Here is a 113231-nt window from a genome sequence, read left to right as displayed (position 1 = left end):
GTCTCGGCGAAGGACAGCTCGGGATGGCGGTGCAGGTCGCGGTACAGCTCGGCCAGATCGGTGCCCACGGACCCGACGATAACCGCGCCGGGGCTCGTCACACCGGGACGCGATGACCGCCGCGGCGGTGTGATGATGGCCGGACCAACAGCGACAGCGGGGAGCGGTATGGAGCGGGTAGGGGTCGTCGGCTGCGGTCAGATGGGGTCCGGCATCGCGGAGGTCACGGCGCGCGCCGGGTACGACGTCCGGGTCGTCGAGACGTCCCCGGAGGCGGTGAAGATCGGTACCGAGCGGCTGACGACGTCGCTGGAGCGGGCCGAGCAGCGCGGGCGCATCGAGTCCGCCGCCGCCGTGCTGGAGCGGCTGGAGGTCGTCGAGGGGCTCGACGCGCTGGCCGACCGCGAGCTGGTCGTCGAGGCGATCGCGGAGGACGAGGAGATCAAGACCGGGGTGTTCCGGGATCTCGACCGGATCGTCACCGACCCGGCGGCGATCCTGGCGTCCAACACCTCGTCGATCCCGATCATGAAGCTGGCGGTCGCGACGTCCCGGCCGGACCAGGTCGTCGGGATCCACTTCTTCAACCCGGTTCCGGTGCTCTCGCTGGTGGAGCTGGTCCCGAGCCTGATGACGGGGGAGGCGACGCTGGCCGGCGCCCGCTCGTTCGTCGAGGAGGGGCTGGGCAAGAAGGCCATCGACTGCCAGGACCGGGCCGGGTTCGTGGTGAACGCGCTGCTCGTGCCGTTCCTGCTCTCGGCGATCCGGATGATGGAGTCCGGGTTCGCCACCGCCGAGGACATCGACGAGGGCCTCGTCCGGGGCTGCGCGCACCCGCAGGGCCCGCTGGCGCTGTCGGACCTGATCGGGCTGGACACGGTGAAGGCCGTCGCGGAGTCGATGTACGCCGAGTTCAAGGAGCCGCTGTACGCGCCGCCGCCGCTGCTGGCACGGATGGTGGAGGCGGGCCTGCTCGGGAAGAAGGCCGGGCGCGGGTTCCACACCTACGCCTGATCCGGAGCCTGCCCGGCGTACCCGTCCATGATCACGGTGCGTGGAGTCGGACCGCCCTGCACCGGCGGTTCGTTCCGCGGATCGTGATCATGGACCAGGTAGGGCCGGTGCCGGGTCAGCCCCGCACGGCGTCGGCGATCGCGGCGCCCAGCGACGCGGTGGTGCCGGAGCCGCCGAGATCGGGCGTCGTCGTCGGGCCGCCCCGGCCGACCACCTCGGACAGCGCGGCCACCACGGCGTCGGCGGCCTCCTGCTCGCCGAGGTGTTCCAGCATCATCGCCCCGCACCAGATCTGGCCGACCGGGTTGGCGATGCCCTTCCCGGCGATGTCCGGGGCCGAGCCGTGCACCGGCTCGAACAGGCTCGGGTGGGTGCGGTCCGGGTTGATGTTCGCGCTCGGCGCGATGCCGATCGTCCCGGTGCAGGCCGGTCCGAGGTCGGACAGGATGTCGCCGAACAGGTTGCTGGCGACGACGACGTCGAACCGGTCCGGGTGCAGCACGAACTGCGCCGTGAGGATGTCGATGTGGTACTGGTCGACGGTCACCTCCGGGTACTGCTCGGCCATCGCGGCGACCCGCTCGTCCCAGTACGGCATGGTGATCGAGATGCCGTTGCTCTTCGTCGCCGAGGTGAGGTGGCGCTCCGGGCGGCTCTGCGCCAGCTCGAACGCGTAGCGCAGCACCCGGTCCACCCCGGTGCGCGTCATGACGGTCTCCTGGATGACCGTCTCCCGGTCGGTGCCGGCGAACATCCGCCCACCGACGCTGGAGTACTCGCCCTCGGTGTTCTCCCGGACGATCCACATGTCGATGTCGCCGGGCCCGCGGCCGGCCAGCGGCGCGGTCACCCCGGGCAGCAGCCGGGCCGGACGCAGGTTGACGTACTGGTCGAAGCGGCGCCGGAACTGCAGCAGGCTGCCCCACAGCGACTCGTGGTCCGGGAGCACCGCGGGCCAGCCGACGGCGCCGAAGAACAGCGCGTCGAAGCCGGACAGCTGCTCGTACCAGTGCTCGGGGAGCATCGTGCCGTGTTCGAGCCAGTAGTCGGCGGACACGAAGTCGAACTCGGTCAGGTCGAGCCCGAACCCGAACCGCTCGGCGGCCGTCTCGAGCACCCGGACGCCCTCGGGGACGACCTCCTTGCCGATCCCGTCCCCGGGAATGACGGCGATGCGGTGCGTGGCCATGCGCGCTCTCCTCACGTTGCGGTGCTTCTATCCTCCGACGAGATCCTGGCCCAGGACAGGGCAGACTGCACCGGACAGTCTTTCGTCACGCGAAAGGAGCGGCGGTGGACCTGCCGGAACTCGACGATCTCCGCTTCGTCGCCGGGATCGCCGCCGCCCCGACGCTGACCGAGGCGGCCCGGCAGTGGGGGGTGTCGGTCTCGGCGGTCAGCAAGCGCCTGGCCCGGGTGGAGCGCCGGCTCGGCGCCCGGCTGGTCAACCGCAGCACCCGCCGACTCACGCTGACCGACGAGGGCCGTCGCTACGCCGAGGGTGCCGCGGACGTGCTGGCCCGGATCGAGGACCTGGAGGACGACGTCGGGCGTCAGTCCGGACGGCTGCACGGCCGGGTCGCGGTGCACTGCTCGATGGGCCTCGGCCGGGCGCACGTGGCCCCGGTGCTCGGCGCGTTCGCCGCCCGGCACCCGGACCTGCGGGTCGAGCTGGAGCTCTCGCACATCCCGGTGCACGTCGGCGGCACCGGGTACGACTTCGCGGTCCGCACGGCGCCGCTGCCGGACTCCCGGATGCACGTCCGGTTGCTGCTGCGCAACCGCCGGGTGGTCTGCGCGGCCCCGGACTACCTGAGCCGCCGGGGCGTGCCGCACGACCTGGGGGACCTGGGGGCGCACGACTGCATCGTCATCCGGGAGACCGACACCCCGTCCGCGCACTGGCGGTTCGGTACGGCGGAGGACGCCACGATCGTCCGGGTCTCGGGCGCGATGGCCTGCAACGACGGCGAGGTCGCCACCGCGTGGTGCCGGGCCGGGCTCGGGCTGGTGATGCGCTCGCTGTGGCAGGTCGCACCGCTGCTGGCCTCCGGTGAGCTGGTGCAGGTGCTCGACGACGTCCCGACCCCGCCGGCCGACTTCCTCGCCGTGCACGACGCGTCCCCGCCCCGGCGGGTGGCCGAGGCGCTGGCGGACCTCGCGGCCGGGCTGGCGGAGCGGGTCCCGGCCGGAGCGCCCTGTTCCGCGGATTGTGTCTTCATTATTGTTAACAATTTGGTTAGCATCGGCCCCGCACCGCCGCCGTGCGCGGCTCCGTCGTCCGGAGGTCCCCGTGATCATCGACTGCCATGGCCACTACACGACCGTGCCGCAGGCGCACACGAGCTGGCGGGGCGAGGCGCTGCAGGCGTTCCTCGACGGGGCCCCGGCCCCGCGGCCCCCGGCGATCTCCGACGACGAGATCCGGGACAGCGTGGCGCGCAACCAGCTCCGGCTGATGGACGAGCGCGGCGCGGACCTCACGGTCTTCTCCCCGCGGGCGTCGGCGATGGCGCACCACGAGGGCGACCTCGCCGTCGGGACGGCGTGGGCGCGCGCCTGCAACGACCTGATCGCCCGGGTGGCGGACCTGTTCCCCGGCCGGTTCGCCGGGGTCTGCCAGCTCCCGCAGACCGCCGGGATGCCACTGGACGCCGCGGTCGCCGAGCTGCGCCGGTGCGTGACCGAGCTGGGTTTCGTGGGCCTCAACCTCAATCCCGACCCGAGCGGCGGCCGGTGGGACTCCCCGCCGCTGACCGACCCGTACTGGTTCGGCCTGTACGAGGCGATGTGCGATCTCGACGTCCCGGCGATGGTGCACGTCTCGGCCAGCTGCACGCCGGTCTTCCACGCCACCGGCGCGCACTACCTCAACGCCGACACCACCGCGTTCATGCAGCTCCTGCAAGGTGACCTGTTCGCCCGGTTCCCCGCGCTGCGGCTGGTGATCCCGCACGGCGGCGGCGCGGTGCCCTACCACTGGGGGCGCTACCGCGGCCTGGCCGACATGCTCGGGCGCCCGCCGCTGGAGGAGCACCTCATGGGCAACGTCTTCTTCGACACCTGCGTCTACCACCAGCCGGGGATCGACCTGCTGCTCGGCGTCGTCGACACCGCGAACGTGCTGTTCGGCTCGGAGATGGTGGGCGTGGTCCGGGGGATCGACCCGCGGACCGGGCACCATTTCGACGACACCCGCCGCTACGTCGACGCCGCCGCCCTGACCGGGCCCCAGCGCGACGCCGTGTACCGCGGCAACGCCCTGCGCGTCTACCCGCGCCTGGCCGCCCTGACGCCGGCCGCGGCCTGAACGAGGCCGCCCGCCTCAGCGCAGCCGGGCGCTCCCCGGCTCCACGGTCGGCAGCGCCTCGACGACGCTGGACAGGTGCGCGCGCATCTCCCGCTCCGCCGCGTCCGGATCGCCGGCGCACAGCGCCTCGATGATCGCGAGGTGCTGGGGCAGCGACACCGACGGCCGTCCGGGCTGCATGGCCAGCCGGAACTGGTGGCGCACGTTCTGCCCGCGCAGCCGCTCCAGGATCGTGCCCGCGGTGCGCTGGCCCGCGGACTCCCGGATCGCCGTGTGCAGGTCGCTGTTCAGCGCGGAGTAGCCGAGCAGGTCCCCGGCGGCGACGGCGTCCTGCATCGCGGAGCCGATCGCGCGCAGCCGGGCGCGGTCGTCGTCGTCCAGCCGGACGGCGGCCTTGGCCGCGAGCAGCCCCTCCAGGACCATCCGGACCTCGGTGATCTCGACGGCCTCGGCGAGCGACACCGCGCGGACCCTCGCGCCCCGGTTCTGCACCCGCTCGACCAGCCCCTCGCTGGTGAGCTCCAGCAGCGCGGAGCGGACGGCGGCGCGGCTGGCGCCGAACTGCTCGGACAGGTCGGCCTCGACCAGCCGCTGGTTCGGGACGAAGTCCCCGCTCGCGATCGCGTCGCGCAGCGCGTCGACGACGGTCGCGACCGGGCCTGCGGCGCCGGGGCGTCCGGCAGCACTCATTGTCGACGACCTCCACGCCAGGATCGGCTGCACCGGAGGGTCACGATAGCCGCGGCCGGTCGGTGCACCGGTCAGGCCCGCGGGAACACGACGCCGTCGAACAGCATCCGGGCGGTGCGCACGACCGTCGAGCGCAGTACCCGGGGCGGGTCCCCCGGTGCGATCTCGACGTCGACCTCCAGCGACCCGGACGGGTGCTCGACGGCGAGCGGCCCGCCGGTGCCGCGGTCGAGCAGGTCGTGCGCGACGCTGCCGTCGAGCAGCCCGGCGGTGACCACGCTGACCGCGCCCAGCACCCCGATCGCGGGGTGCGGGCGGACCGGGATGAACGTGCGGGTGCCGATCGCCCCGCCGGTGCGCGGCGGCGCCACCAGCGTCGTCTTCGGGACCGGCGCGTCGCGCACGTCGCCGAGGCCCATCAGCGCCCCGGCCCGGATCCGCAGCGCGTCCACCCGGGCGGTGAGACCGGCGTCGGCGGCCAGTTCGGCGGGGGGCTCGTGGCCGGTCAGGCCGAGATCCGCCGCCCGCACGACGACGACCGGCATCCCGTTGTCCACACAGGTCACGTCCAGGCCGTCGACGCGGTCGGCGACCCGCCCGGTCGGGAGCAGCGCGCCGGTCGTGGACCCCTCGGTGCCGAGCATGTCCAGCAGCACCGGGGCGGCCGTGCCGGGGACGCCGGCGATCGCCGTCGTCCCGGTGAAGTCGACCCGGCCGCCGGGGGTGGCGAACCGGGACACGGCCGTCGCCCCGCTGTTCACCATCCGGATGCGTACGGCGGTCCGCTCGGGCCCGGCCGCGACCAGGCCGCGCCCGACGGCGAACTGCCCGACGGCGGCGAGCAGGTTCCCGCAGTTCTGCCGGTCGGACACGGTCGCGGCGTCCACGCCGACCTGCAGGAACAGGTAGTCGACGTCGTGCTCCGGGTCGTCCGACGGTGCGACGACCGCCACCTTGCTGGTGACCGGGACCGCGCCGCCCACGCCGTCGATCTGGGCGGGGTCCGGGCTGCCCATCAGACGCAGCAGCAGGTCGTCGCGCTCGGCCGGATCCGCCGGCAGGTCCGCGGCGAGCAGGAACAGGCCCTTGGACGTGCCGCCCCGCAGGAGGGCGGCGGGGACCCCGCCGGACGTCACGGGGTTCCCGCGTCGGCGGCCGGGACGTAGCGGACGCCGAGCCCCGACAGCACGTCGCGCAGGCCGTAGCGGTCCAGGCTCAGCTCGCCGCCGGCGAACGCCCGGCGGGCCTGCTCCTCGCGCTCGGTGCGGGCCCGGGCGGCCGACACGGCCTCGGGGACCCGGCGCCGGTCGACGACGGCGACGCCGTCGTCGTCGGCCAGCACCGCGTCGCCCGGGCGGACGATCTCGCCGCCGATCACGACCGGCACGTTCACCGCGCCCGCGCTGGCCTTGACCGAGCCCTGCGCGCTGACCGCGCCGGACCACACGCCGAAGCCCATCGCCCGCAGCTCGGCGAGGTCGCGCACGCCGCTCGTGGTCACCAGCCCGCGCACGCCGCGCCGGGCGAGTGCGGTGGCGAACAGCTCACCGAACAGCCCGTCGCCGCACGGCGAGCTGGTGGTGACGACGAGCAGGTCGCCGGGCGCGCACTGCTCCACCGCCGCGTGGATCATGAGGTTGTCGCCGGGGCGGCACAGGACGGTCACCGCGGTGCCACCGGTCCGGAGCCCGTCCTGGCGGGCCCGCAGGTCCGCGCCCAGGTAGCCGACCCGGCCCAGGGCCTCGTGCACGGTCGCGACGCCGAACCCGGCCAGGGTGGCGACGTCGCCGGCGTCGGCCCGCGGCGGGCCGGTGACGATCACCCCGGTGCGGGGCAGCGGGTCCGGGGTCGTCATGGGGTTCCCTCCTGCCGGGCGGGGCCCGGGGTCGCGGTGGATCCGGTCGTGGCGGCCCGTCCGCGGGCGGCGGCGGGCCGGGTGCGCCGGCCGAACACGGCGAGGACGAGCGCGCCCACCGTCCAGGTCCCGGCGATGAAGAAGAAGACGCTCTGGTAGCCGGAGCCGGTGTACAGCGCGGCGATGACCAGCGGGCCGACCGCGTTGGACAGCCGGCCGATCCCGTAGGCGAGGCCGGTGCCCAGCGAACGCCCGCGGATGTCGAACAGCTCGGGGGAGTAGGCGTAGGCCAGTGCGGTGTAGCCGCGTTCGAGCATGTTGACCAGGAAGCCGAAGGCCACGATGAACAGCGGGTCGAACGTCAGGCCGTAGAGCAGGCCGCAGGCGGCGATCGCCAGGCCGAACACGACGAGCAGCCACTTGCGCTCGAACCGGTCGGTGACCAGTGCGGCGAGCAGCGAGCCCAGCGGGGCGCCGACCGTCGTCAGCGCGACGTAGAAGATCGACTTCTCGACGCTGAACCCTTCGGCGGCGAGCAGCGTCGGCGCCCAGCTGGAGTAGCCGAAGAAGCCGATCGTCTGGGTCACCCAGAGCACCGTCAGCACCGCGGTCGGTACCAGGTAGCGGCGCTGCAGCAGCAGCCGCAGCGGGGCCCTGGTCGCCGGGGCCGTGGTGTCCGGACGCGCCTGCGCCGGCTCGGCGAGCGGGCCGTGCTCGGCGGCCACCTCGTGCTCGATCCGGCTCAGCACGGCCTCGGCCTCGTCGTAGCGGCCGCGGCTCTCGTACCAGCGCGGGGACTCGACGATCCGGCGGGCGAAGAACAGGAACGCGATGCCGAGCGCGCCCCAGACGTAGACCAGTCGCCAGGTCCAGTCCGCGAGCGGGACCACGGCGCTGGCGATCAGGTTGGTGACCGGCGTCCCGCAGATGCCGATGACGATCGCGTACGCCTGGTACCGGCCCCGGACCGCCGCCGGGTAGATCTCGTTGACGTAGATGACCGCGACGACGGTCATCGCCGCCAGCCCGGCCGAGGTCAGCACCCGGAACACGCCCATCGAGACGATGTCCCAGGCGAACGCGGAGGTCATCGAGAACACCGAGAACCAGACGGTGGTCCCGATCAGGGTGCTCCGGCGGCCCCACCGGTCGGCGAGCCGTCCGGCGACCACCGAACCGACGAACATGCCGACGAACGACAGCGACGTCACGTAGGCGATCTGGTCGACCGTCACGCCCCACAGCCGCACCAGCTGGGGCGCGGTCGTCGCGAAGCTGTTGATGTCGGCGAACTCGAAGAAGTAGGCGAACGCCACCGCGACCAGCGTGACCTTGTGGAAGCGGCCGATCGGCAACCGGTCCAGCCGGTTCGTGGCGTTGGGGTGCGGGGTGGTCATGCGCTCTCCTGGGGCCAGTACAGGGCCGTGGGGTTGTCCACGAGCAGCCGCTGCAGCGCCGCGGACCCGCCGCCGGTCAGGTGCGCGACGTGGTCGACCAGCAGCCCGTCGTCGGGCATGTGGTCGGTGAGGTTGGGATGCGGCCAGTCGGTGCCCCACAGGGCGCGGTCACCGAGCTCGGCGACGACCCGGCGGGCGAACGGGACGACGTCGGTGTAGGCGGCCCGCTCGCCGTCGCGCGCCGGGGGGCCGGTGCGGGTCAGCCGCTCCGGGCAGCTCACCTTGACCCAGCACCGGTTCCGGTCGGCGAAGCGCAGGAACCGGGCGAACCCGGGACCGTCCGGATCGGCGGTCACGTCCGGGCGGCCCATGTGGTCGACGACCAGCGGGACCGGGAGCGTGCCGAGGAAACCCTCGAGATCGGGCAGGTCGGCGGCCTCGAAGTAGACGACGGCGTGCCACCCGAGCGGCGCGATCCGGGCCGCGATCCGGGTGAGGTCGTCGAGCGGGGGGAGGGCGGCCAGCCGCCGGACGAAGGTGAACCGCACCCCGCGGACGCCCGCGTCGTGCAGGTCGGCCAGCTCGGCGTCGGACACGTCCGGACGGAGGGTGGCGATCCCGCGGGCCCGGTCGCCCGCCGCGCGGACGGCGTCCACCATCGCGCTGTTGTCGGCGCCGTGGCAGGTCGCCTGGACGATCACCCGGCGGTCGATCCCGAGCCGGGCGTGCAGGGCGTCGAGATCCTCCCGGCCGGCGTCGCACGGCGTGTACGTGCGCTGCGGGGCGAAGGGGAACCGCGCGGCCGGGCCGAACACGTGACAGTGCGCGTCGACCGTGCCGGGGGGCAGGGCGAGCGTCGGTACCGACGGGTCGGGATGGGGTGCGAGCCAGCCGGGCGTGACGACGGGTGCCGCCGCAGCCGGCGGTGTGCTGTCGCTGGGCAACTCCGCCTCCTCTCGCGAACTCCGGCGCCCCGGGGGCGTCCGGCGCGCAGGACGCTACGTCCGGCCAGTTTCGAGCACAAGATGTCCGACGTAATTGTTAACAATTTTGGTGACGAGTACGGTGCTCGCGCGCGGTGGGCGCCGGCCCACGCGCGTGCCGGGTCACGTCGCCGCCGCCCGTACGTGCGGGGGACACGTGCCGCCCGCCCCCGCGCGCCGAGGTGCACGTCAGAGGGCCCTGCGGCGGGGATCGGCCCGCTCGTGCGCATCTCGGCACGCGTCCCGCCCCGGCGGGCCGGGCTCTGGTGCGGTTACCCGGAGCAACGTATGGTGCGCGTCACAGTCGACGGCGACTCCGCAGCGCGGGAGGGTTCGATGGCGCGTCCCGATCTCACGACACCGGGCACGACCCCCGATCCGAAGGAGACCCGCCGGGTCGCCGCGGCCACCCTGATCGGCACGTCGATCGAGTGGTTCGACTTCTTCGTCTACGGCGCCGCGGCCGCGCTGGTGTTCGGCAAGCTGTTCTTCCCGACGGCCGACCCGCTGACCGGGACCCTGCTGGCCCTGTCGACGTTCGGCGTCGGTTTCGTGGCCCGCCCGTTCGGCGGCGTGATCTTCGCGCACTACGGCGACCGGATCGGGCGCAAGTCGATGCTGGTGCTGTCGGTGCTGCTGATGGGCGGCGGGACGTTTGTCGTCGGGCTGCTGCCGACCTACGAGACGATCGGGGTCGCCGCACCGGTCCTGCTGGTGCTGCTGCGGATCGTGCAGGGCATCGGCCTCGGCGGCGAGTGGGGCGCGGCCGCGGTGATGGCGGTCGAGTTCGCCCCGCCGCACCGGCGCGGGTTCTTCGGCAGCTTCCCGCAGATGGGCGTCCCGGCCGGGATGCTGACGGCCAACCTGTCGCTGCTGGTCATGTCGTCGGTGATGTCCGAGGACGCGTTCCTGGCCTGGGGCTGGCGGGTGCCGTTCCTGGCGTCGATCGTCCTGGTCGTACTCGGCATCGTGATCCGGCTGAAGGTCCACGAGTCGCCGGTGTTCACCGCGGCGAAGGCCGCCGGGCGGATCGAGCGGACGCCGGTGCTCGCGGTGTTCCGCCGCCAGCCGGTGAACGTCCTGCGGGCCGCCGGGCTGCGGTTCGCCGAGAACAGCACCTTCTACATCCACACCACGTTCGTGCTGACCTACGGCACCGTCGCGCTCGGGATGGCCCGCGGTGACCTGCTGCTCGCCGTGATCGTGTCCTCGGCGGTCGGGCTCGTCAGCATCCCGTTCTACGGCTGGGCCTGCGACCGCTGGGGACGACGGCGGGTCGTCCTGTGGGGATCGTTCGTGCTGCTCGCGATGAGCTGGCCGTACTTCTGGGCGCTCGACACCCGGTCGCTGCCGCTGATCGTGCTGGCCACGGTCGTCGCGGTGAACGTCGGCAACTCCGCGGTCTACGCGCCGCAGCCGGCCTACTTCTCCGAGCTGTTCGAGCCCGAGGTCCGCTACAGCGGCGCGTCGATCGGGGCGCAGGGCGCCAGCGTGCTCGCCGGCGGTCTGGCCCCGGTGATCGCGACGGCGCTGCTGGACGCCACCGGGGGGTACGACGCGATCGCGCTCTACATGTCCGCGATGGTGCTGATCACGATCGTCGCGGCAGCGCTGTCGCCGGACCGGTACCGGGAGTCGCTCGCTCGACGTCAGGCGGAGTCGGCGCGGGAACCGGTCTGAGCGCGACTCTGCGCGTTCGGCCGTGGTGCCGGCCCGTACCGAGCGATGATGACGTGTGCTCCTCGCGTACCTCGACGAGTCCTACACCGACACGCACTACTTCATCGGTGCTCTCGTCGTCGGCGAGGCAGCTGCTCGCCCGCTCACCGCGGATCTCGATGCCGTGCTCGCCAGAGCCGCGGCGAACTATCCGGGAATCGACGTCTCGCTCGAGTTGCACGCCCACGAGCTGGTCGGCGCCAAGGGCGGATGGAAACCGATGGCGCGGATGCTGCGCGCTCGGATCGGGATCTACGAGCAGGTGCTGACAGCGATAGCCCGGCACGATGCCCGGTTCATCGTGCAGGGTATTGATCGTGCCAAGCACTCCCGGCTCTACTCCGCGCCGCAGAACCCGCATTCCCTGGCCCTGACCTGGACCATGGAACGGGTCAACGAGTACGCCCGTCAGATCGAACGGGGCACGGCGACACCGACGTTCGCCCTGCTCCTCGCGGACGAGGTCGACCAGCGCGACGAGCACCGCCGCAACCTGTGGACCGCGCAACGGACCGGCACCTGGGGTTATCGGGCCCAGGTCCTCGATCGCATCGTCGACACCATCTATTTCACCCCGTCGCACAGTTCGCGACTGCTGCAGGCGGCCGATCTCGCCACCTTCGTCCACCGGCGGCGCACGACCCACGAGGAGACCGACCCGCGCGCGGAGGCGTCGTGGGCACGGCTCTACGCACTGCTGCAGCCACAGATCGTCCGGCAACGGATCTGGCCGCGCTGATGGTGGGAGAAGCACCGGCCGATCACGCCGTTCGACCGGCACGGATGCACGAAGGCCCCGTCACGACGGACGGGGCCCAAGGCGGACAGGATTCCCGGTATCCCGGTCTTCCCGTACCGATCAGCGTACGGCGTCATCGCCTGGGTGTCACGGTTCGCTCGCGCGTCACCTGAGGCAGGACGTCAGGCTGCTCCGGTCGCGGAATCGGTCCGGTCCTCGGTCGCGCGCCGCCGCCACGGGATCAGGTGCAGCACCGCGACGACGGCGGCCCCGACCACGATCCCGAGGATCGCCGAGCCGATCGTGTTGGTCAGCCAGCCGAGGAACCCGCCCAGCGCGCCGGTCGCGTCGTGCACCAGCACCTCGACGTGGTGCACGATCTCGTACAGCACGACGAAGCCCAGCTCGTCCGTCCCGACCAGCAGGATGTGCCCGCCGACCCACAGCATCGCCGCGATGCCGACGACCGAGAGCACCGACAGCACGACCGGCATGGCCCGCACCATCCCGCGGCCGAACGCCGCCACCGCGCCCGTCCCGCGGCGGGCCAGTGCGAGCCCCGCGTCGTCCATCTTCACGATCAGCGCGACCACGCCGTAGACCAGGATCGTGATCGCGACGGCGACCACCGCGAGGATGATCGCGCGGGCCACGAACGCCTCCGCCGCGACCTCGTTCAGGGCGATGACCATGATCTCGGCGGAGAGGATGAAGTCGGTGCGGACGGCGCCGGACACGACCTTCTTCTCGTGGGCGGCGGGATCGGCGGCGGCCTGCTCGTCCTTCTCCTCCGGGGCGTGACCGTGCCCGCTCAGCGCCTCCCAGATCTTCTCCGCGCCCTCGTAGCAGAGGTAGAGGCCGCCGAGCATGAGGATCGGGGTGAGCAGCCACGGCGCGAACTGGCTCAGCAGCAGCGCGACCGGGAGGATGATCAGCAGCTTGTTGCGCAGCGATCCGACGGCGATCCGCCGGATGATCGACAGCTCCCGCTCCGGCTTGAGGCCCTGCACGTAGCGCGGGGTGACCGCGGCGTCGTCCACGACGACGCCGGCCGCCTTCGCCCCGGCCCGCCCGGCCGCGCCCGCGACGTCGTCGAGCGAGGCGGCGGTGATCCGCACCAGCGCCGCGACGTCGTCGAGCAGGGCGAACAGTCCGCTCATCGGGTCACCGGGCCGGATCGTGTCCGAGCAGGGCATCCATCCGGTGTGTGCACGCGGCAGAGCCTACGGGCTCCCCGTTGCACAGAGACACGACTTCGCACAATTGCCCGGTTCCGCCCCACACCGGCGCGGACCGCGCAGGCCGTGCCGCGACCTCGCAGCGCCCGCCGGCCCTGCGAGGTCGCCGGTGGCTCTGCGAGGTCGCCGGTGGCGTCGGTCAGTGGGGGGTGAGGAGCACGACGTGCAGGGTGCGCGGGCCGTGTACGCCCTCCACCCGGTCGAGCTCGATGTCGCTGGTCGCGCTGGGGCCGCTGATCCAGGTGTGCGGGCGGGCCGGGTCGAGCAGGGCGACCGCGTCCGGGACGCCGGGCACGACCTGGTCGGAGCGCACCACGCACACGTGCAGGTCCGGCACCAGGGTGGCGGCCCTGCGGCCCTGCCCGGGACCGTGGTCCAGCACGATGGTGCCGGTCTCGGCGATGCCGACGGCCGCCGTCGACAGCACGCCGTCGCAGCGGTCCAGCTCGGCGACGGTCACCTCGGGCCCGTCGGTGACGACGTCGACGTCGCCGGGGACCAGCCCGTCCGGGAAGCCCGGCGGGACGAGGATCCGCAGCCGTCCGTCGCCGGCGAGCGGGGTGCGCGCGGCCAGGGCACCGGCGACCAGCGCCGCGGCCCCGCCGGTGTCCGCCCGCTCGACGACGGCCCGGTAGTCGGCCACGCGCTCGGCGAACAGGTCCACGACCGCGGCGCCCTCGGGTGCCGGACCCGGCGCCGGCCGGACCACGGGGACGTCGGTGACCGGGTCACCCGCCGGGACGTCGGCCAGCGCCCGCCGGGCCCGCTGCAGGATGGCCTCGCGCGCGCTCATCGTCCGCCCTCCGCACCCGGCGCGGGGTCCGCCGGGCCGTCGCTCCGGCCGCCGTCGGTGTTGTCGCTCCGACTCCGGCCGCCGTCGGTGCGTTCCCACCAGCTCCGGAACGACTCGGCCGCCGGTACCGGGACGTCCCGCGAGTCCGCCCACGGGCTCGCCGGGCCGGGCAGTGCACCGAGCACCGCGCGGCCACCCGGTGCGGTCCGGCCGAGCCGCCCGGCCAGCCGACCGCCGAGCCCCGCCACCTTCTCCGCGGCGCCGGTGCGGGCGGCGGAGGACAGCGTCCAGGATGCCGCCTTCATCGCCATGTCCTGCACCGACGGCACCCGGCTCGCCCGCTGGTGCGCGCGCACGACCTCGCCGCGCAGGTGCACCAGAACCTCCGGGATGTCGATGCGCACCGGGCACACCTCGAAGCACGCCCCGCACAGGCTGGAGGCGTAGGGCAGCGAGTCGGTCTGGGCGTCGGTGCCGACGCCGCGCAGCTGCGGGGTGAGGATCGCGCCGATCGGGCCGGGGTAGACCGAGCCGTAGGCGTGCCCGCCGGTGCGCTCGTAGACCGGGCACACGTTGAGGCACGCCGAGCAGCGGATGCAGCGCAGCGCCTGGCGGCCGGTCGGGTCGGCCAGCACGTCGGTCCGGCCGTTGTCCAGCAGCACCACGTGCACCTCCTGCGGGCCGTCGCCGGGCGTCACCCCGGTCCAGGTCGAGGTGTAGGGGTTCATCCGCTCGCCGGTGGAGCTGCGCGGCAGCAGCTGCAGCATCACGTCGAGGTCCTGGAAGGTCGGCAGCACCTTCTCGATCCCGACCACCGACACCAGCACCTCGGGCAGGGTCAGGCACATCCGGCCGTTGCCCTCGGACTCGACGACGGTCAGCGTCCCGGTCTCGGCGACCGCGAAGTTCGCACCGGACACCGCGACCTTCGCCCGCAGGAACTTCTCCCGCAGGTGCGTCCGGGCCGCGGCGGCCAGTCGCGCGGGCTCGTCGGTCAGGTCGTCGGGCGCCGCGCGGCCGGCCCGGCCCATCTCGCGCAGGAAGATCTCCCGGATCTCCGCACGGTTGCGGTGGATCGCCGGGACCAGGATGTGGCTGGGCAGGTCGTCGCCGAGCTGGACGATCAGCTCGGCGAGGTCGGTCTCCCAGGCGTGGATGCCCGCGGCCGCCAGCGCCTCGTTGAGCTCGATCTCCTGGGTGGCCATCGACTTGACCTTGACGACCTCGTCGGTGCCGTGCCGCTGCGCGACGTCGACGACGATCCGGTTGGCCTCCGCCGCGTCCCGGGCCCAGTGCACGGTCGCGCCGGCCGCCACCAGCGAGCGTTCCAGCTGCTCCAGGTAGTCCGGGAGGTGGCGCAGCACCCGGTCCTTGATGGCCTCGCCGGCCAGGCGCAGCTGCTCCCAGTCGTCGACCTCGGAGACGACGCCGGCCCGCTTGGCCCGGATGGTGCCGGTGGCGTGCGCGAGGTTGCGGCGCAGCTGGGAGTCCTCCAGCGCGGTCCGGGCCGCGGTCGGGAACGCCGGGGTGCCGAGGAACGTGCCGCTCATCGGGCCGCCCCCAGGGTCCGGGCGGTGCCGCTGCCGGGGCCGGCCCCGTCGGCCGAGCGCTCGGCGCGGCTCTCGATCACCGGTTCGGTCGAGGCGAGGACCTCGGCCAGGTGCATCACCCGCATCCCGGAGCGCTGCCGCGACAGCAGCCCGCCGACGTGCATCAGGCACGAGTTGTCCCCGGCGACCAGGACCTCGGCACCGGTCGAGCGGACGTGCCGGGCCTTGTCGTTGCCCATCGCGATCGACGTCTCGGAGTTCTTCACCGCGAACGTCCCGCCGAACCCGCAGCACTCGGCCGCGCCCGGCAGGTCGAGCAGGGTGAGCCCGCGGACCGCGCGCAGCAGCCGGGTCGGCCGGTCGCCCACGCCGAGCATCCGCAACGAGTGGCAGGTCGGGTGGTAGGTGACCCGGTGCGGGAAGTAGGCACCGACGTCGGTGACACCGAGGACGTCGACCAGGTACTCGGTCAGCTCGTACACCGGCGGGGCGCCGGCGACCGCGCGGCCGAGCCCGGGGTCGCCGGAGCGCTCCGCGACCAGGCCGTGCTGGTGGCGCACCGAGCCCGCGCACGACCCGGACGGGACGACGATCGCGTCGCACCCGGCGAACGCGTCGAGATGGTTGCGGACCAGGGGTACCGCGTCGTCGAGGTAGCCGGTGTTGACCATCGGCTGGCCGCAGCAGGTCTGCGCGGCCGGGAACTCGACGTCGACCCCCAGCCGGCGCAGCAGGGTGACGACGGCCCGGCCGGTGTCCGGGAACAGGACGTCGTTGAGACAGGTGACCATGAGGCCGACCCGGGACATGGGGCCTCCGTGAGGGCGGTGGTGGACGCTGTGGTCAGACCAAGCTAGCTTCATGGTCGGACCACAGGCAAGACCCGGCTCCGGGCCGGGGGGAGGAGACCGGGCGTGTCAGTCGAGCACCTGCGCACCCGCGGGCGGCCGGGCACCTACGAGATGGTGCTGACCCACATCGAGGGGCGGCTGACCTCGGGCGAGCTGCGCCCCGGCGACCGGCTGCCCCCGGAACGGGAGCTGGCGGCGCAGCTCGGGGCCAGCCGGCAGGCGGTCCGTGAGGCGCTGCGCGTGCTGCAGGCCCAGGGCGTCATCCGTTCGCAGGTCGGCACCGGGGACGGGGCCGGGACGATCGTCGTCCCCGCTCCGGCGCGTGCGCTCGGCCGGGTGCTGCAGCTGCACCTGGCCGTCGACTCGTTCCCGGTCGACGACGTCACCGAGGCCCGGGTGATGCTGGAACGGTTCTCCGCCGGGCTCGCCGCCGGCCGGCGCAGCGCCACCGACCTGCTGGGGATGGCGGCCGAGCTGGACGCGATGGACGCCGACCTGGCCCCGCAGGCGTTCAGCGACGCCGACATCGCCTTCCACGTCCGCATCGCGGGGGCGGCCGGGAACCGGCTGGTCAACGAGCTGACCGTGGCGATCCGGGAGTCGGTGCGCGGACTGCTCCTCGGCGCGATGCACGACGACGAGTGGCCGGAGCTGCGCGAGCAGCTCCGCGGCGAGCACCGGGCGATCCACGCGGCACTGCGCGACGGTGACGGGCCGGGCGCCGCGGACCTGATGGAGGCGCACATCCGCCGGTTCCACGGTGGGCTCGCTCCCGGGTCCGCAAGCTGATGTGCCGAGAATCACCCCCGTCCTGCCCTTGAGCGTGACGCGACGTCACACCGTCTCCTGGACCCCGGAAGCAGCACCGGACCGAGCAGGGGAGACGCGAGATGGCACGCCCGGATCTGATCGACGGCGGCAGACCGCCGCGGCGTCCGACGACGGGCGGGGCCCTGCGCCACAGCCCGTCGATCTGGCTGGCGTCCTACGGGTTGTCGCTGCTCGGCAAGGGCGTCGCCAGCGTCGTCATGCCACTGCTCGTCCTCGACCGGACCGGCGACGTGCTCGCCGCCGGTCTGCTCGCGACCGTCGGCGCCGCGGTCTCCGCGGCCACCGGACTGGTGTCCGGCCTGCTCGTCGACCGGGTCGACCGCCGGGCGGTGTCGATCACCTCGGACGTGCTCGCGGCGATCTCGGTGGCGGCGCTGCCCGTCATCGACGCGGTGTGGGGCCTGAACATGACCTGGTTCCTCGTGCTCGGCGTGCTCGGGGCGATGATCCGGGTGCCCGGCATGACCGCGCAGGAGACGCTGCTCCCGGTGCTCGTGCGGCTCGGCCCGGACCGGCCGGGGCGGCTCGACCGGCTGATCGCGATCCGGGAGACCGTGGGCAACGTGCTGCTGCTCGCCGGTCCCGGGTTCGGCGGCCTGCTCATCGGGCTGCTCGGGCTGACCCCGGCCCTGCTGTTCGCGACGGCGGCGACGACCCTGCTCGGCGCGCTGCTCACGCTGGTGCTGGACCCGCGGGCCGGGGCCGTCGAGCGGACCCCGGTCCCGGCGGGACAGGACACCGTCGGCGGGGCGGTCCGCCGGGCGGTGACCGACCTGGTCGACTCGTGGCGCTTCCTCACCCGGCACGCGCTCGTCCTCGGGGCCACGCTGGTCTCGGCGATGCTCGTCGCCGTGCTCGCGTCGCTGCAGAGCACGCTGATGCCCGCCTACTTCACCGCGGAGAACCTGCCCGCCCTCACCGGCCTGACGCTGAGCGCGATCGCCGCGGGCAGCATCGGCGGATCGGCGCTCTACGCCGCGACCGCGGGCCGGGTCCGGCGCCGGGTCTGGTTCGTGATCGGGATGCTCGGCACGCTCACCGGGTTCGCCGCGGTCGGCAGCATGGCGTCGCCGTGGCTGGTGCTCGGCGGTGCCGCCCTGGTCGGGCTGACGAACGCGCCGGTCTCGGCCGTGCTCGGCGTCCTGACCGTCGAGGCCACGCCGGACGCCATGCGCGGCCGGGTGCTGGGCGCGCAGAACACGGTGATGCAGGCCGCGCCGGCCATCACCACCGCACCGCTCGCCGCCATCGCGTCCGGGGCGGGGCTGCCCGCCGCCGGGCTCGTGCTCGCCGTGCTCGCCGGGATCACCGCACTCGTCGCGCTGGCCGTGCCCGCCTTCCGGGTGCTCGACGACCCGGCGGCCGTCCGCGCGATGGCGGCCGGGACGCAGGTCACCGTCGGTGCCGACGGCCCCGACCCGAACTTCGTGGACGCCGCCCCGGCGAGTGGGCCGAACAGGTGAACCCGGCGCGGGCGCTGGAGTGTGCCGCGACGGCACGCGATGTCCTGGACCCACACCGACGAGCAGGAGGGACCGTGGACCGCACCGACCGACCCGCAGCCGGTGGGGACGGCGCACGACTGCGGCCGGTCCGTCGCCGGGACGCGCTGCACCGGTCGCTGTACTCGCTCACCCGCGCCGACCCCGACGGCACCCGGCGGACCTACACGGTCCAGGTCGACCTCGGCCGCGAGGACGGGCACGCCGAGCTGTACGTCGACGGCCGGCGGGCGGCGACCGCCGAGATGCCGGCGTCGTTCCCCGTCCCCGGCGGCCGGATCGAGGTCGCGATCTCGCTCTACGGCGTCACCCGGATGCACCTGGTCGGCCCGGACGGGACGCAGACCCGGCTCACCGCCGAGCGCGGCACGCTGGAGGACCTGCGCCACGAGCTGCACCGGCGCCGCCCCGGGCTCAGCCGGGTGATCGCCGGGCTGGCCGCCGTGATCCTGGCCGTCAACCTGGTGCTGGCGGTGCCGCAGGCGCTGGAGATCCTCACGACCCGGGTGGACCGGATCGGCGAGCTCGTCGGCACGTTCACCTCGCCGGTGCTGCTGCCCGCGTGGCTGAACACCACGATGCTCCTGGCCGGCGTGCTGGCCGCGGTGGAGCGGGCGCTCATGCTGCGCCGGAACCGGGTCCTGGACGCCGAGACGCTCTGGACGAGCCTGTAGACCGCGGGTCCGGTCACAGCCGGGTGCTGGGCACCAGCGACAGCGCCTTCACCGCGGCCCCGATGACCGGCCCGACGAGCAGCGCGAACAGCACGGTCCCGATCCCGACGGTGCCGCCGAGCAGGAAGCCGACGATCAGCACGGTGATCTCCAGGAACCAGCGCACCTGGGTGATCGACCGCCCGGTCGTGCGGTGCAGGCCGGTCATCAGGCCGTCGCGCGGGCCGGGGCCGAGCGCGGCGCCGAGGTAGAGCCCGCCGCCGAGCCCGACGAGCCCGATCCCCAGCACCACGATCAGCACGTTGACCACGACGGAGTCCGACGGCGGCACGATCGCGAGCGTCAGGTCCATGAGCACGCCGAGCAGCAGCGCGTTGCACACCGTGCCGAGCCCCGGGCGCTGACGGAGCGGGAACCACAGCAGCAGGACGAGCAGCCCGATGATGTTCGTGACGATGCCGACGGTCAGTCCCGTCGCACCGGCCAGTCCCTCGGCGAGCACCGTCCAGGGCGAGTTCCCCAGACCGGAGACGACGAGCAGTCCCTCGCCCGCCCCGAAGACGCCGAGCCCGACGAGCAGCATCACCGCCTGGCGCAGGCTCGGCTTCCAGCGGCTGAGCTCGACGGCGTCGCCGCCGCCGGGCACCGGGTGCGCCCCCATCACCGACCACCGCCGTGGACGAGTGCCCGGTACTCCTCCTGCAGGCGCCGGGTCACCGGCCCGGGGGCGAGCTCGACGTCGTCGACGGCCCGGACCGGCTGCACCTCGTAGGCGGTGCCGGTCAGGAAGACCTCGTCGGCGCCCGCGATCTCCGACGGCAGGATCCGGCGCTCGACGACCTCGATCCCGCACCGCCCGGCGATCCCGATGACGGTGGCCCGGGTGATACCGGACAGGAACGAGTCGGCGATCGGGGTGTGCAGCGCCCCGTCGGCGACCAGGAAGATGTTCGCGCCGGTGGCCTCGGCGACCCGGCCCTGCCGGTCGAGCAGCAGCGCGTCGTCGAAGCCCTGCCCGGCGACCTCGTGCCGGGCGAGCGTGCCGATCGCGTAGTTCGACGCCGACTTCGCCTCCGTCGGGGCCGTGTCCGGGTCCGGGCGCCGCCACCGGGAGGTGCCGATCCGGATGCCGGCGGTCCGCGCGTCCTCGCCGAACACCGACGGCCACGCCCACAGGGCGACCGCGGTGTGCGACCCGGCGTCGAACCCGGGCACCTCGATCGAGCCCGATCCACGCCAGGAGATCGGGCGGACGTAGCCGTCGGCCACCCCGGACGCGGCGATCAGCTCCCGGGTGGCGGCGCACAGCTCCGCGACACCGAACGGGACGTCGATCCGCAGGACAGCGGCCGAGCGGTGCAGCCGCCGGTAGTGCTCCTCCAGGGCGAACGGCGCCCCGCCGTACACCCGGATCCCCTCGAAGACCGAACTGGCGTAGTGCAGGCCGTGGCTGAGCACGTGGACGGTGGCGTCCCGCCACCCGACCATCGCGCCGTCGAACCAGATGTGGCCGTCGCGCTCGGCGAAATTCATCCTTCTACTTCCTGTGCAGGCGCAGCGGGGGTCTCGTCACAGTTCCCCGTCGGCGAAGACCAGCTGGTCGTCCTCCGCGGCGGAACGGTGGAGCAGCAGATTCTCCTGGTCCGGGGAGAACGCGAACCGGTCGCGATCCTCGCCCTCCCGCAGATAGCGGCGGACGTAGGAGATCGCCTCGGAACGGTACAGATCGGGGGTCGAGACCCGTTCTTCCAGGTCCTCGATCTCCCGGACGTACTCGCGCAGCGCCGAGATGGCGGCGGCCCGGTCGAATCGCAGCCCTCCGGGCGTCACGCCGATACCGCCGCGTTCCCGGAACCACGAGTAGAGGAACACGCCCGTCCCGGCGTCGAAGTTCCGGGTGGCGACGCGCGAGCGCGGATAGCGGACCAGGCGTTCGAGCAGGATCATGTCGATCTGCTCGTCGCGGAACGGGACCCGGTCGTCGTCGACGGCGGCGAGGACCGTCTTCGCGTCGACCTTCGTCTCCTCGAGCAGGCCCACGAACCAGTTCGTCTTGAGCGCCACGTTCTCGTCGAGCGGCCAGCGGCCCTGATGGTGGTGGTAGTCGTGCAGGTATCCCCACACGGAACGGGCGTCGTAACAGACGTCCGGGCGCAGGCCGGTCGACGCGGCCGGTGCGGTCCGGTCGACCATGATCCGGCCGGCCGGCGGGATCGCCAGTTCCTCGTGGATCCGGCGGAACTTGTTGAAGAAGAACAGGGCGTAGGACTGGGACTCGACCGGACGCGACGACGGCACGTTCTCCGGGAAGAAGACGAGGCAGTTCCCCGACCGGAAACCGGCACTGCCGGTGAGCAGGACGACCGACTGGCAGTTGTTCTTCGGGTGCGGGTAGAACTCCGCCAGTACGTCGATCTCGCGCGGTTCGCGCCGGCGCACCAGGAAGCACTCCATGCGCCGGCCGACCGGCGGCGCACTGTTCGTGGTCAGCGCGCAGCCGACGAAGAACGCGAGCTCGTCGCGGCCCGGGGGAGCGAACGAGTCGCGGGTGGCGCCGAAGTCCGGTGCGGTGTGCAGCCCGGCGGCGATCCAGGCGTCGGTGTCGGAGCGCAGTGCGGCGAGCTGGCGCTCGGCGCCCAGTGCCAGCAGCGCGTCCGCGGAGCGGCGGACGATCGCGCGGAGCAGGGCGATGTCGTCCGGACCGGCGCCGGGGACCGACCCGTCCCGGTCCTGCCCGGCCCGGAACCCGTCGGCGAGCGCGGAGACCTCGCGGGCGGCACCGTGCAGTTCCGCCGTCGCCGCCCGCATCAGGCGGCCTCGACGCGGTGCACGGTGAAGACCATGGGGACCGCACCGAAGTCACGGTGGATCCGCAGACCGTGGCGCTCGGCCGCGACGATCGTGGTGATGCACGCGTCGGTGATCCCCTCGGCGCAGTCGAGCGCCGCCCGGGTGTTGCTCAGGACGATCCTGCGCTCGATCCCGGCGGGTACGAGACCGGCGGGCGCGGGATGGGTGGAGGCGCTGCGCGGATCCGCCGTCCGCCCGGCGAAGACCATGTTGTGGGTGGGCAGCAGGAAACTGTCCACCATGGTCAGCCGCTGCAGGTTCGAGAACGTCAGTGAGCCTTTCCCAGTAGTGGGGAGCGGCTGGCGGCGACACGCCGGGGGCGTGGAGGTGCTCAACGAGGGTGCGGGACCCCGGTAGAAGAGGTCGGTCCGCTCAAAGATCGACTCACCACCGAGGTCCCGCGTGCCCGATCCTGTCACCTACACCGCCGTGCTCCCGATCGGGGAGCCCACCGCGTCCATGTTGTCGCGGCTGTTGGCCGAGGAACGCCTCCGGCGCGGGACTCGCAGCGGGCGTCGGGCGCTGGACTGTGACCGCCACGCGGTGCTGGTGCTGCGCTGGTTCCTCGACGCCACCCGGGTCGCCCAGCTCGCCGCCGACAACCAGCTGAGCCTGTCGAGTACCTACCGCTACCTGCACGAAGGCATCGACGTTCTGGCCGCCGCCGCGCCTGGGCTGCCCGGCGCGCTGCTCGCGGCCCGCACCGCCGGGCACACCCACGTTCACCTCGACGGCACCGTGATCCACACTGACCGCTCCCGCACTCCCGGACCGACCCCGGGAGTGGATCTGTGGTGGTCGGGCAAGCACCACGTCCACGGCGGGAACGTTCAGGTCCTCACCGCGCCTGACGGGTGGCCGTTGTGGACATCCCCGGTGCGCCCGGGCCGCGAGCACGACACCACCTGCGCCCGCGGCCACCCCGGCCTGCTCGACGCGATCGAGGACTGGACCGACGACACCCACGTCGTGCTCGCCGACCTCGGCTACGACGGTGAGAACACCCGCCTGACCTGCCCGTTCAAGACCCCCACCGGCGGTGGGCTGTCGGAGGACAAACGCACCGTCAACACGCTGCACTCCGCCGTCAGGGCTGTGGCCGAACGCGGGAACTCCCTGCTCAAGACCACCTTCAAGGCGCTGCGTCGGGTCAGCTTCTGCCCCTGGCGGATCGGCGCGATCACCGCCGCCGCGCTCGTTCTCCTCCACGTCGAGCACGACCGAACCACATGATCAACCAGCACCTACTGGGAAAGGCTCAGTGTGTGCAGGTCGGGATAGACGGCGCAGGCGACGAGTGCGTGCCCGCCCGTTCTGGGGACGCGTTCGAGGGCGATCTCCAATGATTCGTGCAAGGTGATCTCCCCGGACGTGTCGCGCCGCCGGAACCACTCGTGCGCGGCGGTCTCCAGATTCGTTCCGGACGGACCCAGGGTGTGGAGATGACGGATGTCGTCGAGGTCGGTGTTCCTCGTCCCTGCAGTCGTGGTGGGCGACCCGGGTGCAGACATGTCGATACCTCTCGCTGATGACACACGGATACGGAAGCGCCCAGGTCGCGCCGGGAACAATCGGATCACCGGTCCCGGATGGACGCTCGGTCCTCATTGGGGTCGAGGTCTCGGAATCATCACGTCTGCCGATGCGGGAAGTCAAGGAGACCGTCCGGCATCGTGGAACGGCCCGGCTGAACCGGATGTATCGGACGCCGTCAGCGATGTGACGCGCGGAACGAAACAACAAGAATGCGCATTCGTGTGCTTTGCGATTTACTCCCGCTTTCGGCGTGTCGGGAGGTGCGGCTCACGCCGGTTGACCCGTATCGACCACGACCGGGCGGTAGCACCACGCAGGGTCACACCCGGCTGGGCCGACCGGATGGTTCGGCCCGGTGACGGCTCAGCGCGCCGCCGTGGCGACCCGCGCGACGGCGCCGTAGATGCCGGTGCGGTCGGTGCCGGGCTCGGCCCGCGGCCAGTCCACGACGTCGACCAGCCCGGGGCCGACGAGCCGGTCGGCCCCGCCCAGCGCGGCCACGATCTCGGCGCGGGTGCGCAGCGTCGCCGAGGTGCTGGTGTTCGCGTACGTCGCCGCGGCCTCCCGTACCTGGCGGGCGAGCGCCGGGTCGTCGACGTCGTCGCTGCTGTGGCTGAGCACCACGACGCTGCCCGGGGCCAGCACCGCCCGGTAGGCGTCGAGCAGCTCGGCCAGGTCGCCCGGCACGAAGTGCAGCACCGCGACCGCGATCACGGCCACCGGCCGGTCGAGGTCGAGCAGCCCGGTCACCGTCGGGGCGCCGAGCACCGCGGCCGGAGTGCGCAGGTCGGCCCGGGTGATGCTGACCGTGTCGAGATCGGCCACCACGGTCCGGCTGGCCTGCACCGCGACCGGCTCGTTGTCGACGTAGGCGACGCGGGCGGCCGGGTCCGACCGGTGGGCGATCTCGTGCACGTTGCCCGCCGTCGGGATGCCGGAGCCCAGGTCGAGGAACTGGTGCACGCCGTCGTCCAGGCACCACCGCACCGCCCGGCCGAGGAAACGCCGGTTCGACTGCGCCACGTCGCGCAGGTGCGGGTAGTGCGCGAGCGCGTTCTCCGCCGCGTCCCGGTCGACGGCGAAGTTCAGCGACCCGCCCAGCAGGTAGTCGTACATGCGCGCGGCGTTGGCGCGGTCGAGATCCGGTTCGAGGCCCGGTTCGGGACGGTCGCTCATCTGGGGCTCCTCCGTGCCGTGCTCGGGTCGAGCCGGTCGGCCCCGCCGGAGCCGTCGCTCGTGGTGGTCGGGTTCACGCTAGTGGGTGGCGGATCGGCGGCACGGACCGCCGCGCGCAGGGTCGCGGGGCGGTGCCCCCGCTCGCGCACGAACGCGGCCGACAGGGCGAACGGGCTGCCGTAACCGACCCGCCGGGCGATCGTCGCGAGCGGGAGATCGGTGCCCCGCAGCAGGTCGGCGGCCAGGGACAGGCGCAGGTCGGTCAGCCAGGCCAGCGGGGTGCGGCCGACCTGCTCGGCGAACCGCCGGGCGAACGCCGCCCGGGACAGCCCGGCCGTCCGGGCCAGGGAGGCGACGGTCCAGCCGCGGGCGGGGTCGTCGTCCATCGCCCGCAGGGCGGCACCGAGTGCCGGGTCGTGCCGGGCCCGGGCGGCCCGCGGGGCGAGCGGGCCGGCGAACCATCCCCGCAGCACGGTGGCGAGCAGCAGGTCCAGTGCCCGGTCGAGGACGACCGCCTGGCCGGTCGCGTCCCGTTCGATCTCGGCGTCGAGCAGTGCGACCAGCGGGGCGAGCACGGCGCCGCCGTCGAGGTCGCCGGGGCGCAGGACGGTCACCTCGGGCAGCGAGCGCACCAGCCGGGCGCCGATCTCGTCGCCGACCGGGTAGGTCCCGACGAGCATCCGGGACTCCGCGTCGTCGTGGTGTCCCCAGGTCCGCAGGCCGAGCGCGGTCGGCGGCCGCCGGGTGCCGTGCGGGACCCGGCACCGCTGGTCGGCGCCGATCACCGCCTGCACGGCGACGTCGGCCGCGGAGCAGAAGGTGTAGGGCAGCGGACCGCGCAGCACGACGACGTCGCCCGCCTCGGCCCGCAGCGCGCCGCCGGCGGCCCCGTGCCGGACGAGTGTCGCGCCCCCGGTGATCACGACGAGCGTGAGCGGGGCCTCGTCCTCGATCCGCACCGCGTACGGCGGGTCGAGGACGCACCGCAACAGGAACGCGCCGCGGGCCCGCGGCCCGTCGAGCAGTCCGGCGATCTCGTCCACAGCGACAGGTGTAGACGACGGCGCATGGACCGGGCAACTCCGAACATGGGACGTCCAACCCGGATGCGGTGGACTCGTCGCCATGGACACCACACACTCCTCCGCAACGATCCTCGTCACCGGCGCCTCCGGGAAGACCGGGCGCCGCGTCGTCGACCGGCTGACCGCCGCCGGGACGCGGGTCCGGGCCGTCGGCCGCCGGACCCGGCCGCCGTTCTCCTGGGACGACCCGGCCACCTGGGACGACGTCCTCGCCCCCGGCGACGACGGCCGTCCGCTCGCCGCCGCCTACCTCTGCTTCGCCCCGGACGCCGGCTTCCCCGGCGCGGACGCCGTGCTCGGCGCGTTCGCCGCCGCCGCGGCCCGGGCCGGGGTCGGCCGGCTGGTCCTGCTCACCGGGCGCGGCGAGGAGGGCGCCCTGCGTTCGGAACGGGCGGTGCAGGCCGCCGGACTGCCGACGGTGGTGGTGCGGTCCGCGTTCTTCGCCCAGGGGTTCACCGAGGACCTGCTCGCGGCGTCGGTCGGCGCCGGTGAGCTGCGGCTGCTGGCCGGTGCGGTGGCCGAGCCGTTCGTCGACCTGGACGACCTCGCCGACGTCGCCGTCGCGGGGCTGCGCGGGGAGATCCCCGACGGCGTCCACGAGCTGACCGGGCCGGCGGCACTGACGATGGCCGAGGTCGCCGCGGTGCTCTCGCGGGCCGCCGGGCACCCGGTGACCTACCGCGCGGTGAGCGGCCCGGAGTTCCGGGCGGACCTGCTGGCGGCCGGCCTGCCCGAGCCCGCGGCCGACGGCCTCACCGGGCTGTTCGCCGAGCTGTTCGACGGCCGCAACGTCGCGACGACCGACGGGGTGCGGGCCGCGCTCGGCCGGGACCCGGTGTCGTTCGCCGCGGCGATGGAGCGGGCCCACGGGACGGCCCGGTCCGATCAGCGCTCGGCGCGGGTGTCGTAGAGCCGCCGGGCCCACAGGTAGCTCGCGCCGGTGATGAGCACGCACCAGCCGACGGTGAGTGCGGCGTCGGTCCCCAGGTCGGTACCGGCCCCGGGGCCGACGCCGAGCAGCCCGCGCAGGGCGTCGATCATCGGGGTGAACGGCTGGTACTCGGCGAACCACCGGATGCCGGCCGGCATGGACCCGGTGGGGACGAAGCCGCTGCCGAGGAACGGCAGCAGCACTAGGAACATCGGGGTGTTGCTGGCCGTCTCGACCGAGCTCGCGGCCAGGCCGAGCGCCACGGTGAACCAGGTCAGCGCGATCGTCATCAGCAGCAACAGCGCGGCGACGCCGAGCCAGGCCGTCGGCCCGGCGTCGCTGCGGAACCCGAGGCCGACCGCCACAGCGAGCACCAGCACGACCGCGAACGCGGTCTGCACGAGCGCCCCGGTGACGTGTCCGGCGAGCATGCTGACCCGGGCGACGGCCATGGTCCGGAACCGGGCGACGATTCCCTCGGTCATGTCGGTGGCGACCCCGATCGCGGTGGCCAGCGCGACGCTGGCGATCGTCATCAGCAGGACGGCCGGGGTGATGTAGGTGAGGTACTCGGCGCGCCCGCCGCCGGCCCCGGCCAGCCCGGCGCCCATGGTCCCGCCGAAGACGGTGACGAACAGCAGGAGCAGCACGATCGGCTGGCCGACGAGCAGCAGCGTCAGCGACGGGTGGCGGCGCATCTGCCGCAGCCGTCGCCGCAGCATCGTGAGCGAGTCCGCCAGCGGGCGGGGGCGGCCGAGGACCGGGGCGGCGGATGCCGGGTGGGCGCTCACGGGGCGGTCACCTTCCTGGTGGGTCCCTCGGCCGCCGCCGGGCGGCCGGTGAGGGCGAGGAACACGTCGTCGAGGTCGGGGGTGTGGGTGGTCAGCTCCGCCGGGTGGACCCCGGCGGCGTCGAGCCGGTCGAGCAGGCCCCGCAGCGCGGGGACGCCGTGCCCGGGGACCTGCAGGCTCAGGGCCTCCGGATCGGCCGTCGCGTCCGGCACCGCCGCCGTGGCGACGGCGAGGGCGCCGGGGTCGTCGAACCGCACCCGCAGGTGACCGCCCGGGACCAGCGTCTTGAGGTGGGCGGGGCTGCCCCGGGCCACCAGCCGGCCGCCGTCGAGGACGGCGACGTCGTCGGCGAGCTGGTCGGCCTCCTCCAGGTACTGGGTGGTCAGGAAGACCGTGACCCCCTCGTCGACGAGGTCGCGCACGATCTGCCAGAGGTCGCGGCGGCTGCGGGGGTCGAGGCCGGTCGTCGGCTCGTCGAGGAAGAGCACCCGCGGCGCGCCGACCAGCGTCATCGCGAGGTCCAGCCGCCGGCGCATGCCGCCGGAGTAGGTGCCCGCGGACCGTCCGGCGGCCTCGGTGAGGTCGAACCGTTCGAGCAGCCCGCGGGTCCGCGCCCGGCCCTCGGCCCGGGGCAGGTGGTGCAGGTCGGCCATGAGCCGCAGGTTCTCCGCGCCGGTGAGCAGCCCGTCCACGGCGGAGAACTGCCCGGTCACGCCGATCACGGCGCGGACGGCGTCAGGATCGGTGACCGGGTCGTGACCGTCGATCCGGATGCGGCCGGAGTCGGCGCGGACGAGGGTCGAGAGGATCCGGACCATGGTGGTCTTGCCGGCCCCGTTCGGGCCGAGCAGGGCGAACACCGTGCCGGGCGCGACGTCGGCGTCGACGTCGCGCAGGACCGGCTGGTCGCCGTAGGACTTCTGCAGGCCGGTGATGCTGATCGCGGGGGTTCGGGACATGCGGGTACTCCGATCGTCCGACGGGGTCGTGCGGGCAGGACGGGGCGACCGCGCGCGACCGTGCGGGCGCGGTGGTGGTCGTGCGGGTCCCCGGGCGGGGCGGCGGCTCAGGCCCGCCGGATCACGATGTCGCCCTCCCGGGACCGGGCGTGGACGGTCACCGTCTCGGTGAATCCGGTCGCGTCGTCCCGGGCGGTCAGCGCGTTGACGACCCGCCCGCCGGTGTCGAGGTCGAGCCAGGCGGCACTGGCTCCGGCGACGCCGACGTCGAGCCGGCCGTGCGTGCTGGACAGCGTCACCTCGCCCCGGGCGACCCGGCCGAGCCGGACGCTGCCGTAGGCGGTGCGCACCCGGACGTCGCCGTCGACCGCGTCGACGTCGATGTCGCCGTGGGTCCCGGTCAGCTCGGCCGTCCCGGCGAGGTGGTCGGCGCGGATGGCGCCGTGCTTGCTGCGGAGCACGGCCGCGCCGCCGACGTGCGCGACCCGCACACCGCCGTGGTCGGCGGCCAGGGTGGCGTCCCCGGTGACGCTCCCGGTCACCCGAGCCCGGCCGTAGCCGACCGCGAGATCGGCCGTCGCCGCGTCGGCGACCAGGACGTCGCCGTAGTCCGTGCGGACCTCGCAGGACGCGAGCCCGCCCTCGGCGGTCACCCCGCCGTAGGTCGTCCGCGCGGACAGCGACGAGCCGGACGGGAGGGCGATCTCGATCTCCAGGGACCGGCCGGGGGTCCGCGGGGTGAGCTTCTGCAGCAGGCCGGGCCGGGGGCCGGTGACCCGCAGGTCGCGGCCGACCAGCTCGATACGCACCGCGTCGGCCTGCGCCTGGTCGGCGGGGGTGGCGCGGACGACGACCTCGGTGTCGGTGCGGTCGCCCGCGGTGACCCGGAGCTCGCCGATCGGCAGCTCGACGGTCGCGGTGACGGGTTCGGGGGTGTCGAAGACGGGCATGGGTGATCGCCTCCCCGGCACCGCTGCGGATGCCGTGAGTGAGTGGTGCGCGGGTGGGTGGGGTGGGCTAGGGTGTGTCTCCCAATGCGCGGAGCCAGGTGACGATTGCCTTCAGGACGGCGCCGCCGCGGAAGGTCAGGGCGAGCTTGTCGTAACGGGTGGCCAGCCCGCGCCACTGCTTGACGTGGCAGAACCCGCGCTCGACGACGTTGCGGTTTCGGTAGTCGACCGGATCGAATGCGGGCGGTCGGCCGCCGCGTGAGCCCCGTCGTTTGCGGTGTCCCTGCTGGTCAGAGGGCTCCGGAATGACAGCGATGATCCGGCGCTCGCGCAGGTGCCGGCGGATCGCGCGTGAGGAGTAGGCCTTGTCCGCGCGCACGCGTTCAGGCCGGGTCCGGGGTCGTCCCGGGCCCGGTCGGGCGATGCTCAGGTGCGCCATCAGGTGCGGAAACATTGGCGAGTCGCCGCCCTGGCCGGGGCCGAGGAGGACCACCAGCGGGCGGCCGTGCCCGTCAACGAGCTGGTGGATCTTCGTCGACAGCCCTCCGCGGGACCGTCCCAGCGCGTGATCTGCTGGTTCGGCGAGCAGATTCGTGTAGTTCGATCCGGCCCCCTGTGTCGCGCTTGAGGGTCGCGGCGTGCTGGTGGGCACGGATGATCGTGGAGTCCACGCTGACCGCCCACCCGAGCACCTCGGCGGCGTCGGCCTCGATCAGAAGAGCAGCCAGGATGTGGTCCCAGGTGCCGTCGCCGCTGTAGCGGCGGTGCCGCTTCCACAACGTCTGCCACGGCCCGAACTCGGCTGGGACGTCGCGCCAGGGAAGCCCGCACCGATACCGGTAGATGATCCCCTCGATCACCCGGCGGTCATCGCGGAACGGGCGCCCGCGACGACCCTCGGAGGAGGGCAACAGCGGCGCCAGACGGGCCCACTGGGCATCAGTCAGGACAGCGGTACGCGGCACCGATCAAGCATCGCGCACCCCGGTCCGCCTATCTGGGAGACACGCCCTAGGCGAACCAGCCGGTCCGGCGGCGGCCGTCCGGCGGGTGGACGGGCGCGGGCGGCTGGTCCAGCGCGGCCGTCGCCACGCGGGTCAGCCAGGTGTTGACGCTGAGGCCGTCGCGACCGGCGGCGTCCTCGATCCGGGTCTTCAGGCTCTCCGGCGGCCGGAAGTTGATCCAGGCCGCGGGACCGTCGTCGGTCCCGGTGACCGGCGGTGGCGCGGCCGGGGCCGTCGCAGGTGCGGACGGCGCACCGGCCGGCGGTCCGGCCGGGGGCGGCGTGACGACGAACGCGGGATCGGCCCCGTTGAGCCGCACGTGCACCGATCCGGGTGCGAGATCGAGGGTGATCTCGTCGGCCGCGGTGGCCAGAGCCTCCAGCAGCACCAGGCGCACGGTGGCCTCCAGTGGTGCCACCAGCCGCTCGGCCACGTCCAGGACCTCGTCGTCGGCCACATCACTGACGGCGGCGAACTGCGATCGCAGCCGGTCCACGTATCCGTCCAACTCCATGACGCCATTATGGCGCACAATGGCGCCATGGACAAGCCGTTGTGCGCCATGTGGCGCCATCGGGCGCCACGGGGTGTCGTTCGTCGGGGTGCGCGGGTGTCGTTCGTCGGATCCGCCGGTCGTCGCGCGGCGGGAGTCTCGGTCCATGCCAGGCGCGCTCCTCGCCGAGGCGGCGGGCCGTCGCGAGGCCGTCGAGCCGGCGTCGGCGCACTGGCCGGACGCGGCCGTCCTCGACGTCCGGATGCCGGGCACGGGTGTACGCGCGGTCGCGGCGGGCGGTGCCTACCTGTCCCCGCGGATGACCCGGCGGCTGCTGGAGCTGCACCCGCCGCGCCCGCCGTCGTCGGTGCCGCGGCCCGCCGTCGACGCCCTCACCGGGCGCGAGCGGACGGTGCTCGGCCTGCTCGGCCGCGGCCTGTCCAACGCCGAGATCGGCCGGGAGCTGCACCTGGTGGAGGGGACGGTCGAGGCGCACGTCAGCGCGATCCTCGATCGGCTCGGCGTGCGCAACCGGGTGCAGGCCGCGATCGCGGCGCACGAGCACGGCCTGGTCCGCTGACGCAGGACGACGACGGCCGGCGGACCCCGGCGCATCGCGCCACACCGGGGTCCGCCGGCCGATAGTCGCAGGCGGGTGTCCCCGCGCGGCCGGGAGCCGCGCGGGGACGACGACTCAGGGCAGGTCCGGGTTGTCCGGGGTCTCGCTGGAGTCGAGCACGCCGTTGCCGTTGACGTCGTCGGGGTTGTCGGGGGTCTCGCTGGAGTCGAGGACCCCGTTGCCGTTGACGTCGTCGGGGTTGTCGGGGGTCTCGCTGGAGTCGAGGACCCCGTTGCCGTTGACGTCGTCGGGGTTGTCGGGGGTCTCGCTGGAGTCGAGGACCCCGTTGCCGTTGACGTCGTCCGGGTTGTCCGGGCGCTCGCTGGAGTCGAGCAGACCGTTGTTGTTGGTGTCGCCGGGGCTGCCGACCGGGACCGGGCTGCCGAGCCGGATCGGGGCGTCGGGGTTGTCCGGGGTCTCGCTGGAGTCGAGGATCCCGTTGCCGTTCACGTCGCCGGCGCTCCCGGGCGGCACCGGGGTGTCGGCGAAGGCGGCGGTGGCGGGACCGGCGGCCAGGGCTCCGGCCATCGCGACGGCGGTGACCGCGGGAACGAGGGCTCGGGTCAGGGACCGGGACTTCGACATGGGATTCCTTTCTCCGTGCTGGGTGCCGTACGCCGATCCCGCCCGGTTGCGGGGGGACCGCGTCGACTCGGCCGAGCGACCGCACCCGGCAGGCGGGTTCCCCGGGGTGTCCGGGCGGCCCGCCGGCCGGTGCTTCGCATCGCTCATGACACCTACCGTGCCGCAGGAACCGTTGCGCCGCATCAGTAGAAGGGACGAGATCGGTACCGCGGGGCCTCAGACCGTGGGGGGATCGCGTAGTCCGACGACGGGTCGTCAGCCCGGTGGCGTGGCGCCGCCGGTCATGGCCCGCGCCGGGTCGGCCAGCACCTCGTCGAGCACCGAGAGGGCGGCGCCGACCAGCGCGGCGTCCGCGGCGAGCCCGGACAGCAGCACGTCGGGGACGGGGCGCCCCAGGCCCGCCAGCTCGCGGCGCAGCCCGGCCGCCACCCGGGTCGCCAGGGGCTCGCCGAGCGCCGCCAGCGGCCCGCCGAGAATCACCGTTCCGGGGTCCACGATCTTCACCACCGCCCCCAGCGCGGTCGCCAGCGCGTCACCGGCCCCGGCCACCGCCGACAGCGCGGCCGGCTCCCGGCGGCGCAGGTCGTCGAGCAGGTCGTCGAACCCGCCGGGGCCGTCGCGCCCGGCCGCGCGCAGCACCGCCTCGCGCCCGGCGACGGTCTCCAGGCAGCCGCGGGCCCCGCAGGCGCACCGGCGGCCGTCGCCGCGCACGGGCAGGTGCCCGATCTCCCCGGCGAACCCGGCGGCCCCGGGGTGCAGCGCCGAGTCCAGTACCAGTCCCGCCCCGATCCCGACCTCCCCGGTGACCAGCACGAACGACGACCGGTCCCGTCCCGATCCGGTGCGCAGCTCGCCGAGCGCGGCGACGTTGGCCTCGTTGTCCACCCGGATCGCGAACGGCGCACCGGGCAGCAGCTCGGCGAGCAGCGGGTCCAGATCGACGTCGCGCCAGCCGAGGTTGGGGGCGAACAGCACCCGGCGCGCGTCGCGGTCGAGCAGCGCGGGCAGCCCGAGTGCGGCCCCGACGACGGTCAGTCCCTGCCCGGCCGCCAGCGTCACCGCCTCCGCGGCGAGCGTGCCGACGTCGTGCAGGACCTCCGCGGCCGGGCGCCGGTTGCCGACCAGCCGGCCGAGCCGGACCCGGACCCGGCGCCGCAGGTCGAGCACGACGGCGTCGGTGCGCCCGACCGCCACCTCGATCCCCAGCGCCGCGACGTGGTCGCCGTGCAGGCCGATCCCGGACCCGGGGCGCCCGCGCTCCCCGTCCGGTGCCGCCGGGGCCTGGACCAGCAACCGGTGCTCGACCAGCCCGGCGACCAGCGAGGACACCGTGGACTTCGTGAGCCCGGTCGTCTCGGCGAGCCGGGCGCGGGTCGTCGGTCCGCCCGCCGCGACCGTGGCCAGCACCAGCGCGAGGTTGTGCTCGCGCATCCCGCGGTGGCGCATCGGTGCCGATCCGGGAGACGGCGGTCCGGCGGACGGCGATCCGGGAGGTGCCGCCGACATGGCCGCGATCCTCCCACCCGCCTCCGGAGGGCACCACGATCATTTCGTCGGGGATCCGAACTAAAGACTGGTGATCACTCGTTCGGGTGGTGCAGGATTCGCACTGTGACCCAAACCACCCATCGGGGACCCGGTCCCGCGCTGCGGATGACCGGGATCGAGAAGTCCTTCCCCGGCGTGCGCGCGCTCGACGGGGTGGACCTCGAGGTCGCCGCGGGTGAGGTGCACTGCCTGCTCGGGCAGAACGGGGCCGGCAAGTCGACGCTGATCAAGGTGCTGGCCGGGGTGCACCGGCCGGACGCCGGGACGGTCACGCTGGCCGGGGAACCTGTCGTCCTCACCGGGCCGGCGGCCGCGCTACGGGCCGGGATCGCCACGATGTACCAGGAACTCGATCTCGCGCCGTGGCTCTCGGTCGCGGAGAACGTGTTCCTGGGCTCCGAGCCGTCCCGCGGGGGGTTCGTCCGGTACCGGCACGCGCACCGGCGGGCCGCGGAGATCCTCGCCGGGCTCGGTCACCCGGAGCTGGACCCGCACGCACCCGTCGCGGTGCTCCCGCCGGCCGCGCGCCAGCTGGTGTCCATGGCCAGGGCGCTCGCGCACGACGCGTCGATCATCGTGATGGACGAGCCGAGTGCCGCCCTGGCCGACGACGAGGTCGACAACCTGTTCCGGGTGATCGGCGAGCTGACCGCGGCCGGGGTCGCCGTCGTCTACATCTCGCACCGGATGGCCGAGATCCGGCGGATCGGGCACCGGGTCACCGTCCTGAAGGACGGGCGGACCGTCGCCGCCGGGCTGCCCGCGGCCACCCCGGCACCGGAGCTGGTCGGGCTGATGACCGGCCGCCGCTGGGAGAGCGCGTTCCCCGACCGTGCCCCGGTCGCCGTCGGCCCGGACCCGGTGCTGGAGGTCGCCGGGCTGAGCCGGCACGGTGAGTTCGCCGACGTGTCGCTGAGCGTCCGGCCGGGCGAGGTCGTCGGCCTGACCGGGCTGGTCGGCGCCGGCCGGACCGAGGTGCTGGAGACGATCGCCGGTGCCCGCCGCCCGGACGCCGGGCGGATCCTCGTCGACGGGCGGGAGCCGCGCCCCGGCTCGGTGCGGGCGGCGGTCCGGGCCGGGATCGGGCTGGTCCCCGAGGAGCGCAAGAGCCAGGGACTGGTCCCGGGGATGTCGGTCGCGCGGAACCTGACCCTGGCCTCGCTCGGCGGGTTCTCCACCGCCGGGTTCCTGCGCCGTGGCGCCGAGACCGGGACCGCGGCCGGGCTGGCCGAGCGGCTCGGGCTGCGCCCCGCCGACCCGCACCGGACGGTCGGGACGCTGTCCGGCGGGAACCAGCAGAAGGTCGTCGTCGGGCGGTGGCTGGTCCGCGACACCCGGGTGCTGCTGCTCGACGAGCCGACCCGCGGGGTCGACGTCGGCGCCCGGTCCCAGATGTACGAGCTGATCGGCGAGCTGGCGGCGGCCGGGATGGCGGTGCTGCTCGTGTCCAGCGAGGTGCCCGAGGTGCTGGGGCTGGCCGACCGGGTGCTCGTGCTGCGCGAGGGCCGGGTGGTCGCCCGCGCCGCGGCCGGGGAGATCGACGAGTCCGACGTCCTGCGGGCGGCGATGGAGGGGAGCGTGCACGTGACCGAGGAGAACCTGCCGTGAGCGAGGTGGCGAGCGGGCCCCGCCCCGGCACCACCGCGCCGGAGCCGCCGTCCGGGGCGGGCCGGCGCCCGCGGTTCCGCCCGGACACCCGGCTCGTCGTCCTGGTCGGGGTGCTGCTCGTGATCTGCGTCGTCGGGCAGCTGACCCGGCCGGACGCGTTCCTCACCGAGGGCAACGTCTCGACGATGCTGCGCCTGGCGGCGGCGATCGGTGTGGTCAGCGTCGGGATGACGTTCGTGATCATCGGCGGTGGCATCGACCTGTCGGTCGGGTCGATCGTCGCGCTGTCCAGCGTCTGGATGACGACGCTGGCGACCCAGTCCTTCGGGCCCGTCACGATGATGATCTGCGCGCTGCTCGTCGGCGCGGGCTGCGGGCTGGTGAACGGGGTCCTCGTCGCCTACGGCCGGGTCGTGCCGTTCATCGCGACGCTGGCGATGCTCGTGTCGGCCCGCGGGCTGGCCGAGCGGATCAGCGGCGGCCAGACCCAGGTGGTCCGGGAGGACGGGTTCTCCGACGCGCTGCGCGGGGACCTGCTCGGGGTCCCGGTGCTGATCTGGGTCTTCGCCGCGGTGGTGGCGGCCGGCTGGGTCGTGCTGGAGCGCACGACGTTCGGGCGCCGCACCCTGGCCGTGGGCGGTAACCCGGAGGCGGCCCGGCTCGCCGGGATCGACGTCCGGCGGCACACGATGTGGCTCTACGTGCTGCTCGGCGCCTGCTGCGGGATCGCCGCGATGCTGGTGGTGGCCCGCACGACGTCCGGGGCCTCGACCAACGGCCTGCTCTACGAGCTGGACGCGATCGCCGCCGTCGTGATCGGCGGGGCGCTGCTGTCCGGCGGGCGCGGATCCATGATCGGCACCGTCGTCGGCGTCCTGATCTTCACGGTGATCGGCAACGTGTTCACGCTGAACAACCTGCCGACCGACGTCCAGAACATCGCCAAGGGCGGGATCATCGTGCTCGCGGTGCTCTTCCAGTCCCTGAACCTGCGCGGGACGCGCATCCGCCGGGGCCCGCCACCGGCGCCGTCCACAGCGTCGTCCACAGAGTCGTCCCCAGCGCCGTCCCCAGCGCCGTCCCCAGCGCGGTCCACAGCGGAGTCCAGGCCCGACCACTGAACTGAACGGAGCCCGTCATGTCCCTCACCCTCGGCCGCCGGGGCCTGCTGCTCGGCGGCGCGCTGCTCGGCGGGACGGCCCTCGCCGGCTGTACCTCCAACACCCCGGCCGCCGGCCCCGAGTCCGGTGCGAACGTCGGCGCCGGCGGCGACAACGCCGCACCCGGCCGGGAGGTCACCATCGGGTTCAGCGCCCCGGCCGCCGACCACGGCTGGATGGCGGCGATCAGCCGCAACGCCACCGCCCAGGCCGAGCAGTTCCCGGACGTGACCCTGCAGGCCACCGAGGGGACCAACGACGTCAACCAGCAGATCGCCCAGGTCGAGACGCTGATCAACGGCCGGCCGGACGTGCTCGTGGTGCTCCCGTTCGACGGGGCGGCGCTCACCACCGTCGGCCGGGCCGCGATGGACGCCGGCATCCCCGTCGTCAACATCGACCGGGTCTTCGACACCGCGCTCGCCTACCGGACCTGGATCGGCGGCGACAACTACGGCATGGGGGTCAGCGCGGGCACCTGGATCGCCGACCACCTCACCCGCAACCAGGTCACCGACCCGGTGATCGGCGAGATCGCCGGGATCGACTCGCTCCCGCTGACCCGCCAGCGCAGCCAGGGCTTCGCCGACGCGCTCGCCGCCCGCGGGTTCTCGGTCGGCCCGCGGGTCTCGGCCGAGTTCACCGTCGAGTCCGGCGAGCGCCAGACGGCGAACCTGCTGCAGTCCGCGAGCCGGCTCGACGCCGTCTGGAACCACGACGACGACCAGGGTGTCGGGGTGCTCGCCGCGATCGAGGCCGCCGGGCGCAGCGAGTTCGTCCTGGTCGGCGGCGCCGGCTCGACGAACGCGATGGACCGGATCAAGGCCGACGACGGCGTGCTCAAGGCGACCGTCCTCTACAGCCCGACCATGGCGTCCTCGGCGATCGGGCTGGCCCGGCTGATCGGGCAGGGGCGCGGGCTGGGCGATCTCGTCGAGCACGAGGTGCCGACCAGCATCACCGCGCACTCGGCCACCGTGACCCGGGAGAACGTCGACGAGTACCTGCCGGTGGGGTTCGCCTCGTGACGATGCGGATCGGCATCGGGATGGTCGGGCACAGCTTCATGGGCCGTGCGCACTCCCAGGCCTGGCGCGACGTCCACCGGGTCTTCACACCCCCGCTGGTGCCCGACCTGCTCGCGCTCGGCGGGCGCGACCACGACCGGGCCCGGGCCGCGGCGGACCGGCTCGGCTGGGCCGAGGTCGAGACCGACTGGCGGGCGCTGGTCGAGCGTCCGGACGTCGGGCTGGTCGACATATGCACGCCGGGCGACAGCCACCGCGACATCGCGCTCGCCGCGCTGGCTGCCGGCAAGCACGTGCTGTGCGAGAAGCCGCTCGCCAACTCGGTCGCCGAGGCCGAGGAGATGGCGGCGGCCGCCGAGCGGGCCGCGGCCGACGGCGTCGTCGCGACCGTCGGGTTCACCTACCGCCGGGTGCCGGCGATCGGGCTCGCCCGGCGGCTGGTCGCCGAGGGCCGGATCGGCACCGTCCGCCACGTCCGGGCGGCCTACCTGCAGGACTGGATCGTCGACCCGTCGTTCCCGCTGCTCTGGCGGCTGCAGGCCGACCGGGCCGGGTCCGGGGCGCTGGGCGACATCGGCGCGCACATCGTCGACGCGGCGCAGTACGTGACCGGCGAGCTGCTGACGATGGTGTCCGCCCAGACGATCACGTTCGTCCCGCAGCGCCCGCTGCCGGACGACCCGTCGGCGACCGGGGAGGTCACCGTCGACGACGCGGCCGTGTTCACCGCCCGGCTCACCGGCGGCGGGCTCGCCACGTTCGAGGCGACCCGGTTCGCCGCGGGCCGCAAGAACGCCATCCGGCTGGAGATCGAGGGCAGCGCGGGGAGCCTCGCGTTCGACTTCGAGGCGATGAACGAGCTGTGGTTCCACGACCACACCGAGCCCGCGGCGACCGCCGGGTTCCGCCGGATCCTGGTCACCGAGCCCGACCACCCCTATCTGGACGGCTGGTGGCCGCCCGGGCACGGCCTCGGCTACCAGCACGCCTTCACCCACCAGGCGCTCGACCTGCTCACCGGGATCGCCGCCGGGGAACCGGTGCGGCCCACCTTCGCCGACGGCCTGCAGGTCCAGCGCGTGCTCGACGCGGTGGTCCGCAGCGCGGCCGACGAGTCGCGGCTCACCGCCGTCCCCGCTCCCTGATCCCCGACCCCGCACGGAGGACCGATGCCCCGCCCGATCACCCTGTTCACCGGCCAGTGGGCCGACCTGCCGTTCACCGAGGTCTGCGAGCTGGCCGCCGGCTGGGGCTACGACGGACTGGAGATCGCCTGCTGGGGCGACCACTTCGACGTCCGGGCGGCGGTGTCCGACCCGGACTACGTGCGCGGCCGCCGGGAGATCCTGGACCGGCACGGCCTCGGGGTCTGGGCGATCTCCAACCATCTCGTCGGACAGGCCGTCTGCGACGACCCGATCGACGAGCGGCACCACGACATCCTGCCCGCCCGGATCTGGGGCGACGGCGAGCCGGAGGGCGTCCGCCGCCGGGCGGCGGCCGAGCTGGCCGACACCGCGCGGGCGGCCGCGGCGCTCGGGGTGGACACCGTCGTCGGGTTCACCGGGAGCAGCATCTGGAAGTGCGTGGCGATGTTCCCGCCGACCCCGCAGTCCATGATCGACGCCGGCTACGCCGACTTCGCCGCCCGCTGGCACCCGATCCTCGACGTGTTCGACGAGGTCGGCGTCCGGTTCGCGCACGAGGTCCACCCGTCGGAGATCGCCTACGACTACTGGAGCACGCGGCGGGCGCTGGAGGCGGTCGGTCACCGGCCGGCGTTCGGCCTGAACTGGGACCCGTCGCACTTCGTGTGGCAGGACCTGGACCCGGTCGGGTTCCTGCTCGACTTCGCCGACCGGATCTACCACGTGGACTGCAAGGACGCGAAGCTGCAGACCGGCAACGGCCGCAACGGCCGGCTCGGCAGCCACCTGGCGTGGGCGGACCCGCGGCGCGGCTGGGACTTCGTCTCGACCGGGCGCGGCGACGTGCCGTGGGAGGCGTCGTTCCGCGCGCTCAACGCGATCGGCTACGCCGGGCCGATCTCGGTGGAGTGGGAGGACGCCGGGATGAGCCGGCTGCAGGGTGCGCCCGAGGCCCGGGAGTTCGTCGCCGGGCTCGCCTTCGAACCGCCGGAGGCGGCGTTCGACGCGGCCTTCAGCGCAGCGCAGACGCACGCTCCGCGCTCCGGATCCTGACAGGAGAGCATCGATGCCGACCCCCACAGCCGCCGACCGCTTCTCCTTCGGGCTCTGGACCGTGGGCTGGCGGGCCGCCGACCCGTTCGGCGACGCGACCAGGCCCGCACTCGACGTCGTCGAGGCCGTGCACCGGCTCGCCGAGCTGGGTGCGTGGGGCCTGACCTTCCACGACGACGACCTGTTCGGCTTCGAGCCCGACGCCCGGCACCGGGACCGCCAGATCGCCCGGCTGCGCGAGGCGTGCGCCGCGACCGGGCTGACCGTGCCGATGGTGACGACGAACCTGTTCACCCACCCCGTGTTCAAGGACGGCGGGCTGACCTCCAACGACCGTGCGGTGCGCCGGTTCGCCCTGCGCAAGGTGCTGCGCAACGTCGAGCTGGCCGCCGAGCTGGGTGCCCGCACGTTCGTCCTCTGGGGCGGCCGTGACGGCAGCGAGTACGACTCGGCCAAGGACGTCCGGGCCGCGCTGGACCGCTACCGGGAGGCCGTCGACCTGCTGTGCGGCTTCGTCACCGAGCGCGGCCACGACCTGCGCTTCGCGATCGAGCCGAAGCCGAACGAGCCGCGCGGGGACATCCTGCTGCCGACGGTCGGGCACGCGCTGGCGTTCATCGAGCGCCTGGAGCAACCCGGCCTGGTCGGGGTGAACCCCGAGGTCGGGCACGAGCAGATGGCCGGGTTGAACGCCGCGCACGGTGTCGCGCAGGCGCTGTGGGCCGGGAAGCTGTTCCACATCGACCTGAACGGGCAGCGCGGGATCAAGTACGACCAGGACCTGGTGTTCGGCCACGGTGACCTCCTGAACGCGTTCGCGCTGGTCGACCTGCTGGAGACCGCGGGCTACGACGGGCCCCGGCACTTCGACTACAAGCCGTCCCGCACCGAGGACGGGGTCGGGGTCTGGGCGTCGGCGTCGGCGAACATGCGGACCTACCTGCTACTGCGCGAGCGGGCGGCGGCGTTCCGCGCCGATCCCGAGGTCGCCGAGGCGCTGGCCGTCGCGGGCGTGCACGATCTCGCGACCCCCACCCTCGACCCCGGGGAGACCGCGGCCGCCCTGCTCGACGGCGGTGCGGTCGAGGACCCCGGGGCGCTCGGCGGCCGTGGGTACGGGTTCGTCCGGCTGCACCAGCTGGCCGTCGAGCACCTCATGGGGGCGCGCTGACCCGGGCGGGATCGGAGCTGTAGGCGACCATCCAGGTGGGGTCGATGCGGTACCAGATGCTCTCGTCCCAGAACGGGTCGTCGCCGTGGGCCTCGTAGTGGTCGACGAGGTGGGCGCGGACCGCCGGCCACGCCGGGTCGCTGCCCGCTCCCTCGGGGTTCAGCGCAACGGCGTGCCCGTGGGTGAAGACGCCGAGCTCCTCGCCGCGCAGGAAGGTCGCGCTGATGCCGGGCCGCGCCGCGAGATGCCGGGCCTTGGCGGCCCGGCGGTGGGTGCCGACGATCCACCGGCCGTGCAGGAGGTGCCCGTCGACGCCGCTGATGCGGGGCTCACCGCGCTGCGTCACCGTGGCGACGGCCAGCGTGCACATGCCCCGGCAGACCCGGACGACCTGCTCGGCACCCAGGGTGCTCTCACCCGGCCGGACGATCGACCGGAGATGGCTGCCGGAGCCGGCCAGGGACGTGTCGAGCAGGACCTGGAGGCTGCGCATCTCGTCCGGCGTCTCGAACATGCGCCCAGACAAGCAGCTCCCACCGACAGTCTCGGCCGGCCCGACGTGTGCGGGGTCCGCCGGCCGGTCAGCCCGGCGTGGATCCGCCCGCCCGGGCCGACGTGTCCCCGGCCGGCAGGTAGAACGCGGTGGTGGCCTCGACCGCGGCCGCGACCCGGTCCGGATCGCCGCCGGCGGCCAGGTGGGCCTCGCCCCAGGCGGCGGCACTGCGCCGGGTGAACCCGGGTCCGGCGGGCGAGGACCGGAACGCCTCGTGGTCGAGGACCTCGCCGTCGGCCAGGAACCCGGCGAGGGTGAGGAGGTGCAGGTCCCAGCCGACCCCGCCGGCACCGGGGCCGTAGGTGGGGAACAGGGGCTCGCCGACGGCCGCGGCGTGGACCAGCTCGAACTCCGTGTCCCCGGCCGGGCCGGGGGACAGGCGCACCTCGACCTCGCTGGTGCCCGGCCACTCGTCGGCGCCGGGGCCGAACATCCAGGACACCCGCAGCAGGTGCGGCGGCTCGCAACGGAGGATCTCGCCGTGCTCGCCGCCGTCCAGCTCGAACGTCCCGCCCGGGCGCAGGTCGCCGGTGACCGGCCTCATCCAGCGGCTCAGCCGCTCCGGGCTGGTGATGGCGTCCCACACGTCCTCGGGGTGCGCGTCGTAGCGGCGCCGCAGCTCCATCGTGTAGGCCTCGCCGGCGGACAGGGTCGCGGTGCCCATCCGCCGGCGGGCGGCGGCCAGTTCGTCGAGTACGTCCTTCATGGTCCTGTCCCTCTCGCTGATGAACCGGTCTCGTCCGCGCCGGTGCCGGACCCGGCGGGTGGGGTGTGCCCGCGACCATCGCGGTGTCGAGCGGCGCGCCGTCCCCGGGCCAGCTCGGTCCCCAGGGCGTCGAGGCGCTGGTCCCACAACCGGCGGAACCGGTCGAGCCACGCGTCGACCTCGCTCAGCGGCGCGGGCTCGACGGCGTAGAACCGGCGGGCACCCGCGGCGCGCACCGACGCGAACCCGCTGTCTCGCAGCACGCGCAGGTGCTGCGAGACCGCCGGTTGGGAGAGCCCGAACTCGGCCCGGACGACCTCGGTGATCGCGCCGGAGGTCCGCTCGCCGTCGGCGAGCAGCTCCAGGATGCGCCGGCGCACCGGGTCGCCGAGGACGTCGAAGGCGTGCACGGATCCGATTCTTACCGGCTTTGGCTTATATAAGTCAAGGACGGTATGCGCGGGCCGTCACCGCACCCGCCCGTCGGTCACCGTGGGACCGGACGGCGGAGCCGCACCGCGCCGACCGGAATACGGCACAATCGGGTGAAGAGGACGTTCCGAGCCACGGCGTCCACGGCAGATGTGGAGATGAGATGGCGGGGATCGTCGCGCGAATCCAGTCCTTCCTGAAGAGCCCGCAGGGGCGCAAGTACACCGACCAGGCCAAGCGCATGGCCAGCGACCCGCGCAACCGGGCCAAGGCCCAGCAGATGCTGTCGCGGTTCCGCGGCAAGCGCTGAGCACCTGAGCGGATCGGCGGGCTCCGGTCGACCGGAGCCCGCCGGCCGGTGGGTCACCGGTGCGGCGTCGGCCGGTAGACCAGCTCCACGGTGTGCCCGTCCAGCGTCCGCTGTTCGAGCAGCTCCAGGTCGTAGTCGGCCGCGCCCCCGAGCACCGGATCGGTCCCGGTCCGACCGGTGATCACCGGGAAGACCGTCACCTGGAGCCGGTCGACGAGGCCCGCGGCCATGAGTGCCCGGTTGAGCGTCAGGCTGCCGTGCGAGCGCAGCGGCACCGGGGACTCCTCCTTCAGCCGGGCGACGGCCTCCACGGCGTCCCCGCCGACGACCGTCGCGTCCGGCCGGTCCAGCGGCTCCGTCAGCGTGGACGACACCACCGTGGTCGGCATGTCCAGCATCCGGGTGACCCACGGATCGCGGACCTCGGGCTCCGCATCGGCGTCGGCGAGCATGGCCACGAACTGGCGGAACGTGGTGGCCCCGAGGACCATCCGCTGTTCCGGCCCGAACGAGGCTAGGGCGTGTCTCCCAGATAGGCGGAGCGGGGTGCGCGATGCTTGATCGGTGCCGCGTACCGCTGTCCTGACTGATGCCCAGTGGGCCCGTCTGGCGCCGCTGTTGCCCTCCTCCGAGGGTCGTCGCGGGCGCCCGTTCCGCGATGACCGCCGGGTGATCGAGGGGATCATCTACCGGTATCGGTGCGGGCTTCCCTGGCGCGACGTCCCAGCCGAGTTCGGGCCGTGGCAGACGTTGTGGAAGCGGCACCGCCGCTACAGCGGCGACGGCACCTGGGACCACATCCTGGCTGCTCTTCTGGTCGAGGCCGACGCCGCCGAGGTGCTCGGGTGGGCGGTCAGCGTGGACTCCACGATCATCCGTGCCCACCAGCACGCCGCGACCCTCAAGCGCGACACAGGGGGCCGGATCGAACTACACGAATCTGCTCGCCGAACCAGCAGATCACGCGCTGGGACGGTCCCGCGGAGGGCTGTCGACGAAGATCCACCAGCTCGTTGACGGGCACGGCCGCCCGCTGGTGGTCCTCCTCGGCCCCGGCCAGGGCGGCGACTCGCCAATGTTTCCGCACCTGATGGCGCGCCTGAGCATCGCCCGACCGGGCCCGGGACGACCCCGGACCCGGCCTGAACGCGTGCGCGCGGACAAGGCCTACTCCTCACGCGCGATCCGCCGGCACCTGCGCGAGCGCCGGATCATCGCTGTCATTCCGGAGCCCTCTGACCAGCAGGGACACCGCAAACGACGGGGCTCACGCGGTGGCCGACCGCCCGCATTCGATCCGGTCGACTACCGAAACCGCAACGTCGTCGAGCGCGGGTTCTGCCACGTCAAGCAGTGGCGCGGGCTGGCCACCCGTTACGACAAGCTCGCCCTGACCTTCCGCGGCGGCGCCGTCCTGAAGGCAATCGTCACCTGGCTCCGCGCATTGGGAGACACACCCTAGCCGGTGGCCGAGCAGCTCGGGGCCCTGCTTGCCCCAGTAGCCGCCCCAGTCGCCGGCGCCGTTGTAGGAGCCGTAGCCGTCGAGGCTGGTGAACAGGTCGACGGTGTAGGTGGCGGTCATGGTCGCTCCCGTTCCGGGCCCGGCGGGCGCCGGGCTCCTGGTCATGTCGGGGCAGACCGTGCCGGTGCGGCGGACTCATCGGCCCGGCGCCGTGTTCATCCGGTCGCGAGGGACTCCAGGGCGACCATGGCCTCCGGCGTGAGGATGCGCGCGTTCTCCAGCGCGACGACCACCCAGCGGTCGTCGCGCCGGGCCGTGACGAACAGCTGCATGCAGAACCGGCTCGCGGGGGGCTCCTGCTCGCCCGGCAGGAGGATGCCCATGCGGGCGTGCACCACACCGACGCCGTCGCCCACGGTTCGCGCGTCCAGCACCTCGCCGCGGACCAGCCGGGTCCCCCGCAGGAACGTCGCGAAGGCCTCCCGCTGCGCCGCGACCATCCCGGTGCGGTCCCGGCGGACGGTCCCGTCGAGGTCGACGAACAGTGCGTCGTCGGCGAAGTCGGCGAAGAAGCCGTCGGCGTCCGCGCGGTTCCACGCCTCGTACATGCGGAGCGGGATGGCACCCATCGCCTCGACCGGCCGTTCCATGTGATCACCCTTCCGTGCTGCGTAGGCCCCCATCCTCGGCGGACCGGCCGGAGGGCGCCTTGACGATCCGTGCACGGTTGCGGGCCGTCAGCGCGGCGGCGCTGTAGCCGTAGGTCGCCGAGAACAGCCGGCTGAAGTGCGCCGGGTCGGCGAAACCCCACCGGGCGGCGACGGCCGCGACCGTCCGGTCGCCGCGCGCGAGATCGGCGTGGCAGCGTTCCAGCCGGCGTCGCCGGACCAGCGCCGCGACGGTCAGGGGCTGGTCCTCGAACAGGGAGTGCAGCCGCCGCACGGAGATGTGGTGGGCCGCGGCGATCGTGGCCGGGGTGAGCCTGCGGTCGGCCAGCCGCACCTCGATGTGGCCGACGATCCGGTCGCGCAGGGCGTCGTCGGAGGTGGTGCGCGCGTCGCCCAGCTGCGCCGCGAGCGCCACCGAGACCAGCTCCACGACGGCGGCGCCCGAGCGGTCGGCCCCGGCGGGGTCGAGTCCGGCCAGGGACCGGACGACGTCGCGGGCCAGCGCGGACACCAGTGCCCCCGGCCCGCTGTCGCCGGCGATCCGGACACCGGCGAGGCGGGCGGCGTCGCCGGGGCGCAGCCGCAGCTGGGTGCGCGGCACCAGCATGGTCACGTGGCTCGATGCGGTGCCGGCGTAGCGGACCGGCCGTTCGGGGTCGATGAGGACCAGGTCGGCCGGGCCGAGCTCGGCGACGGCGCCGCCCTGCTCGACCCGTGCCCGTCCCCGTGTCATCAGGTCGATCTGCCACAGCTTCTCGTCCTCGGCGCGCAGGCACCGGGCGTCGCGGAAGCACTCGCCCTCCGGCGTGACGAGCTCGACCAGCCGGAGTGGGCCGAGCTCCAGGGCCGTGACACCGGCCCGGAACGCTCCGCTGTCGTGCCGCCCGCCGATCACCGGCGGGAGCCCGCTGACCGCGAGCTCCTCCTGGAAGGCCCCGATGTCGGTGATCACGCGTTCGACGGTACCGAGCCGGGCCGCTCAGCCCGGGGACGGCGGCGGTGTGACCGCCGCGTACAGCTCCTCGGCGGTCCGGGCGACGAGCTCGGCGAGCGTCGTGCCCGGTTCGCTCACCCAGCGGGACGTGGCACGCCGGGAGACGGCGATCGCCACGTCGACGACGAAGCGTGCCGCGCCGGGCTCGACACCGCGGCGTTCCAGGGCCGGCGCCAGCGCACGGGCGATGTCGGCGAGCTTGATCAGGTCGCGCTCGGCCAGCGCCGGGTTGGCGGCGATCACCGCGGCCCGGCGCAGCAGGAACTCCCGCGACGGCAGGATCTCGTCGGCGCTGCCCAGTGCGGCCAGCACCGCCTCGACCGGGCGCAGGCCCGGACCGGCCGCCTCGGTGCGCGCGACCAGGTGGGTCTCGAGCTCGTTGCCGGCGAACAGGACCTCCCGCTTGTCGGGGAAGTAGCGGTAGAAGGAGCGCTCGGTCAGGCCGGCGGTGCGGGCGATCTGCGCGACCGTGGTGCGCTCGAACCCCTGGTCCTCGAACAGCTCCAGCGCCGCGCGTTCGAGCCTGCCCTGCGCGTCGGACTCCCATCTCGGCATGCCCGCCAGGCTATGACAGCAGGGTCTGTCGTCGCGCTGCTACGTTGGTGACAGCAGATGCTGTCATCACAGGGAGATCGTCATGAAGGCGCTTCAGTTCGACCGGTTCGGTTCCCCGGACGAGATCCGGCAGCGCGAGGTCGCTCCGCCGGAACCGGGGCCGGGCCGGATCCGGGTCGCGGTCCGTGCGTGCGGCCTCAACCCGGCCGACTGGGCGATGGTCGACGGCCTGCTCGCCGACCGGCTGCCCCCGTTGCCGCGCGGCCTCGGGCTCGAGGTGGCGGGCACCGTCGACGCGCTGGGTCCGGGCGTCACCGGCGTCGGGACGGGCGAGCGGGTGTTCGGTCCGGCGGCCGTCGACGGCCCGACGGCGGGTGCCGCCGAGTACGCGGTGCTGACGGGCTGGGCGCGCATCCCGGACAGCATCACCGACGAGCAGGCCGCCGCGCTGCCGATGGCGACCGAGACTGCGTGGCAGGCACTCGATGATCTCGGCGTGCGGCCGGACGAGCTGCTGCTCGTCCACGGCGCCGGCTCCACCGTCGGTGAGGCGGCCGTTCGACTCGCCCGGCACCGCGGTATACGGGTGATCGCGACCGCCGGGCCGGCGCGGGCGGCCGCACTGGAGGGGGTCGGTGCCCGGGTGACCTCCTACGGCGACGGCATGGCCGATCGCGTCGCCGAGCTGGCCGGGGGCCGCGTCGACCGGGCCCTGGACACGGCGCCGACCGGTGGGCGGATCGATCGGCCGGACCAGCCCGGTCCGGCCGGTGGCGCGCTGCCGGCCCTGATCGGGCTGACCGGCGATCCCGACCGCGTCGGCACCGTCTCGGACTTCGCCGCCGCGGCCGAGCTGGGCACCCGGGTCACCCGGATCGAGATGCGCTTCGACCGGCTGGACGAGTTCGCCCGGCTGGCCGGTGCCGGAGTGCTGGCGCTCCCGGTGGCCCGGACCTACCCGCTGGACCGGATCCACGAGGCGGCCGAGCTGAGCCGTTCCCGTCGTCCCGGCGGCAAGCTCGTACTCGTCCCCTGACCGGTCCGTACCGCCGCGGGGCGGAGCCGGCGGCGCCTGCGCGAGATGTCGCACCGGCCGGGCCGGGACCGCGACATCCGGCGGTAGAGCGCCCCGCCACCCCGGCGGGATCCTCGACCCGGATCCCGTCAGTGCCGTCGCGGATCAGTCGAGGAGCCGTCGAGGAGAGCCCGTGACCATCGAGTACCCGCCCACCCGCACCGGTCCGGACGTCGACGAGCTCGCCGGGGTGCGCAGCCCCGACCCGTACCGCTGGCTGGAGGACGGCACCGCCGACGAGGTGCGGCGCTGGCAGCAGGCGCAGGCGGCGCTGGCGTCGGGGACGGTGCGGTCGTGGCCGGGCTTCGACGCCCTGCGCGATCTCGTCGCCGGGCACACGGCGCCGCGTTTCGGGGCGGCGCCGCGGTTCGCGGGTGGCCGGTGGTTCCGTTCGGTGACGGCCGCGGAGGACAGCCAGGCCGGGGTCGTCGTCGCCGACGAGCCCTACGGCGTGGGCGAGACGGTGTACGCCCCAGAACCGGACGGCGACCGGCCGGCGCCGTTCCTGTCCTGGTTCGCGCCGTCGCCCGACGGCCGGATACTCGCGGTGGGACTGTGCGCCGACGGCAGCGAGCAGAACGGGATCGGCCTGCTCGACCTGCGCAACCGGGTCTGGCTCGACGGTGCGCCGGCCCACCGGCTGATGGACGCCTGGAGCGGCGGCGTGCTGTGGCTCCCGGACTCCGGCGGGTTCTTCTTCACCGCGCTGGAGGGCGATCCGGGCGACGTGTCCTACCAGGTCTTCCTGCACCGCCTCGCGGACGCCACGACGACCCGGCAGGAGATCCCGTGGCGCGCCGACGCGAGCGAGTACCGGATGGTCCTGCCCGACCCCTCGGGCACCCGGGCGGTGGCGGTCGAGCGGCTGCTGACCCCGTGCCCGGTCGCGATCGCCGACCTGGACGCCGCCGGGAACGCGACCTGGCGGCCGTTCGTGACCGGAACGGACGCGACGGTCGCCGGGCAGCTCGTCGGCGACCGCTACGTCGCCGTCACCGACGAGGGCGCCGACCGCGGACGGCTCGTGGCGATCGACGTGGACCGGCCGGACCCGGCCGACTGGGTCACCCTGGTCCCGGAGTCCGACGCGGTGCTGCGCACCCTGACCGTGGTGGGCGAGCTGCTCTACGTCTCCCAGCTCGTCGACACCTACGCCAGGGTGCGGGTCGTCGACGGCTCCGGCCGGCACCTCGGCGACGTGCCGCTCCCCGGCCGCGGCGCGATCGGTGAGCACCCGTACCCGTACCCGAACCTGACGCCGCGCGGGCATCCCGACGAGTTCTGGTTCAGCTTCTCCACCCTCGCGTCGTCGTGGGGCACCTACCGGCACCGCCCCGGGGCCACCGAGGTCGAGGAGCTGCTGGCGCCCGCCGTGACCGTGGCCGACGCCGTCGTCGAGGACCACTGGGCGACCAGCCGCGACGGCACACGCGTCCCCTATCACCTGCTCCGGCGCCGTGACACCGATCCGGCGGTGCCTCAGCCGGCGCTGGTCTACGCCTACGGCGGCTTCAACGCACCCTGGGTCCCGCAGTACCCGGGCGGGCAGGCGGCCCTGGTCGCCGCCGGGGGCGTGTTCGTGCACGCCCACCTGCGCGGGGGCTCGGAGTTCGGACGCGCGTGGTGGCTGGGCGGGCGGAAGCAGACCAAGCAGAACTGTTACGACGACCTCTACGCGGTCGCCGAGGACCTCCTCGCCGCGGGCCGCACCACCCGCGGGCAGCTCGGCGTCACCGGCGGCTCCAACGGCGGCCTCATGGCCGGGGTCGCGGTCACCCAGCGCCCCGACCTGTGGGCGGCGGTCGTACCGAGGGCACCCCTGCTCGACGTCGTCGGGGCGTGCCGCGAGCCCTACGGCCGCTACGCCGTGGCGGTCGAGCTGGCCGACGTCGACGATCCCGCCGACGTGCGGCGGATGCTGACCGTCTCGCCCTACCAGCTCGTCGGCGAGCAGAGCTACCCGGCGGTGTTCGTCGACGCCGGCGACACCGATCCGCGCTGCTCGCCGTGGCACGCCCGCAAGTTCGCGGCCGCGCTGCAGGCGGCCCAGCGGGGCGACGCGCCGATCCTGCTGCACGTCTGGGAGAACGTCGGGCACGGCTGGGCCACCGCCGCCGACGTCGCCCTGGAGCAGTCGACCGAGTGGCTGGCCTTCGTGTGTCAGCGGCTCGGGATCGAACCGCGCCCGTCGGACCGGTGACGACCGCCCCTACGGTGAGGAGCCGGGCTCCCTGGTCGTCCGGGCCGTGCCGTGCGGCCCGGCGGGGGCGGCGGCTGAGGAGGCGACGGTGGACGGTCGGCGGCAGGAGATCGTGGACGCGGCCCGGGTGATCCTGGCCGAGGATCCCGACTCGACGTTGGCGGTCCGCACGGTCGCCGCCCGGGTCGGGATCGGCCCGAGCACCCTGCGGCACTACTTCCCGACCCAGCGCGCGCTGCACGAGGCGCTGGTGATCGCCGATCTCGACATCGCACTGTCCGACCTGCGCATCCACGACCGGTCCGTGCCCGCCGAGACCCGGCTGCGCGAGTGCCTCGCCCAGATCCTCCCGCCGCGCCGGCCGCTCGACGAGGTCCGGTCGCAGCGGTGGCTGCAGCGGGTCAACACGGTGTTCGGGCCCGGCGGGTCGGCCGAGGTCCGCCGGGCCTGGACGGCCTTCGACACCACGATCCTCGACGCCGTGGCCGGGTGGCTCGGTGTCCTCGCGGCGGAGGGCGTGGTCCCGCCCGGGAGCGAGCAGCGGGGCGCCCGGTTCCTGAAGACCGTGATCGACGGCCTCGCCGTGGCCCGGATCCTGCCCGTGCCGCAGCCGGACGACGAGATCGAGACGGCCGCCCTCGGCGACGCGCTGGCGACGGTCCTGCGCACCGGTTGACCGGATCGGGTCACCGCGCACCGGTTGCTCCCCGCACGGCGTCTAGTACATTGCGCTAGTACGTTGTGCTAGACGGAGTGAGGGAGACCGGTGCGCTCGCTCCTCCGAACCCCGGACCACCACCCGTGAAGGAAACCCGCATGTCCACGGTGAGCCGCGTCGGCGACACCACGACCGAACGCCCCCGCGGCGGCGGCCGCCCCCTGAAGGTCTGGCAGTTCCTCGTCCTCACCGCGCTCTACCTGGTGATCGTCCAGGGCGCGATCGTGCTGCTGCGCGACGGGACCGTGGACGGCTACGGCGAACCGACCTCGATCGACTACCTGGTCCGGGCGCTGGTGATCCCGACCGGGCTGGTCACCGTGTTCGCCCTCGGCGTCGCCACGTACCTGGGTGCGTGGAGCGAGATGTTCGTGAACCGCCGGCCGCTGCGGCGCTGGGTGATCGCGGTACCGCTCGCGGTGCTCGTGCTGGTCGCGGTGGTGACGAACTACTCCGGCCTGGCCGCGAAGGGCCTCACGTTCGCGCTCCTGCTGCTGGTCGCGACGCTCATGGTCGGGTTCGCCGAGGAGCTGATGTTCCGCGGCGTCGGCGTGGTCGTGTTCCGCAGCAACGGCTACAGCGAGGTCCGGGTCGGACTGTGGACGACGCTCGTCTTCGGCCTGGCCCACGGCACGAACGTCATCACCTCCGGATCGGCCGCGTTCCTGCAGGTCGTGCTGACCAGCGCCACCGGCTTCGTGTTCTACCTGGTCCTGCGCAGCACCGGTGCGCTCGCCGGCGCGATGCTGGCGCACGGGCTGTGGGACTTCGGGGTGCTCAGCACCCAGGTGGACCCGGCCGACCCCTCGCCCATGGCGAACGTCGCCGGGGCCGGGCTGGCGGTGATCCTGCTCGTGGTGCTCGTCCTCGGCCGGCAGCTCCGCGTCCGGCGGACGGAGGCGGAGCGGGCCCCGGGCTGATCCCGGCATCGCCGCTGTCGTGCCGCGCGTCGATGAGTTCCGCGCCCGGACCCGGTCGGTACCGGTATGACCTCGTCCGGCCCCAGCACCACGTGTCACATGTCGGTCTCCCTCGATGGCTTCGTCGCCGGGCCCGGGCAGAGCCGGGAGGACCCGCTCGGGAAGCGCGGCGTCGAGCTGCACGGCTGGCACATCGGGGATCCGCGGGCGACCGGTGCCGACGAGGTCGCGGCCGGGTGGCTCATGCGTCCCCGCGGGGCGTACGTCATGGGCCGCAACATGTTCGGCCCGGTCCGCGGCCGGTGGGACGAGGACTGGCGTGGCTGGTGGGGGCCCGAGCCGCCGTACCACGCGCCGGTGTTCGTGCTCACCCACCACTCCCGCGCACCGATCGAGATGGACGGCGGGACGACCTTCCACTTCGTCACCGGGGGCTTCGACGCCGCCTACGCGCAGGCCGTCGAGGTGGCCGGGGGCGCGGGGGTGGACATCGCCGGGGGTGCCTCCAACGTCCGGCAGGCGTTGCTCGCGGGGGTGATCGACGAGCTGACGCTGGACGTCGCACCCGTCCTGCTCGGCGCCGGCGAGCGGCTGTTCGACGGGGTCGGCTCCTTCGGGTTCGAGCCCGCCGAGGTGCTCCACTCGCCGCTCGCCACGCACATCCGCTACCGCCGGACCGGCGCCGGCTGACCGGTGCCGGGCGCGGCCGGGGTCACCCGCATCGGCCGGGTGACCACCGGCAGCGAGCCCGGCGACCGCGGGAGCGCAGGCGCTCCGCTGTCGGCGAGCCGTCGCTCAGATCGGGAGGATGTCGAGGTCGTTCAGCAGGTCGGCCTGGTTCGTGGTGGTCGGGGCCTCCTGGACGGGGGCGTTCCCGACGAGACCGACACCGGCCGCCGCGGCGACGACGACGATGGCGGCGGCGATGCGCTTCAGGGTCATGTGATGTCCTCCGGTGATCGTGGACCGGCAGGTGTTGCCGGACCCGGCGGGATTGCGTCATGCACACCCGGGGACTGTCCACCGGGCCCACCCGACGGCACGGTTCCCCCACCTGCACGTGGGGGTCGCGAACCGGTCCCACCACGAGCGGTGACCGGGCGCGGCCGGTCAGCGATCACCGAATCGGTCTAGGGATCTAGTGATATGATCACTTTGTGTGGACGAACGATGATCCTTCCGGGGGAGCGACGCACCCCGCTCCGGCACGAGGTGCGACGCCCGCCCGGCGCGGCCGGCGCCGGCTCGGCGCGCTCACCGTCGCGGCCCTGGCCTTGGCGTCGGCCCTCGCGGGTACCGGCACGGCGCTCGCCGCGCCCGGCCCCGCGGCCCCGGGTGGGGGATCGGTCGCCGCGGCGCCCTCGGCGGGCTGCGGCGCGGGCGCCCCGGCCCCGTCGGTGGCACGGCACGACGTCCCCGAGCCCGAGCCGAACGACACTGGCACGTCGCGGCACTACGAGCTGACGGTCCCGGCGGGCTACGACGCGAGCCGCCCGTGGCCGGTGATCCTCGCCTTCCACGGTCGCGGCGGCACCGGTCCCGAGCTGCAGAGGTTCAGCGGCCTCTCGGAGCTGCCGGCGATCGTCGCCTACCTCGACGGCGCCCGGTCGGCGACGACGGCCTCCCAGAGCTGGCAGGGCGCGCCCTACTCCGCCCCCGGTGTCGACGACGTCGCCTACGCCGCGTCGGTGCTCGACCAGGTGGAGGCCACCACGTGTGCCGACACCAACCGGGTCTACGCCGCGGGCAAGTCCAACGGCGGCGGCTTCACCGACATCCTGGCCTGCCGGATGTCGGACCGGATCGCGGCGATCGCGCCGGTCGCGGCGGCGTTCTACCGCACCGGTGAGCCGGAGTGCGCGCCCGGCCGCCCGGTCCCGGTGATCGAGTTCCACGGCACCGCCGACGCGACGGTGCCCTACACCGGCGGTGGCCCGGCGAAGCCCACGCCGGCGATCCAGGACTGGGTGAACGGCTGGGTGGCACGCGACCGGTGCGCACCCGAGCCCGCCACGCGGCGGATCGGGCCGGACGTCACCGTGACGGACTGGACGCACTGTGCGAACGGTGCGGACGTGGAACACGTCGTCGTCGACGGCGGGGGGCACACCTGGCCCGGCAGCCTCGGCTACTCGGGCGAGGGCCGGATCACCCAGACGGTGAAGGCCACCGACATGATGTGGGACTTCCTGTCCCGGCAGACGTTGCACGGCCCGGCCTGAGCCGGTCTCTCAGCGCCACCACAGCGCCTCGGCGCGACAGTGGGGCCCGGTCGTTGCACATCGCAAGGAGTCGGAGGTCCGTCGTGCAGTACGCCGACGCGCAGCAGACTGCGGGGCTGTTCCTCGTACTCGGATGGGCGGTCGTGGCCGCCGTCCTCGTCGCCCGGCAGCCCGGGCTGGTCGTGAGCGGAGCCGGGCTCGCCGGCGGCGCGCGGCCGAGGGGTCCGTTGCTGTGGGGCTCGGGAGCAGCGCTGGCGCTGTGGACCGTGCAGACGGTCGTCGTCGACGCGGTCGAGGACGCGCCGGCCCGGATCGCGGCGGCCGACCGCCTGGTGCTCGACTGGCTCGTCGCCCACCGCACTCCGGGGCTGACCGTGGTGATGGAGGCGGTCAGCCGCTGGGGCGGCACGAACGGGACGCTGCTGCTGGCCGGGCTCGCGATCGTGGTGCTGCTGGTGGCGCGGCGCCCGCTGGAGGCCGCCGCCACGGCGGTCGCGACCGCCGGGGTCGCCGTGCTCGTGCCCGTGTTCAAGGACCTCTACGGGCGCGGCCGCCCGCCGGTGGCGACCCGGCTGGCGGTCGAACCGGACCTGTCGCTGCCGTCCGGGCACGCGTTGGGCGGGATCGTCGTGCTCGGCGTCCTCACCGTCATCGTGGTCCGGGTGCTGCGCTCGACCTGGCTGCGGGTCGCGGCCGTCGCGGCCGCGGCCGCCGGTGTCGTCACGATCGGGGTGAGCCGGCTGTACCTGGGTGTGCACTGGCTGACCGACGTCGTCGCCGGGTGGGCGCTCGGTGGGGCCTGGCTCGCCGTCGTCGTGACGGGGCTGTGGTGGGCCGGGGCCCGGCGCGACGCCCGGCCGGCCGGTGCGGGCGGTACCGCCCGGTAGTACCGGGCGAGGGGCGGCCCGGCGGTGAACCGATCCGCCAGGGGGCGTCGACCGCCCCGTCGCGAGATCTTGACTGTCAGTTAGTTGTGTGAACAATTATATCGAGTGTGGGAGGTCGGACGTCTCGTGCAGTGAGACCGGATCGAGAGGCGGGGTTGATGTCGCAACGGCGGTATGTCCTGAGGTCGGCCGCGGTGGGCGCGGCCCTGCTCGTGTCGACGGCGGTGGCGGCCGGTCTGGCCCCGGTGCCGGCGTACGCGCAGGATCCGGTCCCGGCGCCCGCGTCCCTCACGGTTCCGGCACCGGGGTCGTGGAACCCCGGCGGGGCCGACTTCCGGTGGAGCGAGACGTCACGGGTCGTGTACGACGCGTCGGATGACCTGGCGGCCGACGCCGAGCTGCTGGCCGGTGAACTCGGGGCGCTCAAGGGTCGGACGGTCGAGGCCGCCGACGGGATCGACGGCGCCCGGCCGGGCGACATCGTGCTCGACGTGGCCGAGAACGCGGACCTGGGTGCCGAGGGCTACACGCTCACCGCGAACGGGACCGCCGCGGTGTCCGGGAACACCCGCGACGGCGCGTTCTGGGGCGGCCGGACGGTCCTGCAGGCGCTGCAGACCGGTGACGCGATCGGCGGCGGGAGCACCACCGACGTGCCCGCCTATCCCGAGCGCGGCGTGATGCTGTGCGCCTGCACCGGCGGTGGGCAGGAGTCGGTCGACTGGATCGTCCGGCTGATCAAGGACATGGCGTCGCTGAAGCTCAACCAGCTGACCATCGAGGCGAAGGTCAAGCTCGACTCGGTGCCGGAGTCCGGGGCCTGGCCGTACTACACGAAGAGCCAGATGGAGGCGATCTCCGCGGCGGCGGCGGAGTACCACGTCTCGGTGTCCCCGCTGATCAACTCACCCGGGCACATGGACGTCTGGCTGAAGGAGCGTCCGGAGCTGCAGCTGCAGCTCGACGGTGAGCCGCTGGATCCGATCCGCCTCGACATCACCAGGCCCGAGGCGCTGGACTTCGTGAAGAACCTCATCGACGAGTACCTCGAGGTCTTCCCGAACGCGAAGATCTGGCACGCCGGTGCGGACGAATACATGATCAACTACTCCTACGAGCAGTTCCCGCACATCGAGGAGTAGGCGCGGGCGACCTACGGTGCGGAGGCCACGGCCGGGGACGCGTTCGTGGGCTTCATCAACCAGGTGAACGACTACGTGCGGAGCAAGGGGCTCACCACCCGGGTCTGGAACGACAACCTGCCCGTCACCTCCACCGTGCCGCTCGCCACGGACATCGCGGTCGAGTACTGGCTGGGCACGGAGCTGACGCCGGACGCCCTGCGTGAGCGCGGCCATGACGTCGTGAACCTCGCCTACGGCCTGTACAACATCCGCGGCAAGGACGACATGGACCCGAAGGCGCTCTACGAGCAGGGGTGGTCGCCGCAACGGTTCGACGGTGAGAACAACGAGATCGAGGGCAAGGACGGGGTCCTCGGCGCCAAGATGGGCGTGTGGCCGGACTTCTGGGCCGCGGAGACGCCGAACGAGGTCGAGGCGCAGCTGTTCATGCCGTTGCGGGTGCTGGCCCAGCGCACCTGGGGCGCGGTCACGACCACGCCGTCCTACGAGGACTTCGTCGCACGGTCGGAGACGATCGGACGCGCCGCCGGATGGGCGGCGGACGACCGCACACCGCTGGAGCCCGGCACGTACACCGTTGCCGCCGGTCAGGAGCAGCTGGGCGGTGACGGTGTCACCGAGGGCGCCGAGGTCCGTACCGGCGCGACCCCGCAGCCGTGGTCGCTCGAGGTCACCGACGACGAGTACTACCGGTTGAGGACCGGCTCGGGCCTGTGTGTACAGGCTCCGAACAGCGCCTTCGACCGCCAGGAGCGGGACCCCGACCTGGTCACGCCGGGCACCGCACTCCTGACGGCCACCTGCGCCGACAACGCGAAGACCCAGCGCTGGGAGATGCGCGCGACGGGCGACGGAACGTTCCAGCTGATCAACGGCATCAGCCAGATGGGAGCCGTGGCCCGGGACGGTGTGGTGCGGCAGCAGCCGCCGGACACGGTGCCGTCCACCGCCTGGACGCTGACGCCGGCTACGGGCTGAACGGGGCCGGTTCCGGCGGGCCGGCGAGGGCCCGTCGGTGTCTGTCGGCCGCACCGATACAGGTACGTGCGTGGCCCGCCGCCGCGCACGGCGACGTGCTCATCGCGGGCGGAGATCGGTGCAGCACCGTGTACACGTACGCAGCAGGGATAGTTGGCAGTTCCGCCGTATTCCCGCGGCGGTCCGTTTGTGTGGACTACGGTTCTCTCCGTGATTCAGGGGGGTGAGGACATGCGCGCTCGGGAGCGACGGAGCGCCGTATGGCTCGGTGGGGTGACCGCCGTCGGCGTATTCGGGACGTTAGGCGCAACCGGCATCATATTTTCCGGATGGCAGCGTCTCGCATGTGTCGTGGCGATGATTGTGCCTCTGGTGGGCGTCGCGCTGACGGCGCTGCGTCGAGAGCAGGCTATGACCTCGAGATGGGTGCTGATCACGGAGATCGTTGCCGTGGGCTGTGCAGGGTGGCTCTTCATCGAGGCAGTTATAGGTAGCGTTTCCGGATTGTCGATCATAGTCGGGTGGGCCCTGCTCAGTTTGCTCATGCATGCTGTCGCGATCGTTCGCTAATGCGTAGCGGGAGGTTTGGGTTCAACCACTAGCACCTGCGCGGTACATGGCTCCAGTCGCTAGAACAGGAACCGATCGACAGCAAGTCGTCGAGATGGCCGTCGGGTGGACGCGCTATCGAGTGGGTTCGGAGTCGGATCGGACTGGATTTCCCGGGCCCCGCTGTCGATCTCGGCGAGGTTGTCGTGTCTGCATGCCGGGCTTTGTGGTCTGCTCGATGTCGAGTAGCTCGAGGTAGCGGTCCATGAGCTGGTTCACAGAGGTGCGGGTGCACGGGCTCTGTTACTCGTTCAGCTTGTTCACCAGGCGGAAGCTGCTGGCGCGGGCCATGGGGTGAGGCCAGGACGTTCGCACCACATATCGACCCATGCGGAGAGGTCCACCTGGGTGGACCAATCCTCTGACCCGAATCCGCGAGTTGCGCTGGTGGCCGGACTGGGGAGATGGCGATAGGTGCCCGCTGACCTGCGATGATCGTGTTTGCGACGACACGACATTGCGGGTTGAGAGGACACCTATCAGGTGCGAACAGTACGCAAGCGACGCCCGCGGTGTGCGCGGGTGCGTCTCGGCGCGCCGGACGCGGCGCTGACCAGGTTCTCCGGGCTGGCCGCGGTGACCGAGCTGATCGACCGGCTCGGGATCATCGACAAGCTCGACGCCGCGGTCGGGCCCATCAAGGACCGCGACCGCGGGTGCAGCGCCGGGCAGATGCTGGTCGGCATGTCGGCGGCGCAGCTGTGCGGGGAGGACTTCCTGGTCGGGCTGGACCGGCACCGCGCCGACACCGCCGGGCAGGCACTCACGCCGGTGCCGGGGTTGGCGTCCACGACCGCCGCCGGGCTCGCGCGCAAGTTCATCGAGGGGCAGTGGGCGGCGGTGGAGACCGGGCTCGGTGACGTGCACACCACCGCGCTGGACCTGCTCGCCCAGGTCGACCCGGACCGGGCCGAGCAGCTGACGGCGGACGTGACGATCGATCTGGACACCACCGATGTCGAGGTTTACGGCCGGCTCAAGCAGGGCGTGGCGTTCAACCACCAAGGCCAGCGGGTCGCCCGCCCGCACGTCGCGACCTGGGCCGACACCGCGGTGGTGCTGGCCGCTGACCTCGGTTCGGGCCGGGATGACCCCCGCGCCACCAGCGCCGAGCTGTTCCACCGGGCGCTGGCCGCGCTCCCCGCGCAGGCGCGGGCGGGGCGAGTCCGCGTGCGTGCGGACGCGGGCTACTTCGCCGGGCAGCTCGCCCGCGCAGCCCTGTTCGTCGGCGTGGAGTTCGCCATCGGCGCCCGACGCATCGCGCCGCTGTGGCGCATCCTCGACGGCGTCGCGGCCGACGGGTGGACCGACGCGATCGACATGACCGGCGCGCAGGTCGCGGTGGCCGACTATTGCCCGAACTGGTGGCCCGCAGCGACCCAGCTGCTGATCCGTCGGGTCCGGCTCGACCTGGACCACGGCCAGGTCTCCGGTGACCCGCGAGCGCGGCGCCGACGCACCCTGCACCCCGCCCAGCGGGCGCTCCCGCTCGACGACCTCGCTACGGTGGCCAAGGTCGACGGGGTGTTCGCCTACTCGTTCATCGTGACCAACCTCGACGTCTCCACACCTGCCGCAGCCGCGCAGGCCGAGTACTGGTACCGCCACCGCACGAAGGTGGAGAACCTGTTCCGCGACACCAAGCACGGCGCCGCGCTGCGCCACCTCCCCTCCGGACACCTCGCGGTGAACCGAGCCTGGATGTGGGGCGCACTCCTGGCCGCCACCACCAGCGGGTGGCTGCACCACCTCACCGCCCGCACCCGCGACGGGCGCCTGGTCGGGCACGGCGTCCGCGGCGGCCAGGCCATGATCGCCACCCTGCGCCGGCGGCTGATCACCATCCCCGCCCGCCTCGTGCGCCACGCCCGCGGCCTCACCCTGCGCCTACCACCCGGCGAGCACCTACTCGCCGAGGTCCTCGCCCGCGTCCGCGCCCTGCCCGCTCCGTCCTGACCCGGCCGCACCGGCCCCGACCAGCACAGGAACCCGCCACCCGAGGCGACACTCGGGCCGCCCGCTTGCCCACCACCCCACTCCCGACCCAAGCAACATCAACTTTGGCCGACCAAGATCAGCTCATAGCCTACTCGCGGATTCGGGTCTGACCTGCGTGCCCCCGGCAGGATTCGAACCTGCGGCACCCGCTTTAGGAGAGCGGTGCTCTATCCCCTGAGCTACGAGGGCGCCCGGCGAGCGTACCCGGCGCCCCGACCACGGGGCACGGCGGCGCCCACCACCCGAGGCCGGGCGCCGCCGTGCCGTCGGGCCGTCAGCAGGGCTGGACGACCCAGGTGGTGCGGTCGGTGGTGTCCGGGCGGGCGTCCACCGCGGTGGACGTGTACTGCGGGACGACGGAGCCGTGCGCGTCGGGCCCGGAGAACGTCGCGACCTGGTCACCGGTCTGGTTGTTCACGAACGACCCGACACGCGTCAGGCCGGAGCTGCGCACGTCGTAGTAGCCGCAGACGTAGTAGTCGTGCCGGGCCCCGGTGTAGCCGGGCCCGTCCCACACGCACAGCCGCCCGACCTCGCAGGGCGGCCCGACGAGCGGTGTCGCGCCGGCGGGTGCGGCGAGCGCCGCGGACCCCGTCGCGACGACGGCCGTGACGGCCGCCGCGAGCGCGATCCCGAGTCGTGCGATCTTCGATTCCATGGTTCCCCCGATCCTGGAATTCGACCGGCACGTCGTCGAGCCGGTCATGGGGGAAGACGCGCGGAACCGCCATGAGTTGTCTGTTGTGATCTGTATCACTACATGGACACGCCAATCGGCGACGAATGACAACGATGACATTCAGATCATCGCGGTGCTTCCGACCTGCGGGTTCGCCCGGAAATAGGCGACCATCGCATCGACGTGGTCGTCGAAGGCCGGGCAGTGCACGCCGAGCTCCGACAGCATTCTCGTCGTCGCGGCGGTGTCGTAGCGCGACGGGTGCGTCAGGTACTCCAGGGTGCTCGACGGGACCTTCAGGAAACGGCCGACGCCGGGCACGCGGTCGATCGCGAACGCGGCGGGCCCGGTCGCCATCGGGATCGTGCGGAGCCGGGCGCCGAGCCGGTCGGCGAACACCTCGCACATCCGGGTCACCGTCGGCGGGTCCGGCTGGGCCAGTGCGAACGTCCGGTTCACCGCTGCGTCGTGCCCGGCCAGTGCGGCGATCGCGTCGACGACGTAGTCCGACGGGACCAGGTTGAACCGGGTCCGGGAGGCGCGGCGGGGGAGCGGGACGAACGCCGTCCGCCCCTGACGGGCCAGCAGCTGCAGCAGGTAGTACGGGCCGTCGTACTTCTGGGTCGCACCGGTCACCGAGTCCCCGACGACGATCGAGGGCCGGTAGACGCTCACCGGCAGGCCGGCGTCGCGGGCCTTCGCGACCACCCGCTCCGCCTCGTGCTTGGTGTGGTCGTAGTGGTTGGCGAACGGCTGCCCGAGCTCCAGGTCGGTCTCGGAGAAGATGCCGTCGTAGCGCCCGGACACGTAGCAGGTGGAGACGTACTGCAGCCGGGTCAGCCCGGACCCGTCCATCGCGGCGCGGGCCAGGTCCACCACGTTCCGGGTTCCGTCGACGTTCACCCGCCAGCCGAGCTCGGCCGGCACCGAGAGGTCGTAGACCGCGGCCAGGTGGAAGATCTCCAGCGGGCCGGCGAGCAGCCGGGAGCGGTCCGCATCGGATAGTCCGAGCCCGGGGACGGTGATGTCGCCGGTGACGAGGTCGGTCCGGCCGGCGATCCCCGGGTCCGCCCGTTCGATCGCGGCCAGGGTGCGCCGCGCCTGCTCGGCGAACTTCTCCTGCACGAGGGCCACGGCCCGCGCCGCCGGTGCGCGGCGCAGCGTGCGCGGCAGCAGGGCGGAGCCGAGGAACCCCGGGAACCCGGTGAAGAGCACGACGCTCACGTCCGCCACCTCTCCGCGCGGCGGCCCGGCCGCGCCCGTCGTCGAGCGGTCCTGTCCCCGCGACGATATCCGGTACCGCGGGTACCGCCTGCGGGAGGCGCTCAGTCCTCCAGGGACAGGCTGCTCAGCGAGCTGGCCATGGCGTGCCGGAGGTGGTCGCCCATCCGTTCGCGGGCGCCGATCCGGTCCCGCCCGGCGATGGCGCGCACGATCGCCTCGTGCTCGGCCACCGCGTCGCGGGCCCGCTCCGGCCGGTTCCCGGAGGTGACCCGGGCCAGCGCGAGGTGCGCGTGCACCTCGGACAGGTGGGTGACCAGCACGGCGTTCCGCGACAGCACCGCGATCCGCGAGTGCAGGTCGACCGCGTGCGGGTACGGGCCCGGCTCCGACGGCGACATCTGCCCGGAGATGCCGGCCATCGTGGACAGCAGGTCGGCCGCCTCCTGGTCGGTGATCCGCTCGGCGGCGAGCCCGGCGGCCATCTCCTCCAGTGCGATCCGCAGCTCGAACAGGTCGGCGATCTCCCGCCGCGAGAACGTGCGTACGTAGGCCCCGCGGTGGCTGACCAGCGTGACCAGCCCCGACGCGGCCAGCCGCTGCAGCGCCTCGCGCAGCGGCCCGCGACTGATGCCCAGCTCGCGGGCCAGGTCGACCTCGTTGAGTCGTTCACCGGGCGCGAACCGGCCCTCGACGATCCAGCGCCGCAGGATCTCCTCGGTCTGCGCCCGGTAACCACTGTCGTCGCGCCGGATCAACGACTGCACGTCGCCACCAGTCCCGCCGTCCGTTCTCCTCGTGCGCGGCACCGGTGACGGGGCGTCCGCCCGGGGGTCACCGCCCACCCGGGCCCGTGCCCTCCGCCCGGTCCGCGAACTCCTCCGCGACCACCCGCGCGTACTCCGTGAGTGTGTGCACACCGACCATCGCGACGACTTCGAGCACCTCGACGATCTCGTGCCACTCTACGCCGCCGTCCAGTGCGGCCCGGATGTGGTGTTGCACCGCGGGAAGGTGCAGATGGGTCGCCGACGACGCCGCCGCGACGGCCACGAGCAGCCGGAACGGCTCGCGCAGCACGCCCCGCTCCCGGGTCACCTCGGAGTACCGGCGCGCCGCCGCGAGGTACCGCGGGGCCAGTGCCTCGGCCGCCGCCGGCCACGGGCCGGGTGCCGTGGCCGGTGCACCGGCGCCGGGACGGGCCGCCAGCTCATCGGCCAGCAACGGCAGCACCGACATCACCGTGTGCCCGCCGACCTCGGACACGACGGCCAGCACCGCCATCGCCTCCGCCGGCGTCGCCCCGTACCCGATGGCGTTGCGCAGGTGGACCCGGACGCCGATCTCGTAGAGGTGCGTCGTCGAGGCGTTCATCGCCACGTAGACGAGCTCGCGCTCCTTCGGGCTCAGCGTCCCGTCCTGCCACGGCACCGACGACAGGTCGATGTAGGCATCGAGCAGGTTCGGGTCGGCGTCGAGCACCGGGTCCCAGAGCGGGTCCCAGAATCCGCGGGCGGTCTCGAACTTCGCCCGGACCCGCGCCTTCTCGGCCTCGGTGTCCCCGGCTGCGGCGGGCTCGTCCTGCTGTGTGGTCACTGTCTTCCCCGTCCTGTCGAGATGGCCTACCGTACCGCCAACTGTAAACAGAGGACAGGAGTGATCGTGACCGATATCGATGTCGCCGACGCCGTCGGGATCCAGGCGCTCTACGCCCGGTACGCGCACGCGATCGACGGCGGGGACGGCGAGACCTGGGCGGACTGCTACACCGCGGACGGGACGTACTGGTCGTCGACCTTCGGGACCCGCAGCGGGCGCGACGCGCTGCGGGAGTTCGCCGTCGCCCACTTCGAGGAGTGGCGTGAGCAGGGGATAACCACCCAGCACTGGATCAACCAGAGCCGGTTCGAGCCCACGTCGTGGGGGATCTCGGGGCGGACCTACGTGCTGCTGATGGGGGCCCGCGAGAGCGGCCCGCCGGTGGCGATGCTGCAGACCGAGTACCACGACGAGCTGGTGCGTGACGCCGGCCGGTGGCGGTTGCGGCGTCGTGCCTCGCACGCGCAGTGCCGGCTCGTCGTGCCGCCGGTGTCTCCGTGAACTGTTGACAGTTGACGTGAGTGCGGGAGAGGGTTCGCCGCAACGGGCCGCGACGCCGCGGCCGGCCGCACGGACGTCTGGAGGACGACATGTGGAAGCTCCATCCCCTGAACTTCGGGGAGTGGCCCGACTTCGAACTCTCCCGCTTCCTCTACAACAAGGGTTTCGGGCAGAAGATCCGGGCGATCGCCACGGGCTTCCTCGCCGTCGACGGTGACTGGGCCGTCCTCGTCGACGCCGGGATTTACGACGAGGACCGCGCGCTGGCCGACCACGACCAGCGTGTCGTCAACACCGGTGCGGGCCGGGTGCGGGCGGCTCTGGCCGAGTACGACATCGAGCCGGAGGACATCACCGACGTCGTGCTGACCCACCTGCACTGGGACCACGCGGCCAACGTCCCGCTGTTCACCAGGGCCCAGATCCACGTTCAGGCCGCCGAGATCGAGTACGCGGAGAACCCGCTGCCGCCGCACCAGGTCTCGTTCGACCACGGCCTGTCGCAGCCGGCGCCGTGGACGCTGGTCCGCGACCGGATCAACGTGCTCGACGGCGACACCGAGCTGGCGCCGGGGCTGAGCACCTTCCACCTGCCCGGGCACACGCCCGGCTCGCAGGGCGTGAAGGTGTGCACCGAGCTGCGCAGCTACCTGCTCGCCGGCGACAACGTCGACCTGCAGGCGAACTGGGACGGCGACGAGCACCTGCGCCACCGCCCCGGGATGGTCTACGTCGACATGCGCGACTACTGGGCGAGCCTCATGCGCATGGAGTCCCTGGCCGACGTCGTCGTGCCGTCGCACGACCCGAACGTCTTCGACCGGACGTCTGGTGACACCCACCGGCCAGCACACCAGCACACAGGACCGGAGGCTCCCGTGAGCGTGCCCCAGCACGAACTGTTCATCGACGGGCGGAGGGTTCCGTCCGCCCCGCAGGACCGATTCGACGCGGTCAACCCCTACACCGGTCGGCCGCACGCGTCGGTCCCCCGGGCGACCCCCGCCCAGGTCGACGCCGCGGTGGCCGCCGCGCGCTCGGCGTTCCCGGCCTGGCGTGCGATGCCGCCGGTCCGGCGGGCCGACATGATCCGGGCCCTGGCCGACCTGCTGGAGGCCGACGGCGACCGGATGGGCGACCTGGAGAGCACCGACAACGGCAAGGTCGTCCGTGAGACCCGGGCGCAGATGCGCTTCGCCGCCCGCCAGTACCGCTACTTCGCCAACCTCTCGGAGAACCTGCAGGGGGCGACGATCCCCCTCGACGACCCGTCGCTGGTCGACCTGACCCACGCCGAGCCGCTCGGCGTCTGTGTCCTGATCACGGCCTGGAACTCGCCGATGGGCCTGTTGCCCAACAAGCTCGCCCCGGCGCTCGCCGCGGGGAACACCGTGGTCGTCAAGCCGAGCGAGCACGCGTCGGTGACGACCCTGGAGTTCATGCACCTCGTGGAACGGGCCGGGTTCCCGCCGGGCGTGGTGAACGTGGTGACCGGCGAGGCGGACGTCGGACGTGCGCTGACCGACCGCGACGACATCGCGAAGATCTCCTTCACCGGCAGCCCGGGCGTCGGCGCGGCGATCGCCGCGGTCGCCGGGGCGAACCTGGTCCCGGTGACCCTGGAGCTCGGGGGCAAGAGCCCGAACATCGTCTTCGCCGACGCCGACATCGAGGCGGCGCTGTCCGGAGCGTTCGCCGGCATCTTCGCGGCCACCGGCCAGACCTGCGTCGCCGGATCACGGCTGCTGGTCGAGAGATCCGTCTACGACGAGGTCTGCACCGCGCTGGCGGAGCGGTCACGGACGATCCGGCTGGGCGATCCGACCGTCGTCGAGACCGAGATGGGGACCTGCGCGAACCGTCAGCAGTACGACCGGGTGCTCGGCCACATCGAGGCGGCCGGGAAGGACGGCGCCCGGCTGATCGCCGGCGGTGGTCCGGCCGAGGATCTGCAGCCCGGGCTGTTCGTCCGGCCGACGATCTTCGCCGACGTCACCCCGGACATGCGGCTGGCCCAGGAGGAGGTCTTCGGACCGGTACTGGCGGTCATGCCCTTCGACGACGAGCAGCACGCCGTCCGGATCGCCAACGGCACCCGCTACGGCCTCGCCGCCGGGGTGTGGACGCGCAGCATCGACCGCGCGCTGCGGATGACCCGCGAACTGCGGGCCGGGACGGTCTGGGTCAACACCTACCGCGCCGTCGCGGTGCAGGCGCCGTTCGGCGGGTTCGGGCACAGCGGGCACGGCCGCGAACGCGGCACGGTCGCGCTGCAGGACTACCTGACCACCAAGAACGTCATGATCGACATCGGGGGTGCCACCCGTGACCCGTTCGCCCTGCGTACCTGAGCCGGACGCCGACGTCCTGGTCGTCGGCTGCGGCGCGGCCGGGCTGGCCGCCGCGGTCAGCGCGAAGGAGGAGCGGCCGGACGCCCGCGTCGTCGTCCTCGAGCGCAGCCGCGAGACCGAGCGCGGCGGCAACACCCGCTGGTCCAGCGCCTTCTTCCGGGTGGGGGAGGACCTCCGGCCCGCCGACGGCTTCGAGGACGACTTCGCCGCCTTCACCGGCGGTGCCGCCGACCCGGGCTACGTCCGGCGGTTGCGCGAGCTGGCGCCGGACACCCTGGAGTGGCTGGCCGGGCACGGCGTCCGCTTCGAGATGGTCCCGATGTTCTTCCTGACCGCGCGGCGACCCCGGCTCGGCATCGCCGGGGGTGGCGGCGCGATCGTCGAGCGCCTGGCCGAGGCCGCCGGACGGCTCGGCGTCGAGTTCCGCTACGAGACGACCGCCGTCGAGCTCCTGACCGGCGACGACGGTTCCCCGACCCGGGTCGTCGGGCTCCGGACCACCGGCCCCGGCGGCGTCGCCGCGGAGCTGCGCGCACCGGCGGTGATCCTCGCCAGCGGCGGGTACGAGGGCAACCCGCAGCTGATGACCGAGCACTTCGGCGAGAACGCCGAGTTCCTGAAGCCGGTCGCCCGCGGCGGCACGTTCAACCGCGGCGAGGGGATCGGGATGGCGATCGGCGCCGGCGCGGCGCCGGCCGGGGAGTGGGGCAACTTCCACGGCGAGCCGGTGGACCCGCGATCGCGGATCGCCGAGCCGGTCGTCATGACCTTCCCGTACGGGATCCTGGTCAACGCCGACGGCGAGCGGTTCGTCGACGAGGCGTCGAGCACCGTCGACGAGATCTACGAGGACGTCTGCCGGGCGATCTTCGCCCAGCCCGGCAACATCTCCTACCTCGTCGGGGACCGCAGGCTCCCGGAGCTGCCGGGCTTCGCCAGGGCCGTGCTGTCCGACCAGCCGCCCTACCGCTGCGACACCCTGGCCGAGCTGGCCCGGGTGCTCGACGTCGACGAGACGGCGCTGGCGGCCACCGTCGCCGCCTACAACGCCGGTGTGCCGGACGGCGAACCCGGCTTCGACCCGACCGTCGCCGACGGTCTGGCCACCACCGGGGTCCGGCCGCCGAAGTCGAACTGGGCCCGGGCCGTCGCCGAGCCGCCGTTCGTGGCCTACCCGGTCGCGACCGCCGTGTGCTTCACCTTCGGCGGGATCGCGGTCGACACCGCCGCCCGGGTACTCGACGGCGACGGCAACCGGATCGACGGGCTCTGGGCGGCCGGGGAGATGACCGGCGTCTACCACCGCAAGTACCCGGGGGCGACCTCGGTGCTGCGCTCGCTGGTGTTCGGCCGGGAGGCGGCGCGGGACGCGGTCGGCGCCCGGAGCGCGGCGCGGTCACCGGCGACCGGGAGCGGCGGATGACCGGCATCCGGGCCGACCTGGTCCGGGGCGGGACGAGCCGCGGGGTGTTCGTGCACCTCGACGACCTGCCCACCGGCCGGGCCGAGCGCGACCGGCTGGTGCTCGCGCTGCTGGGCACGCCCGACCCCATGCAGGTCGACGGGCTCGGCGGTGGGCACTCCTCGACCAGCAAGCTCGTGGCGGTCCGGGCGTCCACCGCACCCGGCGCCGACCTCGACTACCTGTTCCTGCAGGTCGGGATCGACGAGCCGGTCGTCGACGACTCGGGCAACTGCGGCAACCTGTCCTACGCGGTCGGGCCGTGGGGGATCGAGCGCGGCCTCGCCGCGCCCGGCGCCGTCCGGCTGCGCAACCTCAACACCGGACGGATCCTCGTCTCGACGGCGCGTCCGGGACCGGGGCCGGGGCCGTACCCGACGGGAACGTCCGTCGACGTCGACCACCTGGACCCGGCCGGTGCGGACGGCCGGCACGCGCTGCCGACCGGCTCGGCCGTCGACCACTGGCGGTGGCGGCGCGGGACGTTGCCGGTGACCGTCGCCGACGTCACCTCGCCGGTGCTGATGGTGCGCGCCGAGGACCTCGGCCGCACCGGCCACGAGTCCCGCGCGGCGCTGGCCGCGGACACCGAGCTGCTCGCCGACCTGGAACGGGTACGCGCCGAGCTGGCCGCGGAGCTGGGCCACACCGGTCCCGGCGGTCCCAGCCGGGCGGTGCCGCGGATCGCGATCCTGGCCGGCCCGCGGTCGTCGGACCGCGACGTCGAGACGCGCAGCGTCTCGCTGCAACGGGTGCACCACGCGGTACCGGGAACCTCGGCGATGTGCGTCGCCGCGGCGAGCCGGATCGCCGGGACCGTCGCCTGCGACGTCGCGGGCGGGGTGACCGGCCCCGGCCCGGCGACCGTCCGGGTGGGACACCTGCGCGGCGTGCTGGAGGTCCGCACCGACGCGCACGGCGCGGCCGCGGGACGGCGGATCGGCTCCGTCGGCGTCACCGGGACCGCGCGCACCCTGCTGACCGGGACCGCGCAGGTCCCCCACGGAGAGGAACGACCGTGACCGACACGGGCAACCCGCTGCACGCACTCGTCGCACCCGGGTCGGCGACCCCGGCGATCGGCGCCTCCAACGCGCTGACCGCCCGGCTGGTCGAGGACCTCGGCTTCGGCACGGTCTACGTCACCGGCGCCGGTGTTGCCAACACCTACCTGGGCGTACCGGACATCGGGCTGGTGTCGCTCACCGAGCTCGCCGGGCACGTACGGGCGATCGCCGAGTCCGTGTCGATCCCGGTGATCGTCGACGCCGATACCGGCTTCGGCAACGCGCTCGGGGTGCAGCGGACGGTCCGGCTGCTCGAACGCGCCGGGGCGGCCGCGATCCAGCTGGAGGACCAGGAGTCACCCAAGCGGTGCGGGCACTTCGACGGCCAGACCGTGATCAGCCGGTCGGAGATGGTGCAGAAGGTCCGGGCCGCCGTGGACACCCGTGCCGGTGACCTGCTGCTGATCGCCCGCACCGACGCCATCAACGCGGTCGGGTTCGACGACGCGATCGAGCGGGCGCACGCCTACCGCGAGGCCGGGGCCGACGTGGTGTTCGTCGAGGGCCCCGCGGACCGGGCGCAGCTGGAGGCGGTGCCCGGGCTGCTGCCCGGCGTCCCGCTGGTGGCGAACCTGGTCGAGGGCGGGCGGACGCCGATCGTGGACCGCGCCGATCTCGCCGCCATGGCTACGGGATCGCGCTGTTCGCCAACGTCGCCCTCCAGGCGTCGCTGCACGGGATGCGCGAGGCACTGACGCTGCTGCGCGACACGGGGGACATGAGCCGTACCCGAGACCTCGTCCTGCCGTGGGCCGAGCGCCAGCGGCTGGTCGGCAAGCCGGAGTTCGACGAGGCGGAGCGACGCTACGCCGCTGGGAGGTAGGAATGAAGATCCACAGAGTGGTGGTCTCCATCGTCGCGTGCGCCGCACTGGCGTTCGCCGCAGGGTGCGGGGCGCCCGATCCCGGGGCCTATCCCGAGGACGACATCACGTTCATCGTCCCGGCGTCGCCCGGTGGGTCGACCGATCCGGTCGCCCGGCAGTTCGCCCGCCAGCTGGAGGCCGAGCTGGGGGTGCCGGTCGTCGTCGAGAACCGCGACGGCGGCGGGACGACCGTGGGCACCAACAACGTGCTGCAGTCCGATCCGGACGGCTACACGATCGGCATGTTCATCGACAGCGCGCTGGCGCTGACCCCGCTGCTCCAGGAGCTCCCGTACGAACCGGGTGACGCCGAGCTGCTCGCCGGGATCGCCGACCAGCCCGCCAACCTGGCCGTCCGCGCGGACGCGCCGTGGCAGAGCGCGCAGGAGTTCCTCGACGACGCCCGCGCCAACCCGGGCACCGTCCAGGTGGCGAACTCCGGCGCGCTGGCCGTGACCGACCTGGAGATTCGCAAGCTCGCCGATGCGGCCGATGTGGACATCCAGTCCGTCGCGTTCGGCGGCGGTGGGGCGGAGGCGTTCAAGGCACTCGTCGGCGGGCAGGTGGACGCCGTCGTCGGGCGGGCCGCGACGTTCGCCGGTGACGTGGCCGCCGGCAACATCCGGGTGCTCGCAACCTTCGGTGACGAGCCGTTCGCCGCGGCGCCGGGAGCGGTGCCGACCTCGGAGCTGGGACTGGACATCGGCGACACCCCCGAGGTGGTCGGCATCGGCGCACCGCGCGGGCTGCCGCCCCAGGTGCGCGACCGGCTGGTCGCCGCGACGACCACGGTGGCCGGCAGCGAGGAGTTCCAGACGTTCGTGCGGGAGCGCGGTCTGCGCCCGCGCCCGCAGGACCCGCAGGAGTACCAGGCGACGATCGACCGGACCCGCGACGCGTACGCCGCGCTGCTGGAGCGGACCGGGCTGCTCGAGCAGGCCGGATGACGGGCTCCGTCCCGGCCTCCGGCCCCGCACCGGCCCCGGGTACGGGCGACGGGCCCGGCCGCGTAGCGGGCGCGGACCAGGGCCCGGCGCCGCAGGGCGGGCCCGGCACGGCGGCGGCCGGAGGCCGGCGGGGACGTGCCGTGACCGCGGCCGTCGTCCTGGTGTTCGCGCTGGGCTACCTCAGCCAGGCGGCCGCGCTGTCGCTCGGCACCCCGGAGCAACCCGGTCCGGCGGTGTTCCCGCTCGCGGTCGGTGCGTTCCTCGCCGTCGCCTGCCTGGCGACGATCGTCGAGGAGCTGCGCAGCGGCGGGCGGGAACCGGTCGACCTGCCGCGTGGTGACGGGCGCACCAAGGCGGTCGTGCTCGTCGCCGCGACGGTGGGCTACGTCCTCGTGCTCCCGCTGCTGGGGCACCTGGTCACGACCGCGCTGTTCTGCGTCGGGCTGCTGCGGGTGCTGAGCGGACGGTCCTGGCTGTGGTCGGTGCTCGCCGGCGTCGCCATGGGCGTGGCCGTGCACCTGCTGTTCGTGACCGCGCTCGGAGTGTCCATGCCCGACGGCGTCGCTGAGATCTGAGCGGAGGCGAGACCTGTGGAAACCCTCGACGGCCTGATGCACGGCCTGTCCGTCGCCCTGCTGCCGATCAACCTCGGCGCCGCGTTCCTCGGCGTGCTGCTGGGCATGCTGACCGGGGTGCTGCCCGGACTGGGGACGGTGGCCGGGGCGGCACTCGTCCTGCCGCTGACCTTCACCCTGGACAACCCGGAGACCGGCATCATCATGATCGCCGGCATCTACTACGGGGCCATGTACGGCGGGTCGATCACCTCGATCCTGCTCAAGGTCCCCGGCGAGGCCGCGTCGGTGGTCGCCGCGATGGACGGCTACGAGCTGGCCAGGAAGGGCCGGGCAGGACCGGTGCTCGGCATCACGACGATCGGGTCGTTCGTCGCCGGGACGATCACCGCGGTCGTGGTCACCTTCTTCTCCCCGCTGCTGGCCTCGATCGGCCTGATGTTCGGCCCGGCCGAGTTGTTCGCGCTGGTCGCGGGCAGCCTGTTGGTGCTCTCGACGGTGTCCGGCGGCGGCCTGAACAGCAACCTGCTCCCGCTCGGGCTGGGCATGGCGGTGGCCACGGTGGGACAGGAGCCGGTGACGGCGCTGTCCCGGTTCACCTTCGGCAGCGGTGACCTGAGCCAGGGCATCGGACTGGTCCCGGTGGCGGTGGGTGCGTTCGGGCTCGCGGAGCTGCTGTTCCTGGTCTCCGGTGCCCGGCCGCGCGGGGACCGGACCCGGGTCCGGGCGCGGGACCTGCTCCCGTCCCGCGAGGAGCTCCGCCGGTCGGTCGCGCCCTGGCTGCGCGGCACCGGGATCGGGGCGTTCCTCGGGCTGCTGCCGGGGCCGTCGGCGGCGATGTCGGCGTTCGCGTCCTACAAGGTGGAGAAGAGCGTCTCGAAGCACCCGTCCCGGTTCGGGACCGGCGAGATCGAGGGCGTGTCCGGGCCGGAGGCGGCCAACAACGCGGCGTCGACCTCCAGCATCGTGCCGATCCTGACGCTGGGCATCCCGTTCTCCAGCACGCTGGCGCTGGTGCTGTCGGCGATGCTGATCCACGGGGTGCAGCCCGGCCCGACGCTGATCCAGGACAACCCCGACATCTTCTGGGGCGTCATCGCCTCGATCTTCCTGGGCAACCTCATGCTGGTGGTGCTGAACATCCCGATGATCGGGGTGTGGGTCCGGCTGCTCAGCATGCCGCAGCACCTGCTGGTGACCGGCATCGTCGCGATCTCCGTCGTCGGTGCCTACAGCGTCAACAACAGCATGCTCGACGTCTACCTGCTGGTGGTCTTCGGTCTGATCGGCTACGTGCTGCGGCTCTACGACTTCCAGATGGCGCCGCTGATCCTCGGCGTCGCCCTAGGGTGTGTCTCCCAATGCGCGGAGCCAGGTGACGATCGCCTTCAGGACGGCGCCGCCGCGGAAGGTCAGGGCGAGCTTGTCGTAACGGGTGGCCAGCCCGCGCCACTGCTTGACGTGGCAGAACCCGCGCTCGACGACGTTGCGGTTTCGGTAGTCGACCGGATCGAATGCGGGCGGTCGGCCGCCGCGTGAGCCGCGTCGTTTGCGGTGTCCCTGCTGGTCAGAGGGCTCCGGAATGACAGCGATGATCCGGCGCTCGCGCAGGTGCCGGCGGATCGCGCGTGAGGAGTAGGCCTTGTCCGCGCGCACGCGTTCAGGCCGGGTCCGGGGTCGTCCCGGGCCCGGTCGGGCGATGCTCAGGCGCGCCATCAGGTGCGGAAACATTGGCGAGTCGCCGCCCTGGCCGGGGCCGAGGAGGACCACCAGCGGGCGGCCGTGCCCGTCAACGAGCTGGTGGATCTTCGTCGACAGCCCTCCGCGGGACCGTCCCAGCGCGTGATCTGCTGGTTCGGCGAGCAGATTCGTGTAGTTCGATCCGGCCCCCTGTGTCGCGCTTGAGGGTCGCGGCGTGCTGGTGGGCACGGATGATCGTGGAGTCCACGCTGACCGCCCACCCGAGCACCTCGGCGGCGTCGGCCTCGACCAGAAGAGCAGCCAGGATGTGGTCCCAGGTGCCGTCGCCGCTGTAGCGGCGGTGCCGCTTCCACAACGTCTGCCACGGCCCGAACTCGGCTGGGACGTCGCGCCAGGGAAGCCCGCACCGATACCGGTAGATGATCCCCTCGATCACCCGGCGGTCATCGCGGAACGGGCGCCCGCGACGACCCTCGGAGGAGGGCAACAGCGGCGCCAGACGGGCCCACTGGGCATCAGTCAGGACAGCGGTACGCGGCACCGATCAAGCATCGCGCACCCCGCTCCGCCCATTTGGGAGACACGCCCTAGGGCCGTTCCTGGAGACCTACCTGCGTCAGGGACTCTCGCTCAGCCGCGGCAGCGTGGGGGACATGGTGTTCGGCTCGCCGATCTCGGTCACGGTGTGGGGGCTGGTCGTGCTGGCCGTCGTCGCCGCGCCGCTGGCCCGGCTGCTGGTCCTGCGCCGCAACCGGACCACCGAGAAGGTGTGAGCCGGGGCGGTCACCCCAGCAGGGCGGCCGCGTGGTCCGGCACGTCCCGCTGCACCTCCCGGGACGGGCGCTCGTAGCCGCTCGACGGCGCCCGTTCCGGCAGCGTCAACACCTGGCGGGACACCGGCTCCCACGGGACCGACGACAGCAGGTGGTGGATCATGTTGATCCGGGCGTTGCGCTTCTGCTCGGCCTCGACGATCCACCACGGCGCGTGCTCGGTGTCGGTGTGGACGAGCATGTCGTCGCGGGCCCGGGAGTAGTCGTCCCAGCGGGTCATCGACTCCAGGTCCATCGGGGACAGCTTCCACTGCTTCAGCGGGTTCTCCAGCCGTTCGGCGAAGCGCTTCGCCTGCTCGTCGGCGCTGACCGAGAACCAGTACTTGAGCAGGTGGACGCCGTCTTCGACGAGCAGCTGCTCGAACACCGGCGCCTGGCGCAGGAACCGCCGGTACTCGGCCTCGGTGCAGAACCCCATCACCCGCTCGACGCCGGCGCGGTTGTACCAGGACCGGTCCAGCAGCACGATCTCCCCGGCGGCCGGCAGGTGCTCGACGTAACGCTGGAAGTACCACTGCCCGCGCTGGCGCTCGGTCGGCGCCGGGAGCGCCACGGTCCGGCAGAACCGGGGGTTGAGGTACTGGCTCACCCGCTGGATGGCGCCGCCCTTGCCGGCCGCGTCCCGGCCCTCGAAGACGACGACGACCCGCGCCCCGGACGCCCGGACCCACTCCTGCATCTTCAGCAGCTCGCCCTGCAGGCGCAGCAGCTCGGGCTCGTAGATCTTGCGGGGCAGCTTCCGGATCGCCATCGGCCCACCCAACCAGGCGTCCGGTCGTGACGCACGGGACACCGTCGACGGCTGGCGATCACGGACTTTCCTCGTCTAACGTCGATATTCGCGCAGTGGTGCGCGCGTCCTCCGGGGGCCCGCGCCGGCTCCCTCCTCGTCTCCGTCCGGGAAGTCCTCCGCTGATGTCTGCCGTCACCACTCGTCCGTCACTCGCGCTCGCCGCGCTCGCCGTCGGCGCCTTCGCCATCGGCACCGGCGAGTTCGTGATCATGGGTCTGCTGCCCGACGTCGCCGGCGGGCTCGGCGTCGATATCCCGGGTGCCGGGCGGTTGATCTCCGCCTACGCGCTCGGTGTCGTCGTCGGGGCGCCGCTGCTCATCGCCGCCGCCAACCGGTTCCCGCGCAAGGCCGTGCTGATCGCGCTGATGGGCGGCTACGCCGCGTTCAACCTCGCCTCGGCGCTCGTGCCCGGCTACCTGCCGGTGCTCGTCACCCGGTTCCTCGCCGGGCTGCCGCACGGCGCGTTCTTCGGGATCGGCGCCGTCGTCGCCGGCGGGCTGGTCGCCAGGACCCGCCGGGCCCGCGCGATCGCGGTGATGGTCTCCGGGCTGACCCTGGCCAACGTGGCCGGTGTGCCGGTGGGGACGCTGATCGGCCAGCAGGTCGGCTGGCGCTGGGTGTTCGCCGTCGTCGGGCTGATCGCGGCGGTGGCCGCGCTGGCGGTCGCGGTGTGCGTCCCGGACGTCCGCAGCGCCGCCCCGGCCCGGCTCGCGAACGAGTTCCGGGCGCTCGTGCGCCGCCCGGTGTGGATGACGCTGCTGGTCGGGACGGTCGGCGGCGCGGCGCTGTTCGCGACCTACAGCTACATCACCCCGATGCTCACCGGGATCGCCGGATTCACCCCGACCGAGGTCACCCTGCTGCTGGCGGTGTTCGGCATCGGCATGACGGTGGGCAACGTCGTCGGCGCGCGGCTGGCCGACATCGCCACGATGCCGACGATCTACGGCGGGCTGGCCGCGACCGCGGTCGTGTCGCTGCTGTTCGTCCCGGCACTGCAGAACCAGGCGACGGCGGTCGTGGCGCTGTTCACCCTGGCCGTGACGACGTTCGCGATCGTCCCGCCGGTCCAGCTGCGGGTCATCAACGCCGCCGGGGACGCGCCGCACCTCGCCTCCGGTGCCAACCAGGCGGCGTTCAACGTGGCGAACGCGATCGGGGCGGCGCTGGGCGGTGCGGCGATCGCCGCCGGCCACGGGCTCGCGTCGCCGAACGTGGTCGCGGCCGGGCTGGCCGTGCTCGGGCTGGGTGTCGCGCTCGTCGCGGGCCGCAGCGCCGCGGTCGACGCCCGCCGGGAACCCGCGCGGGTCGGCTGACCGGATCGACCGGCCGCCGGGTCACCCCCGCCCGGCTCGGTGCAGGGCCTCGCCGAACACCTCCGCGATCGCGGCGTAGCCACGGTCGTTCGGGTGGAACCGGTCGGAGGCGAGCTTGCCCCGCCAGTGCCGGGTCCGCGGGTCGCGCAGCTCGGCCAGCACCAGCCCGCGGTCCCGGACGGCCTCGTCGATCAGGCCGTTGACCTGCAACGCGGCGGCGAACGTCCCGGGCTGGTTGCCGATCACGGTGCCGGGTGGCAGCCGGTCGAGCAGGGCCGCGAACCGGTCGGTCACGCCGTCCTGGTGGCGGGGCTGCATGAGGTCGTTCGAGCCGATCAGGCACACCAGCAGGTCCGGCTGCAGCCGCAGCGCGGACGGGAGCTGCTGGTCGAGCACGTCGGCGACCCGGGCGCCGTACTGGGACAGGTTCACCAGCCGGTGCTCCGGCAGCCGGTCCCGCAACCGGCCGGCCCAACCCCCCTCGGGGCTCGCCGCGCCGACCCCCTGGGCCATCGAGTCGCCCAGCACCGCGCAGAGCGGCCCGGACCGGGCGAGCTCGACCCGGTTGCGGTCCTCCCAGTACGCGGCGTAGGGCTCGATCTGCTCCTGCACCCGGCGGATCGCCGGGACGACGCGGGAGGCGAGCGTGATGAGCCGCCCGGGCGGGCGGCCGGTCCGGTTCGAGAAGGCGGCCTCGCCCGCATCGGTCACGACGCCAGTGAAGCAGAGTCCGGCACCGCACCGCCGGGACCAGGGCCGACGATCAGCTCCCGCTCAGACGTCTCTCAGCCCGCTGGGCGAGACTGGGCCCATGCGCATTCTGGTCGTCGACGACGACAAGGCGGTCCGAGACTCGCTGCGCCGGTCGCTGGCCTTCAACGGCTACCAGGTCGAGCTGGCCGAGGACGGGCAGGCGGCGCTGGACAAGATGCTCACCGACCGGCCCGACGCGCTCGTCCTCGACGTGATGATGCCGCGCCTGGACGGCCTCGAGGTGTGCCGGCGGCTGCGCAGCGCGGGGGACGAGCTGCCGATCCTGGTGCTGACGGCGCGGGACGCGGTCTCCGACCGGGTCGCCGGGCTGGACGCCGGGGCCGACGACTACCTGCCGAAGCCCTTCGCCCTGGAGGAACTGCTCGCCCGGCTGCGCGCCCTGCTGCGGCGCCGGGTCGTCGAGCCGGACGCCGACGGTGCCGACCGCCCGAGCGCCGCCCTCACCTTCGCGGACCTGTCCCTGGACCCGGAGACCCGTGAGGTCTCCCGGGCCGACCGGTCGATCAGCCTCACCCGGACCGAGTTCTCGCTGCTCGAGCTCCTGCTGGCGCACCCGCGCCGGGTGCTCACCCGCGCCCAGATCCTGGAGCAGGTGTGGGGATACGACTTCCCGACCAGCGGCAACGCGCTGGAGGTGTACGTCGGGTACCTGCGCCGCAAGACCGAGGCCGACGGTGAGCCGCGACTGATCCACACCGTGCGCGGGGTCGGGTACGTGCTGCGGGAGTCGCCGCCGTGACCGGGCCCCAGCGCCTCGACGGCCCCGGCGACCGGACCGCCGCGGACCGCGACGAGCACGCGGAGCGCTGGTGGCGGCGGGTACCGGGGGGCCGGGAGCACGACCGGGAACGGTTCACCCTGCGCGCCCGGATCGGGGTACTGGCCGCCCTGGTGGCCGCGACGATGGTGCTGCTCGTCTCGGCGGCCGCGTTCCTCGTGGTGCGGCAGAACCTCACGAGCTCCCTGGACGAGACCCTGCTGCTGCGCGCCCAGTCGGCGGCGGAGAGCGATCTGATCAACCCGCAGCTCCTCGCCGCGCTGCCGCCCGCCGTGCTGGGTGCGGCGGACCTGCACATCGCGCTCATCTACTCCTCGGGCGTGTACACCTCGGCGGATCCGTCGTCGACCCCGCCGGTCGGGGAGCCGGAGCTGACGGTCGCCCGGACGGGACAGGCGCAGGGTGGTCGCACAACCTCGCTGGCCGGCGAGGCCTACCGGGTCGTCGCCGTGCCGGCGGGCGAGGGCCGCGCACTCGTGATCGCCCAGCAGCTCGACTCGATCACCCGGGTCGTCTCCCGGCTGGGCACCGCGCTGCCGCTGGTGGGGCTCGGCGGCGTGATCCTCGCCGGGCTGGCCGGGGTGGCGGTCGCCCGGACCGGCCTGCGGCCGGTGCAGCGGCTCACCGCCGCCACGGAACGGGTGGCGACCACCGGTGACCTGCGACCGATCCCGGTGTCCGGCTCGGACGAGCTGGCCCGGCTGACGATCAGCTTCAACGCGATGCTCGGCGCGCTCGCCGCCTCCCACGAACAGCAACGCAGGTTGGTCGCCGACGCGGGACACGAGCTGCGGACCCCGCTGACCTCGTTGCGCACCAACCTCGAACTGCTCGCCGCGGCCGACCGGGTCGACGCCCCGACCCTGCCGGCCGAGGACCGGGCCGAGCTGCTCGACGACGTCCGCGCCCAGGTCGAGGAGCTGTCGCACCTGGTGGGGGATCTCGTCGAACTCGCCAGGGACGACGACCCCACGATGACGACCGAGGCACTCGAGCTCGGCGAGATCGTGGAGCGCGCGCTGGCCAGGGTCCGGCGCCGGGCCGGGGAGGTCGAGTTCGACATCCACCTCACCCGGTGGATCCTCGACGGCGACGCGAGCGCCCTCGAACGTGCGGTGCTCAACCTGCTGGACAACGCGGTCAAGTGGAGCCCGCCCGGCGGGACGGTCCGGCTGTCGATGATCCCGATCTCGCCGGAGTGGCTGGTCATCGAGGTCGCCGACACCGGGGACGGCATCGCCGTCGGCGATCTGCCGCACGTGTTCGACCGCTTCTACCGGGCCGACACCTCGCGGACCATGCCCGGTTCCGGCCTCGGCCTGTCGATCGTGGCCCAGGCCGCGGCCCGGCACGGCGGGGAGGTCCGGGCGGGCCGTGCCCCGGAGGGCGGTGCACTGCTGTCGCTCGCGCTGCCGGGCCGAGGGGTGCCCGACGACGCCAGCCCATAACCTGGGGGCGGCTCCGGACGACGGGCCGAGCAGCGACGTGACGGACGGTGGACGCATGGCCCAGGAGAACCCGCCCGACGAGACGCCCGGGCGGGACCCGCACGGCCCGGGCGCGGCGGAGGGTGGAGGCACCGGACCCGGCGATCCGGCGCCCGCCGCAGGCAGCACCGGCGCGAGGGAGGGCGACCGCCCGGTCGACCCGGAGCGCGGCGCCGCCGACGGTTCCGGGTCCGGGGCGGACGCCGCGGGAGCCGAGCACACGGCGGCCGCCCAGGGAACGGGCGCGGGTGCGGCCGGAGCGGCCGGCACCGGAGCGACGGGCACCGGAACGACCGACACCGGAACGACGGGCACCGAGACGACCGGCATCGGCACGACTGGAACCTCGCCCGGCACCGGGTCCGCAGCCGGGAGCGGAACTGCCCCCGGCTCCGGGACCACAGCAGGCGCCGGGCCCACCGGGGGCGCCGGGTCTACCGCGGGCGGCGACGCCCAGGACCCGCCGACCGACCGGTGGTTCGTCCCGTCCAGCCCGTGGGCCAGGCCGGGAGGCACGTCCGAGGAGCAGGCCGGGCCGATGTCGTCGACCGCGGCACCGCAGGCGGAGCAGGACCCCGCCACGGCGGCCGGTCCCGTCCCGGACGCGGCGGGTTCCCCGCCGGCTCCGGGCACGTCCGCGATGGGGCCGGTGGCCGGTGATCCCGGCCGGGACCGGCCGGCGCCCCCGCCGTGGGCGTACGGCGCCCCGCCGCGGGAGGCGACGGGGGCACCGTCGCCGACCGGCCCACCGCCGCCGCGCCGGTCCCGGACCACGCTCGCGATGATCGTCGGCGGGCTGGTGCTCGCGCTGGTCGCCGGCGCCATCGGCGGGGCGATCGGCACCGACATCGCGCGGTCGTCGGTCTCCGGCGGGGGCGTGCTGGACTCGCCGATCCCCGACGTCGACTCCGACCTGCCCGTCACCCCGGTCGAGGCGGTCGCGCAGCGCGTGCTGCCGAGCGTGGTGCAGCTCCGGGTCACCGGTGGCGCCGGGAACAGCGGTGGCCTCGGCGAGGGCACCGGGATGGTGATCAGCGAGGACGGTCTGGTCCTCACCAACAACCACGTGGTCGGGCCGGCGGCGTCCGGCGGCACCGTCCGTGCGGTGTTCCAGGACGGTCGCGTCGCCACCGGCTCGATCGTGGGCCAGGACCCCAAGTCGGACGTGGCGCTCGTCCAGGTGCAGCTGACCGGGCTCGTCCCGGTGGAGTTCGCCAACTCCGACGGCGTCCGGGTCGGACAGCAGGTCACGGCGATCGGCTCGCCGCTCGGCCTGGGCGGCTCGGTGACCACCGGCATCGTCTCCGCCCTCGACCGCGCGGTGAGCATCGGCGGCGAGGCCGGCGGGCCGGACACGGTGTTCGACGCGATCCAGACCGACGCCGCGATCAACCCGGGCAACTCGGGCGGACCGCTGGTCGATGCGGAGGGCCGGGTGGTCGGGATCAACTCCGCGATCGCGACGGCCGGGCCGGGCGGCGGCTCGATCGGTGTCGGGTTCTCCATCCCGGTGAACCAGGCGCGCAGGATCGCCGACCAGCTGCGGACCGGTCGCCCGGCCACCCACGCGGTGCTCGGCGTCGAGGTCACCGACGACCCGCAGTTCGGGGGTGCGGTCGTCCGTACGGTCACCCCCGGCGGCGCCGCCGAGCAGGCCGGGCTGCGCCCGGACGACCTGGTGCAGCGGGTGGGGGACCGGCGGATCGAGACCGGGGCGGACCTGCAGGCGGCCGTCCACTCCCAGCCCCCGGGAAGCGTGGTCGACCTGCAGCTGCGGGACCGGTCGGTGCAGGTGACCCTGGGGGAGCAGTGACCCCGGACGGGATTCCGCCCACGGAGTGCTGACCCCCGGATTTTGTTGACGGGTGAAGTATCTCCGTGGTGGGCTGAGCAGGCACCCGGTGGTGCCCCGCCGGATGCATCCGGAGAGTCGTGCCGGCGCAGGATCCCCCTCGCTGCGTCGGCGCGGCCTCCCCTCCGCCCCGGGCCGGCCGGGGATAGGGTGGCGGGCATGGAGATGCCGGGTCCGCAGATCGGCCGTGCCCTCGTGGTGATCGTCGACGACCGGGTCAGTGCCGGGGAGTCGTCCGACGGGACCGGTCCGCTGGTCACCGAGCTGCTCGAGGAGGCGAACTTCGTCGTCGACGGCGTGGTCAACGCCCCCGGCGACGTCGTGGCGATCCGCAGTGCACTGAACACCGCCGTGATCGGTGGCGTGGACCTGGTGATCACCGTCGGCGGGACCGGGGTCTCCCCGCGCGACGTGACACCGGACGCCACCACCGGCGTGCTGGACCGGCCGGTACCGGGGATCGCCGAGGCGGTCCGCGCCTCCGGCCTCGCCGCGGGAGCCGTCGACGCGGGCGTGTCCCGCGGCGTCGTCGGTGTCTCCGGCAGCACCCTGGTGGTGAACCTGGCCGCCTCGCGCGCGGCGGTCCGCGACGGCATGGCGACCCTCAGCCCGCTCGTCCCGCACGTGATCTCGGAACTCGCGGGTCCGCCGGCCTGACGGTCCCCGGGGCGCGGACGGAGCCGAACTCCACCCGCGCCCCGGGACCCGTGGGATCAGCTCGCCGGCGGCACCGGCGGCACGCTGCCCGGCCCCTTGCCGTCCCGGTCCGCGTCCGGAGCGGACGGCGGCGTGACGGGCGGGGTCACCGGCGGCTGCGGGGTCGCCGGGTTGCCGTCCGGCCGGAGCGCGTCGCCCCCGGGCGGTGCCGGCGGGACCGGCGGAACGGGACCGGTGTGGGTCCCCGCACCCGGGGCCGTCTCGCCGGTGTGCCCGAGCGCGCCCTCGACCTTGCCCTTCACTCCGTCGATCTGCTCGGTGTACTTGCCACCGGTGGCCTGGTCGACCTTCTCCGCGGCCTTCCCGACCAGCGGCCCGGCCTTCTCCTTGGCCTTCTCCAGCTGCGGCCCGGCCTTCTCCTTCGCCTTCTCCAGGTGCGGAGCGGCCTTCTCCAAGGCGCTCTCGGCGGCCTCCCGGGCCTTGTCCAGGAACCCCATGAACGGTCCCCCTCCTGCTCTCGATGCCAACGACGACCGTGGGCGTGTTGCGTACGGCTACCACCATGGTGGCACCGGATGGGTGTTCCGTGCCGGTGTGCGCGCCCGGCGTGCGGCACCGAGACGGGATCGACACCGCCCCGGGGGCCGGCACCGCCCCGGGCCGCGCCCGGCCGGTGGCCCGCCGGACCGGCTGCCGCCCGTCAGGGCACGATGGACCCATGACCGAACCCGCGGACCGGCTCCGCCGCCGGATCGAGGAGATCTTCGGCGACGACCCCGCCACCACGTCCGACGAGCGCGCCGACGGCGGCTCCTCGGACGAGCGTGACGACCGCGATCCGGATCGCTGGTTCACCGAGAACCGCCCGCCGCACCACGGCGGCTGACCGGACACCGCGGCCCGCACCGCCGGCCCGGCACCGCACACCGGCGCGGTCATCGCAGCGTCACCGCGACCTCGCCGGACAGCGTCGCCGCCGCGACGGCGTTGGCCTCGGGCTCCGGCAGCGCGATGAGGACGAGCGGGCCCCGCGCGCCCGCGGTACCGGCGGCCCCGGCGGCCGGCAGCACCGCGACGACACCGGCCCGCGCGGCGAGCACCCGAGGGCCGCCGTCGTCCTCGCTGATGACGTCGACCCGCACGCCGGGTGAGAGCAGCGCGGCGACGGCCGGGTCGGCCGGGCGGACCGGCACCGCGGACGCACCGGGCCCGCCGGTCCGCACGGCGGTCTCGGGGCCGACCAGGCGCAGGTCGGTGAGCGCCTCACCGGAGCGGACCGGTCCGGCGACGGTCCGGCCGTCCGCCTCGGCCGGGACCCGCAACGCGCCGCCGGGGACGAGCGCGGCCGGCCAGGCGACCGGTCGGACGTCGGCCGGGCGGAGGACCGTGCCGGGCTCCAGGTCCCGGGCGGCGACGAGCACGTCGCCCCGCTCGTCGGCGGCCGCGGGCAGTACCGCGACGACCACCGCGGCCACGGCCAGTGCGAGCGCGGCGAGCCGGCGCAGGAGCAGCGTGCGGGACCAGACCGCCCCGCGGAGCGTGCGCTCCCACCGGGCCCGTGGCCCTCGATCGCCCTCGTCCATGCCGCACCTCCGCCGGAGTCCTCGATCCGACGCTAGGAGCGCGATGCGGTGTCCACAGGTCCGATCACGAACCTGTGGACAACTCAGCTACTTGTGGACAACTCCGCGGTCAGGAGGACGCGGCCTTCGACGAGGACGACGCCGTGCCCGACGATGACGAGGAACCGGAGCCGGACTTCGCCGACGAGGAGGAGGACGAGGCCCCCGAGGACGAGGACGAGGAGGACGACGTGGAGTCCGACGAGGACGAGGAGGACGACGAGCCGTCCTTCTTCGAGGAGTCGGACGAGCCGCCGCCGACGGCCCCGGACCGCGAGTCGGTGCGGTAGAAGCCGCTGCCCTTGAACACGATCCCGACCGAGGAGAAGACCTTGCGCAGCGCACCGCCGCAGTTCGGGCAGGTCGTGAGGGCGTCGTCGGAGAACGACTGCACCGCCTCGAAGCGGTGGTCACACGCCGTGCATGCGTACTGGTAGGTCGGCACAACATCCTCCGGGCAGCCGTCGGGCACTCGCGCAGCTGGCACTCCCACACTGCGAGTGCCAGCATACTCCGCCCGTCGGTGGGGCCCGACCCGTCCGTGCGGTCAGGTGCGTTCCCGGGTGGACGCGGGGACGGGGAGCCGCACGGTTCCGGCGCGGGGCAGGACCACCGCGCCGACGGGCGCGTCGTGCGGCTCGGCGGGGACCTCGTCGAGGAACTCGTCGTCGTGCAGGAGCGCGGCGGTGGTCGTACCCGTGCCGAGGAGCGGCAGGGTGCGGTCGTAGTAGCCGCCGCCGCGGCCGAGCCGCCGGCCGCGACGGTCCACGGCGAGCGCGGGCACCAGCAGCAGCCGTACCTGCCGGACGGCGTCGGCACCGAGCCGGTCGCCGGTGGGCTCGGGGACCCCCAGCGGGCCCCGGACCGGTCCGCCGGGGCCGGTGTGGCGGGCCCAGTCGAGCGGTTCCGGCTCGGCCGGGACCACGGGCACGAGCACCTCGTGGCCGGCGTCGAGCAGCAGGTCCGCCACGGTCACGGACCCCGATCCCGCGGCGCCGGGCTCGGAGCCCGTCGGGAGGTAGCAGCCGACCGGACCGGTACCGCCGGATGCGAGGGAGATCACATGGTTCGCCAGCTCCACGGTGGTCGCGGCGCGGTCCTCGGGAGACCGTGCGGCACGGGCGTCGAGCAGCCGGCGGCGCAGGCCGATCTTCCCGGCGCCGGGTCGCCCGCCCTGATCAGGGGACGATCTCATCGGTTGCCTCCGCGCGAGCCGTCACCGCCCCAGGCTAGTGCTGTGGCTAGGCTCGCCGACCATGAGCGCGCAGACCTCCAGCACGACCGCGGCGTTCCGCACCGCCGTGGTGCCGGCGGCCGGTCTCGGCACCAGGTTCCTGCCGACCACCAAGGCCGTGCCGAAGGAACTGCTCCCCGTCGTCGACACACCGGGCATCGAGCTCGTCGCGGCCGAGGCCGCCCAGGCGGGTGCGGAGCGGCTCCTGATCGTCACCTCACCGGGCAAGGAGTCGGTGGCCGCGTACTTCCGGCCGGACGACGAGCTGGTCACGACCCTGGAGGGCCGGGGCAAGGGCGAGCTGGCGCAGCGCGTCCGCCGCGCGCCCGGCCTCCTCGCGGTCGACTCGGTGTACCAGCACGAGCCCAAGGGCCTGGGGCACGCCGTGGCCCAGGCCGGCCCGGCACTGGCCGACGACGAGACGGCCGTCGCCGTCCTGCTGCCCGACGACCTGGTCCTGCCGACCGGGGTGCTCGCCCGCATGGCGCAGGTCCGGGCCGAGTACGGCGGGAGCGTCCTGTGCGCCTTCGACGTGCCACGCGAGGAGATCTCGGCCTACGGCGTGTTCGAGGTCTCCGACACCGGCGACGACGACGTCAAGCAGGTCCACGGCATGGTGGAGAAGCCGGCGCCCGACGAGGCGCCGTCGACGTTCGCGGCCGCCGGCCGCTACCTGCTCGACCGGGCGATCTTCGACGCCCTGGAGCGGATCACCCCCGGGGCGGGCGGCGAGCTGCAGCTGACCGACGCCGTCGCGCTGCTGATCCGGGAGGGGCACCCGGTGCACGTCGTCGTCCACCGTGGCGGGCGGCACGACCTGGGCAACCCGGCCGGCTACGCACGGGCGTACGTGGACCACATGCTCGACCATCCCGAGTACGGCGAGAGCCTGCGCGGCTGGCTGACCGACCGGTTGAAGGACTGACGTGCGCACGGTCACCGAGCACCTGAACCGGATCCTCGACGTCGCGGTCCGCCCGGCACCGGTCCGGGTCGCCGTCGCCGACGCACAGGGCCTGCGCAGCGCCGAGGAGGTCGTCGCGGGCCGCCCGCTCCCGGTCTTCGACCAGGCCGCCGTCGACGGGTACGCGGTCCGCAGCGTCGACGTCGCGGGCGCCACCCAGATCTCGCCGATGACCGTCCCGGTCGTCGGGGAGATCTCCGCCGGGTCCCGGCAGCCGCTGCGGCTGCAGCCGGGCCAGGCGGTCCGGGTCGCGGCGGGAGCCCCGTTGCCCACCCTCGCCGACGCGGTGGCCCCGGCGGCCTGGACCGACTCCGGGTCGGCCCGGCTGTCGGTGCACCGCAGCGTGCCGTCCGGCGGGTTCGTGCGCCGGGTGGGTGAGGACGTGCAGTCCGGCGACGTGGCCGTGCGGGAGGGCGACATCGTCGGGTCCGCGCAGGTCGCGATGCTCGCGGCGGCGGGCCGGGACAAGCTGCTCGTGCACCCGCGGCCGCGCGTCTCGGTCGTCTCGGTGGGCGACGAGCTGGTCGAGGTCAGCCGGTCGGCGTCGTCCGGGCAGGTGGCCGACGTCTGCTCGCACGCCGTCGTCGCCGCCGCCCGCGAGGCGGGTGCCGAGACGAACCGGCCCCGCACCGTCGGGGGCAGCGGGACCGAGATCCGCGGCGCGGTGGAGGACCTGCTGCCGGCCAGCGAGATCATCGTGATCTGCGGTGCGGGCGGCGGCGCGACGATGGCCGAGGCGACCAGCGGGCTGTCCGACCTCGGCGGGATCGACGCCACCCGGATCGCGATGCACCCCGGCTCGGCCCAGGGCTACGGTCGGCTCGGCGCGGACGCCGTCCCGGTCTTCCTGGTCCCCTCGCACCCGGCGACCGCGCTCGTCCTGTTCGAGGTCTTCGTGCGTCCGCTGATCCGGCTGGCGCTGGGGCAGGAACCGCGCCGCCGGTCCTGGACGGCCCGGCTGACCTCGCCCGTCTCCTCACCGGTCGGTCGGCGCTCCTACATCCCGTCCCGGCTGCTGCGTGAGGACGACGGCGGCGAGCTGCTCGCCCAGCCGCTCGGCTCCTCGGGCAGCCACCTGCTCGCGGTCCTCGCCGAGGCGAACGCGCTGGCGGTCGTCGGGGAGGACGTCACGGAGCTGACCGTCGGCGAGCAGATCGAGCTCGTGGCCCGCGGCCGCGGCTGAGCACCGGTGCCGCCGCAGTCCGTCCCGGAACCGCCCGGCAGCCATCCGGGCTGGCCGGCGCGTCCGGGACCGCTGCGGGTCCGTGACCACGAGATCGGGCTCCGGCCGGTCCGGTTGCGGGACGGCACCGAGTGGTCCCGGATCCGGGTGCGCGACGAGAGCCACCTGCGGCCGTGGGAGCCGACGACGTACGGGGGCTGGGCCCGCCGCAACGCCGCGGCGGACTGGCCGAGCCGCTGGTACCTGCTGCGCTCGTCGGCCCGGCGCGGGCTGTCGCTGCCGTTCGCGATCACCGTCGACGGACGCCTCGGCGGGCACGTGATGATCGGCAACGTCGTGCGGGAGCCGCTGCTGTCGGCCTACGTCGGCTACTGGATCGACTCCCGGCTCGGCGGGCGCGGGATCACGACGGCGGCGGTCGCCCTGGTGCTCGACCATTGCTTCGGACCGGTGCACCTGCACCGGGTGGAGGCCACCGTGCGCCCGGAGAACGCGGCGAGCATCGCGGTGCTGGCCCGGCTCGGGTTCCGGCGGGAGGGCCTGCTGCGCCGGTACCTGGACGTCGACGGCGCCTGGCGCGACCACTACGCCTTCGCGGTGACCGCCGAGGAGACCCCGCCCGGCGGGTTCGTCGGACGGCTGGTGCGGGCCGGGCGGGCCGCGCGCGCCTGAGGTCCGCGGTTCCCGTACGGACCGACCGGGGGACGACGGCGCGTCGCGGCCGGGTCCGGGTGCCCCGTCCTCTTATGGTGATCGGTGGTGGACGGGTCGGGGCCGTTCACCGGGTGGACTGCGCCGGTCGGGGAGGAGGCAGCCCGTGCCCAGCTCTCTGATCTTCGTGGGTCTGGTCGTGCTGTGGCTGCTCATCCTGGTGCCGACCGTCGCACGGCGCCAGCAGGAGGTGGCCCGGCTGAGTCCGGCGCTGCTGTCCGGGCGGGTGCTCGAGCGTCCGATGCGGCACCGATACCCGGAGGTTGGCGTGATGGAGCGATCCGGTCCGAACACCGTCGGCGAGCTGGTCGAGGCCCGGGACGATCTCCCGGGCCCGCGGGAGCGCGCCGGTGAGCGTCTCGGTGACCCTGCGGACGAGTTCGAGTTCGACGCGGAGATCGACGACGACGGCCGGGTGCACGGCCTCGACGACGATCTCGACGACCATGTGGGTGACCACGTGGACGACGACCGCGGCGACGAGCCCACGGGCGGCGCGGGCACGGCGCGCCACGGTGACCGACGGCGGCCGGAGCGGGAGCGCGACCCCTGGTCCGGCCGCCGGGACCCCGGGACCTCCGTGGACGACGGCGGGACCGACACCGACCTCGCCGACGACGAGGAGCCCGGCACGTCGTTCACCCGCACGGCCGGAGGCGCCGCCGGTCGTGACCGCGGCGTCGGTACCGGACCCGCCGACGGCCGGGCCGGTACCGAGGCACCGACCGGCACCGACCGGGACGCCGACGTGGACACGGACGTCGACACGGACCTCGACACGGACCCGGATCTCGACGCCGGCACCGACGCGGAGCTCGATGCCGATGCCGACCTCGATGCCGACGCCGAGGACGATCTCGACGAGCACCCCCCGATCCGCTACCGGCCCGGCCGCGGGGGGTTCGACCCCGACGCCGCGGCGGCGGCCGCACACGCCAAGTACGCGTTCCGCCAGCGGGTGGTGCTCGCCCTGCTGGTGCTGCTGGTGGCGGCGGGGGTCACCGCGCTGCTGGTGTCGACGATCTTCTGGTGGGTCGCCGGTGTGCTCGGCGCGGGACTGGTCGGCTACCTCGGTTACCTGCGCAGGCAGGTCCGGATCGAGGAGTCGATCCGCACCCGCCGGGCCGCGCGGTTGACCGAGCGTCGGCGTCCGGTGGCGGGCGACCGGCCCGACGACCTGGACGATCCGGCGGACGAGCCCGTCGAGGATCGCGACGGGCGGGCCACCGCCGTGGACGAGGCCGACGACAGCGACTGGACCGCCGACGACGGCGAGCCCACCCGGGTACGCGGCTGCGGGGAACCGCTCGGGGTGCTGCCCGCCCGTCGTCGCACCGTGGACGGGTCCGGCTCGGACGAGCACGAGTCCTCGCTGCCGCGGCTGGACGTGACCCCGCCGCCGCCGGTCCCGGACGGGACGTCACTGGTCGACATCGGAGCCGAGGAGGAGCCGGACGTCCTCGACGACCGGACCCCCCACCGCCGTGCGGTCGGCGAATAGAGGTCTGTTAGGGTTCTCCAGGTCAGCCCGAGAGGGCGGACCGCGGGGCTGTAGCGCAGTTGGTAGCGCGTCTCGTTCGCATCGAGAAGGTCAGGGGTTCGATTCCCCTCAGCTCCACCCATGGTGACGTAGGGGGCCACACCACATCGAGAGATGTGGTGTGGCCCCCTACGTCGTTCCTGTCGTCGTGCCCATGCTCTACATCGGTCGGCTGGGCGCCCTCAGCTATACCCATGAACTTGAGTACAAACAGGTACTTGTTCTAAGGTGGGTGGCCGGGCGAGGAGGCTGACGATGGGTACCGAGGCCGTAGCGGATCTCGATCTGGCGCTGCGTGCGCTGGCCGACGGGAACCGGCGCTCGATCCTGCGCTCGATCCGCTCCGACCCACAGCCGGTCGGGGCGATCGCGGAGCAACTCGGCCTGTCGCAACAGACGACCTCGCACCACCTCGGAGTGCTCCGCAAGGCAGGGCTCGTGACCGGCACCCGCGAGGGCACCCGCCACCTGTTCGCCGTCGACACCGACGGTCTGGCCGCGGTGCGCTCGTACCTGGACGGCTTCTGGCCGGGAAAGCTGGCCGACCTCAAGACCGCGATCGAGTCGAACGAGGCGCGGGATCATGGCTGAGTTCCGAGACTCCATCGACATCGCGGCTCCGCCGGAGACCGTGTTCAGGTACCTGACCACCGACGACGGCATGACCGCGTGGATGGGGCGGTACGAGGATCTCGATCCGACACCGGGCGGGAGGTTCGCGGTCGATGTCGCCGGTCACCCGGTGCGGGGCGAGTACGTGCACGTCGAGCCGCCGAACCGCGTCGTGATGAGCTGGGGTTTCGCCGGCAGCGAGGAGCTGCCCGCGGGCGCGTCGACGGTCGAGTTCCGGCTGACACCGATCGGCGGCGGTACCAGGGTCGAGCTCTGCCACTCCGATCTGCCCGACACGGCAGTGCGCGGCCACGCCGACGGGTGGGCGAACTTCCTCCCCCGTCTCGCCATCGCCGGCGCCGGTGGTGACGCCGGGCCCGACGGCTGGCGGCCGCTCCCGGACTGAGTAAGCACCGCCGCGTACGCGGCACGAACCGAGGAGGTCCCATGAGTCAGGACACCGGGTACGACGTGGTGAAGAAGTATCACCACGCGTGGACGAGCGGCGACATCGACGCGGCGATGGGTCACGTCTCCGACGACATCACCTGCCGCGCTCCCGGCGTCGACCTGAACGGCAAGGACGTCTACCGGGAGTTCATCGGCGGCTTCGCCCCGATGCTCACCGGGATCGGCGACATCGCCGAGTTCTCCGACGGGGCGCACGTCGCGCTGTTCTACTACCCGCAGACCGCCGCGACCTCCACCACCCCGGCCGCCGAGTTCTTCACCGTCAGAGAGGGGAAGATCGCCGAGAGCGTGCTGATCTTCGACCGGCTCTCCTACGGCCCGCCCGAGCAGGGCTGAGACGGGAGCACGCCGTGACTCCGGAGCAGGCCGAGCTCGTCGAACGCGTCCGCGCCCTGATCGCCGAGGAGCCGGTGGTGCGCGAGGTGTCGATGTTCGGCGGCAGATCGGTGATGGTCAACGAGAAGATGATCGTCAGTGCCCTCAGGGACGGCGGTCTCCTCGTGCGCGTCGATGCCGATCGGCACGACGAACTGCTGAGCCGGCCGGGTGCGATGCAGGCGGAGATGGGGCCGGGCCGCGACATGGGGCCGGGCTGGATCGAAGTCTCGGCCGACTCGGTCGGCGGCGACGAGCAGCTGTCGTCCTGGGTCGGGATGGCGATGGACCACAACCGGGTGGTGACCGGCGGACGCCCGTGAGTGCCCTCCACGATCGACGCACCGGCCCCTCCCGGATCACCCGGGTGGGGCCGGCGTCGCACCGAGCCCGGCGAGCGCCTCGGACGCCGCGAGGTACCCCGCCATCCCGTGCACCCCACCGCCCGGTGCGGTCGAGGCCGAACAGAGGTACACCCCGTCGAGCGGGGTGGCGTACCGCGACCACCGGGGCACCGGTCCGAGCACCGCGGACCACGGACCGGCCATGCCGCCGTTGATGGCACCGCCGACGTAGTTCTCGTTGTACTGATGATAATCGCTCGCGGTCCGCACGATGCGCCGTTCGACCAGGTCACGGAAGCCGGGCGCGAACCGCTCGACCTGACGGTCGATCGCCGGGCTCATGTCGCGGTCCGACCCGTGCGGGACGTGGCAGTAGGTCCAGAGGGTGTGCTTGCCGGCCGGGGCCCGGGTGGGATCGGCGACGCCGGCCTGCACTGCGAGCACGTACGGCGCGTCCGGGTGCCGGCCGGCCTCGGCGTCGGCCTCGGAACGGGCGATCTCGTCGAGCGTCCCGCCCAGGTGCAGGGTCCCGGCGTCGCGGCAGTCCGGGTTGGTCCAGGGCACCGGCCCGGACAGCTCGTAGTCGACCTTGCAGACGCCGGGGCCGTAGCGGTGCGCGGCCAGCGAACGGGCGTAACCGGCGGGGAACTCCGCCATCCGCAGCAGCTGGGCCGGGGTCACGTCGAGCAGGGTGAGGCGCCGCGCGGGCAGCTCGGCGAGCGTGGACACCCGGTGCCCGGTCTCGACCTCCCCGCCGAGCCGTTCCAGCTCGCGGACGAGCGCCCCGGCGAGCATCCCCGAGCCGCCCTCCACGACCGGCCAGCCCACGGCGTGCGCGGACGCGACCAGGGCCAGCCCGAACGCGGACGACAGCGGTGCGTCCAACCGGCGCAGGGCGTGCGCCCCGGCCCCGGCGAACAGCGCGCGGGCCTCGTCGGTGCGCAACGCCGTACGGGCCAGCGCCCGGACCCCGAGCAGGCCGGGCAGCCCGAACCGGGCCAGCGTCAACGGGTGGCGCGGGACCCGGCGCAGGTTCCCCAGCACCTCCGGCCACAGCGCCGGGCCGGCGTCGGCGAGCGGGCCCAGCAGCCGTTCCCAGGCGGGACCGTCGGCGCCCAGACCGGCGGCGGTACGGGCGACCGAGCGGTGTGCGACGGCGGCCCGCCCGCCGTCGAGCGGGTGCGCGAACGCGATCCGCGGATGCCGCATCCTGACGCCGAGCGCGTCGAGGTCGAGGGTCCGGAAGAACGGGGAGACGAGCGCGAGCGCCTGGACGGTCGAGCACACGTCGTGCGTCCAGCCGTCGGCGTGGGTGCTGCGCAGACCGCCGCCCGGGGTGTCGGCGGCCTCGTACACCCGGACCCGGAGCCCGGCCCGGGCCAGGGTGATCGCGGCGGCGAGCCCGTTCGGCCCCGACCCGGCGACGACGGCGTCTACCGCCACGACGGCAGCCAGAGCTCGGCCTGCCAGTGCGCCGCGGTGATCGGGTCACCGACCAGGATCGGCCACAGCCAGACGAAGTTGACCAGGATCAGCGCCACCCATCCCGAGACGACGAGCCGCCCGGCCCGGAGCCGGACCTCGGACTGTCCGGCGTGGCCGAGCATCCGTCCCATGGCGAGCGTCGTCGCCAGCACCAGGAACGGGGCCACCGGCATCATGTAGAAGAAGTACATCTGCCGGTCGAGGTTGGTGAACCAGGGCAGGAACCCGGCGCCGTAGCCGACCAGCACGGCCGTCCACCGCCAGTCCAGCCGGGTGACGGCCCGCCACAGGCCCCACAGCAGCACCGGGATCGACGCCCACCACAGGGCCGGCGTGCCGATCAGCATCACCGCGGAGACGCAGTCGTCCGCGCCGCACCCGGTCGCGGAGTCGGAGTAGTGGTAGAGCATCGGACGCAGGCCCATCGGCCAGGTCCACGGCTTCGACTCCCACGGGTGCCGCCCGGCCGATGCGGTCGTGAGGTTGGAATGGAACGTCAGGGCCTCGCCGTGGTAGTACCAGAGCGACCGCAGGGCGTCGGGGAGCCAGGAGAACGGCCCGCCGCTGCCGATCTCGCGCCCGACCTGGTGGCGGTCGACCCCGTTCTCGCTGCCGAACCAGGCCCACCAGGACGACACGTAGGTCAGCACCGGCACCAGCGCGAGCGCCCACAGCGCGGGTGCGAGATCCCGGACGGCGGTGCCGGCCCACGGCCGCGCGACCCCGGCCCGGCGGCGCAGGGAGACGTCCCACAGCACGCAGAGCAGGCCGAACGCGGCCACGTAGAACGAGCCGTTCCACTTCACCGCGCAGGCGAGCCCCAGGCAGACGCCGGCGACCAGCCGCCACCAGCGCACCCCCCAGCGGGGACCGAACGGATGGTCCCGGACCCGTCCCTCGGCGATCACCCGGGCCATCCGGGCGCGCACGTCGTCCCGGTCGCAGAGCAGCGCGGCGAAGGCCGCGGTCACGAACAGCGGGTGGAACGCGTCGAGCATCCCCATCCGGGACTGCACGTGGGACAGACCGTCGGTGATCAGCAGGACGCCGGCGAGCCCGCCCAGCGCGGTCGACCGGGTGAGGCGCCGTCCGGCCCGGACGACGAACAGGACCGTCAGCACCCCGGCGACCGCGACCGAGATCCGCCAGCCGACGCCGTCGTAGCCGAAGATCAGCTGGCCCAGCGCGATGAGCTGCTTGGCCAGCGGCGGGTGGACGACACGTTCGTAGCCGGGGTTGTTCTCGATACCGCCGTTGCGGACCATCTCCCAGGCCTGCGGCACGTAGTGCTTCTCGTCGAAGACCGGGGTGCCGCGGTCGGTGGGTTCGCCCAGGTCGTAGAACCGCAGCGCGGCGGCGAGGAGCACGACGGCCGCGGTGACCAGCCAGCCGCGCAACCGGTCGGTCGGTGGCGGGACGCCGAGCCGGGCGGCCGGGCCGGGATCGGCGCGGCGCAACGGCGGTGGGGTCCCGCGCGGAGCCAGGCCTGGTTCCGGCGCCGCACCGGCGACCCGGCTCCCGGCGTCGGCGGTCGAGGTGGCCATCACCGTCGATCGTAGGCTGGACCCCGTGTCGCCCGCTCCCGCCTCCGGCCGTCTGGTCCTCGCCGCAACCCCGCTGGGTGACCCCCGGGACGCATCGCCCCGGTTGTGCGAGCTCATCGGTACCGCCGACGTGATCGCGGCCGAGGACACCCGCCGCTTCCGCACGCTCGCCGGGGCGCTCGGCGTCACCTGGACCGGCAAGATCGTGAGCCACTACGACGCGGTCGAGGCCGAGCGCCTGCCCGGCCTGCTCGCCGCGGTGCGGGACGGGTCGACGGTGCTCGTCGTGAGCGACGCCGGGATGCCCGCGGTCTCCGACCCCGGGTACCGCCTGGTGGCCGCGGCCGCCGCCGAGGACCTGCCGGTGACCTGCGTCCCCGGCCCGTCCGCGGTGACGACGGCGCTGGTCCTGTCCGGGCTGCCGGTCGAGCGCTTCTGCTTCGACGGTTTCCCGCCGCGCCGGTCCGGCGAGCGCCGCCGCTGGCTGGAGACCCTGCGCGACGAGCGACGGGCGATCGTCGTGTTCGAGTCGCCCCGGCGGACCGCCGACCTGCTCGACGACGCCGTCGCGGTGCTGGGCCCCGACCGCAGGGCCGCGGTCTGCCGGGAGCTGACGAAGACCTACGAGCAGGTCGTGCGGGGGACGCTCGCGGAACTGGCCGCGTGGGCGTCCTCCGGCGACGTCCTGGGCGAGGTGACGGTCGTGCTGGCCGGCGCGGAGGAGCGGGCGGCACCCCCGGTGGAGAGCCTCGTCGCCGCCGTCCGTGAACGCACCGACGACGGCGAACGCCTCAAGGACGCCGTCGCCGCCGTCGCCGGGGCCGCCGGGGTGCCGAAGCGGGAGCTGTACAACGCGACGCTCGCGGCCCGGGACTGACGGGGCGGGTCAGGCCGTGACGGCGGATCTCGCGCGGCTCGGCACCGCCCGCACCACGGGCTCGACGTAGCGGGCGGCGATGGGGCCGAGCACCGCCATGATCAGTACGTAGGCCGTCGCCAGCGCGGACAGCTCGGCCGGCACCGCGGCGTAGCCGACGGCCAGCCCGGCGATCACGATCGAGAACTCACCGCGCGCGACGAGCGCCGCACCGGCCCGGGCCCGGCCCATCCGGGCGATCCCGGCCTGCTTCGCGGCCCACCAGCCGGTGGCGAACTTCGTGAGCGTCGTCGCCAGGGCCAGGACGAGCGCCCACCCGAGCACCGGCGGGATCGCCTTCGGGTCGGTGGAGAGGCCGAAGACCACGAAGAACACGGCGGCGAACAGGTCGCGCAGCGGTTCGAGGAGCTTCGTGGCGTTCTCCGCGGTCGAGCCGGACACCGCGATCCCGAGCAGGAACGCACCGACGGCCGCGGAGACCTGCATGGCCTGGGCGAACCCGGCGACCAGCAGCGCGGCGCCGAGGATCTTGAGCAGGAAGACCTCGCGGTCGTCGGAGTCGACGATCGCCGAGACGAACCGCCCGTACCGCAGCGCCACGACCAGCACGACCGCGATCACGCCGAGCGAGATCGCGACGGCGCTGATCCCGCCCCAGAGCGTCACGCCGAGCAGCAGCGCGGTGAGGATCGGCAGGTAGAGGGCCATCACGAGGTCCTCGAACACCAGTATCGACAAGATCACCGGGGTCTCCCGGTTACCGAGCCGACCCAGGTCGGACAGCACCTTGGCGACGATCCCGGACGAGGAGATGTAGGTGACGCCGCCCATCACCATGGCCCCGACGGGGCCCCAGCCGAGGATCAGCGCCACCGCGACGCCGGGCGCGGCGTTGAGCACGATGTCGAGCAGCCCGGCCGTCCAGGACCGGCGCAGTCCGGTCATCAGCTCGGCCGCGGAGTACTCCAGCCCGAGCAGCAGGAGCAGCAGGACGACGCCGACCTCCCCGGCCAGCGAGGTGAAGTCGCCGATGTCGCCGAGCGGGAAGATCCCGCCGGAACCGAAGGCGAGCCCGCCGAGCAGGTACAGCGGGATCGGTGACAGCCCGATCTTCTGGGCGAGCCGGCCGAGCAGCCCGAGGCCGAAGAAGACGGCCCCGAGTTCGAGCAGTTCGAGCGCGGTGTGGTCCAAGGCCGCTCAGCCGCGCGCGAGGATCGTGGCGGCCTGCTCGAGCTTCTCCGTCGTCCCGACCGCGATGACGATGTCACCGGCGGCGAGCACGAAGTCCGGGGTCGGCGACGGGTGCACCTGCCCGGCGCGCATCACCGCGACCACCGACACCTGGGTGCGGGTGCGCAGCGCGGTGTCGCCGAGCGGGCGCGCGTCGTACGGGCTGTTGTGCTTGAGCGGCAGCTTGCGGGTGGTGATGCCCGGGAGGTCCGCGTGCTCGTCGTTGAGCTGGTTGACCAGTTGCGGGGCGCCGAGCAGGTTCGCCAGCGCGCCGGCCTCCTCGGTGGTCAGCGGCAGCTCGGCGACACAGGCGTCCGGATCGTCGGCCCGGGACAGGATCAGGTCGATCTTCCCGTCCCGTTTGGCGATGACGCCGATCCGGCGCCCGTTGCGCAGCTCGATCTCCTTCCGCACCCCGATCCCGGGCAGCGGAGTCACGTCGACGTTCACCCGTGCAACGGTACGCCCTGCCACGACGAACCCGGCCGCGCCGGTTCGACCGCCCGGACCCCGGGTACGGACGATCATGTCTCTGCCCCCGTACGTCGTCGTGCTCTTCGGCGCCACCGGCGACCTCGCGCTGCGCAAGCTCTTCCCGGGGCTGCTGCGCCTGCACAACGCCGGCCTGCTCCCCACGGAGCTGCGGATCATCGGATCCGGACGGCACTCCCCGGGCACCGACGACGAGTTCCGCGACCGCATCCGGGACGCGCTCGAGGACACGACGGGCTGGGACGGCCTCGCACCGACACTGTCGTTCGTCGTGTCCGACGCCGACGACGGCACCGACCTGGCCGACGCGGTCCGGCAGGCGGAGCAGGAGCTGGGTGGGGACGACGGCGGCGGGGAGGACACCGTGCGCCGGCTCGTCTACCTGTCCGTCCCGCCCGAGGCGATGCCGGACATGGTCGCCATGCTCGGCCGGACCGGGATCGCCGACCGCTCGCGCCTGGTGGTGGAGAAGCCGTTCGGCACCGACCTGGCGTCGGCGAAGGAGCTCAACGCCGGGCTGCGCGAGGTCTACGCCGAGGCCGACATCTTCCGGATCGACCACTTCCTCGGCAAGGAGTCGGTGCAGAACATCCTCGCGCTCCGGTTCGCCAACGGCCTGTTCGAGCCGGTCTGGAACGCCGGGCACGTCCGCTACGTGCAGATCGACGTGCCCGAGGAGATCGGGATCGAGGGCCGCGCGTCGTTCATGGAGTCCACCGGCACGTTCCGGGACATGATCTCCACCCACCTGTTCCAGATCCTCGGCTTCGTCGCGCTGGAACCGCCCGCGGAACTGACCCCGGACGCGCTGCACGAGGTGAAGGCCGCGGTGTTCGACGCCGCGGCGCCGCTGGACCCGCAGCGTGTCGTCTTCGGGCAGTACGCCGGCTACCGCGACGAGGACGGCGTCGCCGACGACTCCCGGGTCGAGACGTTCGTCGCGCTCGAGGCCCGGATCGACAACGAGCGCTGGTCCGGCGTCCCGTTCCTGCTGCGGACCGGCAAGGCGATGGGCGCGACCCGCGGCACCGTGACGATCGGGTTCGCCGAGCCGTCGCCGTCGGTGTTCGGGCAGGGCAGTGGGAGCAGTGGGAACGGCGGGGGCAGCGGGGAGGCGGGTGACCCGCCGACCGAGCTCGTCCTGGAGCTGGCCGAGACCCCGAGCGCCGAGCTCGACGTGCGCGCCAAGGTCCCGGGCCCGGAGCTGCGGCTCGGCCGGAGATCGGCCTGACCGGTGAGCAGCTGGGGAACTTCCCGCAGGCGTTCACCCACCTGTCGCTGATCAGTTCGGCGATCAACCTGGACCGCGCGCTGGGGTGAAGCGGCCGCCGCCGTGGACCCTTCACGAAAACGTGAAGAGAAAATCATGGAGAACGGCGTCACAATCGTCGCCTCGTGCGGGAGTACACGGGTGACGGCCCAGCGACGGTGACGGATCCGCTCCAGCCCCGCCGGCCGTGACAGGGAGGTCCGGCGTTGGGGTTGCCGATGGTGTCGTTCCTGCGTCCCCGGGGCGTGTCGCGCCCGGGGCTGCGTGACGCTGCCCGCAGCCCTGGCGCGGACGCCGTACCGGTGCCCGTGGCGCCGGCCGAGCCGGAGGCGGCGCCGGCCGGGCCGGTCCACCCGAGCTGGCAGGAGTTCGTGATCGCCGACAAGGACGAGCTGGTCGCGGCCAGCCGGGCGTACTGCTTCGCGCTGCGCCTGCCGGAGAGCGCCGCGGACGACGTCTTCCAGGAGGCGTGCCTGGGGCTGAGCCGGATCTGGCCCCGGCTCTCCGAGGACGTCCGCCGCAGCCCGGGGGCCTACATGCGCGGCATCATCCACAACAAGGCCCGCGACCTGCGCCGCCCCAAGCGGGGCAACGACCGGCTCAACGATCTCGCCCAGCGCGTCGACCACACGGCGTGGGACGACCGGGCCGACGGGACGACCGGGCTCACCGGCGCGCCGGAGAGCCGCGCGATGGACGCCCTGCAGCGGGCGATCGACGCGCTGCCCGGCCGCCAGCGCGAGGTCGTGGTGCTGGTGAAGCTGCTCGACCGGTCGATCGCCGACACCGCCGCCGACCTGGGGGTGAGCACGGACGCGGTGCGCCAGTCGCTGTCCAGGGCGCTGGCCGCGCTGCGGGTGCAGCTCGCCGAGTTCACCGGAGGACACCGTGCGTGACGAGCAGAGCCCGCCGGACCCGCTGGACGCCCTGTTCGCGTCGGCCCGGACGGTCGTCCGGCCCGGCCCGGGAACCGGCGCGGGACCCGGTCCGGGGATCGACGTCGACCGGGTGGTGGCCGTGGTGACCGCCCGCGCCCAGATCCGCCGGACCCGCCGGCTGGCCGTGCTGCGGGCGGTCGGCCTGGGCGTCGTGCTCGGCGGGCTGCTGGGCTGGATCCTGCTGGCCCGGCCCGCAGCGGCCGACGTCGGGCTCGTCGTCGTGCTGTTCGTCGTCCCGGCGGTGGCGGTGCTCCGCTGGCACCTCGAGGCGCTCGACGGCCGGGGCCTGGTCCCGTGGCGGGTGCCCCCGACCGTGGGTGCCTGGTCCGCGGAGCTGCTCCGCTCCGGCGCCGAGCTGGACCGGTCGGTCGCCGAGCTGGACCGGGTCGCCGCCGGGCTGGACACGGTCGCCGCCGTCCTGCGGTCGGCCACCGGGCCGGGGACCGGGGCCGGGGACCCGGCCGGCGAGCCCAGCCGGGTGCTCCGCGAGGGACTGGGCGCGGGGGTCGGCGTGGCCCGCGACGATCTCGCTGCGCTGGCCGACCGGCTGCGCGGCGGCAGCGCCGGGATCCCCGGATTCCTCGGCAGCTGCGCGGAGGCACCGGGCCGCGCGGACTGGCGGACGATCCGCTCCGCCGATCCCGGGGCGGCGCGGGAGACCGCGGCGCGGGTGACCGCCGCGCTCGGCCGGATGGTCGCGCTGGCCCCGACCCTGCCGGTACACGATCCCGACCCGGGCGCCGCGGCGCTGGTGCTGGCCGTCGAGGAGCTGCGGGACCGGACGGCCCGGCTGCTGCCCGGGGTGGTGCGCCGCTGCGCCGAGGTCGTGCGGGCGATGGACCGGCTGCACCGGGTCGCGAGCGTCCGCGCGGTCCGGCGGGTGCGCGGCCCGTTCCGCTCGCTGGTCGGGTCGACGGTCGTCGTGGCGTGCGGGTGGGGCCGGACCGCGGTGGCGCGGGCGGCGATCCGCGCGGTGCTGGTCGCCGAGATCCCGGACGGCGTGCTCGGCTGGCGGGGCGTCGTGCGCCGGGCGCTGGCCGCCGCCGAGATCCCGGCCGGCCCGGTCGCGGCCGGGTACGGGCGATGACCGCGGCGGCCGGGCACCCCGGTCCGGCTGGCCCGGCCGGTCCGACGGTGCGCAGTACGATCCCGGCCCGGCTCGACCGGCTGACCTGGTCGCCGTTCCACACCCGGCTCGTGGTCGCACTGGGCGCCTGCTGGGTGCTCAACGGGTTCGAGATCACGGTGGCGTCGAACATCGGCCCGCTGCTCGGCGAGGCCGGGCGGTTCGGGATCTCGCCCACCGTCGTCGGGCTGCTGGCGACGTCCTACCTGCTCGGTGAGGTGTTCGGCGCGCTGCTGTTCGGGATGCTCGCGGACAAGTGGGGGCGCCGCCGGCTGTTCATCTGGACACTGACGGTCTACTTCGCGGGCAGCGCGCTCACCGCGCTCGTCGCGGGCACCGGGCCGGCGGCGGTCTGGCTGCTCCTGCTCACCCGGTTCGTCGCCGGGGCCGGGATCGGCGGCGAGTACGCGGCCATCAACTCCGCGCTCGACGAGCTGATCCCCGCCGTGTACCGGGGCCGGGTCGGCATCCTGGTCAACGGCGTCTACTGGGCGGGGGCGGCGCTGGCCGCGCTGGTCCAGATCCCGCTGCTGTCCGGTGCCATCGACCCGGGCTGGGACTGGCGGATCGCGCTGCTGGTCGGCCCGGTGCTGGCGCTGGGGCTGTGGTTCCTGCGCCGGAACCTGCCGGAGAGCCCGCGCTGGCTGATCATCCGCGGCCGGTCCGGCGCCGCGGAGGACGCGATCGCCCGGATCGAGCGCGAGGCCGGTGCCCACCGGGACCTCGCCCCGGTCGACGAGCGGCTCGCCATCCCGATCCGGCCCACACCCGTGGACACCTACCGCGGCACGGTCCGGCTGCTGGTCCGGCATCTACCCCCGGCGCTGTGTGCTCGGCGCGACGCTGATGATCAGCCAGTCGTTCCTCTACAACGCGGTGTTCTTCAGCTACTCGATGATGCTGGTCCGCTTCTTCGACGTCGCACCGAGCGCGACCGCGGTGTACCTCGTCCCGTTCGCCGTCGGGAACCTGCTCGGGCTGCTGGTGCTCGGTCACCTGTTCGACCGGATCGGCCGCCGGAAGATGATCGCCCGCTGCTACGGGCTCGCCGGTGGCCTGCTCGCGCTCAGCGCCGTGCTGTTCGGCCTCGGCGGGCTGACCGCGGTGACCCAGACGCTCGCCTGGTGCGTGGTGTTCTTCTTCGCCTCGGCCGGGGCGAGCGCCGGCTACGTGACGGTGAGCGAGATCTTCCCGATGGAGGTCCGAGCGAAGGCGATCGCGATCGCCTTCGCACTGGCCCAGACTGCGGGCTCGGCGGCCCCGCTGCTCTACGGGGCGCTGATCGACACCGCCGAGCCGAACCGCGCCTCGCTGACGATCGGCCTGCTGGTCGGCGCGGCGTTCATGGGCGCGGGCGCGGTCGTCGCCCGCCATCTCGGCGTCGACGCCGAGCGCCGGCCACTGGAGAGCATCGCCCCTCCGTTCGCGGTGCGCGCCGCGACCGGGGACGGCATCGACCACGACTCGCCCGATTCACCGAACAGAGGGGTTCGACAGTGACGAGACGGCTGACCACATCCAGGCGGTGGAGGAGGGGGCTGGCGACCGGTGTGATCGCGGCCTGCCTCGCCGGTCTGGCCGGCTGCGGCGGCGCCGCGGCGGGCCCACCGGTCCTGAACTGGTACATCAACCCCGACGACGGCGGCCAGGCGGAGATCGCCGCCGCCTGCACCGAGGCCTCCGGCGGACAGTACCGGATCGCGGTGTCGACGCTGCCGCGCCAGGCCTCCGAGCAGCGCCAGCAGCTCGTGCGCCGGCTCGCGGCGAACGACAGCTCGATCGACATCATGAGCCTGGACCCGCCCTACATCCCGGAGTTCGCCGAGGCCGGCTTCCTGGCCCCGGTGCCCTCCGACGTCGGCGCCCGGACCACCGCGGGCGTCGTCAACTCCGCGGTCCAGGGTGCGAGCTGGCGGGGCGCACTGGTGACGGTCCCGTTCTGGGCGAACACCCAGCTGCTCTGGTACCGCAAGTCGCTGGTCGAGGGCACCGGGCTGGACCTGACGAAGCCGGTCACCTGGGACCAGGTCGTCGCGGCGGCGCAGTCCAAGGACTCGCAGATCGCGGCCCAGGGCATCCGCGCCGAGTCGCTCACCGTGTGGCTGAACGCGCTGGTCGAGTCCGGCGGCGGGAAGATCGTCACCAACCCGTCGCCGGACGCGCCGGAGGCCGTCGAGCTGGGACTGGACAGCCCGGCCGCGGTGCGCGCGGCGGAGGTCATGAAGGCCGTCTCCGCGGTCGGCGGCCCGGGCTTCTCCACGGCGAGCGAGGACGAGAACGCCACCGCCTTCCAGGGCGGCGACGCGATGTTCTCGACGATCTGGCCGTTCGTCTGGGGCAAGGTCAAGAGCGCGGTGGAGGACGGCACCGTGCCCGCCTCGACCCTGGACGACTACGGCTGGGCGCTGTACCCGCAGGTCGATCCGGGCCGGCCGGCGGCGCCGCCGTACGGCGGGATCAACCTCGGCGTCGGCGCGTTCAGCGAGCACCCGGACCTGGCCTACGCCGCGACCGAGTGCATCACCTCGGAGGAGAACCAGAAGCAGTACTTCCTCACCAACGGCAACCCGGCGGCGAAGGAGGCGGTCTTCTCCGACCCCGAGGTCCTGAAGGAGTTCCCGATGGCCCCGGTCATCGAGCAGTCCCTGCAGCAGGCGAAGCCGCGTCCGCAGATCGCCTACTACAACGAGGTGTCGGAGTCGATCCAGCGCAACTACCACCCGGCGGGCGGCATCGATCCGGTGACGGTGGGGCCGGCGACCGCCGACCTGATCCGCGCGGTCCTGGCCAAGGAGGAACTGCTGTGAGCACGACCGTGGGCACGACGGCCGGTACGTCCGGCGGTGCGACCGCCGACCCCGGACGGGGCACGGGGCGCAGCGACCGGGCGCGGGCCGAGCAGCGGCTGGGGTGGATGCTGGCCGGGCCGGCGTTCGTCATCATGCTGCTGGTCACCGCGTACCCGATCGTCCAGGCGTTCTACTACTCGCTGTTCGACTACCGGCTGACCGACCCGGACTCGATCTCCTTCACCGGGCTGAACAACTACCTGGTGATCCTCACCGACGAGATCTGGTGGACCTCGTTCGGCGTGACGGCGTTCATCACCGTGGTGACCGTCGCCGTCGAGCTGGTGCTCGGCTTCGCGCTGGCCCTGGTGATGCTCAAGGCGCTGAAGGCGATCCGCCCGATCCTGCGCGCGGCGATCCTCATCCCGTACGCGGTGATCACCGTGGTGTCGGCGTTCGCCTGGCAGTACGCGTTCTCGCTGGACTCCGGGTTCGTGAACGCCTGGTTCGACTGGGTGCCCGGGATCAGCGCGGACACCGACTGGTTCGGCGGCACGATGTCGTCGCTGTTCGTGGTCTGCCTGGCCGAGATCTGGAAGACGACGCCGTTCATCTCGCTGCTGCTGCTCGCCGGGCTGGCCCAGGTCCCCGACGTGCTGCAGGAGGCGGCCGCGGTGGACGGCGCGACCTGGTGGCAGCGGATGCGCCGGGTGACGATCCCGAACATGAAGGCCGCGATCATGGTCGCGCTGCTGTTCCGCACCCTGGACGCGTTCCGCGTCTTCGACTCGGTGTTCGTCATGACCGCCGGGGCGAACAACACCGAGACGGTGTCGTTCCTGGCCTACCGGCAGACGATCTCGCGGGTCGAGATCGGCCTCGGCTCGGCGGTGTCGGTGCTGCTGTTCCTGTCCGTCGTGCTCATCTGCGTGCTGTTCATCAAGGGCTTCAAGGTCGACCTGTCCCAGGCCCGAGGGGAGAAGTGATGTCGCTGCGCGAGAAAGCCCTGTGGATCATCGCCGGCATCGCGATCGTGATCTACGCGCTGTTCCCGGTCGGGTGGATCGTGTCGCTGTCGCTGAAGTCGGCCGACGACATCGCCAACGGCCAGTTCCTGCCGACGGCGCTGTCCTGGGAGAACTACTCCCAGATCCTGGTCGGTGACGCGGCCGAGCTGTTCCTGCCCGCACTGCGGAACTCGTTCGGCATCGTCATCATCGCGACGTTCATCTCCTGCGTGCTGGCGATGTTCGCGGCCTACGCGATCGCCCGGCTGGAGTTCCGCGGCAAGAAGCTGATCCTGTCCACCGCGCTCGCGGTGGCGATCTTCCCGGTGATCTCGATCGTCACGCCGCTGTTCAACCTGTGGCGCCAGATCGGGCTCTACGACACCTGGCCCGGGCTGATCATCCCGTACCTGTCGCTGACCCTGCCGATCTCGATCTGGACGCTGTCGGCGTTCTTCCGGGAGATCCCCTGGGAGATGGAGCAGGCCGCCCAGGTCGACGGCGCGACGACCTGGCAGGCGTTCCGCAAGGTGATCGTCCCGCTGGCCACGCCCGGCGTGTTCACCACGGCGATCATCGCCTTCTTCATCGCCTGGAACGACTTCGCCTACGGCATCTCGCTCACCTCGACCGGCGCGTCCCGCCCGGTCCCGGCCGCGCTGGGGCTGTTCACCGGCGCGTCCCAGTTCGAGTCGCCGAACGGCCCGATCGCCGCCGCCGCGGTCATCGTGACGATCCCGGTCGTCGTGCTCGTCCTGCTGTTCCAGCGGCGCATCGTCGCCGGCCTGACCAACGGCGCCGTCAAGGGCTGACCGGCCCGCCCCGCGAAGAACCGAAAGGACACGACCATGGCGTCGATCGAGATGCGCAACATCGTCAAGACCTACGGCGACGGGTACCCGGCCGTGAACGACGTGAGCATGGACATCGCCGACGGCGAGTTCATGATCCTCGTCGGCCCGTCCGGCTGCGGGAAGTCGACCCTGCTCCGGATGATCGTCGGCCTGGAGGACATCACCTCCGGGGACATGGTCATCGGCGGGAGCCGGGTCAACGACAAGGCCCCGCGCGACCGGAACCTGTCGATGGTCTTCCAGAACTACGCCCTCTACCCGCACCTGTCGGTGTTCGAGAACATCGCGTTCCCGCTGCGCCTGACCAAGACCCCGGACGACGAGGTCCACACCAAGGTCAACAACGCGGCGAGCGTGCTGGAGCTGCACGAGCACCTGGACCGCAAGCCCGCGAACCTGTCCGGCGGCCAGCGCCAGCGGGTCGCGATGGGTCGGGCGATCGTCCGCGACGCGGACGCGTTCCTGTTCGACGAGCCGCTGTCCAACCTGGACGCGAAGCTGCGCGGGCAGATGCGCACCGAGATCGCCCGGCTGCAGCGGCGGCTCGGCATCACCACGGTCTACGTCACCCACGACCAGACCGAGGCCATGACCCTGGGCGACCGGGTCTGCGTGCTGCGCAAGGGCGTCATCCAGCAGGTCGCCTCGCCGCGCGAGCTGTACGAGCAGCCGGTGAACCTGTTCGTCGCCGGCTTCATCGGCTCGCCGCCGATGAACTTCCTGCCCGCCACCGTCTCCGGCTCCACGTTGGAGACGCCGTTCGGGCCGATCGAGATCGCCGGGGCCCGCGCCGGGCGCCTGGCCGGGCACGACCTGGTGCTCGTCGGGATCCGGCCGGAGTACTTCGAGGACGCGTCGCTGGTCGACGAGGCCAAGCGGTCGCTGGGCTCGACGTTCACCGCCCGGGTCGACGTCACCGAGTGGCTGGGTGACGCGCAGTACGCCTACATCCCCTACGAGGCGCCGCCGGAGGTCGACGCCAAGCTCAAGGAGCTGTCCCGGGAGCTGGATTCCGACCAGCTCCGCACCCAGGCGATCGTGTCGATCGACTCGACGTCGCGGATCCGGGAGGGTCGCGAGGCCGAGTTCTGGCTGGACGCGCGGAAGATCCACGTGTTCGACCCGGAGTCCGGCGAGAACCTGACCCGGGACCCCGAGGCCGGCGCCGAGCTGACCCGGATGGCGGCCGAGGACCGGGCCGACCAGGTGGCACAGGCCCGCGGCGGGGTCGCCTGAGGCGCTGCCGTGCACCCCGGCCCGGGGAGCCCGCCCGGCACCGTCCGGACGGCCGCTCCCCGGGCCGTTCCCGTCCCCGGGGGAGCGGAGGTGATCCGCCGCGGAACGCGTTCGCGCCGGTGAATACCCTGGGAGCCATGAACAACGCCGTGCTGACCGCCGTGGCGTGGCCCTACGCCAACGGCCCCCGGCACATCGGCCACGTCTCCGGCTTCGGTGTGCCCTCCGACGTCTTCGCCCGGTACCGGCGGATGGCGGGGGACCGGGTGCTCATGGTCTCCGGCACCGACGAGCACGGCACCCCGATCCAGGTGCAGGCCGACGCCGAGGGGCTCACGCCGCGCCAGCTGGCCGACAAGTACAACGACGTCATCACCGACGACCTGCGCGGTCTCGGCCTGTCCTACGACCTGTTCACCCGCACCACGACGTCGAACCACTACGACGTCGTGCAGCACATGTTCTCCTCGCTGCACCGCAACGGCTACATCGTCCCGAAGACCCAGCTCGCGGCGATCAGCCCGTCCACCGGGCGGACCCTGCCCGACCGCTACATCGAGGGCACCTGCCCGATCTGCGGCTACGACGGTGCCCGCGGCGACCAGTGCGACAACTGCGGCAACCAGCTCGACCCGGCCGACCTGAAGAACCCGCGCTCGAAGATCAACGGTGAGACGCCGTCGTTCGTCGAGACCGAGCACTTCTTCCTCGACCTGCCCGCGTTCTCCGAGGCGCTCGGGTCCTGGCTGTCCTCGCGCACCGACTGGCGGCCGAACGTGCTGCGGTTCTCGGCCAACCTGGCGGAGAACCTCAAGCCGCGGGCGATCACCCGGGACCTGGAGTGGGGCGTCCCGGTGCCGCTGGACGGCTGGTCGGACAACCCGATGAAGAAGATCTACGTCTGGTTCGACGCGGTGATCGGCTACCTCTCGGCGTCGGTCGAGTGGGCCCGGCGCGGCCCGGACCCGGACGCCTGGAAGCAGTGGTGGACCGATCCGGCCGCCCAGGCGTTCTACTTCATGGGCAAGGACAACATCACCTTCCACTCGGTGATGTGGCCGGCGATCATGCTCGGGCACAACGGCCAGGGCGACCGCGGCGGCGTGCCGGGGACCTACGGGACGCTGGACCTGCCCAGCGAGGTCGTGTCCTCGGAGTACCTGACGATGCTCGGCTCCAAGTTCTCGACCAGCCGCGGGACCGTCATCTACGTCGGAGACTTCCTGCGCGAGTTCGGGCCGGACGCGCTGCGCTACCACATCGCCGTCGCCGGTCCGGAGAACCAGGACGTCGACTTCACCTGGGACGAGTTCGTCCGCCGGGTCAACAACGAGCTGGCCAACGAGTGGGGCAACCTCGTCAACCGCTCGGTGTCGATGGCGCACAAGAACGTGGGCGCGATCCCGCAGCCGAAGGCGCCGCAGCAGGCCGACGCCGAGCTGCTCGCGTACTCCGCCGCCGGGTTCGACACCGTCGGCGGGCTGCTCGCCCGCAACCGCTTCAAGCAGGCGGCCGGCGAGGCGATGCGGGTGGTCACGGCGGCCAACCGGTACCTGTCGGACCAGGAGCCGTGGAAGCGCAAGGACGACCCGGACCGCCGGGACACGATCCTGCACACCGCGCTGCAGGTCGTCCAGGACGCGAACACCCTGCTCACCCCGTTCCTCCCGCACGCCGCGCAGCAGGTGCACGAGGCGCTGGGCAACACCGGAGTGTGGGCCGCGCAGCCGGAGAAGACGACCGTCGAGGACCTCGGTGACGGGCTGGCGTACCCGATCCTGACCGGGGACTACGCCGCGGAGCAGGCGCACTGGGGCTCGACGCCGATCGAGGTCGGGCGGCCGCTGGCCAAGCCGACGCCGATCTTCACCAAGCTCGCGCCGGAGCTGGGGGAGACGGGCCCGGAGTGGGCCCCGATCGGGAAGTGAGCACCGCGCCGAGCACCGGGCCGCACGGGCGCCGGCCCCGGCCGGAGCCGCCGGAACCGCTCGCCGCCCCGACGATCGACAGCCACACCCATCTCGACGCCTGCGGTGCCGAGACCGCCGCCGACGTGACCGCCGCCCTGGACCGGGCGGCGGCCGTCGGCGTCGTGGGTGCGGTGACCATCGCCGACGACCTCGCCGCGGCCCGCTGGGCGGTGACCGCCGCGCACGCCGACGACCGGGTGTGGGCGGCCGTCGCGCTGCACCCCACCCGGACCGCGGCGGTGTCCCCGGCCGACATCGAGGAGATCGAACGGCTCGCCGCCGACGACCGGGTGGTCGCGATCGGCGAGACCGGGCTCGACTACTACTGGGACCACTCGCCGCCCGCCGCGCAGCAGGACGCGTTCCGCTGGCACATCGGGCTGGCCAAGCGCACCGGCAAGCCGCTGATGATCCACGACCGGGAGGCGCACGACGACGTCCTGCGCATCCTCCGCGAGGAGGGCGCCCCGGAGACGGTGGTCTTCCACTGCTTCTCCGGGGACTCGGCGATGGCCGCGGAGTGCGCCGAGGCCGGGTACGTGCTGTCCTTCGCCGGCCCGGTCACCTTCAAGAACAACCACGAGCTGCGGGCCGCGGCGGCACTCGTCCCGCCGGAGCAGTTCCTGGTCGAGACCGACGCCCCGTTCCTCACCCCGCACCCGCACCGCGGTCGCGCGGGGGAGCCGTACGTGCTGCCCTGGACGGTCCGGGGCGTCGCCGACGCACGGGGCGAAGGGGAAGCACTCGTCGCCGACATGGCGCGGCGCAACGCCGAGCGGGTGTTTCGGGTGGGCGCAACCGAATAGGGCCGTCCGGCGTGGGAGATCACGGGGGGCCGGTCGTTCGCCGTCGATCTACTGCCGCTCGCCGCCGGCCGCGTGTCCGGTGTCGGTGCCGGGATCACGGTCCGCTAACGTCGTCGGCCGTACCCGCCGGGAGGGGTCATCCCCGACCAGCGGGGCGACGACCGGTCCGCTCCCCAGCACTCGGTTCCGCTCCCCGGCACCGCGCCGGTCGTCGCCCCCGCAGGTCTGACCCCCGCCCGGACGACCGAGCCCCCGGGAAGTCATGTTCGAGCGCAGCGTTGGTCTGTTCCCCGATGACGACGTCACGCGTCCCCTTCCCGTGATCGGCGCCCCGGCCGGTCTGGCCGGCGCCGGCGCGGACGGCGGGTACGTCACCCCGGAGGGCAGGCACCGCGCCGCACGTCCGTCGACCGCGGTCCGCACGGTCGCCGCGGCCGCGCTGTTCTCGGTACCGACCGCCGGTCTCGCGGCCGGCGTGATGATGCCGCAGGAGCCGGAGACGCAGGCGCTGCGCGCCGACCTCGCGTCGAACTCGACCGAGCTGGGCTCGGCCTCGGCGGCGTCGATGTCGCTGGACGACGACGACTCGTCGGCCACCTCGTCGTTCGCGCCGGTCGCGGCCCCGACCTCGGGCGCGGACATCGTCGACAGCCAGATCGTCGAGTCGATGAAGCTGCCGGTCGTCGAGGAGGAGATCGAGGACCCCACGCTCGAGGAGGGGACCCGCACCGTCGTCGACCCCGGCCGCGAGGGCGAGCGCAGCGTGATCTGGCGGGTCACCTACGACAAGGGCAACGAGGTCTCGCGCGAGCGGATCGGCGCCGGTCAGGACGCCCCGGCCGAGACGCGCAAGGTCAAGGTCGGCACCAAGAAGAAGGCCGAGGAGAAGGTCGAGGAGAAGACCGGCCGCGACTCCTCCGCCCCGGCCGTCTCGAACGGCGCCACCTGGGACAAGCTCGCCAAGTGCGAGTCCGGCGGCGACTGGTCGATCAACACCGGCAACGGCTACCACGGTGGTCTGCAGTTCAACAAGCAGACCTGGCAGGCCTACGGCGGCGGCCAGTACTCCTCCACCGCCGACGAGGCCAGCCGCGAGCAGCAGATCGCCGTCGCCGAGAAGGTGAAGGACGACCGCGGCGGCTACAGCGCCTGGCCGTCCTGCTCGTCCAAGCTCGGCCTGAGCTGACACCGGGCGCACCGGCCGCACCGCGTCCGGCGAGAATGGGCGCGTGAGCGAGAACGGGGCCGACGGATCGGCCCGACTGCTGGGGCCGGTCGACGTCCGGGTGCTGGCCGAGCGGCTGGGGCTGCGCCCCACGAAGAAGTTCGGCCAGAACTTCGTGCACGACGCCAACACCGTCCGGCGGATCGTGCGCTCCTCGGGCATCGGTCCCGACGACGTCGCGCTGGAGGTCGGTCCCGGCCTCGGCTCGCTGACCCTCGGCCTGCTGCCGGTGGCGTCCCGGGTGCACGTGATCGAGATCGACCCGGTGCTCGCCGGGCTGCTGCCCGGCACCGTCGCCGAGCGCGCCCCGGGGATCGCGGACCGGCTGACCGTCACCGGGGCCGACGCGCTGCGGGTCTCCGCCGACCGGCTGGCCGCGGACGCGGGCCCCGGGGCCGGGCCGCCGACCGCGATCGTCGCGAACCTGCCGTACAACGTGGCCGTCCCGGTGATCCTGCACCTGCTCGCCGAGCTGCCGAGCCTGCGGCGTGGGCTGGTCATGGTGCAGGCCGAGGTCGCCGACCGGCTCGCCGCACCGCCCGGCTCCCGGGAGTACGGCGCCCCCAGCGCGAAGCTCGCCTGGTACGCCGCCGCGCGCCGGGCCGGGCCCGTCCCGCGTGCCGTGTTCTGGCCGGTGCCCGGCGTGGACTCCGGGCTGCTCGGGTTCACCCGGCACGACCCGCCGCCCGGCGCGGACCGGGCCGCGACGTTCGCCGTGATCGAGGCGGCGTTCGCGCAGCGGCGCAAGGCGTTGCGCGGGGCGCTCGCGGGGTGGGCGGGGTCGCCGGCCGCGGCCGAGACGGCGCTGCGGGGGGCCGGGATCGATCCGGTCACCCGGGCCGAGCGGCTCTCGGTGACCGACTTCGCCGCCGTCGCGGCGCACCGCACCGGCGGGCCCTGACCACGCCCGCCGGACCCCCGGGGCGCATCATGACGGGGTGACACGAGCGAGTGAACGGGTGGTCAAGGCGGACGGGACCAGCCCGTGGCCCGCGCTGTGGGCACTGGTGATCGGGTTCTTCATGATCCTGGTCGACGCCACGATCGTCACCGTCGCGACGCCGGCGCTGATCGTCGCGTTCGGCACCGACGTCAACGCCGTGGTGTGGGTGACCAGCGCCTACCTGCTGGCCTACGCGGTCCCGCTGCTGATCACCGGGCGGCTCGGCGACCGGTACGGCCCGAAGAACGTCTACCTGGCCGGCCTGACCGTGTTCACCCTGGCCTCGCTGTGGTGCGGGCTGACGACGACGGTCGGCGGGCTCGTCGTCGCCCGGGTCGCGCAGGGGCTCGGCGCGGCGATGATGACCCCGCAGACCATGTCCGTGATCACCCGGACGTTCCCCGCGGCCCAGCGCGGCCGGGCGATGAGCCTGTGGGGCGCCGTCGCGGGCGTCGCGACGCTGGCCGGCCCGATCCTCGGCGGGCTGCTGGTCGGCGGCATCGGCTGGGAGTGGATCTTCTTCGTGAACGTGCCGTTCGGCGTCGTCGCGTTCGTGGCCGCGTGGCGGCTCGTCCCCGCGCTGCCGACCTCGCGACGCCGGGTGGACCTGGTCGGGGTCGTGCTGTCCGCGGCCGGGATGTTCCTGCTGGTGTTCGGCATCCAGGAGGGACAGAAGTATGACTGGAACGCCCTGGTCGCGGCCTGCATCCTGGCCGGGGCGGCGGTGCTCGTCGCGTTCGTCTGGTGGCAGGGCCGCACCCGCTCCGAACCGCTGGTCGCGCTGTCGCTGTTCCGGGACCGGAACTTCTCGCTGGCCAACGTCGCGATCTGCACGGTGGGCTTCGCGGTCACCGCGCAGGGCTTCCCGCTGATGATCTACGCCCAGAGCGTGCGCGGGTTCTCCCCGACCGAGGCGGCGTTGCTGCTCGCCCCGCTGGCGATCCTCTCCGGCGGCCTCGCTCCGTGGACCGGGCGGTTGACCGACCGGCTGCACCCGCGGCTGATCGGCGGGTTCGGGATGGTCTCGTTCGTCGTCGGGCTGGTGTGGCTGGCGCTGGCCATGGGGCCGGACACCCCGGTGTGGCAGCTGCTGCTGCCGATCGCGCTGCTCGGCATCTCGAACTCGTGCGTGTGGGCGCCGATCTCGACCAGCGCCACCCGGAACCTGCCGATGGACCACGCCGGGTCGGGCGCCGGGGTCTACAACACCACCCGCCAGGTCGGCGCGGTGCTGGGCAGCGCCGGGATCGCGGTGCTGATGGAGTCGCGGATCGCGGCGCTGGTGCCCGGATACGGGACCGGCACGGGCTCACCGGAGACCGCCGGGGCGGCGGGCGCGCTGCCCGACGCGTTGCGGGAGCCGTTCGCGGCGGCGATGGCGCAGGCGGTGCTGCTGCCCGCCGGGGTACTGGTGGTCGGCGTCGTCGCGGTGGCCTGCTTCGCGACGCCCCGGCACCTGCAGCGGCGGGATGCGGTGCAGCAGGGCTGACGACGCCGGATCCGGGCCGGTGGTCACGCCGGTGGCGTGGGGCCGGGAACGTCCGGTCGATGCGCCCGACCTGGCCCGGCCGGCGGGAGCGCCGGGCTAGCCTGACCGCTGCCCTGTCGTGGAGAGGATCTCGGTGCTGCGTCGTTCGGTCGTGTCGGTGTGGGTGGTCGCGGTGCTGGTGCTGGCCGGGTGTGGTGGGGCGGTGCAGGAGCCGCCGCCGTCGTTGCTGGGGCCGCGGCCGGTGGATCTTGATCTGTCGAGTGTGGACTGGTGTGCGACGTTGACGCCGGAGCAGCAGCGGGCTCGTGGAGTGGACTACGCCGAGCCGTGGGCGGGGAACGTTGGTGTGTCCCGGTCTTCGGGTTGTTTCTGGCAGACGGTTGCGCGCACGAAGTTCGCGGCGCAGGTGATCGATGGGCGTGCGGAGTCGGCTGCGGAGGAGCGTGGTTTGCGGGTGGTGTCCGTGGGTGGTTTCGGTGCGGTGCGGGCGGCGTCGACGACGGGGAACGGTCCGGGGCTGCCTCCGTTCTGTCAGATCGCGATCGATGTGAACGAGACGCAGACGGTGCGGGTACAGCACCGCGCCGGGAGTATCGACGACGGCGGTGATCCGGTGGCGATCGAGGAGGCATGCCTAACGGCCACCCGATTTGGTGAGGACGTGCTCGGGAACCTGCGGCGGTGAGACGGCCGCGATCGTGAGGGGTTGTCGAGATTCGCCGTGCTCGCTCGGTGGTTGTTCTAGGGTGCGCGGGTGACGACCCCCTCGCATGCGCCGCGTGGTTCGGCTTCGGACTCGTTGATGGTGCAGATCTCGGTGGACAATGTTCTTCGGGTGCGGGCGATGCTGGAGGAGCAGGAGGAGACGCTGAGTGCGGCGCTGGATCGGGCCGAGCTGGGCCGCGTTCTTGAGCCGTGCGGCACGGATCCGGTCTCGCAGGGCTACACGGAGCCGTTCCAGCGGAAGATCGACGAGGTGTTCGCGCTGCATCATGCTCACCGTGCTGAACTCGCCGAAGCGGTGGATCGGTTGGGCGATGCGGCGAAGGAGTACGGCCTGATCGAGGACGAGAACACGCGCTCGTTCGCTCCGGGGAACGGCTGAGCCCGACGTGTCGATGGCGGGGGACACGCGGGGGGCCGCGTTCAGCATGGAGGAGAAGTGGGCGTGGGTCGACGGGCGCCCGGGGGCGGCGTCGGTCCAGGTGGTGACCGACGCGATGGCCTCGATCGACTCGGCCGGGAACACCGTCCGCGACCGGGTCCTCCGAGGGAGCGACGAACTCGGAGTGGACTGGCAGGGCGCCGCCGCGACGCGGGCGCAGGAGCGTCTGCAGGGGATGGGCGCGGGGATGCAGGACACGTCCGGCGTCACCGGCAACGGCGCCGGCCGGTTGGACGACTACGGCCGGTCCTGGCAGCAGATGAAGAGCGAGTTCCAGTTCGACGATCCGGCGCGGGCCGGGTGGGACCGGGTCTGGCGGAGCAGTTTCTGGCAGGCGGCGGTGGGTGTGGCGGACAGCCGGCTGTCCTTCGCCGAGCAGAACCAGATCAACTCCGAAGCGGCGGACGCGGCGCTGCAACGCCACTACCAGCGCACCGAGGACGCCTACCGCGAGTTCCGCGGTGGCGAGGGGGAGCGCGGCAGCACGGGACCGCAGCCGACGGACCCCGGCGGCCGGGCGCCGGGGTCCGGGGGCGCGCCGGGCGTGCCCGGGGGATCGGTGCCGCAGGTGCCCGGCCGTCCGGACGCCGGTGTGGACGGTCCGGCGGCGGCCCCGGGATCCGAATCGGGCCGGCTCGCTCCTGGTGGGCCGTCGGCCCCGGGCCCGGGAGGTTCGCCCGGCGGCGGCCCGGGTGCGCCGGGCGCCGCAGATCCACCGGCCGCGGGCGGCGGGGCGCCTCCGCCGGGCCCGGGAGGCGGGTCGCCGATCGGCCCCGGGGCGGCCGCGCCCGGTGACGGTGCGGGCACCGGGGCGACGCCGCGCCCGCTGCGCGAGGACCCGTTGTTCGTCGAGCAGGCGGAGTCGGCGCCCTCGCCGGCGCCGCCGCAACAGTCGATGCCGCCGTCCCGGGTGGACGCACCGATGGTCGACCGGAACGCGGCGTTCGAGCAGAACCAGCTGGCCCGGCAGATCCCGCCGCCGAGCTCACCCGGCCCGG

110 protein-coding genes, 2 tRNA genes and 8 pseudogenes (2 of these 120 cut by a window edge) are annotated in these 113231 nt (G+C 73.6%); 71 read left to right on the top strand and 49 right to left on the bottom strand.

Annotation, left to right across the window (positions count from 1 at the left end; genetic code table 11):
• On the bottom strand, positions 1-68 hold the start of the coding sequence (locus AFB00_RS07675) for an amidohydrolase (protein WP_068796657.1). Its footprint begins 1162 nt before the window's first position; 68 of the gene's 1230 nt are visible here — the first part of the coding sequence; its start codon is at positions 66-68; its stop codon lies beyond the left edge, outside the window.
• 100 nt (positions 69-168) lie between these two features.
• Between AFB00_RS07675 and AFB00_RS07670 the strand changes: the two genes are divergently transcribed.
• Positions 169-1014, top strand: coding sequence for a 3-hydroxybutyryl-CoA dehydrogenase (locus AFB00_RS07670; RefSeq protein WP_197519787.1), 846 nt, complete (start codon positions 169-171; stop codon positions 1012-1014).
• Positions 1015-1129: 115 nt separating this feature from the next.
• On the opposite strand, the gene AFB00_RS07665 is transcribed toward AFB00_RS07670, so the two are convergent.
• Entirely contained in the window at positions 1130-2203 is a 1074-nt protein-coding gene (locus AFB00_RS07665; RefSeq protein WP_068796656.1) for a tartrate dehydrogenase, read from the bottom strand.
• A 104-nt stretch (positions 2204-2307) separates the two neighbouring features.
• Here AFB00_RS07665 and AFB00_RS31540 point away from each other — a divergent pair.
• Together AFB00_RS31540 and AFB00_RS07650 are read left to right on the top strand one after the other, a co-directional pair.
• Positions 2308-3117, top strand: a pseudogene (locus AFB00_RS31540) (LysR substrate-binding domain-containing protein); the annotation flags it as partial.
• 190 nt (positions 3118-3307) lie between these two features.
• Positions 3308-4324 (top strand): amidohydrolase family protein, encoded by a 1017-nt coding sequence (locus tag AFB00_RS07650; protein ID WP_068796653.1) that lies wholly within the window; start codon positions 3308-3310, stop codon positions 4322-4324.
• Between the two features lie 15 nt (positions 4325-4339).
• Here the strand turns inward: AFB00_RS07650 and AFB00_RS07645 are convergent, their stop codons facing one another.
• From AFB00_RS07645 to AFB00_RS07625, 5 genes are all read right to left on the bottom strand, one after another.
• Entirely contained in the window at positions 4340-5014 is a 675-nt protein-coding gene (locus AFB00_RS07645; RefSeq protein ID WP_068796652.1) for a GntR family transcriptional regulator, read from the bottom strand.
• A gap of 71 nt (positions 5015-5085) precedes the next feature.
• The gene (locus AFB00_RS07640; RefSeq protein WP_068796651.1) at positions 5086-6150 is read right to left on the bottom strand and encodes a 4-oxalomesaconate tautomerase; all 1065 of its coding nucleotides are present in this window, start codon (positions 6148-6150) and stop codon (positions 5086-5088) included.
• Complete coding sequence (locus tag AFB00_RS07635; protein WP_068796650.1) at positions 6147-6869, bottom strand: 4-carboxy-4-hydroxy-2-oxoadipate aldolase/oxaloacetate decarboxylase; 723 nt, start codon at positions 6867-6869, stop codon at positions 6147-6149. The genes AFB00_RS07640 and AFB00_RS07635 overlap by 4 nt, the downstream gene beginning before the upstream one ends.
• A complete protein-coding gene (locus AFB00_RS07630) occupies positions 6866-8266 on the bottom strand; it encodes an MFS transporter (RefSeq protein ID WP_068796649.1) in 1401 nt (466 codons plus the stop codon). The genes AFB00_RS07635 and AFB00_RS07630 overlap by 4 nt, the downstream gene beginning before the upstream one ends.
• Positions 8263-9210, bottom strand: coding sequence for an amidohydrolase family protein (locus AFB00_RS07625; protein WP_068796648.1), 948 nt, complete (start codon positions 9208-9210; stop codon positions 8263-8265). Before AFB00_RS07625 ends, AFB00_RS07630 begins: the two co-directional genes overlap by 4 nt.
• A gap of 375 nt (positions 9211-9585) precedes the next feature.
• Here AFB00_RS07625 and AFB00_RS07620 point away from each other — a divergent pair, with 375 nt between their 5' ends.
• Together AFB00_RS07620 and AFB00_RS07615 are read left to right on the top strand one after the other, a co-directional pair.
• Positions 9586-10929: an MFS transporter gene (locus AFB00_RS07620; protein ID WP_068800095.1), complete on the top strand. Its 1344-nt coding sequence runs from the start codon at positions 9586-9588 to the stop codon at positions 10927-10929.
• Positions 10930-10984: 55 nt separating this feature from the next.
• A complete protein-coding gene (locus AFB00_RS07615) occupies positions 10985-11707 on the top strand; it encodes a DUF3800 domain-containing protein (protein ID WP_068796647.1) in 723 nt (240 codons plus the stop codon).
• A gap of 182 nt (positions 11708-11889) precedes the next feature.
• On the opposite strand, the gene AFB00_RS07610 is transcribed toward AFB00_RS07615, so the two are convergent.
• From AFB00_RS07610 to AFB00_RS07595, 4 genes are all read right to left on the bottom strand, one after another.
• Positions 11890-12867, bottom strand: a complete 978-nt coding sequence (locus AFB00_RS07610) for a DUF808 domain-containing protein (protein ID WP_068796646.1) — start codon at positions 12865-12867, stop codon at positions 11890-11892.
• 217 nt (positions 12868-13084) lie between these two features.
• Positions 13085-13738, bottom strand: a complete 654-nt coding sequence (locus AFB00_RS07605) for a LutC/YkgG family protein (protein WP_068796645.1) — start codon at positions 13736-13738, stop codon at positions 13085-13087.
• Entirely contained in the window at positions 13735-15288 is a 1554-nt protein-coding gene (locus tag AFB00_RS07600; protein WP_083275344.1) for a lactate utilization protein B, read from the bottom strand. Before AFB00_RS07600 ends, AFB00_RS07605 begins: the two co-directional genes overlap by 4 nt.
• The gene (locus AFB00_RS07595) at positions 15285-16097 is read right to left on the bottom strand and encodes a (Fe-S)-binding protein (protein WP_068796644.1); all 813 of its coding nucleotides are present in this window, start codon (positions 16095-16097) and stop codon (positions 15285-15287) included. The genes AFB00_RS07600 and AFB00_RS07595 overlap by 4 nt, the downstream gene beginning before the upstream one ends.
• A 105-nt stretch (positions 16098-16202) precedes the next feature.
• Between AFB00_RS07595 and AFB00_RS07590 the strand changes: the two genes are divergently transcribed.
• The 3 genes from AFB00_RS07590 to AFB00_RS07580 all read left to right on the top strand — a co-directional run bounded on the left by AFB00_RS07590 (position 16203) and on the right by AFB00_RS07580 (position 19146).
• Positions 16203-16928, top strand: coding sequence for a FadR/GntR family transcriptional regulator (locus AFB00_RS07590; RefSeq protein ID WP_231974267.1), 726 nt, complete (start codon positions 16203-16205; stop codon positions 16926-16928).
• Positions 16929-17029: 101 nt separating this feature from the next.
• The gene (locus AFB00_RS07585) at positions 17030-18433 is read left to right on the top strand and encodes an MFS transporter (RefSeq protein WP_083275343.1); all 1404 of its coding nucleotides are present in this window, start codon (positions 17030-17032) and stop codon (positions 18431-18433) included.
• Positions 18434-18507: 74 nt separating this feature from the next.
• Complete coding sequence (locus AFB00_RS07580) at positions 18508-19146, top strand: hypothetical protein (protein ID WP_068796643.1); 639 nt, start codon at positions 18508-18510, stop codon at positions 19144-19146.
• A 13-nt stretch (positions 19147-19159) separates the two neighbouring features.
• Here AFB00_RS07580 and yczE read toward each other — a convergent pair whose 3' ends face one another.
• The 4 genes from yczE to AFB00_RS07560 are packed head-to-tail and all read right to left on the bottom strand — an operon-like array spanning position 19160 to position 22331.
• Positions 19160-19807, bottom strand: coding sequence for a membrane protein YczE (gene yczE / locus AFB00_RS07575; protein ID WP_068796642.1), 648 nt, complete (start codon positions 19805-19807; stop codon positions 19160-19162).
• Positions 19807-20679: a branched-chain amino acid transaminase gene (locus AFB00_RS07570; RefSeq protein ID WP_068796641.1), complete on the bottom strand. Its 873-nt coding sequence runs from the start codon at positions 20677-20679 to the stop codon at positions 19807-19809. The genes yczE and AFB00_RS07570 overlap by 1 nt, the downstream gene beginning before the upstream one ends.
• A 36-nt stretch (positions 20680-20715) precedes the next feature.
• Positions 20716-21954, bottom strand: coding sequence for a DUF6421 family protein (locus tag AFB00_RS07565; protein WP_068796640.1), 1239 nt, complete (start codon positions 21952-21954; stop codon positions 20716-20718).
• Positions 21954-22331: a hypothetical protein gene (locus tag AFB00_RS07560; RefSeq protein ID WP_156819430.1), complete on the bottom strand. Its 378-nt coding sequence runs from the start codon at positions 22329-22331 to the stop codon at positions 21954-21956. The genes AFB00_RS07565 and AFB00_RS07560 overlap by 1 nt, the downstream gene beginning before the upstream one ends.
• A gap of 124 nt (positions 22332-22455) precedes the next feature.
• Here AFB00_RS07560 and AFB00_RS07555 point away from each other — a divergent pair, with 124 nt between their 5' ends.
• Positions 22456-23229 (top strand): HARBI1 family protein, encoded by a 774-nt coding sequence (locus AFB00_RS07555; protein ID WP_068800093.1) that lies wholly within the window; start codon positions 22456-22458, stop codon positions 23227-23229.
• An 11-nt stretch (positions 23230-23240) separates the two neighbouring features.
• Here the strand turns inward: AFB00_RS07555 and AFB00_RS07550 are convergent, their stop codons facing one another.
• The 3 genes and pseudogenes from AFB00_RS07550 to AFB00_RS07540 all read right to left on the bottom strand — a co-directional run.
• Positions 23241-23507: a hypothetical protein gene (locus AFB00_RS07550; protein ID WP_068796638.1), complete on the bottom strand. Its 267-nt coding sequence runs from the start codon at positions 23505-23507 to the stop codon at positions 23241-23243.
• 388 nt (positions 23508-23895) lie between these two features.
• Positions 23896-24708: an SAM-dependent methyltransferase gene (locus tag AFB00_RS07545; RefSeq protein ID WP_068796637.1), complete on the bottom strand. Its 813-nt coding sequence runs from the start codon at positions 24706-24708 to the stop codon at positions 23896-23898.
• A gap of 104 nt (positions 24709-24812) precedes the next feature.
• Positions 24813-25751, bottom strand: a pseudogene (locus tag AFB00_RS07540) (cupin domain-containing protein); the annotation flags it as partial.
• Between the two features lie 82 nt (positions 25752-25833).
• Between AFB00_RS07540 and AFB00_RS07535 the strand changes: the two are divergent.
• Positions 25834-26703, top strand: a complete 870-nt coding sequence (locus AFB00_RS07535; RefSeq protein ID WP_068796635.1) for a hypothetical protein — start codon at positions 25834-25836, stop codon at positions 26701-26703.
• On the opposite strand, the gene AFB00_RS07530 is transcribed toward AFB00_RS07535, so the two are convergent.
• The 5 genes and pseudogenes from AFB00_RS07530 to AFB00_RS07505 all read right to left on the bottom strand — a co-directional run bounded on the left by AFB00_RS07530 (position 26679) and on the right by AFB00_RS07505 (position 30942).
• On the bottom strand, positions 26679-27446 hold the full coding sequence (locus AFB00_RS07530; RefSeq protein ID WP_068800092.1) for an ABC transporter permease: 768 nt from the start codon (positions 27444-27446) through the stop codon (positions 26679-26681). The genes AFB00_RS07535 and AFB00_RS07530 overlap by 25 nt on opposite strands.
• 65 nt (positions 27447-27511) lie before the next feature.
• Positions 27512-28474, bottom strand: a complete 963-nt coding sequence (locus AFB00_RS07525; RefSeq protein ID WP_068796634.1) for an ATP-binding cassette domain-containing protein — start codon at positions 28472-28474, stop codon at positions 27512-27514.
• 107 nt (positions 28475-28581) lie between these two features.
• Positions 28582-29424 carry a DUF4097 family beta strand repeat-containing protein gene (locus AFB00_RS07520; protein ID WP_068796633.1) on the bottom strand — a complete coding sequence of 281 codons (843 nt, stop codon included), beginning with the start codon at positions 29422-29424 and terminating at the stop codon, positions 28582-28584.
• A 67-nt stretch (positions 29425-29491) separates the two neighbouring features.
• A pseudogene (locus tag AFB00_RS31535) lies at positions 29492-30389 on the bottom strand (IS5 family transposase).
• Between the two features lie 46 nt (positions 30390-30435).
• Positions 30436-30942, bottom strand: coding sequence for a hypothetical protein (locus AFB00_RS07505; RefSeq protein ID WP_068796632.1), 507 nt, complete (start codon positions 30940-30942; stop codon positions 30436-30438).
• Positions 30943-31087: 145 nt separating this feature from the next.
• On the opposite strand from AFB00_RS07505, the gene AFB00_RS07500 reads away from it, so the two are divergent.
• Positions 31088-31501, top strand: coding sequence for a response regulator transcription factor (locus tag AFB00_RS07500; protein WP_068796631.1), 414 nt, complete (start codon positions 31088-31090; stop codon positions 31499-31501).
• Between the two features lie 114 nt (positions 31502-31615).
• Here AFB00_RS07500 and AFB00_RS07495 read toward each other — a convergent pair whose 3' ends face one another.
• Positions 31616-32125 carry a hypothetical protein gene (locus AFB00_RS07495; protein ID WP_068796630.1) on the bottom strand — a complete coding sequence of 170 codons (510 nt, stop codon included), beginning with the start codon at positions 32123-32125 and terminating at the stop codon, positions 31616-31618.
• A gap of 255 nt (positions 32126-32380) precedes the next feature.
• Positions 32381-33571, bottom strand: a complete 1191-nt coding sequence (locus tag AFB00_RS07490) for an ROK family transcriptional regulator (protein WP_068796629.1) — start codon at positions 33569-33571, stop codon at positions 32381-32383.
• A gap of 207 nt (positions 33572-33778) precedes the next feature.
• Here AFB00_RS07490 and AFB00_RS07485 point away from each other — a divergent pair, with 207 nt between their 5' ends.
• Genes AFB00_RS07485 through xylA form a run of 6 tightly spaced genes read left to right on the top strand, consistent with a single transcriptional unit; the run spans position 33779 to position 40841 of the window.
• Complete coding sequence (locus AFB00_RS07485; RefSeq protein ID WP_068796628.1) at positions 33779-35281, top strand: sugar ABC transporter ATP-binding protein; 1503 nt, start codon at positions 33779-33781, stop codon at positions 35279-35281.
• Positions 35282-35286: 5 nt separating this feature from the next.
• Entirely contained in the window at positions 35287-36402 is a 1116-nt protein-coding gene (locus tag AFB00_RS07480) for an ABC transporter permease (protein WP_068800091.1), read from the top strand.
• A 17-nt stretch (positions 36403-36419) separates the two neighbouring features.
• Positions 36420-37469: a substrate-binding domain-containing protein gene (locus AFB00_RS07475; protein WP_068796627.1), complete on the top strand. Its 1050-nt coding sequence runs from the start codon at positions 36420-36422 to the stop codon at positions 37467-37469.
• 2 nt (positions 37470-37471) lie between these two features.
• Complete coding sequence (locus AFB00_RS07470; protein ID WP_068796626.1) at positions 37472-38614, top strand: Gfo/Idh/MocA family protein; 1143 nt, start codon at positions 37472-37474, stop codon at positions 38612-38614.
• A gap of 24 nt (positions 38615-38638) precedes the next feature.
• Positions 38639-39670, top strand: coding sequence for a sugar phosphate isomerase/epimerase family protein (locus tag AFB00_RS07465; protein ID WP_068796625.1), 1032 nt, complete (start codon positions 38639-38641; stop codon positions 39668-39670).
• Positions 39671-39683: 13 nt separating this feature from the next.
• Positions 39684-40841 (top strand): xylose isomerase, encoded by a 1158-nt coding sequence (gene xylA, locus AFB00_RS07460; RefSeq protein ID WP_068796624.1) that lies wholly within the window; start codon positions 39684-39686, stop codon positions 40839-40841.
• Here xylA and AFB00_RS07455 read toward each other — a convergent pair.
• The 3 genes from AFB00_RS07455 to AFB00_RS07445 all read right to left on the bottom strand — a co-directional run bounded on the left by AFB00_RS07455 (position 40825) and on the right by AFB00_RS07445 (position 42510).
• Positions 40825-41355, bottom strand: a complete 531-nt coding sequence (locus AFB00_RS07455; protein WP_068796623.1) for a pyridoxamine 5'-phosphate oxidase family protein — start codon at positions 41353-41355, stop codon at positions 40825-40827. The genes xylA and AFB00_RS07455 overlap by 17 nt on opposite strands.
• A gap of 67 nt (positions 41356-41422) precedes the next feature.
• Entirely contained in the window at positions 41423-42100 is a 678-nt protein-coding gene (locus AFB00_RS07450; RefSeq protein ID WP_068796622.1) for an SRPBCC family protein, read from the bottom strand.
• Positions 42097-42510 carry an ArsR/SmtB family transcription factor gene (locus tag AFB00_RS07445; protein ID WP_068796621.1) on the bottom strand — a complete coding sequence of 138 codons (414 nt, stop codon included), beginning with the start codon at positions 42508-42510 and terminating at the stop codon, positions 42097-42099. The genes AFB00_RS07450 and AFB00_RS07445 overlap by 4 nt, the downstream gene beginning before the upstream one ends.
• A 185-nt stretch (positions 42511-42695) precedes the next feature.
• On the opposite strand from AFB00_RS07445, the gene AFB00_RS33890 reads away from it, so the two are divergent.
• Positions 42696-42842: a hypothetical protein gene (locus tag AFB00_RS33890; protein ID WP_197519786.1), complete on the top strand. Its 147-nt coding sequence runs from the start codon at positions 42696-42698 to the stop codon at positions 42840-42842.
• Positions 42843-42895: 53 nt separating this feature from the next.
• Here the strand turns inward: AFB00_RS33890 and AFB00_RS07440 are convergent, their stop codons facing one another.
• A complete protein-coding gene (locus AFB00_RS07440) occupies positions 42896-43333 on the bottom strand; it encodes a dihydrofolate reductase family protein (protein ID WP_083275340.1) in 438 nt (145 codons plus the stop codon).
• A 91-nt stretch (positions 43334-43424) separates the two neighbouring features.
• Between AFB00_RS07440 and AFB00_RS31530 the strand changes: the two genes are divergently transcribed.
• A protein-coding gene (locus AFB00_RS31530; RefSeq protein WP_442965865.1) for an IS5 family transposase occupies positions 43425-44304 on the top strand; the annotation gives its coding sequence in 2 pieces (ribosomal slippage) (positions 43425-43792 and positions 43791-44304; 882 coding nt in all).
• On the opposite strand, the pseudogene AFB00_RS34665 reads toward AFB00_RS31530, so the two are convergent.
• From AFB00_RS34665 to AFB00_RS07415, 4 genes and pseudogenes are all read right to left on the bottom strand, one after another.
• Positions 44302-44424: pseudogene (locus tag AFB00_RS34665) on the bottom strand (dihydrofolate reductase family protein); the annotation flags it as partial. The gene AFB00_RS31530 and the pseudogene AFB00_RS34665 sit on opposite strands and share 3 nt — an antisense overlap.
• 95 nt (positions 44425-44519) lie before the next feature.
• A complete protein-coding gene (locus tag AFB00_RS07425) occupies positions 44520-44954 on the bottom strand; it encodes an SgcJ/EcaC family oxidoreductase (protein WP_068796619.1) in 435 nt (144 codons plus the stop codon).
• A gap of 4 nt (positions 44955-44958) precedes the next feature.
• A complete protein-coding gene (locus AFB00_RS07420; RefSeq protein ID WP_068796618.1) occupies positions 44959-45924 on the bottom strand; it encodes a helix-turn-helix domain-containing protein in 966 nt (321 codons plus the stop codon).
• A 27-nt stretch (positions 45925-45951) separates the two neighbouring features.
• A complete protein-coding gene (locus AFB00_RS07415; protein ID WP_068796617.1) occupies positions 45952-46521 on the bottom strand; it encodes a TetR/AcrR family transcriptional regulator in 570 nt (189 codons plus the stop codon).
• An 82-nt stretch (positions 46522-46603) separates the two neighbouring features.
• Here AFB00_RS07415 and AFB00_RS07410 point away from each other — a divergent pair, with 82 nt between their 5' ends.
• From AFB00_RS07410 to AFB00_RS07390, 5 genes are all read left to right on the top strand, one after another.
• Complete coding sequence (locus tag AFB00_RS07410) at positions 46604-47557, top strand: NADP-dependent oxidoreductase (protein ID WP_068796616.1); 954 nt, start codon at positions 46604-46606, stop codon at positions 47555-47557.
• A gap of 172 nt (positions 47558-47729) precedes the next feature.
• Entirely contained in the window at positions 47730-49796 is a 2067-nt protein-coding gene (locus AFB00_RS07405) for a prolyl oligopeptidase family serine peptidase (protein ID WP_068796615.1), read from the top strand.
• 88 nt (positions 49797-49884) lie between these two features.
• The gene (locus AFB00_RS07400) at positions 49885-50472 is read left to right on the top strand and encodes a TetR/AcrR family transcriptional regulator (RefSeq protein ID WP_197519785.1); all 588 of its coding nucleotides are present in this window, start codon (positions 49885-49887) and stop codon (positions 50470-50472) included.
• Between the two features lie 140 nt (positions 50473-50612).
• Positions 50613-51434: a CPBP family intramembrane glutamic endopeptidase gene (locus AFB00_RS07395; protein WP_068796613.1), complete on the top strand. Its 822-nt coding sequence runs from the start codon at positions 50613-50615 to the stop codon at positions 51432-51434.
• Positions 51435-51533: 99 nt separating this feature from the next.
• Positions 51534-52124 carry a dihydrofolate reductase family protein gene (locus AFB00_RS07390; RefSeq protein WP_197519784.1) on the top strand — a complete coding sequence of 197 codons (591 nt, stop codon included), beginning with the start codon at positions 51534-51536 and terminating at the stop codon, positions 52122-52124.
• A gap of 105 nt (positions 52125-52229) precedes the next feature.
• Here the strand turns inward: AFB00_RS07390 and AFB00_RS33030 are convergent, their stop codons facing one another.
• Entirely contained in the window at positions 52230-52376 is a 147-nt protein-coding gene (locus AFB00_RS33030; protein ID WP_156819428.1) for a hypothetical protein, read from the bottom strand.
• 215 nt (positions 52377-52591) lie between these two features.
• Here AFB00_RS33030 and AFB00_RS07385 point away from each other — a divergent pair, with 215 nt between their 5' ends.
• The 4 genes and pseudogenes from AFB00_RS07385 (at position 52592) to AFB00_RS07365 (ending at position 59231) form a co-directional block, all read left to right on the top strand.
• On the top strand, positions 52592-53656 hold the full coding sequence (locus tag AFB00_RS07385; protein WP_156819427.1) for an alpha/beta hydrolase family esterase: 1065 nt from the start codon (positions 52592-52594) through the stop codon (positions 53654-53656).
• Between the two features lie 83 nt (positions 53657-53739).
• Positions 53740-54543: a phosphatase PAP2 family protein gene (locus tag AFB00_RS07380; RefSeq protein ID WP_068796611.1), complete on the top strand. Its 804-nt coding sequence runs from the start codon at positions 53740-53742 to the stop codon at positions 54541-54543.
• A 158-nt stretch (positions 54544-54701) separates the two neighbouring features.
• Positions 54702-56666 (top strand): annotated as a pseudogene (locus tag AFB00_RS31520) (family 20 glycosylhydrolase).
• Positions 56667-57797: 1131 nt separating this feature from the next.
• Entirely contained in the window at positions 57798-59231 is a 1434-nt protein-coding gene (locus AFB00_RS07365) for an IS1380 family transposase (RefSeq protein ID WP_068796312.1), read from the top strand.
• Positions 59232-59389: 158 nt separating this feature from the next.
• Here AFB00_RS07365 and AFB00_RS07360 read toward each other — a convergent pair.
• The 5 genes from AFB00_RS07360 to AFB00_RS07340 form a co-directional block, all read right to left on the bottom strand.
• Positions 59390-59462 (bottom strand) — tRNA-Arg (locus tag AFB00_RS07360).
• An 85-nt stretch (positions 59463-59547) separates the two neighbouring features.
• Complete coding sequence (locus AFB00_RS07355) at positions 59548-59931, bottom strand: hypothetical protein (protein WP_068796609.1); 384 nt, start codon at positions 59929-59931, stop codon at positions 59548-59550.
• Between the two features lie 141 nt (positions 59932-60072).
• On the bottom strand, positions 60073-61176 hold the full coding sequence (locus AFB00_RS07350; protein WP_068800089.1) for an SDR family oxidoreductase: 1104 nt from the start codon (positions 61174-61176) through the stop codon (positions 60073-60075).
• A 101-nt stretch (positions 61177-61277) separates the two neighbouring features.
• Positions 61278-61940: a GntR family transcriptional regulator gene (locus tag AFB00_RS07345; protein ID WP_068796608.1), complete on the bottom strand. Its 663-nt coding sequence runs from the start codon at positions 61938-61940 to the stop codon at positions 61278-61280.
• Between the two features lie 67 nt (positions 61941-62007).
• Positions 62008-62769, bottom strand: coding sequence for a carboxymuconolactone decarboxylase family protein (locus AFB00_RS07340; protein ID WP_068796607.1), 762 nt, complete (start codon positions 62767-62769; stop codon positions 62008-62010).
• Positions 62770-62835: 66 nt separating this feature from the next.
• Here AFB00_RS07340 and AFB00_RS07335 point away from each other — a divergent pair, with 66 nt between their 5' ends.
• From AFB00_RS07335 to AFB00_RS34660, 9 genes and pseudogenes are all read left to right on the top strand, one after another.
• On the top strand, positions 62836-63273 hold the full coding sequence (locus AFB00_RS07335; RefSeq protein WP_197519782.1) for a nuclear transport factor 2 family protein: 438 nt from the start codon (positions 62836-62838) through the stop codon (positions 63271-63273).
• A gap of 89 nt (positions 63274-63362) precedes the next feature.
• On the top strand, positions 63363-65624 hold the full coding sequence (locus tag AFB00_RS07330; protein ID WP_197519781.1) for an aldehyde dehydrogenase family protein: 2262 nt from the start codon (positions 63363-63365) through the stop codon (positions 65622-65624).
• Entirely contained in the window at positions 65599-67047 is a 1449-nt protein-coding gene (locus AFB00_RS07325) for an FAD-dependent oxidoreductase (protein ID WP_068796605.1), read from the top strand. Before AFB00_RS07330 ends, AFB00_RS07325 begins: the two co-directional genes overlap by 26 nt.
• Positions 67044-68108 (top strand): PrpF domain-containing protein, encoded by a 1065-nt coding sequence (locus tag AFB00_RS07320; RefSeq protein WP_068796604.1) that lies wholly within the window; start codon positions 67044-67046, stop codon positions 68106-68108. The genes AFB00_RS07325 and AFB00_RS07320 overlap by 4 nt, the downstream gene beginning before the upstream one ends.
• Complete coding sequence (locus AFB00_RS07315; protein WP_197519780.1) at positions 68105-68848, top strand: isocitrate lyase/PEP mutase family protein; 744 nt, start codon at positions 68105-68107, stop codon at positions 68846-68848. Before AFB00_RS07320 ends, AFB00_RS07315 begins: the two co-directional genes overlap by 4 nt.
• Positions 68833-68976: a hypothetical protein gene (locus tag AFB00_RS33885; protein ID WP_197519779.1), complete on the top strand. Its 144-nt coding sequence runs from the start codon at positions 68833-68835 to the stop codon at positions 68974-68976. Before AFB00_RS07315 ends, AFB00_RS33885 begins: the two co-directional genes overlap by 16 nt.
• A 2-nt stretch (positions 68977-68978) precedes the next feature.
• Complete coding sequence (locus AFB00_RS07310; RefSeq protein ID WP_068796603.1) at positions 68979-69965, top strand: tripartite tricarboxylate transporter substrate binding protein; 987 nt, start codon at positions 68979-68981, stop codon at positions 69963-69965.
• 140 nt (positions 69966-70105) lie between these two features.
• Positions 70106-70540, top strand: a complete 435-nt coding sequence (locus AFB00_RS07305) for a tripartite tricarboxylate transporter TctB family protein (RefSeq protein ID WP_197519778.1) — start codon at positions 70106-70108, stop codon at positions 70538-70540.
• 36 nt (positions 70541-70576) lie between these two features.
• Positions 70577-71863: pseudogene (locus tag AFB00_RS34660) on the top strand (tripartite tricarboxylate transporter permease); the annotation flags it as partial.
• Positions 71864-71884: 21 nt separating this feature from the next.
• Here AFB00_RS34660 and AFB00_RS31510 read toward each other — a convergent pair.
• Both AFB00_RS31510 and ppk2 read right to left on the bottom strand, forming a co-directional pair.
• Positions 71885-72782 (bottom strand): annotated as a pseudogene (locus AFB00_RS31510) (IS5 family transposase).
• Between the two features lie 242 nt (positions 72783-73024).
• A complete protein-coding gene (gene ppk2, locus AFB00_RS07290; RefSeq protein ID WP_068796600.1) occupies positions 73025-73825 on the bottom strand; it encodes a polyphosphate kinase 2 in 801 nt (266 codons plus the stop codon).
• Positions 73826-73989: 164 nt separating this feature from the next.
• Between ppk2 and AFB00_RS07285 the strand changes: the two genes are divergently transcribed.
• Positions 73990-75183, top strand: a complete 1194-nt coding sequence (locus tag AFB00_RS07285) for an MFS transporter (protein WP_068796599.1) — start codon at positions 73990-73992, stop codon at positions 75181-75183.
• Positions 75184-75204: 21 nt separating this feature from the next.
• Here AFB00_RS07285 and AFB00_RS07280 read toward each other — a convergent pair whose 3' ends face one another.
• On the bottom strand, positions 75205-75894 hold the full coding sequence (locus tag AFB00_RS07280; RefSeq protein WP_068796598.1) for an SGNH/GDSL hydrolase family protein: 690 nt from the start codon (positions 75892-75894) through the stop codon (positions 75205-75207).
• A 100-nt stretch (positions 75895-75994) separates the two neighbouring features.
• Here AFB00_RS07280 and AFB00_RS07275 point away from each other — a divergent pair, with 100 nt between their 5' ends.
• From AFB00_RS07275 to AFB00_RS07260, 4 genes are all read left to right on the top strand, one after another.
• Complete coding sequence (locus AFB00_RS07275) at positions 75995-76696, top strand: response regulator transcription factor (RefSeq protein WP_068796597.1); 702 nt, start codon at positions 75995-75997, stop codon at positions 76694-76696.
• Positions 76693-78183, top strand: a complete 1491-nt coding sequence (locus tag AFB00_RS07270) for a sensor histidine kinase (protein WP_156819425.1) — start codon at positions 76693-76695, stop codon at positions 78181-78183. The genes AFB00_RS07275 and AFB00_RS07270 overlap by 4 nt, the downstream gene beginning before the upstream one ends.
• A gap of 55 nt (positions 78184-78238) precedes the next feature.
• The gene (locus AFB00_RS07265; protein WP_068796596.1) at positions 78239-80035 is read left to right on the top strand and encodes a trypsin-like peptidase domain-containing protein; all 1797 of its coding nucleotides are present in this window, start codon (positions 78239-78241) and stop codon (positions 80033-80035) included.
• A gap of 204 nt (positions 80036-80239) precedes the next feature.
• Entirely contained in the window at positions 80240-80731 is a 492-nt protein-coding gene (locus AFB00_RS07260) for a MogA/MoaB family molybdenum cofactor biosynthesis protein (protein ID WP_156819798.1), read from the top strand.
• A gap of 56 nt (positions 80732-80787) precedes the next feature.
• On the opposite strand, the gene AFB00_RS07255 is transcribed toward AFB00_RS07260, so the two are convergent.
• Complete coding sequence (locus AFB00_RS07255) at positions 80788-81228, bottom strand: antitoxin (RefSeq protein ID WP_068796594.1); 441 nt, start codon at positions 81226-81228, stop codon at positions 80788-80790.
• A gap of 221 nt (positions 81229-81449) precedes the next feature.
• Here AFB00_RS07255 and AFB00_RS33880 point away from each other — a divergent pair, with 221 nt between their 5' ends.
• Positions 81450-81617 (top strand): hypothetical protein, encoded by a 168-nt coding sequence (locus AFB00_RS33880; RefSeq protein ID WP_197519777.1) that lies wholly within the window; start codon positions 81450-81452, stop codon positions 81615-81617.
• A gap of 49 nt (positions 81618-81666) precedes the next feature.
• On the opposite strand, the gene AFB00_RS07245 is transcribed toward AFB00_RS33880, so the two are convergent.
• The gene (locus AFB00_RS07245) at positions 81667-82314 is read right to left on the bottom strand and encodes an SAF domain-containing protein (RefSeq protein WP_068796592.1); all 648 of its coding nucleotides are present in this window, start codon (positions 82312-82314) and stop codon (positions 81667-81669) included.
• 74 nt (positions 82315-82388) lie between these two features.
• Here AFB00_RS07245 and AFB00_RS36070 point away from each other — a divergent pair, with 74 nt between their 5' ends.
• Entirely contained in the window at positions 82389-82643 is a 255-nt protein-coding gene (locus AFB00_RS36070; protein ID WP_442965885.1) for a hypothetical protein, read from the top strand.
• 257 nt (positions 82644-82900) lie between these two features.
• Here the strand turns inward: AFB00_RS36070 and AFB00_RS07235 are convergent, their stop codons facing one another.
• The gene (locus AFB00_RS07235; protein ID WP_068796590.1) at positions 82901-83548 is read right to left on the bottom strand and encodes a 5-formyltetrahydrofolate cyclo-ligase; all 648 of its coding nucleotides are present in this window, start codon (positions 83546-83548) and stop codon (positions 82901-82903) included.
• 61 nt (positions 83549-83609) lie between these two features.
• Here AFB00_RS07235 and AFB00_RS07230 point away from each other — a divergent pair, with 61 nt between their 5' ends.
• The 9 genes from AFB00_RS07230 (at position 83610) to AFB00_RS07190 (ending at position 89766) form a co-directional block, all read left to right on the top strand.
• A complete protein-coding gene (locus AFB00_RS07230; RefSeq protein WP_068796589.1) occupies positions 83610-84512 on the top strand; it encodes a UTP--glucose-1-phosphate uridylyltransferase in 903 nt (300 codons plus the stop codon).
• Position 84513: 1 nt separating this feature from the next.
• Positions 84514-85734: a molybdotransferase-like divisome protein Glp gene (glp, locus tag AFB00_RS07225; protein WP_068796588.1), complete on the top strand. Its 1221-nt coding sequence runs from the start codon at positions 84514-84516 to the stop codon at positions 85732-85734.
• A gap of 6 nt (positions 85735-85740) precedes the next feature.
• The gene (locus tag AFB00_RS07220) at positions 85741-86406 is read left to right on the top strand and encodes a GNAT family N-acetyltransferase (RefSeq protein WP_068796587.1); all 666 of its coding nucleotides are present in this window, start codon (positions 85741-85743) and stop codon (positions 86404-86406) included.
• A 145-nt stretch (positions 86407-86551) separates the two neighbouring features.
• Positions 86552-87946, top strand: a complete 1395-nt coding sequence (gene sepX, locus AFB00_RS35725; protein WP_156819424.1) for a divisome protein SepX/GlpR — start codon at positions 86552-86554, stop codon at positions 87944-87946.
• A 44-nt stretch (positions 87947-87990) separates the two neighbouring features.
• Positions 87991-88063, top strand: a tRNA-Ala gene (locus AFB00_RS07210).
• 177 nt (positions 88064-88240) lie between these two features.
• Positions 88241-88576 (top strand): ArsR/SmtB family transcription factor, encoded by a 336-nt coding sequence (locus AFB00_RS07205; protein ID WP_068796585.1) that lies wholly within the window; start codon positions 88241-88243, stop codon positions 88574-88576.
• Entirely contained in the window at positions 88569-89003 is a 435-nt protein-coding gene (locus AFB00_RS07200) for an SRPBCC family protein (RefSeq protein ID WP_068796584.1), read from the top strand. Before AFB00_RS07205 ends, AFB00_RS07200 begins: the two co-directional genes overlap by 8 nt.
• 41 nt (positions 89004-89044) lie before the next feature.
• A complete protein-coding gene (locus tag AFB00_RS07195) occupies positions 89045-89404 on the top strand; it encodes a nuclear transport factor 2 family protein (protein ID WP_068796583.1) in 360 nt (119 codons plus the stop codon).
• Positions 89405-89481: 77 nt separating this feature from the next.
• On the top strand, positions 89482-89766 hold the full coding sequence (locus AFB00_RS07190; RefSeq protein WP_197519776.1) for a TfoX/Sxy family protein: 285 nt from the start codon (positions 89482-89484) through the stop codon (positions 89764-89766).
• Positions 89767-89802: 36 nt separating this feature from the next.
• Here the strand turns inward: AFB00_RS07190 and AFB00_RS07185 are convergent, their stop codons facing one another.
• Positions 89803-91230, bottom strand: coding sequence for a phytoene desaturase family protein (locus AFB00_RS07185; RefSeq protein WP_068796581.1), 1428 nt, complete (start codon positions 91228-91230; stop codon positions 89803-89805).
• On the bottom strand, positions 91221-92816 hold the full coding sequence (locus tag AFB00_RS07180; protein WP_068796580.1) for a dolichyl-phosphate-mannose--protein mannosyltransferase: 1596 nt from the start codon (positions 92814-92816) through the stop codon (positions 91221-91223). The genes AFB00_RS07185 and AFB00_RS07180 overlap by 10 nt, the downstream gene beginning before the upstream one ends.
• Before the next feature lie 25 nt (positions 92817-92841).
• Here AFB00_RS07180 and rsmI point away from each other — a divergent pair, with 25 nt between their 5' ends.
• A complete protein-coding gene (gene rsmI / locus AFB00_RS07175) occupies positions 92842-93693 on the top strand; it encodes a 16S rRNA (cytidine(1402)-2'-O)-methyltransferase (RefSeq protein ID WP_068800086.1) in 852 nt (283 codons plus the stop codon).
• A 9-nt stretch (positions 93694-93702) separates the two neighbouring features.
• Here the strand turns inward: rsmI and AFB00_RS07170 are convergent, their stop codons facing one another.
• Both AFB00_RS07170 and AFB00_RS07165 read right to left on the bottom strand, forming a co-directional pair.
• Positions 93703-94884, bottom strand: a complete 1182-nt coding sequence (locus AFB00_RS07170) for a cation:proton antiporter (RefSeq protein ID WP_068796579.1) — start codon at positions 94882-94884, stop codon at positions 93703-93705.
• Positions 94885-94890: 6 nt separating this feature from the next.
• Entirely contained in the window at positions 94891-95373 is a 483-nt protein-coding gene (locus AFB00_RS07165; RefSeq protein ID WP_068796578.1) for a cation:proton antiporter regulatory subunit, read from the bottom strand.
• Here AFB00_RS07165 and AFB00_RS07160 point away from each other — a divergent pair.
• The 17 genes and pseudogenes from AFB00_RS07160 to AFB00_RS33025 form a co-directional block, all read left to right on the top strand.
• Positions 95291-96646 carry a glucose-6-phosphate dehydrogenase gene (locus AFB00_RS07160; RefSeq protein ID WP_335726560.1) on the top strand — a complete coding sequence of 452 codons (1356 nt, stop codon included), beginning with the start codon at positions 95291-95293 and terminating at the stop codon, positions 96644-96646. The two genes, AFB00_RS07165 and AFB00_RS07160, sit on opposite strands and share 83 nt — an antisense overlap.
• A gap of 341 nt (positions 96647-96987) precedes the next feature.
• Positions 96988-97581: an RNA polymerase sigma factor gene (locus AFB00_RS07155; RefSeq protein WP_156819423.1), complete on the top strand. Its 594-nt coding sequence runs from the start codon at positions 96988-96990 to the stop codon at positions 97579-97581.
• A complete protein-coding gene (locus AFB00_RS07150) occupies positions 97574-98710 on the top strand; it encodes a hypothetical protein (RefSeq protein WP_068796575.1) in 1137 nt (378 codons plus the stop codon). The genes AFB00_RS07155 and AFB00_RS07150 overlap by 8 nt, the downstream gene beginning before the upstream one ends.
• Positions 98707-99417 (top strand): annotated as a pseudogene (locus AFB00_RS35425) (MFS transporter); the annotation flags it as partial. The gene AFB00_RS07150 and the pseudogene AFB00_RS35425, both read left to right, overlap by 4 nt.
• 160 nt (positions 99418-99577) lie before the next feature.
• Positions 99578-100249: an MFS transporter gene (locus tag AFB00_RS35420; protein ID WP_068796573.1), complete on the top strand. Its 672-nt coding sequence runs from the start codon at positions 99578-99580 to the stop codon at positions 100247-100249.
• Positions 100250-100299: 50 nt separating this feature from the next.
• Complete coding sequence (locus AFB00_RS07135; RefSeq protein WP_068796572.1) at positions 100300-101556, top strand: extracellular solute-binding protein; 1257 nt, start codon at positions 100300-100302, stop codon at positions 101554-101556.
• Positions 101553-102524 carry a carbohydrate ABC transporter permease gene (locus tag AFB00_RS07130; RefSeq protein WP_068796571.1) on the top strand — a complete coding sequence of 324 codons (972 nt, stop codon included), beginning with the start codon at positions 101553-101555 and terminating at the stop codon, positions 102522-102524. The genes AFB00_RS07135 and AFB00_RS07130 overlap by 4 nt, the downstream gene beginning before the upstream one ends.
• Positions 102524-103357 (top strand): carbohydrate ABC transporter permease, encoded by an 834-nt coding sequence (locus AFB00_RS07125; RefSeq protein WP_068800085.1) that lies wholly within the window; start codon positions 102524-102526, stop codon positions 103355-103357. Before AFB00_RS07130 ends, AFB00_RS07125 begins: the two co-directional genes overlap by 1 nt.
• 36 nt (positions 103358-103393) lie before the next feature.
• On the top strand, positions 103394-104635 hold the full coding sequence (locus AFB00_RS07120; RefSeq protein ID WP_068796570.1) for an ABC transporter ATP-binding protein: 1242 nt from the start codon (positions 103394-103396) through the stop codon (positions 104633-104635).
• A 137-nt stretch (positions 104636-104772) separates the two neighbouring features.
• The gene (metG, locus tag AFB00_RS07115; RefSeq protein ID WP_068796569.1) at positions 104773-106563 is read left to right on the top strand and encodes a methionine--tRNA ligase; all 1791 of its coding nucleotides are present in this window, start codon (positions 104773-104775) and stop codon (positions 106561-106563) included.
• Positions 106560-107411: a TatD family hydrolase gene (locus AFB00_RS07110; RefSeq protein ID WP_083275331.1), complete on the top strand. Its 852-nt coding sequence runs from the start codon at positions 106560-106562 to the stop codon at positions 107409-107411. The genes metG and AFB00_RS07110 overlap by 4 nt, the downstream gene beginning before the upstream one ends.
• 262 nt (positions 107412-107673) lie before the next feature.
• A complete protein-coding gene (locus AFB00_RS35645) occupies positions 107674-108597 on the top strand; it encodes a resuscitation-promoting factor (protein WP_083275330.1) in 924 nt (307 codons plus the stop codon).
• Between the two features lie 43 nt (positions 108598-108640).
• Positions 108641-109537 (top strand): 16S rRNA (adenine(1518)-N(6)/adenine(1519)-N(6))-dimethyltransferase RsmA, encoded by an 897-nt coding sequence (rsmA, locus tag AFB00_RS07100; protein WP_083275329.1) that lies wholly within the window; start codon positions 108641-108643, stop codon positions 109535-109537.
• 37 nt (positions 109538-109574) lie between these two features.
• A complete protein-coding gene (locus AFB00_RS07095) occupies positions 109575-111068 on the top strand; it encodes a DHA2 family efflux MFS transporter permease subunit (protein ID WP_231974266.1) in 1494 nt (497 codons plus the stop codon).
• 133 nt (positions 111069-111201) lie between these two features.
• Entirely contained in the window at positions 111202-111753 is a 552-nt protein-coding gene (locus AFB00_RS07090; RefSeq protein WP_197519775.1) for a DUF3558 family protein, read from the top strand.
• A gap of 69 nt (positions 111754-111822) precedes the next feature.
• Positions 111823-112173: a PE domain-containing protein gene (locus tag AFB00_RS07085; protein WP_156819422.1), complete on the top strand. Its 351-nt coding sequence runs from the start codon at positions 111823-111825 to the stop codon at positions 112171-112173.
• 13 nt (positions 112174-112186) lie between these two features.
• On the top strand, positions 112187-113231 hold the 5' portion of the coding sequence (locus AFB00_RS33025; protein ID WP_068796564.1) for a hypothetical protein. 320 nt of this gene lie beyond the right edge of the window; the window shows 1045 of its 1365 coding nt (coding positions 1-1045); it begins with the start codon at positions 112187-112189; the stop codon falls past the right edge of the window.

It is taken from the genome of Pseudonocardia sp. HH130630-07, assembly GCF_001698125.1.
Taxonomy (GTDB): Bacteria; Actinomycetota; Actinomycetes; order Mycobacteriales; family Pseudonocardiaceae; genus Pseudonocardia.
This window is presented reverse-complemented; position numbering and strand designations above follow the sequence as displayed.

Coding starts and splice junctions, on each gene's coding strand:
- AFB00_RS07670 (WP_197519787.1), top strand. CDS start 169: ATGGAGCGGGTAGGGGTCGTCGGCTGCGGTCAGATGGGGTCCGGCATC.
- AFB00_RS07665 (WP_068796656.1), bottom strand. CDS start 2,203: ATGGCCACGCACCGCATCGCCGTCATTCCCGGGGACGGGATCGGCAAG.
- AFB00_RS07645 (WP_068796652.1), bottom strand. CDS start 5,014: ATGAGTGCTGCCGGACGCCCCGGCGCCGCAGGCCCGGTCGCGACCGTC.
- AFB00_RS07635 (WP_068796650.1), bottom strand. CDS start 6,869: ATGACGACCCCGGACCCGCTGCCCCGCACCGGGGTGATCGTCACCGGC.
- AFB00_RS07630 (WP_068796649.1), bottom strand. CDS start 8,266: ATGACCACCCCGCACCCCAACGCCACGAACCGGCTGGACCGGTTGCCG.
- AFB00_RS07620 (WP_068800095.1), top strand. CDS start 9,586: ATGGCGCGTCCCGATCTCACGACACCGGGCACGACCCCCGATCCGAAG.
- AFB00_RS07610 (WP_068796646.1), bottom strand. CDS start 12,867: ATGAGCGGACTGTTCGCCCTGCTCGACGACGTCGCGGCGCTGGTGCGG.
- AFB00_RS07605 (WP_068796645.1), bottom strand. CDS start 13,738: ATGAGCGCGCGCGAGGCCATCCTGCAGCGGGCCCGGCGGGCGCTGGCC.
- AFB00_RS07600 (WP_083275344.1), bottom strand. CDS start 15,288: ATGAGCGGCACGTTCCTCGGCACCCCGGCGTTCCCGACCGCGGCCCGG.
- AFB00_RS07595 (WP_068796644.1), bottom strand. CDS start 16,097: ATGTCCCGGGTCGGCCTCATGGTCACCTGTCTCAACGACGTCCTGTTC.
- AFB00_RS07585 (WP_083275343.1), top strand. CDS start 17,030: ATGGCACGCCCGGATCTGATCGACGGCGGCAGACCGCCGCGGCGTCCG.
- yczE (WP_068796642.1), bottom strand. CDS start 19,807: ATGGGGGCGCACCCGGTGCCCGGCGGCGGCGACGCCGTCGAGCTCAGC.
- AFB00_RS07570 (WP_068796641.1), bottom strand. CDS start 20,679: ATGAATTTCGCCGAGCGCGACGGCCACATCTGGTTCGACGGCGCGATG.
- AFB00_RS07565 (WP_068796640.1), bottom strand. CDS start 21,954: ATGCGGGCGGCGACGGCGGAACTGCACGGTGCCGCCCGCGAGGTCTCC.
- AFB00_RS07555 (WP_068800093.1), top strand. CDS start 22,456: ATGTTGTCGCGGCTGTTGGCCGAGGAACGCCTCCGGCGCGGGACTCGC.
- AFB00_RS07550 (WP_068796638.1), bottom strand. CDS start 23,507: ATGTCTGCACCCGGGTCGCCCACCACGACTGCAGGGACGAGGAACACC.
- AFB00_RS07545 (WP_068796637.1), bottom strand. CDS start 24,708: ATGAGCGACCGTCCCGAACCGGGCCTCGAACCGGATCTCGACCGCGCC.
- AFB00_RS07535 (WP_068796635.1), top strand. CDS start 25,834: ATGGACACCACACACTCCTCCGCAACGATCCTCGTCACCGGCGCCTCC.
- AFB00_RS07530 (WP_068800092.1), bottom strand. CDS start 27,446: ATGCTGCGGCGACGGCTGCGGCAGATGCGCCGCCACCCGTCGCTGACG.
- AFB00_RS07525 (WP_068796634.1), bottom strand. CDS start 28,474: ATGTCCCGAACCCCCGCGATCAGCATCACCGGCCTGCAGAAGTCCTAC.
- AFB00_RS07520 (WP_068796633.1), bottom strand. CDS start 29,424: ATGCCCGTCTTCGACACCCCCGAACCCGTCACCGCGACCGTCGAGCTG.
- AFB00_RS07505 (WP_068796632.1), bottom strand. CDS start 30,942: ATGGAGTTGGACGGATACGTGGACCGGCTGCGATCGCAGTTCGCCGCC.
- AFB00_RS07500 (WP_068796631.1), top strand. CDS start 31,088: ATGCCAGGCGCGCTCCTCGCCGAGGCGGCGGGCCGTCGCGAGGCCGTC.
- AFB00_RS07495 (WP_068796630.1), bottom strand. CDS start 32,125: ATGTCGAAGTCCCGGTCCCTGACCCGAGCCCTCGTTCCCGCGGTCACC.
- AFB00_RS07490 (WP_068796629.1), bottom strand. CDS start 33,571: ATGCGCCACCGCGGGATGCGCGAGCACAACCTCGCGCTGGTGCTGGCC.
- AFB00_RS07485 (WP_068796628.1), top strand. CDS start 33,779: ATGACCGGGATCGAGAAGTCCTTCCCCGGCGTGCGCGCGCTCGACGGG.
- AFB00_RS07475 (WP_068796627.1), top strand. CDS start 36,420: ATGTCCCTCACCCTCGGCCGCCGGGGCCTGCTGCTCGGCGGCGCGCTG.
- AFB00_RS07470 (WP_068796626.1), top strand. CDS start 37,472: ATGCGGATCGGCATCGGGATGGTCGGGCACAGCTTCATGGGCCGTGCG.
- AFB00_RS07465 (WP_068796625.1), top strand. CDS start 38,639: ATGCCCCGCCCGATCACCCTGTTCACCGGCCAGTGGGCCGACCTGCCG.
- xylA (WP_068796624.1), top strand. CDS start 39,684: ATGCCGACCCCCACAGCCGCCGACCGCTTCTCCTTCGGGCTCTGGACC.
- AFB00_RS07455 (WP_068796623.1), bottom strand. CDS start 41,355: ATGTTCGAGACGCCGGACGAGATGCGCAGCCTCCAGGTCCTGCTCGAC.
- AFB00_RS07450 (WP_068796622.1), bottom strand. CDS start 42,100: ATGAAGGACGTACTCGACGAACTGGCCGCCGCCCGCCGGCGGATGGGC.
- AFB00_RS33890 (WP_197519786.1), top strand. CDS start 42,696: ATGGCGGGGATCGTCGCGCGAATCCAGTCCTTCCTGAAGAGCCCGCAG.
- AFB00_RS07440 (WP_083275340.1), bottom strand. CDS start 43,333: ATGGTCCTCGGGGCCACCACGTTCCGCCAGTTCGTGGCCATGCTCGCC.
- AFB00_RS07425 (WP_068796619.1), bottom strand. CDS start 44,954: ATGGAACGGCCGGTCGAGGCGATGGGTGCCATCCCGCTCCGCATGTAC.
- AFB00_RS07415 (WP_068796617.1), bottom strand. CDS start 46,521: ATGCCGAGATGGGAGTCCGACGCGCAGGGCAGGCTCGAACGCGCGGCG.
- AFB00_RS07410 (WP_068796616.1), top strand. CDS start 46,604: ATGAAGGCGCTTCAGTTCGACCGGTTCGGTTCCCCGGACGAGATCCGG.
- AFB00_RS07395 (WP_068796613.1), top strand. CDS start 50,613: ATGTCCACGGTGAGCCGCGTCGGCGACACCACGACCGAACGCCCCCGC.
- AFB00_RS07390 (WP_197519784.1), top strand. CDS start 51,534: ATGTCGGTCTCCCTCGATGGCTTCGTCGCCGGGCCCGGGCAGAGCCGG.
- AFB00_RS33030 (WP_156819428.1), bottom strand. CDS start 52,376: ATGACCCTGAAGCGCATCGCCGCCGCCATCGTCGTCGTCGCCGCGGCG.
- AFB00_RS07355 (WP_068796609.1), bottom strand. CDS start 59,931: ATGGAATCGAAGATCGCACGACTCGGGATCGCGCTCGCGGCGGCCGTC.
- AFB00_RS07330 (WP_197519781.1), top strand. CDS start 63,363: ATGTGGAAGCTCCATCCCCTGAACTTCGGGGAGTGGCCCGACTTCGAA.
- AFB00_RS07320 (WP_068796604.1), top strand. CDS start 67,044: ATGACCGGCATCCGGGCCGACCTGGTCCGGGGCGGGACGAGCCGCGGG.
- AFB00_RS33885 (WP_197519779.1), top strand. CDS start 68,833: ATGCGCGAGGCACTGACGCTGCTGCGCGACACGGGGGACATGAGCCGT.
- AFB00_RS07310 (WP_068796603.1), top strand. CDS start 68,979: ATGAAGATCCACAGAGTGGTGGTCTCCATCGTCGCGTGCGCCGCACTG.
- ppk2 (WP_068796600.1), bottom strand. CDS start 73,825: ATGGCGATCCGGAAGCTGCCCCGCAAGATCTACGAGCCCGAGCTGCTG.
- AFB00_RS07285 (WP_068796599.1), top strand. CDS start 73,990: ATGTCTGCCGTCACCACTCGTCCGTCACTCGCGCTCGCCGCGCTCGCC.
- AFB00_RS07275 (WP_068796597.1), top strand. CDS start 75,995: ATGCGCATTCTGGTCGTCGACGACGACAAGGCGGTCCGAGACTCGCTG.
- AFB00_RS07265 (WP_068796596.1), top strand. CDS start 78,239: ATGGCCCAGGAGAACCCGCCCGACGAGACGCCCGGGCGGGACCCGCAC.
- AFB00_RS07260 (WP_156819798.1), top strand. CDS start 80,240: ATGCCGGGTCCGCAGATCGGCCGTGCCCTCGTGGTGATCGTCGACGAC.
- AFB00_RS07255 (WP_068796594.1), bottom strand. CDS start 81,228: ATGGGGTTCCTGGACAAGGCCCGGGAGGCCGCCGAGAGCGCCTTGGAG.
- AFB00_RS33880 (WP_197519777.1), top strand. CDS start 81,450: ATGACCGAACCCGCGGACCGGCTCCGCCGCCGGATCGAGGAGATCTTC.
- AFB00_RS07245 (WP_068796592.1), bottom strand. CDS start 82,314: ATGGACGAGGGCGATCGAGGGCCACGGGCCCGGTGGGAGCGCACGCTC.
- AFB00_RS07235 (WP_068796590.1), bottom strand. CDS start 83,548: ATGAGATCGTCCCCTGATCAGGGCGGGCGACCCGGCGCCGGGAAGATC.
- AFB00_RS07230 (WP_068796589.1), top strand. CDS start 83,610: ATGAGCGCGCAGACCTCCAGCACGACCGCGGCGTTCCGCACCGCCGTG.
- AFB00_RS07205 (WP_068796585.1), top strand. CDS start 88,241: ATGGGTACCGAGGCCGTAGCGGATCTCGATCTGGCGCTGCGTGCGCTG.
- AFB00_RS07200 (WP_068796584.1), top strand. CDS start 88,569: ATGGCTGAGTTCCGAGACTCCATCGACATCGCGGCTCCGCCGGAGACC.
- AFB00_RS07195 (WP_068796583.1), top strand. CDS start 89,045: ATGAGTCAGGACACCGGGTACGACGTGGTGAAGAAGTATCACCACGCG.
- AFB00_RS07180 (WP_068796580.1), bottom strand. CDS start 92,816: ATGGCCACCTCGACCGCCGACGCCGGGAGCCGGGTCGCCGGTGCGGCG.
- AFB00_RS07160 (WP_335726560.1), top strand. CDS start 95,291: ATGACGCCGATCCGGCGCCCGTTGCGCAGCTCGATCTCCTTCCGCACC.
- AFB00_RS07125 (WP_068800085.1), top strand. CDS start 102,524: ATGTCGCTGCGCGAGAAAGCCCTGTGGATCATCGCCGGCATCGCGATC.
- AFB00_RS07120 (WP_068796570.1), top strand. CDS start 103,394: ATGGCGTCGATCGAGATGCGCAACATCGTCAAGACCTACGGCGACGGG.
- metG (WP_068796569.1), top strand. CDS start 104,773: ATGAACAACGCCGTGCTGACCGCCGTGGCGTGGCCCTACGCCAACGGC.
- AFB00_RS35645 (WP_083275330.1), top strand. CDS start 107,674: ATGTTCGAGCGCAGCGTTGGTCTGTTCCCCGATGACGACGTCACGCGT.